The sequence below is a fragment of the Mycobacterium sp. JS623 genome (genome assembly GCF_000328565.1).
GTDB lineage: Bacteria > Actinomycetota > Actinomycetes > Mycobacteriales > Mycobacteriaceae > Mycobacterium.
Genome location: NC_019966.1, coordinates 5,617,930 through 5,729,225, shown reverse-complemented (window position 1 = coordinate 5,729,225; position 111,296 = coordinate 5,617,930). Strand labels below are relative to the sequence as shown.

At 64.3% G+C, this 111,296-nt stretch carries 116 protein-coding genes, 1 tRNA gene and 1 pseudogene (1 of these 118 running past the window's edge); 61 read left to right on the top strand and 57 right to left on the bottom strand.

The features are described 5' to 3' along the window. Positions 1–87: 87 nt before the first annotated feature. The 3 genes from MYCSM_RS27865 to kstD all read right to left on the bottom strand — a co-directional run bounded on the left by MYCSM_RS27865 (position 88) and on the right by kstD (position 3,421). Positions 88–477 carry a hypothetical protein gene (locus MYCSM_RS27865; RefSeq protein ID WP_015309525.1) on the bottom strand — a complete coding sequence of 130 codons (390 nt, stop codon included), beginning with the start codon at positions 475–477 and terminating at the stop codon, positions 88–90. 392 nt (positions 478–869) lie between these two features. Next, complete coding sequence (locus MYCSM_RS27860) at positions 870–1,730, bottom strand: MaoC family dehydratase (RefSeq protein ID WP_015309524.1); 861 nt, start codon at positions 1,728–1,730, stop codon at positions 870–872. Next, on the bottom strand, positions 1,730–3,421 hold the full coding sequence (gene kstD, locus MYCSM_RS27855; protein WP_015309523.1) for a 3-oxosteroid 1-dehydrogenase: 1,692 nt from the start codon (positions 3,419–3,421) through the stop codon (positions 1,730–1,732). The genes MYCSM_RS27860 and kstD overlap by 1 nt, the downstream gene beginning before the upstream one ends. An 84-nt stretch (positions 3,422–3,505) precedes the next feature. Between kstD and MYCSM_RS27850 the strand changes: the two genes are divergently transcribed. From MYCSM_RS27850 to MYCSM_RS27820, 7 genes are all read left to right on the top strand, one after another. Then, the gene (locus MYCSM_RS27850; RefSeq protein WP_015309522.1) at positions 3,506–4,291 is read left to right on the top strand and encodes a 2-keto-4-pentenoate hydratase; all 786 of its coding nucleotides are present in this window, start codon (positions 3,506–3,508) and stop codon (positions 4,289–4,291) included. Positions 4,292–4,312: 21 nt separating this feature from the next. After that, on the top strand, positions 4,313–5,227 hold the full coding sequence (locus tag MYCSM_RS27845) for an acetaldehyde dehydrogenase (acetylating) (protein ID WP_015309521.1): 915 nt from the start codon (positions 4,313–4,315) through the stop codon (positions 5,225–5,227). After that, the gene (gene dmpG / locus MYCSM_RS27840) at positions 5,224–6,279 is read left to right on the top strand and encodes a 4-hydroxy-2-oxovalerate aldolase (RefSeq protein WP_015309520.1); all 1,056 of its coding nucleotides are present in this window, start codon (positions 5,224–5,226) and stop codon (positions 6,277–6,279) included. Before MYCSM_RS27845 ends, dmpG begins: the two co-directional genes overlap by 4 nt. Before the next feature lie 144 nt (positions 6,280–6,423). Then, positions 6,424–6,807 (top strand): heme-binding protein, encoded by a 384-nt coding sequence (locus tag MYCSM_RS27835; protein WP_015309519.1) that lies wholly within the window; start codon positions 6,424–6,426, stop codon positions 6,805–6,807. Between the two features lie 81 nt (positions 6,808–6,888). Next, positions 6,889–7,278 carry a hemophore-related protein gene (locus MYCSM_RS27830; RefSeq protein WP_015309518.1) on the top strand — a complete coding sequence of 130 codons (390 nt, stop codon included), beginning with the start codon at positions 6,889–6,891 and terminating at the stop codon, positions 7,276–7,278. A 71-nt stretch (positions 7,279–7,349) separates the two neighbouring features. Continuing rightward, positions 7,350–8,291 (top strand): permease, encoded by a 942-nt coding sequence (locus MYCSM_RS27825; protein ID WP_015309517.1) that lies wholly within the window; start codon positions 7,350–7,352, stop codon positions 8,289–8,291. After that, on the top strand, positions 8,288–8,995 hold the full coding sequence (locus MYCSM_RS27820) for a TIGR03943 family putative permease subunit (protein ID WP_015309516.1): 708 nt from the start codon (positions 8,288–8,290) through the stop codon (positions 8,993–8,995). The genes MYCSM_RS27825 and MYCSM_RS27820 overlap by 4 nt, the downstream gene beginning before the upstream one ends. Here the strand turns inward: MYCSM_RS27820 and MYCSM_RS27815 are convergent. After that, the gene (locus MYCSM_RS27815) at positions 8,992–9,912 is read right to left on the bottom strand and encodes an IclR family transcriptional regulator (RefSeq protein ID WP_015309515.1); all 921 of its coding nucleotides are present in this window, start codon (positions 9,910–9,912) and stop codon (positions 8,992–8,994) included. The genes MYCSM_RS27820 and MYCSM_RS27815 overlap by 4 nt on opposite strands. Positions 9,913–9,983: 71 nt before the next feature. Here MYCSM_RS27815 and MYCSM_RS27810 point away from each other — a divergent pair, with 71 nt between their 5' ends. From MYCSM_RS27810 to MYCSM_RS27800, 3 genes are read left to right on the top strand one after another with little or no spacing between them, the layout of a single operon-like run. Then, the gene (locus MYCSM_RS27810; RefSeq protein ID WP_015309514.1) at positions 9,984–11,111 is read left to right on the top strand and encodes a hypothetical protein; all 1,128 of its coding nucleotides are present in this window, start codon (positions 9,984–9,986) and stop codon (positions 11,109–11,111) included. Positions 11,112–11,114: 3 nt separating this feature from the next. Beyond that, a complete protein-coding gene (locus MYCSM_RS27805; RefSeq protein ID WP_015309513.1) occupies positions 11,115–11,897 on the top strand; it encodes an SDR family oxidoreductase in 783 nt (260 codons plus the stop codon). Then, on the top strand, positions 11,894–13,039 hold the full coding sequence (locus MYCSM_RS27800) for a sulfotransferase family protein (RefSeq protein ID WP_015309512.1): 1,146 nt from the start codon (positions 11,894–11,896) through the stop codon (positions 13,037–13,039). The genes MYCSM_RS27805 and MYCSM_RS27800 overlap by 4 nt, the downstream gene beginning before the upstream one ends. Before the next feature lie 35 nt (positions 13,040–13,074). Here MYCSM_RS27800 and MYCSM_RS27795 read toward each other — a convergent pair whose 3' ends face one another. After that, positions 13,075–13,539 (bottom strand): hypothetical protein, encoded by a 465-nt coding sequence (locus tag MYCSM_RS27795; RefSeq protein WP_015309511.1) that lies wholly within the window; start codon positions 13,537–13,539, stop codon positions 13,075–13,077. Further along, positions 13,540–14,685: a Rieske 2Fe-2S domain-containing protein gene (locus MYCSM_RS27790; protein ID WP_015309510.1), complete on the bottom strand. Its 1,146-nt coding sequence runs from the start codon at positions 14,683–14,685 to the stop codon at positions 13,540–13,542. A gap of 99 nt (positions 14,686–14,784) precedes the next feature. On the opposite strand from MYCSM_RS27790, the gene MYCSM_RS27785 reads away from it, so the two are divergent. Together MYCSM_RS27785 and MYCSM_RS27780 are read left to right on the top strand one after the other, a co-directional pair. Beyond that, positions 14,785–15,312 (top strand): gamma carbonic anhydrase family protein, encoded by a 528-nt coding sequence (locus MYCSM_RS27785; RefSeq protein ID WP_015309509.1) that lies wholly within the window; start codon positions 14,785–14,787, stop codon positions 15,310–15,312. Between the two features lie 22 nt (positions 15,313–15,334). Beyond that, positions 15,335–16,321, top strand: coding sequence for an MOSC domain-containing protein (locus MYCSM_RS27780; RefSeq protein WP_015309508.1), 987 nt, complete (start codon positions 15,335–15,337; stop codon positions 16,319–16,321). Here MYCSM_RS27780 and MYCSM_RS27775 read toward each other — a convergent pair. From MYCSM_RS27775 to MYCSM_RS27755, 5 genes are read right to left on the bottom strand one after another with little or no spacing between them, the layout of a single operon-like run. Next, a complete protein-coding gene (locus MYCSM_RS27775; protein ID WP_015309507.1) occupies positions 16,318–16,722 on the bottom strand; it encodes a nuclear transport factor 2 family protein in 405 nt (134 codons plus the stop codon). The two genes, MYCSM_RS27780 and MYCSM_RS27775, sit on opposite strands and share 4 nt — an antisense overlap. Beyond that, positions 16,719–17,597: a TIGR03619 family F420-dependent LLM class oxidoreductase gene (locus MYCSM_RS27770; RefSeq protein ID WP_015309506.1), complete on the bottom strand. Its 879-nt coding sequence runs from the start codon at positions 17,595–17,597 to the stop codon at positions 16,719–16,721. The genes MYCSM_RS27775 and MYCSM_RS27770 overlap by 4 nt, the downstream gene beginning before the upstream one ends. After that, positions 17,594–18,775: a thiolase domain-containing protein gene (locus MYCSM_RS27765; protein WP_015309505.1), complete on the bottom strand. Its 1,182-nt coding sequence runs from the start codon at positions 18,773–18,775 to the stop codon at positions 17,594–17,596. The genes MYCSM_RS27770 and MYCSM_RS27765 overlap by 4 nt, the downstream gene beginning before the upstream one ends. Before the next feature lie 4 nt (positions 18,776–18,779). Beyond that, complete coding sequence (locus MYCSM_RS27760) at positions 18,780–19,844, bottom strand: thiolase domain-containing protein (RefSeq protein WP_015309504.1); 1,065 nt, start codon at positions 19,842–19,844, stop codon at positions 18,780–18,782. A gap of 12 nt (positions 19,845–19,856) precedes the next feature. Next, positions 19,857–20,846: a Zn-ribbon domain-containing OB-fold protein gene (locus MYCSM_RS27755; RefSeq protein WP_015309503.1), complete on the bottom strand. Its 990-nt coding sequence runs from the start codon at positions 20,844–20,846 to the stop codon at positions 19,857–19,859. Between the two features lie 58 nt (positions 20,847–20,904). Between MYCSM_RS27755 and MYCSM_RS27750 the strand changes: the two genes are divergently transcribed. From MYCSM_RS27750 to MYCSM_RS27735, 4 genes are all read left to right on the top strand, one after another. Further along, positions 20,905–21,936 (top strand): LLM class F420-dependent oxidoreductase, encoded by a 1,032-nt coding sequence (locus tag MYCSM_RS27750; protein ID WP_015309502.1) that lies wholly within the window; start codon positions 20,905–20,907, stop codon positions 21,934–21,936. A 79-nt stretch (positions 21,937–22,015) separates the two neighbouring features. Beyond that, on the top strand, positions 22,016–22,732 hold the full coding sequence (locus MYCSM_RS27745) for an acetoacetate decarboxylase family protein (RefSeq protein WP_015309501.1): 717 nt from the start codon (positions 22,016–22,018) through the stop codon (positions 22,730–22,732). Next, a complete protein-coding gene (locus tag MYCSM_RS27740) occupies positions 22,729–23,931 on the top strand; it encodes a cytochrome P450 (protein ID WP_015309500.1) in 1,203 nt (400 codons plus the stop codon). The genes MYCSM_RS27745 and MYCSM_RS27740 overlap by 4 nt, the downstream gene beginning before the upstream one ends. A gap of 27 nt (positions 23,932–23,958) precedes the next feature. Then, a complete protein-coding gene (locus MYCSM_RS27735) occupies positions 23,959–25,707 on the top strand; it encodes a fatty acyl-AMP ligase (RefSeq protein ID WP_015309499.1) in 1,749 nt (582 codons plus the stop codon). Here the strand turns inward: MYCSM_RS27735 and MYCSM_RS27730 are convergent. Further along, positions 25,694–26,503 (bottom strand): crotonase/enoyl-CoA hydratase family protein, encoded by an 810-nt coding sequence (locus MYCSM_RS27730; protein ID WP_015309498.1) that lies wholly within the window; start codon positions 26,501–26,503, stop codon positions 25,694–25,696. The two genes, MYCSM_RS27735 and MYCSM_RS27730, sit on opposite strands and share 14 nt — an antisense overlap. A gap of 70 nt (positions 26,504–26,573) precedes the next feature. Here MYCSM_RS27730 and MYCSM_RS27725 point away from each other — a divergent pair, with 70 nt between their 5' ends. Continuing rightward, positions 26,574–28,226, top strand: a complete 1,653-nt coding sequence (locus MYCSM_RS27725; RefSeq protein ID WP_015309497.1) for an acyl-CoA synthetase — start codon at positions 26,574–26,576, stop codon at positions 28,224–28,226. Positions 28,227–28,255: 29 nt separating this feature from the next. Then, the gene (locus MYCSM_RS27720) at positions 28,256–29,377 is read left to right on the top strand and encodes an NAD(P)H-dependent flavin oxidoreductase (protein ID WP_015309496.1); all 1,122 of its coding nucleotides are present in this window, start codon (positions 28,256–28,258) and stop codon (positions 29,375–29,377) included. Between the two features lie 72 nt (positions 29,378–29,449). Here MYCSM_RS27720 and MYCSM_RS27715 read toward each other — a convergent pair whose 3' ends face one another. Further along, complete coding sequence (locus MYCSM_RS27715; protein ID WP_015309495.1) at positions 29,450–30,169, bottom strand: LpqN/LpqT family lipoprotein; 720 nt, start codon at positions 30,167–30,169, stop codon at positions 29,450–29,452. Positions 30,170–30,390: 221 nt separating this feature from the next. On the opposite strand from MYCSM_RS27715, the gene MYCSM_RS27710 reads away from it, so the two are divergent. After that, entirely contained in the window at positions 30,391–30,792 is a 402-nt protein-coding gene (locus MYCSM_RS27710; protein ID WP_015309494.1) for a VOC family protein, read from the top strand. Here MYCSM_RS27710 and MYCSM_RS27705 read toward each other — a convergent pair. The 4 genes from MYCSM_RS27705 to MYCSM_RS27690 all read right to left on the bottom strand — a co-directional run bounded on the left by MYCSM_RS27705 (position 30,729) and on the right by MYCSM_RS27690 (position 35,470). Continuing rightward, complete coding sequence (locus MYCSM_RS27705) at positions 30,729–31,445, bottom strand: helix-turn-helix domain-containing protein (RefSeq protein ID WP_015309493.1); 717 nt, start codon at positions 31,443–31,445, stop codon at positions 30,729–30,731. The two genes, MYCSM_RS27710 and MYCSM_RS27705, sit on opposite strands and share 64 nt — an antisense overlap. Before the next feature lie 132 nt (positions 31,446–31,577). After that, positions 31,578–33,077, bottom strand: a complete 1,500-nt coding sequence (fadD17, locus tag MYCSM_RS27700) for a long-chain-fatty-acid--CoA ligase FadD17 (protein WP_015309492.1) — start codon at positions 33,075–33,077, stop codon at positions 31,578–31,580. A gap of 108 nt (positions 33,078–33,185) precedes the next feature. Beyond that, on the bottom strand, positions 33,186–34,277 hold the full coding sequence (locus MYCSM_RS27695) for an acyl-CoA dehydrogenase family protein (RefSeq protein ID WP_015309491.1): 1,092 nt from the start codon (positions 34,275–34,277) through the stop codon (positions 33,186–33,188). Between the two features lie 8 nt (positions 34,278–34,285). Beyond that, positions 34,286–35,470 carry an acyl-CoA dehydrogenase family protein gene (locus MYCSM_RS27690; protein WP_015309490.1) on the bottom strand — a complete coding sequence of 395 codons (1,185 nt, stop codon included), beginning with the start codon at positions 35,468–35,470 and terminating at the stop codon, positions 34,286–34,288. Between the two features lie 152 nt (positions 35,471–35,622). On the opposite strand from MYCSM_RS27690, the gene MYCSM_RS27685 reads away from it, so the two are divergent. The 12 genes from MYCSM_RS27685 to MYCSM_RS27630 all read left to right on the top strand — a co-directional run bounded on the left by MYCSM_RS27685 (position 35,623) and on the right by MYCSM_RS27630 (position 47,493). Next, positions 35,623–35,814, top strand: a complete 192-nt coding sequence (locus MYCSM_RS27685; protein WP_015309489.1) for a ferredoxin — start codon at positions 35,623–35,625, stop codon at positions 35,812–35,814. Between the two features lie 13 nt (positions 35,815–35,827). Continuing rightward, positions 35,828–36,748 (top strand): 3-oxoacyl-ACP reductase, encoded by a 921-nt coding sequence (locus MYCSM_RS27680; protein WP_015309488.1) that lies wholly within the window; start codon positions 35,828–35,830, stop codon positions 36,746–36,748. A gap of 256 nt (positions 36,749–37,004) precedes the next feature. After that, positions 37,005–37,769 carry an MlaE family ABC transporter permease gene (locus MYCSM_RS27675; RefSeq protein WP_041312775.1) on the top strand — a complete coding sequence of 255 codons (765 nt, stop codon included), beginning with the start codon at positions 37,005–37,007 and terminating at the stop codon, positions 37,767–37,769. Positions 37,770–37,774: 5 nt separating this feature from the next. Beyond that, positions 37,775–38,620 (top strand): MlaE family ABC transporter permease, encoded by an 846-nt coding sequence (locus MYCSM_RS27670; RefSeq protein ID WP_041315136.1) that lies wholly within the window; start codon positions 37,775–37,777, stop codon positions 38,618–38,620. Between the two features lie 11 nt (positions 38,621–38,631). Further along, positions 38,632–39,822, top strand: a complete 1,191-nt coding sequence (locus MYCSM_RS27665) for an MCE family protein (RefSeq protein WP_015309485.1) — start codon at positions 38,632–38,634, stop codon at positions 39,820–39,822. 31 nt (positions 39,823–39,853) lie between these two features. After that, entirely contained in the window at positions 39,854–40,888 is a 1,035-nt protein-coding gene (locus MYCSM_RS27660) for an MCE family protein (protein ID WP_015309484.1), read from the top strand. Next, positions 40,881–41,927 carry an MCE family protein gene (locus tag MYCSM_RS27655; protein ID WP_015309483.1) on the top strand — a complete coding sequence of 349 codons (1,047 nt, stop codon included), beginning with the start codon at positions 40,881–40,883 and terminating at the stop codon, positions 41,925–41,927. The genes MYCSM_RS27660 and MYCSM_RS27655 overlap by 8 nt, the downstream gene beginning before the upstream one ends. Then, positions 41,924–43,369, top strand: a complete 1,446-nt coding sequence (locus MYCSM_RS27650; RefSeq protein ID WP_015309482.1) for a virulence factor Mce family protein — start codon at positions 41,924–41,926, stop codon at positions 43,367–43,369. The genes MYCSM_RS27655 and MYCSM_RS27650 overlap by 4 nt, the downstream gene beginning before the upstream one ends. Continuing rightward, positions 43,366–44,565 (top strand): MCE family protein, encoded by a 1,200-nt coding sequence (locus MYCSM_RS27645; RefSeq protein WP_015309481.1) that lies wholly within the window; start codon positions 43,366–43,368, stop codon positions 44,563–44,565. Before MYCSM_RS27650 ends, MYCSM_RS27645 begins: the two co-directional genes overlap by 4 nt. Next, entirely contained in the window at positions 44,565–46,313 is a 1,749-nt protein-coding gene (locus MYCSM_RS27640; protein WP_015309480.1) for a virulence factor Mce family protein, read from the top strand. Before MYCSM_RS27645 ends, MYCSM_RS27640 begins: the two co-directional genes overlap by 1 nt. After that, positions 46,313–47,005, top strand: coding sequence for a hypothetical protein (locus tag MYCSM_RS27635; protein WP_015309479.1), 693 nt, complete (start codon positions 46,313–46,315; stop codon positions 47,003–47,005). Before MYCSM_RS27640 ends, MYCSM_RS27635 begins: the two co-directional genes overlap by 1 nt. Further along, positions 47,005–47,493, top strand: a complete 489-nt coding sequence (locus MYCSM_RS27630; protein WP_015309478.1) for a hypothetical protein — start codon at positions 47,005–47,007, stop codon at positions 47,491–47,493. Before MYCSM_RS27635 ends, MYCSM_RS27630 begins: the two co-directional genes overlap by 1 nt. On the opposite strand, the gene MYCSM_RS27625 is transcribed toward MYCSM_RS27630, so the two are convergent. Genes MYCSM_RS27625 through MYCSM_RS27620 form a run of 3 tightly spaced genes read right to left on the bottom strand, consistent with a single transcriptional unit; the run spans position 47,480 to position 49,502 of the window. Beyond that, positions 47,480–48,943 (bottom strand): alpha,alpha-trehalose-phosphate synthase (UDP-forming), encoded by a 1,464-nt coding sequence (locus MYCSM_RS27625; protein WP_015309477.1) that lies wholly within the window; start codon positions 48,941–48,943, stop codon positions 47,480–47,482. The genes MYCSM_RS27630 and MYCSM_RS27625 overlap by 14 nt on opposite strands. Then, entirely contained in the window at positions 48,944–49,105 is a 162-nt protein-coding gene (locus tag MYCSM_RS37905; protein WP_015309476.1) for a hypothetical protein, read from the bottom strand. Between the two features lie 46 nt (positions 49,106–49,151). Continuing rightward, positions 49,152–49,502, bottom strand: a complete 351-nt coding sequence (locus tag MYCSM_RS27620) for a hypothetical protein (RefSeq protein ID WP_015309475.1) — start codon at positions 49,500–49,502, stop codon at positions 49,152–49,154. A 198-nt stretch (positions 49,503–49,700) separates the two neighbouring features. Between MYCSM_RS27620 and MYCSM_RS38930 the strand changes: the two genes are divergently transcribed. Continuing rightward, on the top strand, positions 49,701–50,003 hold the full coding sequence (locus MYCSM_RS38930) for a hypothetical protein (protein ID WP_157681411.1): 303 nt from the start codon (positions 49,701–49,703) through the stop codon (positions 50,001–50,003). Positions 50,004–50,103: 100 nt separating this feature from the next. Here MYCSM_RS38930 and MYCSM_RS27610 read toward each other — a convergent pair whose 3' ends face one another. Further along, positions 50,104–50,448: a hypothetical protein gene (locus tag MYCSM_RS27610; protein WP_015309474.1), complete on the bottom strand. Its 345-nt coding sequence runs from the start codon at positions 50,446–50,448 to the stop codon at positions 50,104–50,106. A gap of 246 nt (positions 50,449–50,694) precedes the next feature. Here MYCSM_RS27610 and MYCSM_RS27605 point away from each other — a divergent pair, with 246 nt between their 5' ends. Together MYCSM_RS27605 and MYCSM_RS27600 are read left to right on the top strand one after the other, a co-directional pair. Then, positions 50,695–51,630, top strand: a complete 936-nt coding sequence (locus MYCSM_RS27605) for an enoyl-CoA hydratase (protein ID WP_015309473.1) — start codon at positions 50,695–50,697, stop codon at positions 51,628–51,630. 45 nt (positions 51,631–51,675) lie between these two features. Continuing rightward, positions 51,676–52,539 (top strand): SDR family oxidoreductase, encoded by an 864-nt coding sequence (locus tag MYCSM_RS27600; RefSeq protein ID WP_015309472.1) that lies wholly within the window; start codon positions 51,676–51,678, stop codon positions 52,537–52,539. On the opposite strand, the gene MYCSM_RS27595 is transcribed toward MYCSM_RS27600, so the two are convergent. From MYCSM_RS27595 to MYCSM_RS27565, 7 genes are all read right to left on the bottom strand, one after another. Further along, positions 52,528–53,424, bottom strand: coding sequence for an NAD(P)-dependent oxidoreductase (locus MYCSM_RS27595; RefSeq protein WP_015309471.1), 897 nt, complete (start codon positions 53,422–53,424; stop codon positions 52,528–52,530). The two genes, MYCSM_RS27600 and MYCSM_RS27595, sit on opposite strands and share 12 nt — an antisense overlap. A 177-nt stretch (positions 53,425–53,601) precedes the next feature. Continuing rightward, positions 53,602–54,075 carry a (2Fe-2S)-binding protein gene (locus MYCSM_RS27590; RefSeq protein WP_015309470.1) on the bottom strand — a complete coding sequence of 158 codons (474 nt, stop codon included), beginning with the start codon at positions 54,073–54,075 and terminating at the stop codon, positions 53,602–53,604. Then, complete coding sequence (locus MYCSM_RS27585; RefSeq protein WP_015309469.1) at positions 54,068–54,943, bottom strand: FAD binding domain-containing protein; 876 nt, start codon at positions 54,941–54,943, stop codon at positions 54,068–54,070. Before MYCSM_RS27585 ends, MYCSM_RS27590 begins: the two co-directional genes overlap by 8 nt. Beyond that, positions 54,940–55,626, bottom strand: coding sequence for an SRPBCC family protein (locus MYCSM_RS27580; protein WP_015309468.1), 687 nt, complete (start codon positions 55,624–55,626; stop codon positions 54,940–54,942). Before MYCSM_RS27580 ends, MYCSM_RS27585 begins: the two co-directional genes overlap by 4 nt. A gap of 10 nt (positions 55,627–55,636) precedes the next feature. Next, entirely contained in the window at positions 55,637–57,967 is a 2,331-nt protein-coding gene (locus MYCSM_RS27575) for a xanthine dehydrogenase family protein molybdopterin-binding subunit (RefSeq protein WP_015309467.1), read from the bottom strand. A 75-nt stretch (positions 57,968–58,042) separates the two neighbouring features. After that, complete coding sequence (locus tag MYCSM_RS27570) at positions 58,043–59,164, bottom strand: XdhC family protein (protein ID WP_041312771.1); 1,122 nt, start codon at positions 59,162–59,164, stop codon at positions 58,043–58,045. Between the two features lie 46 nt (positions 59,165–59,210). Continuing rightward, positions 59,211–60,440, bottom strand: a complete 1,230-nt coding sequence (locus MYCSM_RS27565; RefSeq protein WP_015309465.1) for a cytochrome P450 — start codon at positions 60,438–60,440, stop codon at positions 59,211–59,213. Positions 60,441–60,553: 113 nt separating this feature from the next. Here MYCSM_RS27565 and MYCSM_RS27560 point away from each other — a divergent pair, with 113 nt between their 5' ends. Together MYCSM_RS27560 and MYCSM_RS27555 are read left to right on the top strand one after the other, a co-directional pair. Further along, positions 60,554–61,189: a M15 family metallopeptidase gene (locus tag MYCSM_RS27560; RefSeq protein WP_442928547.1), complete on the top strand. Its 636-nt coding sequence runs from the start codon at positions 60,554–60,556 to the stop codon at positions 61,187–61,189. Between the two features lie 16 nt (positions 61,190–61,205). Beyond that, positions 61,206–62,075: a DKNYY domain-containing protein gene (locus MYCSM_RS27555; RefSeq protein ID WP_015309463.1), complete on the top strand. Its 870-nt coding sequence runs from the start codon at positions 61,206–61,208 to the stop codon at positions 62,073–62,075. An 11-nt stretch (positions 62,076–62,086) separates the two neighbouring features. On the opposite strand, the gene MYCSM_RS36295 is transcribed toward MYCSM_RS27555, so the two are convergent. From MYCSM_RS36295 to MYCSM_RS27545, 3 genes are all read right to left on the bottom strand, one after another. Next, the gene (locus MYCSM_RS36295) at positions 62,087–62,563 is read right to left on the bottom strand and encodes a hypothetical protein (protein WP_015309462.1); all 477 of its coding nucleotides are present in this window, start codon (positions 62,561–62,563) and stop codon (positions 62,087–62,089) included. A gap of 4 nt (positions 62,564–62,567) precedes the next feature. Next, the gene (locus MYCSM_RS27550) at positions 62,568–64,622 is read right to left on the bottom strand and encodes a DUF4185 domain-containing protein (RefSeq protein WP_232425679.1); all 2,055 of its coding nucleotides are present in this window, start codon (positions 64,620–64,622) and stop codon (positions 62,568–62,570) included. 220 nt (positions 64,623–64,842) lie between these two features. Then, positions 64,843–65,208 carry a hypothetical protein gene (locus tag MYCSM_RS27545; RefSeq protein WP_015309460.1) on the bottom strand — a complete coding sequence of 122 codons (366 nt, stop codon included), beginning with the start codon at positions 65,206–65,208 and terminating at the stop codon, positions 64,843–64,845. A gap of 205 nt (positions 65,209–65,413) precedes the next feature. Here MYCSM_RS27545 and MYCSM_RS27540 point away from each other — a divergent pair, with 205 nt between their 5' ends. Next, positions 65,414–66,124, top strand: a complete 711-nt coding sequence (locus tag MYCSM_RS27540) for a cutinase family protein (RefSeq protein WP_015309459.1) — start codon at positions 65,414–65,416, stop codon at positions 66,122–66,124. On the opposite strand, the gene MYCSM_RS27535 is transcribed toward MYCSM_RS27540, so the two are convergent. Genes MYCSM_RS27535 through MYCSM_RS27520 form a run of 4 tightly spaced genes read right to left on the bottom strand, consistent with a single transcriptional unit; the run spans position 66,121 to position 71,366 of the window. After that, a complete protein-coding gene (locus MYCSM_RS27535; RefSeq protein WP_015309458.1) occupies positions 66,121–67,683 on the bottom strand; it encodes a peptide ligase PGM1-related protein in 1,563 nt (520 codons plus the stop codon). The genes MYCSM_RS27540 and MYCSM_RS27535 overlap by 4 nt on opposite strands. A gap of 7 nt (positions 67,684–67,690) precedes the next feature. Further along, entirely contained in the window at positions 67,691–68,800 is a 1,110-nt protein-coding gene (locus tag MYCSM_RS27530) for an adenylate/guanylate cyclase domain-containing protein (protein WP_015309457.1), read from the bottom strand. Beyond that, positions 68,800–69,180, bottom strand: coding sequence for a response regulator (locus MYCSM_RS27525; RefSeq protein ID WP_015309456.1), 381 nt, complete (start codon positions 69,178–69,180; stop codon positions 68,800–68,802). The genes MYCSM_RS27530 and MYCSM_RS27525 overlap by 1 nt, the downstream gene beginning before the upstream one ends. After that, positions 69,177–71,366 carry a hybrid sensor histidine kinase/response regulator gene (locus tag MYCSM_RS27520; protein WP_015309455.1) on the bottom strand — a complete coding sequence of 730 codons (2,190 nt, stop codon included), beginning with the start codon at positions 71,364–71,366 and terminating at the stop codon, positions 69,177–69,179. Before MYCSM_RS27520 ends, MYCSM_RS27525 begins: the two co-directional genes overlap by 4 nt. Before the next feature lie 98 nt (positions 71,367–71,464). Here MYCSM_RS27520 and MYCSM_RS39165 point away from each other — a divergent pair. Next, positions 71,465–71,662: pseudogene (locus MYCSM_RS39165) on the top strand (acyl-CoA dehydrogenase N-terminal domain-containing protein); the annotation flags it as partial. 102 nt (positions 71,663–71,764) lie between these two features. On the opposite strand, the gene MYCSM_RS27510 reads toward MYCSM_RS39165, so the two are convergent. After that, the gene (locus MYCSM_RS27510; protein WP_015309454.1) at positions 71,765–73,027 is read right to left on the bottom strand and encodes a hypothetical protein; all 1,263 of its coding nucleotides are present in this window, start codon (positions 73,025–73,027) and stop codon (positions 71,765–71,767) included. After that, a complete protein-coding gene (locus MYCSM_RS27505; protein ID WP_232425676.1) occupies positions 73,024–73,686 on the bottom strand; it encodes an Abi-alpha family protein in 663 nt (220 codons plus the stop codon). Before MYCSM_RS27505 ends, MYCSM_RS27510 begins: the two co-directional genes overlap by 4 nt. A 369-nt stretch (positions 73,687–74,055) precedes the next feature. Here MYCSM_RS27505 and ponA2 point away from each other — a divergent pair, with 369 nt between their 5' ends. Continuing rightward, positions 74,056–76,599 (top strand): transglycosylase/D,D-transpeptidase PonA2, encoded by a 2,544-nt coding sequence (gene ponA2, locus MYCSM_RS27500; protein WP_015309452.1) that lies wholly within the window; start codon positions 74,056–74,058, stop codon positions 76,597–76,599. Between the two features lie 272 nt (positions 76,600–76,871). Here the strand turns inward: ponA2 and MYCSM_RS27495 are convergent, their stop codons facing one another. Then, on the bottom strand, positions 76,872–77,276 hold the full coding sequence (locus MYCSM_RS27495) for an HNH endonuclease (protein ID WP_015309450.1): 405 nt from the start codon (positions 77,274–77,276) through the stop codon (positions 76,872–76,874). Positions 77,277–77,322: 46 nt separating this feature from the next. Beyond that, positions 77,323–77,397: transfer RNA gene (locus MYCSM_RS27490), tRNA-Thr, on the bottom strand. Between the two features lie 49 nt (positions 77,398–77,446). Here MYCSM_RS27490 and MYCSM_RS27485 point away from each other — a divergent pair. Next, positions 77,447–77,776, top strand: a complete 330-nt coding sequence (locus MYCSM_RS27485) for a hypothetical protein (protein WP_015309449.1) — start codon at positions 77,447–77,449, stop codon at positions 77,774–77,776. A 2-nt stretch (positions 77,777–77,778) separates the two neighbouring features. On the opposite strand, the gene MYCSM_RS27480 is transcribed toward MYCSM_RS27485, so the two are convergent. Next, positions 77,779–78,480 carry a hypothetical protein gene (locus tag MYCSM_RS27480; RefSeq protein ID WP_015309448.1) on the bottom strand — a complete coding sequence of 234 codons (702 nt, stop codon included), beginning with the start codon at positions 78,478–78,480 and terminating at the stop codon, positions 77,779–77,781. 127 nt (positions 78,481–78,607) lie between these two features. On the opposite strand from MYCSM_RS27480, the gene MYCSM_RS27475 reads away from it, so the two are divergent. The 7 genes from MYCSM_RS27475 (at position 78,608) to MYCSM_RS27445 (ending at position 84,618) form a co-directional block, all read left to right on the top strand. Then, positions 78,608–79,327, top strand: a complete 720-nt coding sequence (locus MYCSM_RS27475) for a response regulator transcription factor (protein ID WP_015309447.1) — start codon at positions 78,608–78,610, stop codon at positions 79,325–79,327. Between the two features lie 86 nt (positions 79,328–79,413). Then, the gene (locus MYCSM_RS27470; protein ID WP_085976583.1) at positions 79,414–80,850 is read left to right on the top strand and encodes a sensor histidine kinase; all 1,437 of its coding nucleotides are present in this window, start codon (positions 79,414–79,416) and stop codon (positions 80,848–80,850) included. Between the two features lie 270 nt (positions 80,851–81,120). Continuing rightward, positions 81,121–81,606 carry a hypothetical protein gene (locus tag MYCSM_RS27465; protein ID WP_041312765.1) on the top strand — a complete coding sequence of 162 codons (486 nt, stop codon included), beginning with the start codon at positions 81,121–81,123 and terminating at the stop codon, positions 81,604–81,606. A 478-nt stretch (positions 81,607–82,084) separates the two neighbouring features. Beyond that, complete coding sequence (locus MYCSM_RS27460) at positions 82,085–82,423, top strand: hypothetical protein (RefSeq protein WP_015309444.1); 339 nt, start codon at positions 82,085–82,087, stop codon at positions 82,421–82,423. A gap of 21 nt (positions 82,424–82,444) precedes the next feature. After that, complete coding sequence (locus MYCSM_RS27455) at positions 82,445–82,960, top strand: hypothetical protein (protein WP_157681408.1); 516 nt, start codon at positions 82,445–82,447, stop codon at positions 82,958–82,960. Next, complete coding sequence (locus MYCSM_RS27450; RefSeq protein ID WP_015309442.1) at positions 82,957–83,961, top strand: HTTM domain-containing protein; 1,005 nt, start codon at positions 82,957–82,959, stop codon at positions 83,959–83,961. The genes MYCSM_RS27455 and MYCSM_RS27450 overlap by 4 nt, the downstream gene beginning before the upstream one ends. A gap of 12 nt (positions 83,962–83,973) precedes the next feature. Then, positions 83,974–84,618 (top strand): FHA domain-containing protein, encoded by a 645-nt coding sequence (locus MYCSM_RS27445; protein ID WP_015309441.1) that lies wholly within the window; start codon positions 83,974–83,976, stop codon positions 84,616–84,618. On the opposite strand, the gene MYCSM_RS27440 is transcribed toward MYCSM_RS27445, so the two are convergent. After that, complete coding sequence (locus tag MYCSM_RS27440; RefSeq protein ID WP_041312763.1) at positions 84,606–85,010, bottom strand: HIT family protein; 405 nt, start codon at positions 85,008–85,010, stop codon at positions 84,606–84,608. The genes MYCSM_RS27445 and MYCSM_RS27440 overlap by 13 nt on opposite strands. A gap of 73 nt (positions 85,011–85,083) precedes the next feature. On the opposite strand from MYCSM_RS27440, the gene MYCSM_RS27435 reads away from it, so the two are divergent. Continuing rightward, on the top strand, positions 85,084–86,295 hold the full coding sequence (locus MYCSM_RS27435; RefSeq protein WP_015309439.1) for a glycosyltransferase: 1,212 nt from the start codon (positions 85,084–85,086) through the stop codon (positions 86,293–86,295). On the opposite strand, the gene MYCSM_RS27430 is transcribed toward MYCSM_RS27435, so the two are convergent. The 10 genes from MYCSM_RS27430 to MYCSM_RS27390 all read right to left on the bottom strand — a co-directional run bounded on the left by MYCSM_RS27430 (position 86,285) and on the right by MYCSM_RS27390 (position 93,720). Then, a complete protein-coding gene (locus tag MYCSM_RS27430; RefSeq protein WP_015309438.1) occupies positions 86,285–87,118 on the bottom strand; it encodes an SDR family NAD(P)-dependent oxidoreductase in 834 nt (277 codons plus the stop codon). The genes MYCSM_RS27435 and MYCSM_RS27430 overlap by 11 nt on opposite strands. Before the next feature lie 28 nt (positions 87,119–87,146). Further along, positions 87,147–87,581, bottom strand: a complete 435-nt coding sequence (locus MYCSM_RS27425; protein ID WP_015309437.1) for a nuclear transport factor 2 family protein — start codon at positions 87,579–87,581, stop codon at positions 87,147–87,149. 59 nt (positions 87,582–87,640) lie between these two features. Further along, a complete protein-coding gene (locus tag MYCSM_RS38765; RefSeq protein WP_015309436.1) occupies positions 87,641–87,772 on the bottom strand; it encodes an NADH:flavin oxidoreductase in 132 nt (43 codons plus the stop codon). A 2-nt stretch (positions 87,773–87,774) separates the two neighbouring features. Further along, positions 87,775–88,902: an NDMA-dependent alcohol dehydrogenase gene (locus MYCSM_RS27420; protein ID WP_041312760.1), complete on the bottom strand. Its 1,128-nt coding sequence runs from the start codon at positions 88,900–88,902 to the stop codon at positions 87,775–87,777. A gap of 93 nt (positions 88,903–88,995) precedes the next feature. Next, complete coding sequence (locus tag MYCSM_RS27415; protein ID WP_015309434.1) at positions 88,996–89,541, bottom strand: nuclear transport factor 2 family protein; 546 nt, start codon at positions 89,539–89,541, stop codon at positions 88,996–88,998. Positions 89,542–89,543: 2 nt separating this feature from the next. Then, positions 89,544–89,750 carry a ferredoxin gene (locus tag MYCSM_RS27410; protein ID WP_015309433.1) on the bottom strand — a complete coding sequence of 69 codons (207 nt, stop codon included), beginning with the start codon at positions 89,748–89,750 and terminating at the stop codon, positions 89,544–89,546. A 9-nt stretch (positions 89,751–89,759) separates the two neighbouring features. Then, positions 89,760–91,112, bottom strand: a complete 1,353-nt coding sequence (locus MYCSM_RS27405; RefSeq protein WP_015309432.1) for a cytochrome P450 — start codon at positions 91,110–91,112, stop codon at positions 89,760–89,762. Next, on the bottom strand, positions 91,109–91,936 hold the full coding sequence (locus tag MYCSM_RS27400) for an SDR family oxidoreductase (RefSeq protein ID WP_015309431.1): 828 nt from the start codon (positions 91,934–91,936) through the stop codon (positions 91,109–91,111). Before MYCSM_RS27400 ends, MYCSM_RS27405 begins: the two co-directional genes overlap by 4 nt. Continuing rightward, positions 91,937–93,139, bottom strand: a complete 1,203-nt coding sequence (locus MYCSM_RS27395) for a cytochrome P450 (RefSeq protein ID WP_015309430.1) — start codon at positions 93,137–93,139, stop codon at positions 91,937–91,939. It abuts the gene before it with no gap. Then, complete coding sequence (locus MYCSM_RS27390) at positions 93,136–93,720, bottom strand: TetR family transcriptional regulator (RefSeq protein WP_015309429.1); 585 nt, start codon at positions 93,718–93,720, stop codon at positions 93,136–93,138. Before MYCSM_RS27390 ends, MYCSM_RS27395 begins: the two co-directional genes overlap by 4 nt. Before the next feature lie 140 nt (positions 93,721–93,860). Here MYCSM_RS27390 and MYCSM_RS27385 point away from each other — a divergent pair, with 140 nt between their 5' ends. From MYCSM_RS27385 to MYCSM_RS27365, 5 genes are all read left to right on the top strand, one after another. Next, the gene (locus MYCSM_RS27385) at positions 93,861–95,327 is read left to right on the top strand and encodes an aldehyde dehydrogenase (protein WP_015309428.1); all 1,467 of its coding nucleotides are present in this window, start codon (positions 93,861–93,863) and stop codon (positions 95,325–95,327) included. Positions 95,328–95,407: 80 nt separating this feature from the next. Further along, a complete protein-coding gene (locus tag MYCSM_RS27380) occupies positions 95,408–96,172 on the top strand; it encodes an SDR family oxidoreductase (protein WP_015309427.1) in 765 nt (254 codons plus the stop codon). Continuing rightward, positions 96,169–97,023 (top strand): NAD(P)-dependent oxidoreductase, encoded by an 855-nt coding sequence (locus MYCSM_RS27375; RefSeq protein ID WP_015309426.1) that lies wholly within the window; start codon positions 96,169–96,171, stop codon positions 97,021–97,023. The genes MYCSM_RS27380 and MYCSM_RS27375 overlap by 4 nt, the downstream gene beginning before the upstream one ends. Before the next feature lie 3 nt (positions 97,024–97,026). Beyond that, on the top strand, positions 97,027–97,455 hold the full coding sequence (locus MYCSM_RS27370) for a carboxymuconolactone decarboxylase family protein (RefSeq protein ID WP_015309425.1): 429 nt from the start codon (positions 97,027–97,029) through the stop codon (positions 97,453–97,455). Beyond that, positions 97,445–98,671, top strand: a complete 1,227-nt coding sequence (locus MYCSM_RS27365; protein WP_015309424.1) for a hypothetical protein — start codon at positions 97,445–97,447, stop codon at positions 98,669–98,671. Before MYCSM_RS27370 ends, MYCSM_RS27365 begins: the two co-directional genes overlap by 11 nt. Here MYCSM_RS27365 and MYCSM_RS27360 read toward each other — a convergent pair. Beyond that, positions 98,648–99,223, bottom strand: a complete 576-nt coding sequence (locus MYCSM_RS27360) for a TetR family transcriptional regulator (RefSeq protein WP_051073953.1) — start codon at positions 99,221–99,223, stop codon at positions 98,648–98,650. The genes MYCSM_RS27365 and MYCSM_RS27360 overlap by 24 nt on opposite strands. 100 nt (positions 99,224–99,323) lie before the next feature. Between MYCSM_RS27360 and MYCSM_RS27355 the strand changes: the two genes are divergently transcribed. Together MYCSM_RS27355 and MYCSM_RS27350 are read left to right on the top strand one after the other, a co-directional pair. Next, positions 99,324–100,349 (top strand): Rieske 2Fe-2S domain-containing protein, encoded by a 1,026-nt coding sequence (locus MYCSM_RS27355; RefSeq protein WP_015309422.1) that lies wholly within the window; start codon positions 99,324–99,326, stop codon positions 100,347–100,349. Positions 100,350–100,412: 63 nt separating this feature from the next. Next, entirely contained in the window at positions 100,413–101,438 is a 1,026-nt protein-coding gene (locus MYCSM_RS27350; RefSeq protein WP_051073952.1) for an NAD(P)H-dependent amine dehydrogenase family protein, read from the top strand. Positions 101,439–101,441: 3 nt separating this feature from the next. Here MYCSM_RS27350 and MYCSM_RS27345 read toward each other — a convergent pair whose 3' ends face one another. After that, complete coding sequence (locus MYCSM_RS27345; protein WP_015309420.1) at positions 101,442–102,041, bottom strand: TetR/AcrR family transcriptional regulator; 600 nt, start codon at positions 102,039–102,041, stop codon at positions 101,442–101,444. Between the two features lie 9 nt (positions 102,042–102,050). After that, positions 102,051–103,280 carry a cytochrome P450 gene (locus tag MYCSM_RS27340; RefSeq protein WP_015309419.1) on the bottom strand — a complete coding sequence of 410 codons (1,230 nt, stop codon included), beginning with the start codon at positions 103,278–103,280 and terminating at the stop codon, positions 102,051–102,053. A 59-nt stretch (positions 103,281–103,339) separates the two neighbouring features. On the opposite strand from MYCSM_RS27340, the gene ddaH reads away from it, so the two are divergent. Further along, complete coding sequence (gene ddaH / locus MYCSM_RS27335; RefSeq protein ID WP_015309418.1) at positions 103,340–104,110, top strand: dimethylargininase; 771 nt, start codon at positions 103,340–103,342, stop codon at positions 104,108–104,110. A gap of 13 nt (positions 104,111–104,123) precedes the next feature. Next, positions 104,124–105,392 (top strand): phosphoribosylamine--glycine ligase, encoded by a 1,269-nt coding sequence (gene purD / locus MYCSM_RS27330; RefSeq protein ID WP_015309417.1) that lies wholly within the window; start codon positions 104,124–104,126, stop codon positions 105,390–105,392. A 33-nt stretch (positions 105,393–105,425) separates the two neighbouring features. Here the strand turns inward: purD and MYCSM_RS27325 are convergent, their stop codons facing one another. Both MYCSM_RS27325 and MYCSM_RS27320 read right to left on the bottom strand, forming a co-directional pair. After that, entirely contained in the window at positions 105,426–106,334 is a 909-nt protein-coding gene (locus MYCSM_RS27325; RefSeq protein ID WP_015309416.1) for an alpha/beta hydrolase, read from the bottom strand. Beyond that, a complete protein-coding gene (locus MYCSM_RS27320) occupies positions 106,331–106,906 on the bottom strand; it encodes a TetR/AcrR family transcriptional regulator (protein WP_015309415.1) in 576 nt (191 codons plus the stop codon). The genes MYCSM_RS27325 and MYCSM_RS27320 overlap by 4 nt, the downstream gene beginning before the upstream one ends. A gap of 48 nt (positions 106,907–106,954) precedes the next feature. Here MYCSM_RS27320 and MYCSM_RS27315 point away from each other — a divergent pair, with 48 nt between their 5' ends. After that, positions 106,955–107,791, top strand: a complete 837-nt coding sequence (locus tag MYCSM_RS27315) for an oxidoreductase (protein ID WP_015309414.1) — start codon at positions 106,955–106,957, stop codon at positions 107,789–107,791. A gap of 50 nt (positions 107,792–107,841) precedes the next feature. Next, positions 107,842–108,471: a TetR/AcrR family transcriptional regulator gene (locus MYCSM_RS27310; RefSeq protein WP_015309413.1), complete on the top strand. Its 630-nt coding sequence runs from the start codon at positions 107,842–107,844 to the stop codon at positions 108,469–108,471. On the opposite strand, the gene MYCSM_RS27305 is transcribed toward MYCSM_RS27310, so the two are convergent. Beyond that, positions 108,468–109,313 (bottom strand): DUF429 domain-containing protein, encoded by an 846-nt coding sequence (locus MYCSM_RS27305; protein ID WP_041312756.1) that lies wholly within the window; start codon positions 109,311–109,313, stop codon positions 108,468–108,470. The two genes, MYCSM_RS27310 and MYCSM_RS27305, sit on opposite strands and share 4 nt — an antisense overlap. Before the next feature lie 40 nt (positions 109,314–109,353). Here MYCSM_RS27305 and purB point away from each other — a divergent pair, with 40 nt between their 5' ends. Both purB and MYCSM_RS27295 read left to right on the top strand, forming a co-directional pair. Continuing rightward, positions 109,354–110,772, top strand: coding sequence for an adenylosuccinate lyase (gene purB / locus MYCSM_RS27300; protein WP_015309411.1), 1,419 nt, complete (start codon positions 109,354–109,356; stop codon positions 110,770–110,772). Positions 110,773–110,780: 8 nt separating this feature from the next. Continuing rightward, positions 110,781–111,296: the 5' portion of a cytochrome P450 gene (locus MYCSM_RS27295; RefSeq protein ID WP_442928546.1), read on the top strand. It continues 693 nt past the right edge of the window; 516 of the gene's 1,209 nt are visible here — the first part of the coding sequence; its start codon is at positions 110,781–110,783; its stop codon lies beyond the right edge, outside the window.

The window sequence follows — 111,296 nt, the reverse complement described above, 5'->3', positions numbered from 1 at the left end:
AGGTCAATTGCGATACCAATTCCGAGCCCAGCACACAACAAGGCTGCAGGTAGCGATCTATCTGCAGCCTCGTCGTGGTTGGGGACTCTAGCCGAGAACGCCTCTCAGGATTCCGTTCCGGCCATCGCCGATGTTGACGGCGCCGGTGTTGAAGTTGCCGATGTTGAGGAGGCCGGTGTTGCCGTTACCGATGTTGAGGACGCCGCGATTCCCCGTGAAGAGCGGATCGACACCGCCGAAGTTGAGGATGCCCTGGTTTCCAATTCCTTGATTGAGGATTCCGTTGTTGAAGCCGCCGGGGCTGAGCAGGTTGTTTCCGACGCCGTTGTTGCCCGTCCCGGCATTGAGGAGGCCGTTGTTGCCGGGGGTGAAGTTGATGCCGCTATCGGCCGAGGCTCCCCCCGCGCCGACGAGCGCAAACGTACCGGCGCCGATTAGCGAAGCCGTGAAGAGTAGAGCGGAACGAACACGTGACATGGCTGCTCCTTAGCTAGCAGAGTGGGAGGACGGAGTCATGGTAGCTGTTTGCGCACAACTTCGAAACCATTCCAGCTAACCTATTCCTTGAGTTGTGGGAAATTGGTAGTTAAACCGACGAGGTTCCGACGTCGGACCTGGCCTTACGAGCGTTACCTGGCACTATGGCGAGTTTATTAACGGATATCTTGATTTTACGATTAATATATAGTCGTGGTAGCTATCGCTGATGAGACGAGATGAACACATATGGCAAACGAAGGCAAGTAGGCGAAGGCGGATTCCGCGGTACCCTCCTCGCCGACTGCAACTGAAACGCGTGTCATTTGCTGCATCGTCAAATGATTCGCAGCACGAAGCCAACCCGCGATCTGGTGGCAACCGGGCTCGGGTCAGGCCGGCGTCAACTCCACGCCGGCGAGCGCGACCGCGTCATCCCGTTCGGGCGCGGTGACGACGGCCTGGAAGCCATCGCCGTCCTTCCAGATGCTGGCTTTCAGCGTCTCGCCGGGGAAGACGACGCCCGCGAACCGGGCCCCATAGCTGCCGACCCGGGCCGTGTCGCCATCCAGGAGATGGTCGACCATGGCTTTGCACGTCATGCCATACGTGCACAACCCGTGCAGGATCGGGCGTGGGAAGCCGGCCGCCGCAGCGAAGTCGGGATCCGAGTGCAGCGGGTTGCGGTCACCGCACATTCGGTACAGCAGCGCCTGCTGCGGCGATACCGGGATGGAAAGTTCGAAGTCCGGCGCGCGCTCGGGCGGTTGTGATGACGTGGACGGGCCGCGCTCACCGCCGAAGCCGCCTTCGCCGCGGGCGAAGATCGACCGCTTCTGCGTCCACAGCAGCGTGCCGTCTGGTGCCTTCACTGTGGTCTCCGACCAGATGACGGCGGCCTTGCCCTTGTCCCAGATGTCGGTGAAACGAGTGACCGCGATTCCGGTGCCGGCGGCAGGGATGGGCCCCGGCGCCGACACTGCCTCGCTGGCGTGCAGCACCTTGCTCAGTTCGATGTCGATACCAGGAAACTGGACTGTGGGTGGCTTCGTCATGTGGAAGCTCTGCGCGACGTTGCCGAACGTGGGCAATACCTGCGGGGTCTCGTCAGTGAGATAGCGCAGCTCGCGCTTGTCCATCGGGTCACTGCCCGCACCAAGGCCAAGGTGATAGAGCTGGATATCGCTACTGGTCCAAGAGAATTCAGCGGGTTCGAGTTCCGCCCCAAGTGCGACGTCCAGATTGATCGGCATCAGTTCTTCCCCGCTATGTGTAGGGCTGCAAGGTACCCGAATGTCATAGCAGGGCCGATCGTCCCGCCCGGTCCCGGATACGTGTGACCCATTACCGGCGCGCTGACGTTGCCGGCCGCATACAGCCCCTCGATCACCGAACCGTCGTCACGAAGCGCGCGGGCGTACACGTCGGTGCGGATGCCGCCCTTCGTGCCGAGGTCGCCGGGCACCATCTTGGCCGCGTAGTACGGCGCGTGGGTGAGCTCGCCGAGGTTGGGGTTCGGCTTATTGGTCGGGTCGCCGTAATAGCGGTCGTAGGCGCTCTCGCCGCGGTGGAAATCCTCGTCGGTGCCCGACCGCGCGAACCCGTTGAACCGCTCGACCGTTGTCTTCAACTCTTCGACGGGCAGGCCTGCCTTTGCGGCGAGTTCGTCGAGCGTATCGGCCTTGACAATGACGCCGGATTCCAGCCACTTAGTCGGAATGCGTTGTCCCGGTTGCAGTCCCGCGAATATGTAGCGGTCGCGGTACTGCTGGTCGAACACCAGCCAGGCCGGGATGTTTTCGCCGGGGCCGGGGCCCTGCCCAAAGGTGCCGCCGTACATGTGGTGGCATGCCTCGACGTACGGCATCGACTCGTTCATGAATCGCTTGCCCGACATGTTCACGATGATCGAGCCGGGCGAGTTGCGTTCGGACAGCGCGAACCACGGCGCACCCACCAGGGGCACCGTCGGGCCCCACCAGGCGTCTTCCATGATGTCGAGCGCGGCGCCCAGTTTCTCGGCGGCGATGATGCCGTCGCCGGTGTTGGCCTTGGCGCCAACGGTCCACTCCGTGGTGATCGGCGCGCGTTGGTACTTCACCCGCATCTGCTCGTTGTGCTCAAACCCGCCGGCTCCGAGGATCACCCCGCGACGCGCCCGGATCAGCTCGGGCTCAGCCGATTCCGGTGCGCTGGTATCGCGGACGTAGATCCCGCGGACCACGCCGTCCTCGACGTAGAGGTCGGTGAACGCGGTGTTCAGCCGCACAGGGACGCCGGCCTTCTGCAAGCCGATCCGAAGTGGAGCGATCAACGCGCGGCCCATCCCGACGAGGTTCTTGCCCGTCGCTTTGGCCCACATGGTGCGGCCGCCGACCTTGAGACTTCGCAGCAGGCCACGCGGGTGACGCTTGAGCTGGTTCAGCCGGACGTAATCCTGCTGCATCACAACGACATTGAGTGGCACCTTGCCGTACGGCGGCTCCAGGCCCGACTCGTCGGCACCGAGCTTGCGGGCGTTGAACGGCTTCGGCTCGATCGACCGACCGCCGGGCCGGCCACCCGGCGTCTCGGGGTAGTAATCGGAGTAGCCAGGCACCCAGCACATCTTCAGCGGCGAGTTCTTCAGCACGAAGGACAACATTTCGGGGCCGCGCTCGAGGTAGGTGTCGATGCGCTCGGGCTCGACCACGTCGCCGACGATCGTATGCAGGTATTTGCGCGCTGCCTCGGGCGTGTCCGTGACGCCGTCGCGCTTGAGGACCTCGTTGTTCGGAATCCACACGCCGCCGCCTGACCGCGCAGTGGAACCGCCATAGTGCGGCGCCTTCTCGACGACTACTGTGGATAGTCCCTGGTGGGCCGCGGTGAGGGCGGCGACCATGCCGGCGGCGCCGCTTCCTACCACGACTACGTCGAAAGCACCGTACTCCTGACCCGTCATGTAGAACACGTTATAGAATTGGCCGGCCGACCCACAACTGCGCCGGTCACCGAAACGAGCGGACTAAGAGAGGGCATAGCATAAATGCTCAGCGCCCAGGTACGTGACCAGCTGGCCGCCGACCTCGCTCAGGCCGAGCGCAGCCGCGTTCCCATTTCCCCGTTGACCGACGGTAATCCCGATATCGACGTGGTCGATGCCTATGAAATCCAGCTGATCAACATCCGGCAGCGGGTCGCAGAAGGTGCCCGCGTAGTGGGACACAAGGTTGGCCTGTCGTCCGAGGCCATGCAAAAGATGATGAACGTGGACGAACCCGACTACGGGCACCTGCTCGACGAAATGCAGGTGTACGAAGACAAACCGGTCCAGTCGGCCAAGTATCTTTACCCGCGCGTCGAGGTCGAGGTCGGTTTCATCCTGGCCGATGATCTGCCCGGCGCCGGCTGCACCGAGGATGACGTGCTGGCGGCGACGGCCGCGTTCGCGCCGTCGATCGAATTGATCGACACCCGCATCACCGACTGGAAGATCAAGTTGTGCGACACCATCGCCGATAACGCCTCGTCGGCCGGCTGGGTGCTCGGTGAGGCGCGGGTGTCGCCGAAGGACATCGACATCCGCAACATCGATGCGGTGCTCACCAATAACGGGGAAGTCGTCGCCAAGGGCCGCAGCGATGCGGTGCTCGGAAACCCAGTGACCGCGGTCGCCTGGTTGGCCCGCAAGGTCGAGAGTTTTGGTGTGCGGCTGAAGGCCGGTGACATCGTGTTGCCGGGCTCATGCACCCGTGCGATAGATGCACCGCCTGGCAGCAATTTCGTTGCGGACTTCGCCGGGTTAGGTTCTGTACGACTGAGTTTCGAATAGCTCCAAAAAGAGGGAGTACCCATGGCTCGCAAGGCCTCTGTCGCGATCGTCGGGTCGGGCAACATCAGCACCGACCTGCTGTACAAACTGCTGCGCTCAGAGTGGCTGGAGCCGCGCTGGATGATCGGCATTGACCCGGAGTCCGAGGGGCTGGCCCGCGCACGCAAGCTCGGGCTGGAGACGTCACACGAAGGCGTCGATTGGCTGCTCGCGCAAAGCGACAAGCCGGATCTCGTTTTCGAGGCGACCAGCGCCTACGTCCACCGCGACGCGGCGCCCAAGTATGCAGAAGCCGGAATCCGCGCGGTCGACCTGACACCTGCCGCCGTCGGGCCCGGCGTGATTCCGCCCGCCAATCTGCGGCAGCACCTGGATGCGCCGAACGTCAACATGGTGACCTGTGGTGGGCAGGCCACGATTCCGATCGTGTATGCGGTCTCGCGTGTCGTCGACGTGCCGTACGGCGAGATCGTGGCGTCGGTGTCGTCGGCGTCTGCCGGACCGGGCACCCGGGCCAACATCGACGAGTTCACCAAGACCACCAGCGCGGGTGTGCAGGACATCGGCGGCGCCAAGCGGGGCAAGGCGATCATCATCCTCAACCCGGCCGAACCGCCAATGATCATGCGCGACACCATCTTCTGCGCCATTCCCGAGGACGCCGACCACGACGCGATCACCCAGTCGATCAAGGACGTCGTCGCCGAAGTGCAGACCTACGTTCCTGGCTACCGGCTGCTCAACGAGCCCCAGTTCGACGAGCCGTCGGTGGTCAACGGTGGCAATCACCTGGTCACGACGTTCATCGAGGTCGAGGGCGCCGGGGACTACCTGCCGCCGTATGCGGGAAATCTGGACATCATGACCGCGGCGGCCACCAAGGTCGGCGAGGAAATCGCCAAAGAGTCGCTCGCAGTAGCTGGAGGCCAGGCATGAGCACCGATATTTTCTTCAACCCGGTGTGGGACATCCGCATCACGGATACGTCACTGCGTGACGGGTCGCACCACAAGCGCCACCAGTTCACCAAAGATGAAGTACACGCGATTGTTTCGGCCCTGGACGAGGCAGGCGTTCCGGTCATCGAGGTCACCCACGGTGATGGGCTCGGCGGGTCGAGTTTCAACTACGGATTCTCGAAAACCCCTGAGCAGGAACTGATCAATCTCGCGGCCGAAACCGCCAAGGAAGCCAAGATTGCATTCTTGATGCTGCCCGGGGTCGGCACCAAGGAGGACATCAAGGAGGCGCAGAACAACGGCGGCTCGATCTGCCGGATCGCCACGCACTGCACCGAGGCCGACGTCTCTATCCAGCACTTCGGCCTTGCCCGCGAGCTCGGTCTGGAAACCGTCGGGTTCCTGATGATGAGCCACACGATCAGCCCGGAGAAGCTCGCGGCGCAGGCACGCATCATGGCCGACGCCGGATGCCAATGCGTGTACGTCGTCGACTCGGCGGGCGCGCTGGTGCTCGAGGGCGTGCGAGACCGCGTCGCCGCCCTTGTCGCCGAGCTCGGCGACGACGCACAAGTGGGCTTCCATGGCCACGAGAACCTCGGCCTGGGTGTCGCCAACAGCGTTGAGGCGGTGCGCGCTGGCGCCAAGCAGATCGATGGCTCCTGCCGCCGATTCGGCGCCGGTGCCGGCAATGCGCCGGTCGAGGCGCTCATCGGCGTCTTCGACAAGATCGGCGTGAAGACAGGCATCGACTTCTTCGATATCGCCGACGCCGCCGAAGAGGTCGTCGCACCCGCGATGCCGGCCGAGTGCCTGCTCGATCGCAATGCGCTGATCATGGGGTATTCAGGGGTGTACTCGAGCTTCCTCAAGCACGCCATCCGCCAGTCCGAGCGCTATGGCGTGCCCGCCCACCAGCTGCTGCACCGGGCGGGTCAGCGCAAGCTGATCGGCGGCCAGGAGGACCAGCTGATCGACATCGCGTTGGAGATCAAGCGCGAACAGGACGCCGCGGCGGCTGCAAAGTAGGGGCCGATCCACGCGAAATGCACCTGTTGTAGGGAAAGTGCAAGAGCGGGCCTACAAAACGTGCGTTTGGGCGACCGCCGTCCGGTAACGCTTCGCTCCGGCCAGCGAATACCAGATTGGAATTCGTCGACCAAGGAGCCACCCGTGAAACTTCGTAACGTCGTCCTGGCTGCGTTCGGCACCCTGGCCTGTGCGGCGCTGAGCGTGCCAATCGCCAGCGCCGACCCCGAGACCGAGCCCGCTCCGCCGAGCGACTGCAACGCCGGCACCCTGGCCAAGACGGTCAGCTCAGTCACGGCGTCGCTGTCGGACTACTTCGCGGCGCATCCGGACGCGAACCAGGCCCTGATCGATATCACCCGGCAGCCGGCGTTTGTGGCGATGGGACAGGTCGACAGTTACTTCAAGGACCACCCGGATCAGGCCAACGACCTGCGTGCCATCCAGCAGCCGCTGGTCGACTACAAGAACCACTGCGGCATGGAGGTGTCGCCGACCGACGCGCTGACGGTCCTCGCCGAGGTCTGACCTGCGAGGTGTTTAGCGGTCCCGGGTAACCGGTTAGGCCTTTGGTCGCGGCTTTTCGTCGCAGACCGAAGGAGTGATTCGATGTATGTGTCCGCAACGACCGTGCGACGCGGCCTTTACGGAATGTTCGCCGGCGGCGTCTTGGCCCTTGGATCGGCGGCCATCGTCATGCCGGTCGCCAACGCCACTCCCGACGCTTGCAGCCAACGTGGAATCGCAACTACCGCAAGCTCGGTGTCGGCGTCCACCGCGGCCTACCTGTCTGCACATCCGCAGACCAACCAGGAGCTGACGGACATCGCGAAGCAGCCATCTGACCAGGCCGAGGCGACCTACCAGGTGTACTTCGACAGCAATCCGCAGATCGCGAACGACTTGCAGGCGATCAACCAGCCCGCCGATGATCTGTTGGCGCAGTGCGGTGTGACGGTGACGCCGACGCCGATCTCGGAGATTCTGCAGACGCTGTAATCAGGTAAGGCAGGCAAGATGGGCCTGTGACCGTCACCGCACCCATTCAGCGCCGTAGGCGCATCGGGTCGATGGAAATCTTGCTCGCCTCGCTCATCGCGCTGGCCTTGGCGGCCGGCGCGATGAGTGCTTTTGTGGCCGGTCATGCCGACGTGAGCGTGGCCGCGACGGTGTTCTGCGGCGTGTTCGTTCAGGCATTGCCGTTTCTGGTGCTCGGTGTGGTGATCAGCGGCCTGATCGCCGCGTTCGTGTCGGCTGACAGGCTGGCCCGCTGGCTGCCGTCTCAGCCCGCGGTCGCCGTGGCGGTCGCCGGAGTGGGCGGTGCTGCGCTGCCGGGCTGTGAATGCGGCTCGGTTCCGGTGGCCCGACGACTGTTCGGGGACGGGGTGTCCGGTGCGGCCGCGTTGACGTTCATGCTGTCGGCACCCGCCATCAATCCCGTCGTGCTGGTGGCCACGGCGGTGGCGTTTCCCGGCCAGCCCGCGATGGTGCTTGCCCGGTGTGTGGCGTCGCTACTCACCGCGATCACGATGGGACTGCTGTGGCAACGCTGGGGCCGCGCCGAATGGGTGACCCGGCGCTTGCCAACGCCACACGCCACCGACGTCTCTCGCTGGACGGTGTTCACCGAGGCGGCACGCCACGACTTTCTGCAGGCCGCCTCCTATCTGGTACTCGGCGCCGCTGCGGCAGCGCTGCTACGAGTTGCTTTGCCGCCCTGGGTATTTCAACATCTGGCTGGGCACCTTGTGCTCGGCGTTCTGACTATGGCGCTGCTGGCGGTCGTGTTGGCACTGTGTTCGGAGGCCGACGCCTTTGTCGCCGCCAGCCTGACAATGCTGCCGTTGCTGCCGCGGCTGGTGTTTCTTGTCGTCGGACCCGCGGTTGACGTCAAGCTGTCGGCGATGCAGGCCGGAATGTTCGGCCGTCCCTTCGCAATTCGCTTCGGCCCAGCGACCTTCGTCGTCGCCACGGTCATCCCAACCCTCGTCGGACTGGTGGTCCTCAGATGAGCAGGGGCACGCAGAACACCCTCGTCCTGCTTGTCGGGCTCAGCGCGCTCGTGATGGCGATCAAGGGCACCTACCTGAACTTCGTGAAGCCGTCATTGCTGCCGTGGCTGATCGCCGCGGCCGTCGTACTGATTGCCCTTGCAGTGGCGTCCATCGTTCACGATCTGCGACGCGCCCCCGATGCCGACGAGCACGGGCATCGGCGTCGGCCGTGGCTGGTGTGGCTGCTGCTGGTGCCTATCGCGCTGACGACGTTCGTGGTACCGCCGCCGCTCGGCGCGCAGGGAGCCGCGCCCGCGGCCGTCGCCGTGACTGCACCGCCGAAGCGAGCGTTTCCGCCGTTGCCCGCCGGACGCGCGCCGACCGTGTCGATTCCCGACGTGGTCATGCGGGCCGCCGCGGATTCCGCCGATAGCCTCGACCGCAGGCTCATCACGCTTGCCGGCTTCACGGTCAAGTACCCCGAGGGCACCGATCTTGGCCGCGTCGTCATCGTCTGCTGCGCGGCCGACGCGCAATTGGCTCGAGTCCATCTGTCCGGCGCCGCGGCGGCCGAGGCGGCGGGCTACCCCGAAGACACCTGGCTGCAAGTGGAGGGCACCGTGGTCCCCGGAACGTCGACAATATCGACCAACTTCGTTCCGACGGTTGCGGTGTCGCGGGTGACACGCATCGACAAGCCCGCGAATACGTACGCCTACTAGCCTGCAGGCTTTGCGCCGCCGAGTTGTTTGGTGACGGCGTCGGCAGTCGCCACCAGTGCGCGCGCCCTCTCGGCGATTTCGTTGTCGGTCAACGACTTTCCGATGTGCATGGACGCGACCATCACCTGACGCTGATAGTGGTCATAGACCGGCGCGGAGATGACGCTGATGTCATGGCGCGTTCGGCCGCCGGCGCTTTCGTCGCGCAGGTAAACCCGCTCGCCGATGTCGGACACCAATTCGCCGAGCAGCGCACGCAATTCGTCGGGCAGATTGCTCGACATGCCCGCCATCAACGAATACAGCCGACGTCCGCCCGGCGTCAGGCGCTCGACGAGGTAGCCGTCGGCGCGGCACGCCGCGATCACCCGGTTGAGCCGTTCGGTGTTCGTCCGCAGCGGGATCGTGGGCTCCTTGGCGAGCCAGTTGCGCTCGGCCTCGTCGTCCCAGAGCACGAACATCAACCCAACGGGAGGCGCGAACGGGTAACTCTGGCCGACCTCGACGCCGGGTCGGGCGCCTGCGGGGGCCACCAGATCCAGCAGCGTGATCCGATCGTCGACCACGCCCGACAGGGCCGCGGTGACATCGAAGCGCGCCGACAGCCTGCGCAACTCGTCGCGGGCCGCGGGGCTGACCCGCATCGACTCCTGCGCCTTGTGTCCAAGCGTGATCAACGACGGCCCAAGCCGGTAGGTCTTGTCGGCGGCGTCCCGGACCAGGTAGCCCGCGTCGGTGAGCGATGTGACGATGCCGAGGCACGTCGGCTTGCTCAGCCCCACCCTGCGGGCCAGGTCAGACAGGCCGAAGCGGTCTTCCGGCCGGCTCGCCAGGAAGTCCAGGATGCGGACGACGCGCTCGGTCGGTGGTGATGCACGGCCGGCGGACTCTGGGGCGGACACGCGAGCAGCGTACATCGCCGGTCCATATATGTACCGTCACGGTCGATATATTGACTCCTGGTAGAACACGTTCTAGTTTCAAGGGCGTGTACACGCAGCCACTCATCGAGGCGATCGCCGAGGCCGAGAAACTGGTCTCCGAAGCGCCGCACATCGAATCCGACGCCGACCTGCTGGAGGGCCTGCAGTACCTTGCGGGCTGCATCGCGGCATGTACGCACGTCGCGTTCGACTACGACCGCGACCATCCCTTCCTGCACACCGGCACCGGCCCGTTCACCAAGATGGGCCTCGACAACCCTGACACGCTGTACTTCGGCACCCGGGTGCTGCCCGGCCACGAGTACGTCGTGACCGGCAAGCGCGGCACCACGACCGATGTGAGCTTCCAGCTGCTGGGCGGCGAATACACCGACGAGGTGGTGCCCGATAGCGAAACCGCATTCGACGACCGCAAGCTCGACATCGCGTCCGACGGCAGCTTCGAATGGCGGTTCCGGCCGGAGACCCCGTCGCAGCTGGTGATCAGGGAGGTCTACAACGACTGGGCGGCGCGGCGGGGCTCATTCGCCATCAAGCGCCCCGACACCGCGGGCACCGCACCGCCGCCGCTGACTCGCGAGCTGATCGAAAAGCGTTACGTCACAGCCGGTAAGCAACTGGTGCAGCGTGTCAAGACGTGGCTGCAGTTTCCGCAGTGGTTCTATCTGAACATTCCGGTCAACACTATGGTGGCGCCTCGACTCACGCCCGGCGGGCTGGCCACCCAGTACTCGTCGGCGGGTCACTACGAGTTGCGTGACGACCAGGCCCTTGTCATCACGCTGCCGGTGACCGATGCGCCGTACCTCGGGTTCCAGCTGGGCAGCCTGTGGTACATCTCGCTGGACTACATCAACCACCAGACGTCACTGAACGGCACTCAGGCGCAAGCCGATCCGGACGGCAAGATCCGCATCGTGGTCACCGACCGCAACCCCGGCGTCACCAACTGGGTCGAGACACTGGGGCACAAGAAGGGGTTCCTGCAGTTCCGTTGGCAGCGGGTGTCGCGTGAGCTGACGGAGGCCGACGGGCCGACCGTCGAGCTCGTCGACTTCGACAAGGTTCCCGCGTCGTTGCCGTATTACGAACAGAACAAGATCTCTGAGGAAGACTGGCGTGCGCGAATTGCCCAGCGCCAGGAGCAAATTGGACACAGGATGGTGGGATAGTAGATGGCCGGTTTGCTGGACAACAAGGTTGTCGTGATCAGCGGTGTGGGTCCTGCCCTTGGCACCACGCTCGCGCGGCGCTGTGCCGAGGCCGGTGCCGACCTGGTGCTGGCGGCCCGCACCGTCGAGCGCCTGGAGGACGTCGCGAAGCAGATCACCGATCTCGGTCGGCGTGCGGTGTCGGTGGGTACTGACATCACCGATGAGGCACAGGTGAACAACCTCGTGTCCGAGACGCTGACGGCGTACGGCAAGGTCGACGTGTTGATCAACAACGCGTTCAAGGTGCCGTCCATGAAGCCCTTCGCGAACACCACCTTTGACCACATTCGAGACACGTTGGAGCTCACCGTGCTTGGCGCACTGCGGTTGATCCAGGGCTTCACGCCTGCATTGACGGAGGCGAAGGGCGCGATCGTCAACGTCAACTCGATGGTGGTGCGCCACTCCGACCCGAAGCAGGGCGCGTACAAGATGGCCAAATCGGCCTTGCTGGCCATGTCGCAGTCGCTGGCCAGTGAGCTTGGCCCCCAAGGTATTCGGGTGAATTCCGTGTTGCCCGGCTACATCTGGGGCGGCACGCTGCAGGGTTACTTCGAGCATCAGGCTTCGAAGTACGGCACCACCGTCGACGAGATCTACAAGGCCGCCGCGGTCAACAGCGACCTGAAGCGGCTGCCCACCGAGGACGAGGTGGCGTCGGCGATTCTGTTCATGGCCAGCGACCTGTCGAGCGGAATCACCGGACAGACCCTCGACGTGAACTGCGGGGAGTTCAAAGCGTGACACCACGTACCGATGTCGGGACCGTCGAGGATTTGCACGCGTCGGCGACGAAGGCCTGCGGGCTCGACGATTTCGGTGCCGATGACGACAACTACCGTGAGGCGCTCGGGGTGCTGCTCGAGTCCTTCAAGAACGACGCCGGACTCACCGAGCTGGGCAGCAAGATGAATCGCTTCTTTGTGCGCAACGCTCTGGTGGCGCGACTGGTATCCGAGGCGGCGTTCAAGCAGTACCCACAGCACGCCGATGTGGCGATTGAGCGGCCGATTTTCGTCACCGGTCTGCCGCGCACTGGCACCACCGCGTTGCACCGGCTGTTGGCCGCCGATCCGCGACACCAGGGTCTTCAGCTGTGGCTCGCCGAGTTCCCCCAGCCCCGTCCGCCGCGCGAAACCTGGTCGGAGAACCCGGTTTTTCAGCAGCTTGACGCGCAATTCACCAAGGCGCACAACGAAAACCCCGACTACACCGGCCTGCATTACATGACCGCCGACGATGTCGAGGAGTGCTGGCAGTTGTTGCGGCAGTCGCTGCACTCGGTGTCGTACGAGACGCTCGCGCATGTCCCGACCTATGCGCGCTGGTTGGCCAAGCAGGACTGGACGCGGTCATATCGGAGGCACCGCAAGAACCTTCAGCTGATCGGGCTGAACGACGCCGAGAAGCGATGGGTACTGAAGAACCCGAGCCACCTGTTCGCGCTCGATGCATTGTTCGCGACGTATCCCGACGCGCTGGTGATTCAGTGCCACCGGCCCGCCGAGACGATCATGGCGTCGATGTGCTCGCTGGCGCAGCACACGACCGAAGGTTGGTCGACCACTTTCGTCGGTGAGACGATCGGCCAGGACTCGCTGGAGACGTGGTCGCGCGGCCTGGAGCTGTTCAATGCCGAACGGGCCAAGCATGATTCAACGCAGTTTTACGATATGGACTACTTCGACTTCATCGCCGATCCGGTCCGCGAGCTGGAGAAGATCTATCGCCACTTCGGCATCGACTTCACCGACGAGACCCGCGCGGCCGCAGAGAACACCCACACCGAGAGCAAGAAGGGCCCGCGTGCGCCGAAGCACGCGTATTCCCTGGCCGACTACGGCTTGACCGACGAGCAGGTCAAAGAACGCTTCAAGGGGCTGTGACACCGCCACAAACTGCACACAACCGACCCAGAACGTCACCCGTCGCCCGGCGAAGCAGCACTAGAGACTTCCTCCAAGCACCCCTCGGCGACCGCGTGTTTGATGCTGTCGGCAAGCTTCGGGCACGCCCGGGCGCGAGCGGACTCACCACCGGACTGCCGGATCTCGCTGAAGTACGCGCAACGTTGTGAGGCCTCCGTGTTCCACTGCACGGAAGTATGCCCCGGCCCCAGCTTTTTCACCTGCACTGTGACGTGACAGAAACGGCAGTCGACCGAGACCAGTCCCGACGTCAGGTACCGCTCCCGGTCGCGCAGGCTGGCTTCCCGCACCGCGGCTGCCCGGTCCGGGTCGGACGCGAAGTCCGGTGCGCCAGATAAACTTCGGGCACCAATGTCCGAATTCGCGCGGTGCTCGTCGTCATCGTCGTGTGCGCCATAGAGCCTCAGCATCGACCGGGCGAGCTGGTCGACGTCTGGGGCTTGATCGCGCGGCGTCATTTAAGAGCCGGTCTTTTCCTCGGCAGCCTGCTGCTTGAGATTCTCCTCGACCTCGACATGCCACTTCTCGTTGGCGGCCGTCGTGTCGATCTCGATCTCGAAGCGGTCGGTCATGTCGGGCGTCACGTCCGCCGCATTCACATAGAACTGCTGATACCAGCGGCGCATCTGATAGACCGCGCCGTCCTCCTCGACCAGCAGCGGGTTGTCGATGCGGGTCTTGTGCTTCCAGATTTCGACGTCCTGCAGGAAGCCCTTGCTGACACCCTCGGTGAACACCGTCGCCAGCTTTTCGGTCGTCTCCTCGTCGAGCCCCTTCGGCTTCTCGACGATCACACCCCACTGCAGCATGAAGGAATTCTGGGTGACCGGATAGTGGCAGTTGATCAGGATCGACTCGGCCTTGAATCCGCCATAGCTGTTGTGCAGCCAGTTGATCATGAACGACGGACCGAAGTACGACGCCTCCGAATCCAGGTGCGCCTCACCGTAAGTGGTGCCCATGTCGTTGATATCCGGGCGGCCGACGTTGTGCAGGTACTGCGACGCGATGTGGCCCTCGAAGACGTTCTTGAAATACGTCGGCAGGCCGAAATGGATGTAGAAGAAGTGCGCCATGTCGGTGACGTTGTCGATGATGTCGCGGCAGTTCGAACCCTCGATCAGGATCGAGTTCCACTTCCAGTCGGTCCACTCGTCGCTGGCGGCCTCGGGAATCTCTGGGACACGCACCTCTGGCTGCGGTGGGTTGCCTTCGTGGTCGTGCCACACGAACAACAGCCCGCCGCGGACATCGGTGGACCACGACCGGGTGCGGGCCAGCCGGGGCGTTCGCTTGGCGTAGGGCACCAGCTTGCACTTGCCGTCGCCGCCCCAGCGCCAGTCGTGGAACGGGCAGGCGACCTCGTCGCCCTTGATCGTGCCCTGAGCGAGATTGCCGCCCATGTGCCTGCAGTACCCGTCAAGCACCTTGACGTCGCCATTGGAGTCGGCGAAGACCACCAGCATGGTGCCGAAGATCTCGATGCCGTGCGGCTTTCCGTCCAGGTAGTCCTGCACCGGGCCAAGGCAGTGCCAGCCACGCGCGTACCTGTCCGGCAGCGCGCCGGCGTCGATCTCGCGAATGCCTGCGGTTTCGGTGGTCACCTCGGGCCTCCCAATCTGTGCTCTCTAACTAGAACACGTTACAGTTTTTGCCCCCCGGGGCGCAATCTAGACGGGTTTTACCTGCGGTATATCTAGACGATGCCGTTGTACTCATTTGAGGGTCGCTCGCCGACGATCGATGGAGGCGCATTCATCGCCCCCACCGCGACGCTGGTCGGCGACGTCCACGTCGAGGCGGGTGCGTCGGTGTGGTTCAACGCGGTCATCCGTGCGGACTTCGCCCCGATCATCATCCGTGAGGGCGCCAACGTGCAGGACAACTGCGTGCTGCACGCCCCGCCTGGCATTCCGGTCGACGTCGGCCCCGGTGCGACGGTTGCGCACGGCTGCGTGGTGCACGGGGTGCACATCGGGGCCCAGGCCGTGCTCGCCAACCATTGCACGGTCCTCGATGGCGCCGTCATCGGTGCCCGCAGCCTCATCGCCGCCCATTCGCTGGTGGTCGGCGGCACGAAGATCCCCGACGAGGTCCTGGTGACCGGCTCGCCCGCCAAGGTGCGGGGTCCGATCGCGGGCACCGGTGCCCAGATGTGGGTGGACACCAACCCCGGCGCCTATCAGGACCTGGCCCGCCGCTACATGACCGGAATGCAGCCCGTTACCTAGCGGTGCGCCGTACCGTGGCGTCATGACCATCGGCCAGGTCGCCGAACTGTGGCGGTACCCCGTCAAGTCGCTGGGCGGGACGCAGATTGAACAGGCCGACCTGAGCGCCAGAGGAGTGCTTGGCGACCGCTTATGGGCCGTTCGCGATGTAGCGAAGGACGTCACGGCATCCGCGCGGCAACTCCCGGTGCTCCTGACCGCGACCGCTCGTTACCTCGGCGCGGTCCCACCCGACGCGGGCCCTGGCAACGTCCCCGAGGTCGAAATCAGCTTCCCCGACGGGACGGTGATGTCCAGCAGCGACGACGGTGTGCACGCCAAGCTCTCCGAGCTCGTGGGGCGCGAGGTGCGGTTGACTGCGCTGCCGCCTGCCGACGACACCAGCCTGCACAAGCTGACTCGTGAAGAGCGCTCCGAAACCATGTCGGCCGGTTGGCTTCGCTCCGCCTTTGGCATGTCAGACGATGAGAAGCTGCCCGACCTTTCGATGGTGCGGGTCTCGGACATGGTCAACTTCACCCGCTACTCGACCCCGCCTGGCATGTTCGTCGACCTTGCTCCTATTCATGTGTTGACCAAGACCAGCCTGGCAACTATCGGCGCAGAGGTCGGCAGCGATCTCAATGTGCGCCGATTCCGGCCCAATGTACTACTGGCACTGGACAATCCAGAAGACGAGCTACCGGAGTCACACTGGACGGGCGCGAACCTCGCGGTTGGCGACGTGGTTCTCCACGTCGCGATGCCGACGATTCGGTGCGTCATGCCCAGCCGCGCGCAACCCGGTATCGAGGTCGACCGCCGCATCACCAAGGCCGTGGCTACTCGAGCGGACCGATGCCTCGGCGTCTACTGCTGGGTCCAAATCGGCGGCAGCGTTCGTGTCGGCGATGGCGTTGCGCTCCAGCCTGTCTCGGCGGGCCGCAAAGCAGTCCTCAACGCCGCGCGGCGTACCAAGCGGCTCACTTTCGGCTTGGTCAACGAAGCGATGGAGCGCCTGTCGCGCTAGAGCTTGCGTGCGCTCGCGGTCGCCTTGTCGAGTTCCCAGTAGGCCCGCAGTGCGACGATCTTGCCGTCGTCGTCGACGCGGTAGGTGAACACTCCCTCAGCGGTGACTTCGTAGCCGGCGGCCCTGATCACGATGTGGCCGACGTTGGCTTCCTCGTTGCCGCAGACGTAGGTCTTCTCGAAGTTGAACGCCAGCTCGCTCGGCGCGATCGCCATGTCGTAGAACTTCGCGATCGCCTCCTTGCCGCGGTGGCCCTTGCCCTCGGGGTCAAAGTGCGAGGGCCCGATCGGATCCTCGACGATGGCGTCGTCGGCGAACACCGCGAGCCACGCTTGTTTATCGTGTGCGACCGCAGCTTCGCGGGAACGCTTGCCCGCCAGATGAACCGGGGAGTCCGTCACCGCTGCCAACCGGAGTGGATATAGGTGTCGGCGAAGCGCTTCAGCGAGTCTTTCTTCTTGTCGATGGGCGCGTCGAAGTCATGACCGTCGAAGATCCACGGGATGACGATGTTGTCGGTGACGCCCGCTTCAGCGAGCTCGCGGTGTCCGTCGACGTCGAACTTGTCGATGCACACCGCCTGGAACTCGAATGGGTCGTCGGCACGGCCGTGTTCGTCCAGCAGCGCCTTCAGCTTGCCGATGATCTGGGCCAATTGGTCGCAGGTCAACATCGCACTGGTCCACCCGTCGCCGATCCGTGCGGCCCGCCGCAGGGCCACCTCGGTGTGGCCGCCGACATAGAACGGCACCGGCTTGCTCGGAGCGGGGCTCATCTGCAGCTTGTCGAAGTCATAGAAGTCGCCGTGGAATTCGACCATGCCGCCGCCGAGCACCAGCTTGATTACGTCGATCATCTCGTCGACGCGCTTACCGCGTTTCGCATACGGGACGCCGCACCACTCGAATTCCTCTGGCGCCCAGCCGATTCCGACACCGAACCCGAAGCGGTTGTTGGTCAGGTTCGCCACCGAGCCAACTTGGCGCGCGAGCAGTAAGGGGTTTCGCGAGCCGAGCTTCATCACGTTGGTGTAAAACCGCAGCGTCGACGTCACCGCGCCCATCGCGCCCGCGACGATCAGCGGATCGGCCCACGGGGTGTCCTCGTTCCACATCCGCGACCCGTCAGCGGTGTACGGGTAATCAGTCGATTGCTTCTCCATGTAGAAGATCGAGTCCGGCAGCGCGATCGAGTCGAAGCCGACTTCCTCCGCGGTCTTCGCGAGTTCGATGAGTTGCTCGATCGGGCTCATCGCCACGCTGACGGTGTATTTCACGGCTTGTCCGCCCCAACGACCCACATCGAGTAGTACTGCGCGCCACCGCCGTACGCGTGCCCCAACGCCTTGCGGGCGCCTGGCACCTGATGGTCGCCGGCCTTGCCCATGACCTGGATCGCTGACTCGGCGAACCGGATCATGCCCGATGCGCCGATTGGATTCGACGACAGCACGCCACCGGAGGCGTTGAGCGGGATCCGGCCGGTGATCTCTGTTTCACCGGCCTCGGTGAGCTTCCAGCCTTCGCCCTCGGGTGCAAAACCCAGGCTCTCCAACCACATCGGCTCGTACCACGAGAAGGGCACGTACACCTCGGCGGCGTCGATCTCGTCGATCGGGCTCTTGATTCCGGCGGCCTTCCACAATGCGGCGGCGGCGTCACGGCTGGCCTGGGGGTTGACTTGGTCGCGACCGGCGTAGGCCAGTGGTTCGGTGCGTAGCGACGTGGCGTGGATCCATGCGACAGGATGACCTTCGGCCACCCGGGCGTCGGCGGCGGCCTCGTTACCGATCACCATCGCTGCCGCGCCGTCCGACGACGGGCAGGTCTCGTCGTAGCGGATCGGATCCCACAGCATCGGGGACTCCATCACTTTCTCCAATGTGATGTCGGGCTGGTGCAGATGCGCTAGTGGATTCTTGGCGCCGTTGCGCCGATCTTTCACTGCGACCATCGCGCCGATATGTGTCGGTGCGCCCGAACGGCGGATGTATGCCCGTACGTGCGGTGCGAAGTAGCCGCCGGCGCCAGCGCCGACAGGCTTGGTGAACGGCACCGGAATGCTCAAGGCCCACATCGCGTTTGACTCGGACTGCTTTTCCCACGCCATGGTCAGAACGCGCTTGTACTTGCCCGATTGCACGAGACTGGCCGCGACGATCGCGGTCGAACCGCCGACCGAGCCCGCGGTATGCACGCGGATCAACGGCTTGTTCGTCGCCCCCGTCGCGTCGGCCATGAACAGTTCGGGCATCATCACGCCCTCGAAGAAGTCGGGTGCCTTGCCGACCACCACCGCGTCGATGTCGTCGAACGTCGAACCCGAATCCGCCAACGCCCTGTCGATGGCCTCGCGAACCAGGCCGTTCATCGACACGTCGTGGCGCTTGGCGACGTACTTGGTCTGCCCGGTGCCCAGCACCGCAGCCAAATTCTTTTGGGATGGACCCGCCATCGGACTATTTCCCTTCCAGGACGGCGACGAGATTCTGTTGCAGCACAGGCCCGCTCGTGGCGTGCGCCAGCACCCGCTGGGCTGACCCGTCGAAGATGTGCTGTGCGGCAAAGCCGATGCGTTCCAGCCCGGCCGAGAACATCGGGTTGGCCGCCAACGCGCCGCCCGAGGGGTTCACTTTCGTCGATGACGGCAGCCCGATCGCTTCGGTGAGGATCAACTGCTGATGGGTGAACGCCGCGTAGATCTCGGCTACCTCGATGGAGCCGGTGTCGCCGCCGGTAGCCGCCTTGGCCGACGCTGCCGTCGACGGCGAGGTGGTCAGGTCACGCGCGCCCAGTATCGGAGTCTCGATGCGGTGCTCGAAACCAGTGATCCACGCGGGATTTTCGCGCAACTCGCGGGCCCTCTCACCTGCGGCCAGCACGATCGCGGACGCACCATCGGTGATCGGCGCGATGTCGTGGCGACGCAACGGGTCCGCGAAGAACGGCCGAGACAGGAGCTCATCGACGGACTTGGCAGGCTTCTCCGAGTCGGTACGGCCCGCCGCCGCAAAGGAATCCAGCGCCACTTGCGCCATCTGCTCGGCGGTCCACTTGCCTGCGTCGAGTCCCATCCGGGCCTGCAGACCGGCCATCGACACCGAATCCGGCCACAGCGGCGCGACTGTGTACGGGTCGGTCTGCAGTGCGAGCACCCGACGCAACGTGCCGGCCGACGACTTGCCGAACCCGTACACCAGTGCGGTCTCGACCTGCCCGGTCAGGAGCTTGATGTAGGCCTCGTACAGCGCCCATGCCGCGTCCATCTCGACATGCGACTCGTTGATGGGGGGCACCGCACCGATCGAGTCGATCGCAGAGATAAACGAGAACGCCCGCCCGGCAAGATAATCCGACGATCCCGAACACCAGAAGCCGATGTCGGTCTGCTGCAGGCCGAGTTCGTCGTAGAGCTGGCGAAAGCACGGCATGAGCATCTCGACGCCGTTGGTGGTGCCGTCGGTGCGGCGAACGTGGGGTGCGTGCGCGAAGCCCACCACTGCTACTCCGTCATTTGAGGTCATCAGATCTCGCCTTTACAGGTGGTGCTTGTAGGTGTCGTAGTCGGCGTCGGGCTCACCCGTCGGCCGGAAGTAGTCGATGTTGTCGATGCCAAGGCCCCACTCCTCGCGCGGCTTCCACACGGCCTGGACCCGCATACCCATCCGGACGTCGGCCGGGTCGATCTCGGTGACCAGGTGCAGGAACGGGATGTCCGCGCCGTCCAGCAGCACATAGGCCGCGACGTAGGGCGGCTTGATCCGCTGGCCCGAGAACGGGATGTTGATGATCGCGAACGTGGTGACCGTGCCCTTGTCGGGCAGCTCGATGAACTGGTCGAGTTCCAGGCCGGTGGCCGGGTCGGCCTCCTTGGGCGGGAAATACACCTTCCCGTTGTCGCCGGTGCGCGCGCCCAGTAGCTTGCCCTCTTCCAGCGCCTTGAGGAATGTGGTCTCGGGCAGCGACGCGGTGTGCTGAATCTCGATGGACGACGGCGTCACCTGGATCTTGACCGGCTCGCGGTCGTCAGGCTGGCCCGCCGGCTCGGCATCTTCGCCAGGGAGGAAGCAGGCGATGTCGGTGATCGCGCCGACCGGCTCGTCAACCCAGTGCGCGTGCACGCGGGCGCCGGTGCTGATGGCGTCGGAGGTGCCCGCATCGACCGCGTGCAGCAGCGCGGTGTCGGCGCCGTCCAGCTTGATGAGCGCCCATGCGAACGGACGGTCCAGCGGTTGGCCCTCCAGCGGGGTCGACTGCCACGTCCATGACAGCACCGTGCCGACGCTGCTCACCGGTACGATCTCGGTCAATTGTTGGTACGTGACCGGGTCGTACTCTGCGGGCGGCACGTGCACGCGCCCGTCTGATCCGCGGACACCGAGAATGCGCCGCTCGCGCAGGGCGCTGAAGAACTGGCTGAGGAGTGGGCCGACTGAACGGGTGTAGTCGAATGAGAGCTTCAGCGGCGCGGAAAGTGGCCGCTCATGCTTGTCGATCTGCACCGGGCTGCTTTGGCTGGTGGTCACGGCATCGAGTAGAACAGGTTCTAAGAATGGTTTCAACCACGGGTCGAGAGGCAGGCTAATGAAGCTGGGTTTGCAGCTGGGATATTGGGGGGCGCAGCCGCCCGAAAACCACGCCGAACTGGTGGCCGCGGCCGAGGATGCGGGCTTCGACACCGTGTTCACCGCCGAAGCTTGGGGCTCGGACGCGTACACGCCGCTGGCCTGGTGGGGCCGCGAGACCAAGCGCATGCGCCTGGGCACCTCGGTCATCCAGCTCTCGGCCCGCACGCCCACCGCATGTGCGATGGCGGCGCTGACCTTGGATCACCTGTCCGGTGGACGGCACATCCTCGGGCTCGGCGTCTCGGGCCCGCAGGTCGTCGAGGGTTGGTACGGCGCGAAGTTCCCCAAGCCGCTGGCCCGCACCCGCGAGTACATCGACATCCTTCGCCAGGTCTGGGCCCGCGAGGCGCCCGTGCACAGCGACGGCCCGCACTACCCGTTGCCGCTTTCCGGTGAGGGCACCACCGGACTCGGCAAGAACCTGAAGCCGATCACGCATCCGCTGCGCGCCGATATCCCGGTCATGCTCGGCGCCGAAGGCCCGAAGAACGTCGCGCTGGCCGCCGAGATCTGCGACGGCTGGTTGCCGATCTTCTACTCGCCCCGGATCGCCGGCATGTACAACGAGTGGCTCGACGAGGGCTTCGCGCGGCCTGGCGCTCGTCGCACTCGCGAAGACTTCGAGATCTGCGCGACCGCACAGGTGGTCGTCACCGACGACCGCCCGGCGATCATGGAGCTGATGAAGCCGCACCTGGCGCTCTACATGGGCGGCATGGGCGCCGAGGACACCAACTTCCACGCCGACGTCTACCGGAGGATGGGCTACGCCGAGGTCGTAGACGACGTGACCAAGTTGTTCCGCAACGACCGCAAGGACGAGGCCGCCAAGATCATTCCTGACGAGCTCGTCGATGACTCGGCGATTGTCGGCGACCTTCCCTATGTCCAGGAGCAGATCAAGGCATGGGAGGCCGCCGGCGTGACGATGATGGTGGTCGGGGCTCGGTCACCCGAGCAGATCCGGGACCTTGCCGGGTTGGTGTAGACACTTCTTGCTACATGTCTAGAACGCGTTCTAGATTGGCCGGATGACTGGCTCAGGGTCTTCGCGTGAGCGCTCAATCATGTCGCAGCACACCATTGCAGGCACCGTGCTCACCATGCCGGTGCGCATCCGCCGGGCGAATCAGCACATGGCGATGTTCTCGGTGGACGCTGACGCCGCGCAGCGTCTGATCGACTACAGCGGCCTGAAGGTCTGCCGATATTTCCCGGGTCGCGCCATCGTCGTGCTGATGCTCATGCACTACCTCGACGGCGACCTCGGCGAGTACTACGAGTACGGCACGAACGTGATGGTGAATCCGCCGGGCTCGAATGCGAGCGGGCCGAAGGCCCTTCAGGATGCCGGGGCGTTCATCCACCACCTTCCTGTCGACCAGTCATTCACGCTCGAGGCGGGAACGAAAATCTGGGGTTATCCAAAAGTCATGGCGGACTTCACCGTTCGCGAAGGCAAGCCGTTCAGTTTCGACGTGACCGTGGACGGCCAGTTTGCAGTCGGCATGGATTTCCATCCGGGCCTGCCGATGCCGGCAGCGCTCACTTCGCGGCCGCAATCCAATCCGACCTACTCATATCGCGACGGCGTGCTTCGCGAAACCATCGGAGAGATGACGCTGCACGATGTGCGCTACCGACTTGGCGGCGCGCAGGTGCGCCTTGGCGACCATCCATACGCGAAAGAACTGGCCTCGCTTGGTTTTCCGAAACGCGCCCTGATGTCGAGTTCGGCAGGCAATGTCGAGATGACATTCGCCGACGCTCGGGAGATCTCATGACGACCACGGTTCCCGACGTCGATCTGACCGACGGCAATTTCTACGCCGACCGCCCCGCCTCGCGCGAGGCCTATCGCTGGATGAGGGCCAACCAGCCCGTGTTTCGCGACCGCAACGGATTGGCCGCGGCGGCCACCTATGCCGCCGTGATCGAGGCCGAGCGCAAACCCGAACTGTTTTCCAATGCGGGTGGCATCAGGCCGGACCAGCCTCCGCTGCCGATGATGATCGACATGGACGATCCGGCGCATCTGTTGCGCCGCAAGCTCGTCAACGCCGGCTTCACGCGAAAGCGGTTGAAGGTGCAAGACGAGTCGATCGGTCGTTTGTGCGACATCCTCATCGACGCGGTATGCGAACGCGGCGAATGCGATTTGGTCGGGGACCTTGCCGCACCCCTACCGATGGCGGTCATCGGCGACATGCTCGGCGTACTGCCCGACGAGCGGGAACTGTTCCTGAAGTGGTCCGACGACATGATGGTCGGACTCAGTTCCACGGTGTCCGAGGCCGACATGCAGGTCACCATGGACGCGTTTGTCGCCTACAACGACTACACCCGCAGCAAGATCGAACAGCGTCGCGCCGAACCGACCGAGGACCTGATCAGCGTCCTGGTGCACTCGGAGGTCGACGGCGAACGGCTGAGCGATGACGACATCCTTCAGGAGACGCTGCTGATCCTCGTCGGCGGTGACGAGACGACGCGTCACACGATTTCGGGTGGTATCGAGCAGCTGATACGCAACCGGGACCAGTGGGATCTACTGCAGAACGATCCTGGCCAGCTCCCCGGGGCGATCGAGGAGATGCTGCGCTGGACATCGCCGTTGAAGAACATGGCACGAACGATCATTGCCGACACGGAATTTCACGGCGCCAGCCTCAAGCAGGGTGAGAAGATGCTCCTGCTGTTCGAGTCGGCGAACTTCGACGAGACCGTTTTCGGTGACCCGGACAACTTCCGGATTCAGCGGGATCCCAACAGCCACTTGGCATTCGGATTCGGCACGCATTTCTGCCTTGGGAACCAGCTGGCCCGGATCGAGTTGATCAACATGACGAGCCGGGTGCTGAAGCGGTTACCCGATCTGAGGCTCGCGGACGGCGCCGACCTTCCGCTGCGCCCGGCGAACTTCGTGTCCGGCCTGGAGTCGATGCCGGTGAAATTCACCCCGACTAAGCCGCTGACCGGCTAGGACAGTGGGGCTGCCTACCCTGTCTTCATGGCCGGGTTGCTGCAGATCGAGGAATGCCTCGACGCCGACGGAGGCGTCGAGGTGCCGCCCGGCGTCACGCTGATCTCGCTCATCGAGCGCAACATCGCCAATGTCGGGGACTCCGTGGCTTACCGGTACCTCGACTTCACCCGATCAGAGGCTGGCCAGCCGACAGAGATCACCTGGATGCGGTTCGGGCATCGGCTGGAAGCCATCGGGGCGCGTATTCAGCAGATCGCCGGCCGCGATGACCGGGTGGCGATCCTGGCCCCGCAGGGCCTGGAGTACGTCGCGGCGTTCTATGCGGCCATCAAGGCGGGAACCATTGCGGTGCCGTTGTTTGCCCCGGAATTGCCCGGTCATGCGGAGCGGCTGGAAACAGCGCTGAACGACTCCCAACCTGCTCTCGTGTTGACCACCAGCGCCGTCAGGGACGCAGTGGACGGGTTCCTCACCACGGTGTCGCCCTGCGCAAGACCACACGTCATCGCCGTCGACGAGATCCCGGACTCGGCCGCAGAGGTCTTCAGGCCGGTGGAAATCGACCTCGCAGACGTTTCTCACCTGCAGTACACCGGCGGCGCGACGCGGCCGCCCGTAGGCGTGGAGGTCACCCACCGCGCGGTCGGCACCAACCTCATTCAAATGATCCTGTCGATCGACCTGTTGGACCGAAACACCCACGGCGTCAGCTGGTTACCGCTCTACCACGACATGGGCTTGTCGATGATCGGCTTTCCTGCGGTATACGGTGGCCATTCGACGTTGATGACGCCGACCGCGTTCATCCGCAGGCCGCAGCGGTGGATCCATGCGTTGTCGGCCGGATCACGCGAGGGTCGGGTGATCACCGCCGCGCCGAACTTCGCCTATGAGTGGGCCGCCCAGCGTGGGGTGCCCGATGCCGCCGACGATATCGACCTGAGCAATGTGGCGTTGATCATCGGCTCCGAACCCGTGAGCATGGACGCGATCCGTGCTTTCGATAAGGCGTTCGCGCCCTTCGGTTTACCGCGATCGGCCGTCAAGCCGTCCTACGGGATCGCGGACGCGACGCTGCTCGTGTCGACCATCGAGCCGGGTGCAGAGCCGACCGTAAAGTATTTCGACCGCAAACAATTGGCTCGCGATAGCGCGGTCGCGACGACCGCCGATGACCCCAATGCGGTGGCGCATGTGTCGTGTGGTCAGGTGGCGCGAAGTCTTTCGGCGGTGATCGTCGACCCCGACGCCGCCGAGGAGCTGTCCGACGGCCACGTAGGTGAGATCTGGCTGCAGGGCGACAACGTCTGTCGCGGCTACTGGGGCCGCCCGGACGAAACTCGCCACACGTTCGGCGCCAAATTGCGTTCCCGTCAAGGTGATTGGCTGCGCACTGGGGACTTCGGCGTGTACTCAGACGGCGAGCTCTATGTCATCGGCCGGATCGCGGACCGTATCACGATCGATGGTTTGCACCACTATCCGGAGGACATCGAGGCCACCACGGCGGAAGCGTCGCCGATGGTGCGGCGAGGCTACGTCGTCGCATTCACCGACGACGGTCAGCGCCTGGTGATCATCGCCGAACGCGCCGCAGGCACAGCGCGCGACGATCCGACACCAGCAATCGAGGCCATCCGAAAGTTGGTGTCGCAGAAACACGGGTTGACGGCGTCCGAGGTTCACTTCGTGCGCGCTGGTGCCATCCCGCGCACCACCAGCGGCAAGCTCGCCCGGTGGGCAAGCCGGGAGCGCTATCTCAGCGCATCTTGAAGTTCGGCGCGCGCTTTTCCTTGAACGCCAGTGGGCCTTCCTTGGCGTCGTCGGAGAGGAACACCTCGATTCCGATCTTGGTGTCGATCTTGAATGCGTCGTTCTCGTGCAGACCCTCGGTCTCGTGGATCGTGCGCAGTATCGCCTGCACGGCCAGCGGTCCGTTGTTGTTGATCACCTCGGCGATCTGCAGCGCCTTCTCCAGTGCCGAGCCGTCCGGAACGACATAACCGATCAGGCCCATCTCCTTGGCCTCAGCGGCGGTGATGTGGCGGCCGGTCAGCAGGATGTCGCAAGCCACGGTGTAGGGAATCTGGCGCACGAGCCGAACGGCCGAGCCACCCATTGGGTACAGGCTCCATTTCGCCTCCGAGACGCCGAACTTGGCACTCTCGCCCGCGACGCGGATGTCGGTGCCCTGCAGGATCTCGGTGCCGCCGGCGATGGCCGGACCCTCGACCGCCGCGATGAGCGGTTTCGTCAGCCGCCTGCCCTTGAGCAGGGCGTCGATTCGCGACGGGTCATAGCTGCCGTCCTTGAACGAATCGCCCGGCGGCTTGGCCGTTGCCGCCTTCAGGTCCATGCCCGCACAGAAGTACCCGCCAGCGCCGGTCAGGATGCAGCTGCGGATTTCCGGATCGTTGTCGACGCGGTCCCATGCCGCCACCATGATCGAGAGCATCTCGGTGGAAAGCGCGTTGCGTGCCTCGGGCCGATTCAGCGTCAAGATCAACGTGTGTCCGCGCTGCTCAAGGAGGGCGTCGGGGCCCTTTTTCGATGTTTCAGCGTCGCTCACGACCAGCCTTCTTTCCAGCGTCGATGCCACAGACTTGAATGAAAATGTAACACGTTCTAGTTTAGGTCTCGTGGCCCTGAACATTGCCGATCTCGCCGAGCACGCCATCGACGCTGTGCCTGACCGTGTTGCCCTGATCTGCGGTGACGAGCAGATCACCTACGCCCAGTTGGAGGAGAAGGCCAACCGCCTTGCTCACTACCTCATCGACCAGGGTGTGAAGAAGGACGACAAGGTCGGGCTGTACTGCCGCAATCGCATCGAGATCGTGATCGCGATGCTCGGCATAGTGAAGGCCGGCGCCATCCTGGTCAACGTCAACTTCCGCTACGTCGAGGGCGAACTGAAGTATCTGTTCGAGAACTCCGACATGGTCGCGCTGGTGCATGAGCGCCGCTACGCCGACCGCGTCGCCAACGTGCTGCCCGAGACCCCGAACGTCAAGACGATCCTGGTTGTTGAGGACGGGAGCGACGAATCATTTACCCGCTACGGCGGCGTCGAGTTCTACTCCGCACTCGAGCAGGCCTCAGCCGAGCGTGATTTCGGCGAACGCAGCGCCGACGACATCTACCTGCTTTACACCGGCGGCACCACCGGTTTCCCCAAGGGCGTGATGTGGCGCCACGAGGACATCTACCGAGTGTTGTTCGGCGGCACCGACTTTGCCACGGGCGAGTTCGTCAAGGACGAGTACGACCTAGCCAAGGCCGCGGCGGAGAACCCGCCGATGATCCGCTACCCCATTCCGCCGATGATCCACGGCGCGACGCAATCGGCCACCTGGATGTCGCTGTTCTCGGGCCAAACCACTGTGCTGGCACCGGAATTTGATGCCGACGAGGTGTGGGCGACGATCGAGAAGTACAAGGTCAACCTGCTGTTCTTCACCGGTGACGCGATGGCACGTCCGCTGCTCGATGCGTTGACCAAGCTGCATGACGGCGACCACGAGCCGGACTTGTCGAGCCTGTTCCTGTTGGCCAGCACCGCCGCGTTGTTCTCCACCAGCATCAAGGAGAAGTTCCTCGAACTGCTGCCCAACCGGGTCATCACCGATTCGATCGGCTCTTCGGAAACCGGCTTCGGCGGCACCAACATCGTCGTCAAGGGCCAGTCGCACACCGGCGGACCGCGCGTCACCATCGATCACCGCACCGTCGTCCTCGACGAGGACGGCAATGAGGTCAAGCCGGGCTCCGGCGTACGCGGGATGATCGCGAAGAAGGGCAATATCCCGGTCGGTTACTACAAGGACGAAGAAAAAACCCGGCAGACCTTCCGAGTTTACAACGGTGTCCGCTACGCGATCCCTGGCGATTACGCGGAGGTCGAAGAAGACGGGTCCGTGACCATGCTTGGCCGTGGCTCGCAGTCCATCAACAGCGGCGGCGAGAAGATCTATCCCGAAGAGGTCGAGGCCGCGCTCAAGGGCCACCCGGACGTGTTCGACGCGCTCGTGGTGGGCGTTCCGGACGAGCGGTACGGCAACTGCGTCGCCGCCGTCGTGCATCGCCGCGATGGCACGAACCCGACGCTTGCCGAACTCGACGCCTTCGTGCGCAACGAAATCGCGGGATACAAAGTGCCGCGCAAGGTTTGGTGGGTCGACGGAATCCAGCGGACCCCGGCCGGCAAGCCCGATTACCGGTGGGCGAAGGACCAAACCGAGGAGCGTCCCGCCGACGACGTGCACGCCAATCATGTGGGGTCCTCAACATGATGGGGCGTGCGAAGCGACGGGAGAGTTAGATGCGCACCGAGCTGTGTGACCGCTTCGGCATCGACTATCCGATCTTCGTCTTCACGCCATCGGAGAAGGTTGCCGCCGCGGTCAGTAAGGCCGGTGGGCTTGGCGTGCTCGGGTGTGTGCGGTTCAACGACGCCGAGGACCTCGAGAACGTGCTGTGCTGGATGGACGAGAACACCGACGGCAAGCCGTACGGCGTGGACATCGTCATGCCCGCCAAGGTGCCGCAAGAAGGCTCAGCGGTCGACATCGACAAGCTCATCCCGCAAAGCCATCGCGACTTCGTCGCCAAAACCCTTGCCGATCTTGGTGTTCCACCGCTACCGGACGAGGGGGAGCGCAACGAGGGCGTGCTCGGCTGGCTGCACTCGGTGGCACGGTCGCACGTCGAGGTGGCGCTGAAGCATCCGATCAAACTGATCGCCAACGCGCTTGGCTCACCGCCTAAGGACGTCATCGACCAGGCTCATGAGGCCGGTGTTCCGGTGGCCGCGCTGGCCGGCAGCGCCAAACATGCGCAGCGCCATGTGGAGAACGGTGTCGACATCGTCGTCGCGCAGGGCCATGAGGCCGGTGGGCACACCGGCGAAATCGGGTCGATGGTGTTGTGGCCGGAGATCGTCGACGCACTCGACGGCAAGGCGCCGGTGCTGGCGGCCGGAGGCATCGGCACCGGCAGGCAGGTGGCCGCCGCGTTGGCCCTTGGCGCACAGGGTGTCTGGATGGGCTCGGCGTTTCTGACGTCGGCGGAGTACGACCTCGGCCACCGCAAGCCGGGCGGAGTGTCCACCATTCAGGAAGCGCTGCTGCGCGCCAACTCCAGCGACACCGTCCGCCGCCGCATCTACACAGGCAAGCCCGCGCGGTTGCTCAAGACCCGGTGGACCGACGCGTGGGATGAACCCGATGCACCGGAGCCGTTGCCGATGCCGCTGCAGAACATCCTCGTCAGTGAGGCCCATCAGCGGATGAACGATTCGGACAATCCCGACACTGTCGCGATGCCGGTCGGCCAGATTGTCGGGCGAATGAACGAGATTCGTCCCGTCGCCGACATCATCGCGGAGTTGGTCCAGGGGTTCGAGGACGCCACCCGACGCCTCGACGGGATTAGGGAAAGCTAGCCAAGCCGCGAAATGCACGTTTTGCAGACAGAGTGCGAGTAAACGTCTGCAAAACGTGCATCTCGACGACAGCTACGGCGTGATCTTCGTGTCCGTATCGATCACATCTGTTGCCGCGCCGATGATTTCCTTCTGGTCCTCGAGGCCGTCGGCGTTGAGCTGCAGGACGTAAAGCCCGTCGCTGCCGGGGATCACGACCGTCTTCTGCGCGACGATCTTCGTCTGGCCGTCCTGGGTCCAGGTGCCACCGAGCTGGTAGGCCGGATACTCGCCAAGGGTGCTCGTCTCGCCCTCGTTCATCGGCTTCCACCCGGGCAGGTTGTTGAGCTCACCCGGCGCCAGGTCGATGATCTTCTGCGGGTCGACGTTGCCGGTCAGTTTCGAGACCAGCGCGACGAGGCTCGGCGTGTAGTCACCGGCATCCGGGCCGGTGTAAACGATTGCGCCGTAGGCCCAATCGGGAGTGTCCGCACCGGCGGGCTCCCAGCCGTCGGGAATCGGCAGATCGATGGTGGGCGAGCCGGGATCCCCGCGCTTGACCGGCGTCTCCTGAATGTTGTTCTCCGCGATATAGCTGGCGATCGTCGGGTTCGGTCCCTTGGCGTTCTCATCGCGCGGAGCCACCTTGGGCTTGGACGAAGGAGCGGCCTTGGCGCTCGTCGATGTGCTGGTGGACGTCTTCGTCGAGGTGGATGTACTGGGTGCAGTCTTGGTGTCAGAGCCGCAACCGGACAGCACAATCGCGAGCGCCGCCGCCATCGCCGTAGCCCCAGTGATTGCTGTGCGTTTCACTAATCAACTCCTGTCAGTCTGTGCTCGCCGGTTGCCGTGGCGGCAAACGGATTCGGCGGATATGCCGTAGCGAAGCGTATTGCAAAACCGCACTTATACAGGCAGAGTAGATCTACTCAATCCACCGTTGCTCGAATCTCAGCAAGGGTAGGCGGATTCGATACGGTACATGTCCGATTTGTTCACGACAGTGTTCGCAGCGCCGATTTAGCGTTGCCGTCATGGATATTCGTCTGACATCTGCTGTTTTCCAGATCTTCGCACACGAGTTATCACGATCCCTGGATTTCTATCGACTGCTCGGCCTGCCGATTCCCGACTCGGACGGACCACACGTCGCGGTCGAACTGCCCGGCGGCAATACGTTGTCGTTCGACACCGATGAGGAGATCGCCCGCATGCATCCGGGATGGGCGCCGCCAGCGAGGCAGCCGGACGGCCGAGTGGCATTGGCCCTCGGGATGGGCTCGCCTGCGCAAGTCGACGCCTTGTTCGAGAAGGTCACGGCCACAGGCCATGCCGGTCCGCTCAAGCCCTACAACGCGCCGTGGGGCCAGCGCTATGCGACAGTGGCGGATCCCGACGGCAACTGGGTAGACCTGTTTGCGTCGCTCGAAACCTGACGCAACGGCAGCCCGGCCAGTTCGCGGACCTCGCGGTGCAGGTGCGGCTGATCCGCATACCCAGCGCGGGCGGCCACCTCTACGTAGGGCAGCCCATCGCCCAGCAGTCGCACGGCTCGCCGGAACCGCAGGATTCGGCGCAGCATCGCTGGGCCGTAGCCGTAGATCGCCGCACACTGCCGCTGCATGGTTCGGCTTGACCAACCGATTTCGCGCGCCACATCGGTGACGGCCGAACCCGCTGCAAGCCTGTTGGTTACGTGGTCCAGTAGCGACAGCGACCAGGGTGCGGTCTCCGGCCGGGGCACGTCGGATGCGAATGAAGCCGCCAATTCCACCAACGAACGATGGCCCGGCGTCGTTCGCAACTCGGACAACACAACGCGTTGGTTGCGCAGTTCTGAGGCAGGAACTCCGAGCAGACGGGGCAGCACTCCGGGATGAAAACGCAAGCCCACGAACGGTTCTCCGTTACGTGGGTGGACTGAAGCGCTGGTGTCAGGCCCGGCCACGATGATCCGGCCGTCCATGCGCATCAAGTCCATGCAGCCGTCGGGAAGGACCCGCACTGCCTCGGGCCGGCCGTCCACCACCCATGCGCATTCGACCAGGTCGCGCAGCGCGGCCGGTGGCGAAAACTCGCGGTAGCCCACGATCGCCAGGCTACCGCCGCGTCACGACAACAGCGGAGCCGCGAAACTGCGGGAAGGTCGCGAGATTGCACTTATGGCGCGGCGCACTCGAAGTTCCACTCAATAACTGCAGTTTCGCGACGCACCGCGCTATCAGCGGTTGATCCGATACACCGGGTCGGCGCAGTCGGTGCCCTCAGCCTGCAGCTGCCGCTTGATCACCTTGAACGTCTCGGTCCGCGGCAGCTGTGCTCCGACGCGTACGAACGACGGCCATTGCTTGGGCCCGAGATCTGGCTGCTCGGCCAAAAACGCCGCGAATTTCTCCGCGTCGAACTCGGCGCCCTCGGTGAGCACCGCCGCCGCCATCACCTGATCACCGACGTCTGGAGCAGGGATGCCATACACCGCCACCTCGACCACGTCAGGGTGGCGCAGCAGCACCCGCTCGATCGGCGCCGACCCGAGGTTTTCGCCGTCGACGCGCATCCAATCGCCCAGCCTGCCCGCGAAGTATGCGTACCCGTTCTCGTCGCGGTACGCCAGGTCGCCGCTGTGGTACATCCCTCCGCGCATCCGCTCGGTCTCGGCATCGGGGTCGTTGTAGTAACCCTCGAAACGTCCTGCGTCCGAGATGTTTACCAGTTCACCGGTCACACCGGGCGGGCACAACTCACCGGTCTGGACATCGACGATCTCGGTGCCAGGCGGTAGCGGGCCAAGTGCGCCGGGCGGGGTGTCGGGTGTGCGGCCGATGGCGATGCCGCCCTCCGTCGACCCGAAGCCGTCCATCACCACCGTGTTGAACCGCTTGGCGAACCGCTCCACATCGGCAGGCGCACCCTCATTGCCGTAGACGGCGCGCAGCGGGTTATCCGCATCGTCGGGGTGCTCCGGGGTGGCGAGCACATACGACAACGGCTTGCCGACGTAATTCGCATACGTCGCGCCGTAGCGGCGGACATCGGGGATGAACTGCGAGGCAGAAAACTTGCGCCGCAACACGAGCGAACCGCCACACGCGATCGCCACCGCCCAACCGACCAGCACCGCGTTTGAATGAAACAACGGCATCGCTACGTAGCAGACGTCGTCAGGCCCAAGCGAGAAGCGCTGCGTCATCGTGACACCCGCGATCGCGACCTTGCCCGTGCTGCACTTGACTGCCTTGGGTTCACCGCTGGTGCCCGAGGTGTAGATAAGCATGAACAAGTCGCTCGGCTGAGCGTCGTATGCGACGACGGGGGTGTCCCGGTACCCGGCAACCTCGGCCGCCCACTCCGGCGAATCGACATCGATGTAGTCGACATCGAGACCCGTCGCCGACACCGAATCAGCCAGTACCACTTGGCAATCCGCGTGGGTAACGTCGCGGGCCAGGGCGGCACCCCGCCGCACCGGATTCAGCCCCACCGGCACAATGCCCGTCAGCGCCGCGGCGACGAGCACCGCCGAGAAGAATGGGGTGTTCTGCAGCAACACACCGACGTGCGGCGGCTGGTCCGGATCGAGGCGCGCCTTCAAAGCCGCAGCGACCGCGGCACCGTGGGCGATGTGGTCACGCCAGCCGGTGAAGCCGTCCTCGAAGTAGACGCCGCGATCGTCGACCTCGATCAGCGGTGCCAGCAGGCCGGTGACGGTCGGCAGGGTCACGTCGCCGCCGCCACCTGCCCCACGGCGACCGTCATCGAGACTGTAGTTACCGTGTTAGCTACTCGCACTTTTCCTCGCTAACTACAGTTTCGCGGGCCGATGAGTCCACTAAGCGGGGGTGTCGGCCAATTCACGGCCAATGCGCAGCAGCTGCCCGGTGGCGCTGCCGACCGCGAACTCGGTCTGCTTGGCCGCCAGGAAGTACCGGTGGACGGGGTGGTCGAGGTCGATTCCAACGCCGCCGTGAACGTGCACGGTGGTGTGGGCCACGCGGTGACCGGCTTCGGCCGCCCAGAACGCAGCGGTATTCACGTCGACATCCGCGGGCAGATCCTCGGACAGTCGCCAGGCCGCCTGGGTAACCGTCAGCCGCAGCGCCTTCACGTTGATGTAGTCATCGGCCAGCCGCGACGACACGGCCTGAAAGCTGCCGATCGGCCGGTCGAACTGCTCGCGCTCCCGGGCGTAGGACGCAGTGAGCTCTAACGCCCGGTCGAGCACGCCGAGCTGATACGCGCTGCGGCCCAGAGCGCCGTGGGTGGTCAGCCACCCAACGACTTCCTCGCCGCCGACGATGCGATCGGTCTCGACACCGTGCAGTTCGAGGTGGCCGACGCTGCCGAGACCGGTGGTGTCCAGGCTCGTCACCGTCACGCCCGCATCGTCCTTGCCGATCAGGAAAACCTTGGTGCCCGAATCGGTTTCGGCCGGGACGAGAAACGCGTCGGCGACTGGTCCAAAGGCAACCTGCGTACGCGAGCCCGTCAACCGATAGCCAGCGCCGGCTGCTGTCGCCCGGACCGGGCCATCGCCCATCTCGCCGTCCAGCGCGACGGCGATGATCTTCTCCCCGTTGACAGCCGGGGTCGCCCACTCCTGCTGCAGCGCGTCGGTGCCGAACTTCGCCAGGGCGCCCGCGCCGAGCACCACCGAATCCAGATACGGCACTGCTGAGAGTTGCCGGCCCAGCGCCTCCAGTACGGCCACCTGCTCCAGCACGCCAAAACCGCCGCCGCCCAATGACTCCGGCGCGGCGGCTGACAGGATGTCGGCCTCGATCAGTTTGCCCCACAGGTCACGATCGAAGCGCTCGTCGAGCTTGTCCAGCTCACGCTGATGTTCATTGGTGCAGACCGCGTCGGTGATGGTGCGGGCCAGACCGCCCAGATCGTCCGCGGCTTCCGTCGTCTTGAAATCCATGATGTTCCTTACCGATTGACCCGGGGCAGTCCGAGCGCGACCATGCCGATGATGTCGCGCTGAATCTCATTGGTGCCGCCGCCGAACGTCAAAATCAGGCAGCTGCGATGCATGCGCTCGACACGCCCGCGCAGCAGCGCACCGGGGGAGTTCGTGCGAAGCGTGCCCGCCGTGCCGAGCACCTCCATCAGCAGGCGGTACGCCTCGGTGGCCAGTTCGGTGCCGTACACCTTGGCCGCTGATGCGTCTGCGGGAGACGGTGCGGCTTCTTCGGAGGACGCGAGCTCCCAGTTGATCAGCTTGAGCACCTCGGCCTTGGCGTGCACGCGGGCCAGGTTCAGCTGCACCCACTCGGAGTCGATCAGCCGGTTGCCGTGGATGTCCTTGGTGTTCTGTGCCCATTCGCGAACACCGTTGAGCGCCATGAAGATCGGCTGCGCAGAAACGAGTGCGACCCGCTCGTGGTTGAGCTGGTTGGTGACCAGCTTCCAGCCCGCGTTCTCCTCGCCGACCAGGCTCGTGACGGGGACGCGGACATCCTGGTAATAGGTGGCGCTGGTGTCGACCCCGGCCATGGTGTGCACCGGTGTCCAGGAGAAGCCCTCAGCGGTGGTCGGCACGATCAGCATCGAAATACCGTGGTGCTTCTTGGCCTCGGGGTTCGTGCGCACGGCCAGCCATACGTAGTCGGCGTATGCGATCAGGCTGGTCCACATCTTCTGACCGTTGATGATGTAGTCGTCGCCGTCGCGCACCGCGGTGGTGCGCAGCGCCGCGAGGTCGGTGCCCGCGCCGGGCTCGGAGTAACCGATCGAGAAGTGCAGTTCACCGGCTGCGATCTTCGGCAGAAAGAACTTCTTCTGCTCGTCGCTGCCGAAATGCATGATCGTCGGGGCGACGCTGTTGATGGTCAGGAACGGCACCGGCACGTTGGCGATCGCGGCCTCGTCGTTGAAGATCAGGCTCTCCATCGGCGCGCGCTCCTGGCCGCCGTACTCCTTGGGCCAGTTCAGAGTGAGCCAGCCGTCCTTGCCCATCTGCTGGACCGTCTCGCGGTAGACGTTGCCGCGCCCCATCTCGCCGCCGTCACCCGCGGACAACGCCTCGGCACGTTCTGGCGTCATGAGTTTGGTGAAGTAGGACCGCAGTTCGCGGCGCAACTCCTCCTGCTCCGGGGTGTAGCCGATCCGCATCGCCATGTCCTCACGTCTTGGGTACTTCTGGTGTATTAAGAAAGCCGTCATGTGGCCCGCTCTCACCCCCGGTTGTAACACGTTCTAGTCTTGGGGTCCAGGCCGGTGCCACACTGGTGCTCACAGCAGCGCTGACCACGAGGAGGTTTGTCATGCGAGTGGAAGTGGACCGTGACCGCTGCGAGGGCAATGCCGTTTGCGTCGGAATTGCCCCCGACCTGTTCGATCTCGACGACGAGGATTACGCCGTCGTGAAGGCCGACCCGGTACCGGCGGACCAGGAGGACCTGGCCGAACAATCGATCGCCGAGTGCCCACGAGCTGCCCTGATCCGCAGAGACTAGAGGTATTCATAAAGTGACTCCGCAGAACGACGCGACCGATCTGTCCGGACTGGTCGCGGTGGTGACGGGTGCGGCCGCAGGGCTGGGGCGCGCCGAAGCCATCGGGCTTGCTCGAGCGGGCGCGACGATCGTCGTCAACGACATCGCGGGTGCGCTGGACCGCTCCGACGTCATTGACGAGATCGCCACTGCCGGCTCCAAGGCCGTCGCGGTCGCGGGCGACATCAGCGAGCGCTCGACCGCCGATGAATTGGTGGAGACCGCCGATGGTCTTGGTGGACTCGGCATCGTCGTGAACAACGCGGGGATCACCCGTGACCGCATGCTGTTCAACATGTCCGACGAGGACTGGGATGCGGTGATCGCCGTACATCTGCGCGGCCACTTCCTGTTGACCCGCAACGCCGCCACCTACTGGCGGGCCAAGGCCAAGGAAAACGACGGACAGGTTTACGGCCGCATCATCAACACCTCGTCGGAGGCGGGCCTGGCAGGGCCCGTCGGCCAGGCGAACTATGGCGCCGCCAAGGCCGGTATCACCGCGCTGACGCTGACCGCAGCGCGTGCATTGGAGCGCTACGGGGTGCGGGCGAATGCCATCGCCCCCCGCGCCCGCACCGCGATGACCGCCGACGTCTTCGGCGATTCACCCGAACTGGCCGATGGCCAGATCGACCCGCTGTCGCCCGAGCACGTGGTGAACCTGGTGCGGTTCCTCGCGTCGCCCGCGTCGCGAGATGTGAACGGACAACTGTTCATCGTCTACGGACCTACGGTGACGCTCGTTGCGGCGCCAACGGCCGAGCACCGCTTTAGTGCGGATTCCGAGGCATGGGACCCTTCGGAGCTGTCGGAAACGTTGCGGAAATACTTTGCTGACCGTGATCCCGAACGGAATTTCTCAGCAATGGCCCTCATGGGTCAAGGAGAATGACGTTCTCCGTTTGTGGACCTTCCTGACCGTTAGAACATGTTACAGATGGACCTGAGTCACAGTGGCTTTGACCTGCGAAAAAGTTACGATTTAGAGTAGTTTTTCCGTTCTTTGACACTGCGAACTTGTTCTAGTTAGTATGATCCGGCTCACTAAGAGCAACGCTTAAGAAAAGGGTGGGAGAGCCGCCGCGGGGAGTGGTCTCAAACTCTTCGCCAAGGCGCACGTTCCGCGCCGCGCCAGAACGGAGCCCAGGTTGAGGCAGCAACTCGCCATTCCGGCTCGGGCCGTCGGCGGGTTCATGGAAATGTCTCTCGACACCTTCCGGGCGATATTCCGTCGACCCTTTCAATTCGGTGAGTTCCTCGACCAGACCTGGATGATCGCGCGGGTTTCGATCGTTCCGACGCTGCTGATCTCGATTCCGTTCACGGTGCTGGTCGCCTTCACCCTCAACATTTTGTTGCGCGAAATCGGCGCCGCGGACTTATCCGGATCGGGTACCGCTTTCGGTACCGTCACGCAGCTGGGCCCCGTCTCAACCGTGCTGGTCGTTGCCGGAGCCGGTGCGACTGCGATCTGCGCCGACCTAGGCGCCCGCACCATCCGTGAGGAAATCGACGCGATGCGGGTGCTGGGCATCGACCCGATCCAGCGCCTGGTGGTGCCGCGCGTTCTGGCGTCGACGTTCGTCGCACTGCTTCTCAACGGTCTTGTGATCGCGATCGGCCTGAGCGGCGGCTACGTATTCTCCGTGCTGTTACAGGGCGTGAACCCCGGCGCGTTCATCAACGGCCTGACCATCCTGACCGGGTTGGGCGAGTTGGTCATTTCAGAATTCAAGGCATTGTTGTTCGGCGTCATGGCGGGGCTCGTCGGCTGCTACCGCGGCCTGACAGTCAAAGGTGGACCCAAGGGTGTCGGAGAGGCCGTCAACGAGACGGTCATCTACGCGTTCATCTGCCTCTTCGTGATCAATGTCCTGATGACGGCAATCGGCATTCGGATCCTGGGCCGTTGAGCGAGCTGGGGAATTACGACATCACGCTGCGGTTGCGGCGGGCGTTCCGACGGGTGCCCGGGGCGGTGGACAGCTTCGGGGAACAGGCCCTGTTCTACGCGACGTCGGTCCGATACATACCCCTCGCGTTGCGGAAGTACCGCATGGAAACGGTGCGGCTGATCGCAGAGATGACGTTGGGCACCGGTGCCTTGATACTCATCGGCGGCACGGTCGGCGTCGCGGCGTTCCTCACCCTGGCCTCTGGCGGGGTCATCGCGGTTCAGGGCTACCAGTCGCTGGGCAACATCGGGATCGAGGCGCTGACCGGGTTCCTGTCCGCCTTTCTCAACGTGCGCATCGTCGCCCCGATCATCGCGGGTATCGCGCTTGCCGCCACCATCGGCGCCGGCACCACAGCCCAACTCGGCGCGATGCGCATTGCCGAGGAGATCGACGCGGTCGAGGCGATGGCCGTGCACTCGGTGGCTTATCTGGTTTCGACTCGGATCATGGCCGGGCTGGTGGCGATCATTCCGCTGTACTCACTGGCCACGCTTGCGGCGTTCTTCTCTGCCCGCGCGATCACCGTCTTTGTCAACGGCCAATCCGCCGGCCTCTACGACCACTACTTCAATACGTTCCTGATACCGACGGACCTGCTGTGGTCGTTCGCTCAGGCCATCGTGATGTCGATCGCGGTGATGCTGGTGCACACCTACTACGGCTACAACGCGTCGGGCGGCCCCGTCGGCGTTGGCATCGCCGTGGGTCAGGCGGTGCGGACATCGCTCATCGTCGTCGTGGTCATCACCTTGTTCATTGCCCTTGCCGTATACGGCGCGTCCGGTAACTTCAACCTGTCGGGGTAAGGGGAGACGTCGTGTCGAGGACTGCCGCGATCAGAATCGCCGCCGCTGTGTTGGCGTCGATCATCGTGGCGTTCACCGTGTTTACCTATCTGGCATACACCGCCGCGTTCACCCCCACCGACTCCGTGACGGTGACGTCGCCGCGCGCGGGCTTGGTGATGGACAAGGAAGCCAAGGTCAAATACCGCGGTGTCCAAATCGGCAAGGTCGAAGACATCGCATATACCGGCAATCAGGCGAAGCTGACGTTGGCGATCAACCGCGACCAACTGCGTTACGTCCCGTCGAACGCGTTGGTGCGCATCGGCAGTACCACGGTGTTCGGCGCGAAGTCGGTGGAGTTCATCGCACCGCCGCGGCCGGACCGCACGCCGCTGCATCCTGGCGCCAATGTCGAGGCTCAGTCAGTGCAGCTGGAAGCCAACACATTGTTCCAGACACTGACCGACGTGCTGCACAAGGTCGACCCGATCCACCTGAACGCAACCCTGTCGGCGATCGCCGAGGGTTTGCGTAATCACGGCGACGACGCCGGCGCCGGTCTTGCGGGGTTGAATCAGTTTCTGGCGCAGGTGAATCCAAAGCTGCCAACGGTTGAGTCGGATATCGCGCAAACCGCGAAGGTCGCAAACATCTATGGCGATGCGGGCCCGGATCTCGTCACTGTGATCAACAATGTGCCGACGATCAACCAGACGATCATCGATGAGCAGGACAACCTGAACGCCACGCTGCTCGCGACAATCGGTTTGGCGAACGCGGGATCCGACACGCTTGAACCGGGAGCAGACGATTACATCGCGGCGATCCAGCGGTTGCGGGCACCGCTGAAGGTGCTGGGCGACTATTCGCCGGAAATCGGCTGTGTATTGCAGGGCGCCAAGACGGCCGGTCAGCGCGGAGAACGGGTTGTCGGCGGCATGCACCCGGGCGCAATGGTGAGTTCCAGCTTCGTGCTGGGCGTGCCGTCCTACACCTACCCAGAGAGCCTGCCCATCGTGAACGCGTCCGGCGGTCCCAACTGCCGCGGCCTGCCCGACATTCCCACCAAGCAGTACGGCGGCTCCTGGTACCGGGCGCCATTCCTAGTGACCGACAACGCCTACATCCCGTACGAGCCCTTCACGGAGGTTCAGGTCGACGCGCCAAATACGTTGCAGTTCCTCTTCAATGGCGCATTCGCAGAACGGGACGATTTCTGATGAGCGCTTGCGCGAAGAAGCGGGGGCACTGATGGCCCACCGAGGACTGCTGATCAAGGTGGGCATCTTTGCAGTGGTCATGCTGTTGGTATCCGCTGCTTTGGTGGTGATCTTCGGCGAGTTCCGGTTCGCCTCCACCAGCACTTACCACGCCACCTTCACTGACGCGTCGCGGCTGAAGAATGGCAACGATGTGCGCATCGCAGGCGTTCCGGTGGGCAGTGTCAGAGACGTGAAGCTAAACCCCGACAACACCGTCGATGTGGCGTTCACCGTCAACAAGAAGTATCAGATGTACACGTCAACGCGTGCGGCGATCCGATACGAGAATCTGGTTGGCGACCGCTACATGGAAGTCACGTCGGGTCCCGGTGACCTTCGGAAGTTGCCGCCGGGCGGAACGGTCAACATCGACCACACCGAGCCCGCGCTGGATCTCGATGCCTTGCTCGGCGGGCTGCGTCCCGTGGTCAAGGGCCTCAACGGCACGCAGGTCAACCAGATCAACAATGCGATCCTCGAGCTCTTGCAGGGCCAGGGCGGCGCGTTGGCGCAATTGCTCTCCGACACTGGAACATTCAGCCAATCCCTGGCCGATCGCTATCAGGTGATCTCGGACGTGATCCACAATCTCAATGAGGTGCTGGGCACCATTGACGGAAAGAGTGCGCAGTTTGATGCCAGCGTGGACCAGCTCCAGAAGCTGGTAAGTGGATTGGCGCAGGGCCGCGACCCGATCGCGGGAGCCATTCCACCGCTGGCATCCGCTGAAACGGACCTGACCGAGTTGCTGGTGAACTCGCGCCGGCCGGTGCAGGGCATACTCGAGAACCTTCGCCCATTGGCTACCGAGCTCGACAACCGCAAGGGAGACGTCAACAAAGTCATCGAACCGCTCGCCGAGAACTATCTGCGGCTCAATTCCCTTGGCGCATACGGGTCATACTTCAACTATTACATCTGCTCGGTGTCGCTCAAGTTCAACGGGCCAGCGGGCAGCGACATCTTCCTGCCAATTGGCGGCGTCCCGGATCTGTCGAAGGGCAGGTGCTCCGAAAATGGATAAGACGCTGCGCTCAGGCATCTTCGGACTGGTAGTCGTCATATGTGTTTTGATCGTCGCGTTTGGTTACACGACGCTGCCTTTTTACCCGCAAGGCAAGCAATACGAGGCCTACTTTGCCGACGCCGGCGGCATTTCGCCGGGTAATGACGTCAACGTCTCCGGCATAGCGGTCGGTAAGGTCACCGGGGTCGCACTCGCGGGCGACGTCGCAAAGGTGACGTTCACCGTCAACCGCAAGGTTCGGCTGGGTGATCAAACGCTGGCATCGATCAAGACCGACACCGTACTGGGTGAGAGGTCACTAGCGGTGACCCCGCGAGGCGGCGGGTCAGTGACATCAATTCCCTTGGGGCGCACGACGGTTCCGTACACGCTGAACATGGCGCTGCAGGATCTTGGTCAGAATTCCGCCGAACTCGACAAGGGACAGTTGAACCAGGCGTTGAGTGTGTTGACCGAATCCCTGCGCGACGCAACCCCCCAGCTGCGTCGAACACTGGACGGAGTGGCGTCGTTGTCTCGCAGCATCAATGCCAACGATGAGGCGTTGGGCCAGCTGTTGGCCCACGCGCAGTCGGTGACAAAGGTGCTCGCCGACCGGGCCAATCAGGTGAACCAGCTCGTCACCGACGGTAATCAACTATTCGCCGCGCTCGACGAGCGCCGTACCGCGTTGAGCAACCTGATCGCCGGCATCGACGATGTCTCACGCCAGATTTCGGGATTTGTGGCCGACAACCGCCGCGAGTTCGGTCCTGCTCTGCAGAAGTTGAACCTCGTGCTGGACAATCTCCTTGAGCGTCGCGAGCACATCAGCCAGGCGATTCGCCGGTTGCCGCCATATGCCACCGCCCTCGGCGAATCGGTCGGTTCCGGTTCGGGCTTCAACGTCAACCTTCCCAACGCTGTACCAAACATTTCGCAGCAGGAGCTATTACTGGACCTCTACTTCCAACCGGGCAAGGTTCCCGACAGCCTCGCCGATTTCATCCGCGGATTCATCGACGAGCGGTTGATCGTAAGGCCGAAGTCACCGTGACCCGCTGGCTGCGTTATGGAGTCATCGGTGCTCTGGCGGTGGCACTGATCGGTGGACTGTATGTGGTGTGGCCGCGAGTCGGAACATACCGAGTGGTCGGCTATTTCACGTCGGCAACCGGCCTGTACCCGGGGGACGATGTCCGCGTCGTCGGTGTGCCGATCGGCACGATCGAATCGATCTCGCCTGAAGCCGATGCCGTCAAGATCACCATGCGGGTGCAGGACGACGTCAAATTGCCCGCCGATGCCCGTGCAGTCGTCATTGCGCCGAACATCGTTGCGGCCCGGTTCATTCAGCTGACCCCCGCATTCAAGGGCGGTGCGGCCATGAAGGACGGCGACAGTATCGCGCTGCAACGCACCGCTGTTCCCGTGGAGTGGGACGAAGTCAAATCCGAGTTGACGCAACTCAGCCAGCAACTCGGACCGCAGGCCGGCCAGGTTCAAGGCCCATTGAGCGCGTTCATAGACCAAGCGGCCGACACCTTTGACGGAAACGGCGATTCGTTCCGGCGAGCCCTGCGCGAGTTGTCGCAGACCGCGGGGAGGCTGGGTGACTCACGCACTGACCTGTTCGGCACGGTCAAGAATCTGCAGATCCTGATTGACGCACTGTCGCGCAGCAACGATCAAATCGTGCAATTCAGTGGGCATTTGGCGTCCGTGTCGCAGGTTCTGGCCGATAGCTCCGAGGGTCTGAACAACACCCTAGGCACGCTCAACCAGGCCCTGTCAGATATTCGCGGCTTCCTCAACGAGCACAATGAGACCCTGATTGCCAGCGTCAACAAGCTGACCGACTTCACCAGCCTGCTCTCGAATCAAAGCGACGACATCGAGCAGTTGCTGCACGTCCTTCCGAACGCGATGGCGAATTTCTACAACATCTACAACCCGGCCCAGGGCACCGCGAATGGTCTGCTGAGCCTGCCGGAGTTGACGAACCCGGTGCAGTTCATCTGCGCGGACTTTGACGCCGCGGGCCAGCCTGACAATTACAAGCGGACTGAGATCTGTCGCCAGCGGATGGCTCCGGTGCTGCGGCGCCTGATGATGAACTACCCACCCATCATGTCGCATGGAATCAACACGATCACCGCGTACAAAGGCCAGGTCATCTATGACACCCCGGCGACGGAGGCCAAGGCGCAGACCTACATCCCGTATCTGCAGTGGATACCGTCAAACGGACGGTATCCGCCCCGATCCGGTGAGGGCGGCGATGTGAGTTCGTTGCTCCTGCCGCCGAATCCCGCTCCTGGTCCACCGCCACCGGCGCAGCCCTACACGCTCGGGCCAGTGGTGCCACCCGCAGGACCAGAGCCCGCCGCGCCGGCGCCCGCTGCGGCCGGGCCCCTCCCTGCCGAGGCGCCGGTTCCGGCCGACGCTGTACCACCGATGCAGCCGGTCGGTCCGCAACAACCTGGAGGCGGCGGATGACGCGAAAGTCGATGAGCCTCAACGTCGGCCGCGCGACGCGCCGCACGGCAGCCATCGGTTCCGGCGTCGTGTTGCTGGCCGGCTGCCAATTCGGCGGCCTGAATTCGCTGAACATGCCGGGCACCGTTGGCCATGGCGCCGGCGCATATTCGATCACGGTGGAGCTGCCGGATGTGGCCACGCTGCCGCAGAATTCGCCGGTGATGGTCGACGACGTCACAGTCGGCAGTGTGTCGGGCGTGGAGGCCGTACAGCGCGCGGATGGCAGTTTCTACGCGGCGGTGAAACTGTCCCTTGAACACAGCGTCAAGTTGCCGGCCAACGCGATCGCAAAAGTCGGGCAGACGTCGCTCTTGGGCTCGCAGCATGTCGAGCTGTCGGCTCCCGTGGGACAGCCCCCAGTTGGGGCGCTGCGTGACGGGTCGCGGATCCCCGAGAACCAGGGCAGCCGCTTCCCGACCACCGAGGAAGTGCTGTCCGCGTTGGGTGTCGTCGTCAACAAGGGCAACCTTGGTGCGCTGCAAGACATTACCCAAGAAGTCTCCGCCGCAGTGGCCGGACGTGAAGGCGAGTTCGCTGACCTGATTCCGCGGCTCGCCGAGCTGGCCGCGTCGTTGAATCGGCAGACCGACGACATCATCAACGCGGCCGAAGGGCTCAATCGGTTCGCCGGAATCCTCGCTCGACAAAAGGACAGCCTGGACCGCACCCTGGACACGCTTCCTGGAGCGTTGAAGGTGCTCAACGACAACCGCGCCAACATCGTCGACGCATTCGCTGGGCTGCGCAGGCTCGCCACGGTCGGGGCACGTATCCTCTCGGAGACGAAGAGTGACTTCGCCGCGGAAACGAAGGACCTGTACGCAGTCATCAAGCCGGTCAACGACAACCGTTCTGCGCTGGTGGACTCCCTGGACTTCCTGGCGACCTTCCCGTTCCCGGGTAAGAACTTGAAGCGCGTGGCCAGGGGCGACTACTTCAACATCTGGGAAGTTTTCGACCTGACCCTTCGCCGGCTGGGCGAGACGATATTCACGACGTCGTTGGGCTTGGACCCGAACATGAAGCACCTCGACGAAGTCGTCAGCCCGCCGGACTTCCTCGTCGGGGAGATGGCGAACCTCTCGGGGCAGGCCGCAGATCCGTTCAAGATTCCGCCCGGTACCGCATCGGGTCAGGAGGTGCCACCCAAGTAATGCTGAACCGAACTGCGCGAATCCAACTCGCCGTTTTCGCCGTCGTGACCGTGCTCACCGTCGCGGCGATCGCGATGTTCTACCTGCGCGTCCCGGCTCGGCTGGGAATCGGCGCCTATGAGGTCACGGCGAACTTTGCCGCAGGCGGCGGCCTGTATCAGAACGCCAACGTCGCTTTCCGCGGTGTGCAAGCAGGACGCGTTGAGTCCGTAAAGCTGACCGACGACGGCGTCGCCGCGCGACTGCGGCTCAACAGCGACATCAAAATCCCGGCGAATTCGACAGCGACGGTCAAGAGCGTCTCTGCGGTCGGCGAACAGTATGTGGATTTCGTGCCGCCCGAGCATCCGTCGCAGGCGGTGCTGGGTGATGGTTCCGTCATCCCGAAGGAGCGGACGGCGATCCCGCAGGACGTAGCCGACCTGTTGCACCAGGCCGACCAATTGGTGAGCAGCCTCAACAACACCCGTCTTCAGGACGTGCTGCGAGAAACGTTCAAGGCGTTCAACGGTTCTGGGCCGGAACTTGCGCGGCTGATCCAATCAACGCGGTCGTTGGTCGACGAGGCCAACTCGAGCTGGCCGCAGACCTCTGCGCTCATCGACCAGGCCGGGCCGTTCCTGGACGCTCAGATCCGTAGCGGCGACGACATCCGGTCCTTCGCCGACGGGCTTGCGCGCCTGACGACGGAGGTGGCCCACGCCGATCCTCAGCTGCGGTCGGTGCTGTCGAACGCGCCGTCGGCGGCCGACGAAGCAAGCCAGACGTTCGAGGGCATTCGCCCGTCCTTCCCGGTGCTGGCGGCCAACCTGGCCAACCTCGGCCGCATCGGTGTCATCTACAACAGGTCAATCGAACAGGCGCTGGTCATCTTCCCTGCCCTGCAGGCGGCTCTCATTACCATCGGCGGTCAACTACCCGCGGATGAAGGGGGCAAGCAGGACTTCAAGATATCTATCAACGACCCGCCCCCGTGCAACGTCGGATTCCTGTCGCCGATGGATATTCGATCGCCAGGCGACACTACGTTGCGCGAGTTGCCGACGGACCTGTATTGCAAAGTGCCCCAGAACGATCCGAGCGTGGTCCGCGGCGCGAGGAATTACCCGTGCCAGGAGTTCCCTGGTAAGCGCGCGCCAACAATTCAGCTCTGCCGGGATCCAAAGGGGTACGTGCCGATCGGGAACAATCCCTGGCGTGGCCCGCCCGTGCCGACGGGCACACCGGTTACGGACCCACGAAACATCTTGCCGCCGAACAAGTTCCCATATATTCCACCGGAAGCCGATCCCGATCCGGGCTATCCGGTGGCACCGGGGTTGATCCCACCGGGGATTCAGCCTGGTCCGGGTCCTGCGCCGCACCAACCGTGGCCGTATATCCCGCCCCCCAACGACAATGGGCCGCCGCCCCCGGCGACGGCATGGATACCGCCGGCACCGTATCCGGATGCCTGGCCGCCGCCGGCAAATCCGCAACCGCCGTTTATGTTTCCAGGACCGTATAACCCGGTTGCACCGCCGCCGGGGCCGGCGCCTGCACCACCACCACCGCCGGTGCCTGCGGAGCTGCCGCCGTCGGCGGTGACCCCGCCGCTGGCCAGCGGCACCGCATACGGCACGTACGATCAGCACACCGGGGTGTTCGTCGACCCGGCCGGCGGTACTGGCGTGTTTGCGGCAGGTGCCTCTGACATACGGCCACAAGAGAATTGGGTAGATCTCATGCTTTATCCGAGGCAGACGTGATGACGTCCAGCCCCACCCGACCTTCGCAGGCCGCGCGCCGCCGCGCATCCAGGGCCGCCGGTCCCGCGAACGGAAAGTCGGCCGAGACAATCGCCGTGCGTGTTGAGACGCCGGCACCTTCCGATGCAACCCGCGCACGCAAGTCTCGTACACCTGCGGCACCGGCACGCAGGCCGGCGCACCGGCAGATGGTGGCGATCGTTTCGCTGGCGGTCGTGTTTGTCGCGACGGCCGTGCTCGGCGCTGCGGTGGCGGCGATGATCGTCCAGAAAAATCACGTGGAAGCCATGCAGGCGCGCAACCAGCGATTCATCGACACCGCCACGCAGACGGTGATGAACATGTTCAGCTTCAAGCAGGACACGATCGATGACAGCGTTAACAGGTTGTATGACAACACAAGTGGCCCGTTGCGCGACATGCTCGGCCAGAGCAACAACGTCGAGAACCTCAAGGCGATTTTCCGGGACACCGGTGGTAGTTCGGAGGCGGTAATCAACGGTGCTGCGCTGGAAGGTATTGATGGCATTAGTGGTAACGCGTCGGTGCTCGTGTCCGCCCGAGTCACCGCGAGCGATATGAATGGAAACAATAGGCCGTCGCAGCCTTACCGACTGCGGATTGTCGTGCATGAGGGCGACGACGGACGAATGACGGCATACGACCTCAAGTACCCCAACGGTGGGAACTGATGCGCTGGTTCGTGAGCATCATCGCCGGCCTGCTTACCGCTGCGTTCGTGGGGCTGGCCGCGGTGGGCGGTTGGATGTATTGGCAGAGGGTGGAGATGCGTAGTGAGCAGGCCGCCCGAGATGAGCTGGGACCGCTTGCGCAAAAAGAGATTCCCGCCGTCTTCAACTACGACTACAAAACGGTGGAGCGAAGCCTCAACGACGCCTACAACCTGCTCACGCCGGACTACCGCAGGGAGTTCGAGAGTAAAGCGAATTCGGACATCATCCCGCAGGCGCGGCAGCGGGAAGTGGTGAGCCAAGCCAACGTCGTCGGCGTCGGAGTAATGGACGCGCAGCGAAACTCCGCAGCGGTGATGGTGTACCTCAACCGGACGGTGTCCGATAAGTCGAGTCGCGAGCGGCCGATCTACGACGGCGTACGACTGCGCGTGGAATACAAGCGCGTGAACGGCAAGTGGCTGATCAACTACATCACTCCGATTTAACGGTGTTGTCGCTGGCCGCCAACGCGTCGAGGAACGCCCGCGCCCACCGGTCGACGTCGTGCGCCAGCACCTGCCTGCGCAGCGCGCGCATGCGTCGCCTACCTTCTTCCGGCGCCTGATTGAGCGCCTCCTCGATGGCGTCCTTGACGCCTTCGAGGTGATGGGGGTTGGTGAGGTAGGCCTGGCGGAGTTCGGATGCGGCGCCGGTGAATTCGCTGAGGACCAGCGCGCCACCCAGATCACTGCGGCAGGCCACGTACTCCTTGGCCACCAGGTTCATTCCGTCGCGCAATGGGGTGACCAGCATGACGTCGGCCGCGACGAAGAATGCGATCAATTCCTCGCGGGGGATCGGCCGGTGCAGATAGTGCACGATCGGATGCCCGACCTCGGCGTACTCACCGTTGATGTGCCCGACCTGGCGCTCGATGTCCTCGCGCATCTCGATATAGCTTTCGACGCGCTCCCGGCTGGGCGTCGCGAGTTGCACGAGTACGGTGTCGTCGCGCTTGGCCCGATGTTCGGCTAATAGCTCCGAAAACGCTCGCAGCCGAACGTCAATGCCCTTGGTGTAGTCCAGCCGGTCGACGCCGAGCAGGATCTTGCGCGGGTTGCCGAGCTCGCTGCGGATCTCACGGGCCCGCTGCCGGATGGCCCGGCTCCGAGACTGCTGGTCTAGGGCCGTGGAGTCAATTGAGATCGGGAAGGCGCCGACCTTGACGGTACGGAAGCCGACGTCGATCTCGCCGAATTTGGACCGCACGCCGACGGTCCCGCGTGACGTGTTCGCACCGACAAGCCGGCGCGCCAGGATCATGAAATTCTGTGCGCCGCCGGGCAAGTGGAACCCGACCAGATCGGCGCCGAGCAGGCCCTCGGTGATCTCGGTGCGCCACGGCATCTGCATGAACAGCTCGACCGGCGGAAACGGAATATGCAGAAAAAAGCCGATGGTCAGATCGGGCCGCAGCATCCGCAGCATTTTCGGGACCAGCTGTAGCTGATAGTCCTGCACCCACACCGTCGCGCCCTCGGCAGCCACCTTGGCGGTGGCCTCGGCGAAGCGCCGGTTGACCGTGACGTACGCGTCCCACCACTCTCGGTGGTAGATCGGCTTGACGATGACGTCGTGGTACAGCGGCCACAGGGTGGCGTTCGAGAACCCCTCGTAATAGTCGGCTACCTCATCGGCAGACAACCGGACCGGACACAGGTACATGTCGTCCTGCTCGATGGGCTCCTCATCGGTGTCGGGAATGCCCGGCCAGCCGATCCACGCGCCACGACGACGTCGCAGCAGCGGCTCAAGCGCTGTGACCAGGCCGCCGGGGCTCCGCTTCCACGTTGTGCTGCCGTCGGGCAGCCGCTCCATGTCGATGGGCAGCCGGTTGGCCACCACGACAAAGTCCGCTTCACCGGGGCCGCGCGCTTGACCGTCCCCCGGAGTCACTTAAGCCTCGAGCTTCGGTCCAATGCCGAGCATCGATAGGAAGATCCGGCATTCGTCGGCGTCGGTCGCGTATGCAGCCACGACGCGCCTGGCCTGGCGTGCAGTGCTGTCGGCAAGCGGCTCCACGTCGCCGATCTCGGCGGGGTCAGATTTCGCAGGCATATGACAACCTTACCGACCCTGCGGCCACCAGGGTCGATGCCGTCCGCTACGGGCTCGAACTGACGGTCAAACGCGGCTCCGGCGCTGGTCCCATGGCGTCTGATTCCTCGGACAGGCCGATGCACTGGCCGGAGTTGTGACCGGTGCACGGCACGCCGTCAACCGACGGCAGATCGGGGTTACCAGGGATACTGCTGAATGACGCGCCCGAGTTCGGCACGGTGTGCGGGACGCAGATGCCCGTGTACAAGTCTTCCTCTTCACCTGACGGGCACTGGGCCAGCGGCACCGAGGCACTGGGAATGGTGACGACGGCGATCGCCGGAGCTGCGGCCACCGCGACCGCGAATCCGCCGGCAAGGATCAGTCGTCGTACTGAGAGCTCAAGGGTCGCCATCGTCCACGCCTTTACGTAGTTATTGAGAATCTCGTCGGGAGTCTATGGAAGCTGAAAGAAATCTGCATACATTCCATGAGTTCCCTGTGAGTGCGACCCGGTGAGCCTGCGGATCCGCCGCCGCTCTATGGGCTGGCTTCGATAGTCGAGCGCGGTACGGGCTGCGGCCCTGCGGCCGCCTCATCCTCGGCGAGCCCGATGCATGCACCCGAACTGCGCCCGCCGGTGCATGGAACACCTTCGATTTCCGGAATGTCGGGATTGGCTGCCGTCGAGGTGAATCCCTCCGGCGAGTTAGGCACCAAAATAGGGGTGCAGGACAACGTAAAAACGTCTTCTTCTTCACCGTCGCTGCATTGCGCCAACGGTCTGGAATCCGTTGAATGCGCGGCGATTGCGACGGCAGGGGTGATGGCGATCGCGAGTGCGAATCCGCCAGCCGAAAGCAGGCGTCGAGTAGTGATCGAATGTTTCGTCATTGCCGAATTCTACGAATGCTGAAAGCAATCTGCAGACATTCTCGATGTTCGCTGGGAATGTAGCTGTGGCGCAAACAAATAAGCTGGGGCACCTCTGCGCCCCAGCTCATTCGGCGGGTCTGTTACGGGCTCGAGCTGACCGACGAGTGCGGCACCGCCTGCGGGCCTTCTGCCTGCTCCTCTTCGGACAGACCGATGCACTGGCCGGAATTGGCTCCGGTGCACGGAATGTTGTCCACCTCGGGCAGCCCGCCGGGCGAGGTCACGCCAACTTCAGGGGAATTCGGCACCAGATCCGGCGTGCATTCACCAGTGAAGACGTCCTCGGATTCACCGCCGGGGCACGCCGCGATCGTGGGCGCGTGGGTGGGCGTGGCGACGACAGCGACCGCCGGCGCAGCCGCAATAGCGACCGCGAACCCGCCGGCAAGGAGTAGTCGTTGTAGTGGAAGCCTCAAGATCGCCATCGTCACGCTTTCTGTAGTTTTGCTGTTGGTTTGTCGCCCGAAGTTGTGGCGGGCAGAGGGGATCTGCTGGCGGAGACATTACGCTGCCCTACTGGAAAACGCCGGGTCAACGTCCTTAAAGTGGTGCGGGTGTCCCAATTCTGAAAACTTGCTGGCAGGTGGCTGTGACACCGCGCCACGAGCGCTTGCCATGGCACCGTAATGTGCAATCCGTCAATGGCTTTTAAGCGAACGAGGTGGTCCGCTGTGGCAAGTCCTGATCTGACCAGCGCCGAGGAGATCGGCGGCGATGCGCCCCAGCAGGTGGAGTACGAAACCCTCGACGAGGGCACCATCGCGCGGATCTGGCTGAACAGGCCCGAGGCCCAGAACGCCCAGTCGCGAACTCTGTTGGTGCAGCTTGATGAGGCCTTCGGCCGCGCAGAGGCCGACGATACGGTGCGCGTGGTGATCCTGGCTGCCCGCGGCAAGAACTTCTCGGCCGGGCACGATCTCGGCTCGGAGGAGGCACTGGCGGAGCGCAAGCCCGGCCCGGGGCAGCATCCCACGTTTCAGTTCAACGGCGCGACAAGGTCGGCCGTCGCGGAGCGGACGTACCTACAGGAATGGCACTATTTCTTCGAAAACACCAGGCGCTGGCGCGATCTGCGCAAGATCACCATCGCGCAGGTGCAGGGCAACGCGATCTCGGCGGCCCTCATGCTGATCTGGGCGTGCGACCTGATTGTCGCCGCCGACGATGCGAAGTTCAGCGACGTCGTCGCCGTTCGGATGGGGATGCCCGGCGTCGAGTATTACGCGCACCCATGGGAATTCGGCGCGCGCAAAGCGAAAGAACTTTTGCTGACCGGTGATTCGATCGACGCCGACGAGGCGCACCGCCTTGGCATGGTTTCCAAAATCTTCCCTCGCGCAGAACTCGAGGACAAGACGCAGGAATTCGCCCGGCGCATCGCAGAGCGGCCCACCATGGCGGCGTTGCTTGTGAAGGATTCCGTCAACGCTGCGGCCGACGCGATGGGGTTCACCGAAGCCCTTCGACACGCGTTCCACATTCACGAGCTCGGCCACGCGCACTGGGCAGCCGCCAACGAGAACCGCTATCCCGTCGGCCTGCCGCCGGACGTGCCGGACTGGCGCACGCTGGGGGCCCCGAAGCTTGCCCGCCGCGACGAGCCGTGACGTATAACTAGAACCTGTTCTAGTAACCCGGCGAAGGGGTCAGCAGTGCAGCTGTCGTTGGCGGAGCGAACGGTACTGGTCACCGGCGGTGGCAGCGGGATCGGCAAGGCTACGGCCGCCGCGGTCGTGGCCGCCGGCGGCCACGCGATGCTGGTCGGGCGCAACGCCGACACGCTGGCGGCGGCGGCGGATGAGATCACGGCGGAGGGCGGCGCCGGTGCGGTGCTGTACGAACCCGCCGATGTCACCAACGAGGACGAGGTGGCGCGCGCCGTCGAGGCGGCGACCGCGTGGACCGGTCGGCTGTGGGGCGTGGTGCACTGCGCGGGCGGCAGCGAAACCATCGGCCCGATCACCCAGATCGACTCTGAAGCGTGGCGGCGCACTGTCGATCTGAACATCAACGGCAGCATGTACATGATCAAGCATTCCGCGCGGGAGATGGTCCGCGGTGGGGGTGGGTCGTTCATCGGTATCTCGTCGATCGCGGCGAGCAACACGCACCGGTGGTTCGGCGCTTACGGCGTCTCCAAGGCGGCCATCGACCATCTGATGCAGTTGGCCGCCGACGAACTGGGTGCGTCGTGGGTGCGGGTCAACTGCATCCGGCCCGGCCTGATCCGCACTGAACTCGTTGCGCCCGTCCTTGATTCGCCGGAGTTGAGTGCCGATTACGCGGAGATCACACCGTTGCCGCGACCGGGTGAGGCAGAGGACATTGCCAACGCCGCGCTGTTCCTGCTCAGCGACGCATCGAGCTACATCACCGGTCAGGTGATCAATGTGGACGGCGGCGTGCTGGTACGTCGCGGCCCCGACTACTCGGCGATGTTGGAGCCGCTCTTCGGTGCCGATGGGCTGCGGGGCGTCGTGGCAAGGGTTGATTCCCAGCCGGATCTAGCCCCGTGACGTTGGGCTAGATCCACCTGCCTCCCAGGCGGGTAGCGCGCCGACGGCCGACCAGTCCAGGCTGGCGCCGCCGTTGGCGAGCAGCGTCAGGAAGCGATCTCGCAACAAGCTGGCGATCGGGAGCGGAGTCTGCAGTGCCTCGCCCGCCGCGAGCACCAGTCGGATGTCTTTCTGGCCGAGTTCGGCGGCGAAACCAGCGGGCTCGAATTCTTCACGCGCGATCAGCCCGCCATACGTCTTGTACACCGGAGCGCCGAACAGCGTCGCGGTGAGGATCTCGAGGTACTCGCTCTTGTCTACGCCCGCCTTGGCAACCAAAGCCATTGCTTCCCCGAGAGATTCGATCACCGACGCGATCAGGAAGTTGCCGCTCAGCTTCACCAGGTTGGCTGCCTTCGGCTGGTCCGACACCACGAATGTCCGCTGGCCGATCGCATCGAAAACGGGTGAAAGCAGTTGCAGCGCGTCATCGGCACCGGCTGCCACCACGAAAAGCTTTGCAGCTGCGGCTGCTTCGGGCCTGCCGAACACAGGCGCCGCGACGAACCGCTGGCCCGTCTCGGCATGCGCGGCCGTCAGCCGCTCCGACAGCGCAACGCTGATCGTGCTAGACGAGACATGCGTCGCGCCGGGCCTCAGCGAGGCCAGGATGCCGTCGTCGCCGTACGTGACCGCCGAGACGGCGTCATCATTGGCCAGCATCGTGATCACGATGTCGCCGTCGCACGTCTCCGCCACCGACTTCGCCGGCTTAGCGCCCTGCTTCGCAAGGGCCGCAACCTTGTCAGGTGACCGGTTGTAGGCCGTCACCTCGTGGCCGACCTTCAGCAGATTCGCGGCCATCCCCGCGCCCATGTTTCCCAGCCCGATGAACCCAATCTTCATGGTTCCACCATGCCGTGAGTTTCTGTGCGCCGCCGCGTGGGTGAGTTGGGGCGGACGAAGCTAACCGCCCGTTCCCAGGTCAAGGGCGAACAAATGCTTCCTTCTCATCTGTCCCCAGTAAACGTCCCCGGCCCGGCAGAGTACGCCAGCAAAGGAATCGCTGCCCGGGGCAGTTAGTCAGGCTTGCAACTCTGCAGCGCGGTGAACTGCGTTGATGATGCCCTGATACCCGGTGCAGCGGCAGAAGTTCCCGGACAGGCCTTCCCGGATTTCCGCATCCGTGGGTGCCGGGTTGTCCCGCAGCAGCGCGGTGATCGACATGACGATCCCTGGCGTGCAGAACCCGCATTGCAAACCATGGCAGTCCCGCAGTGCGGCCTGCACCGGAGAAAGCTCTCCGCCCTCGCCCGCCACTCCCTCGACCGTCGTCACCTCGCAACCGTCCGCCTGCACCGCGAACATCAGGCAGGACCGCATCGCTTGCCCGTCGACCAACACCGTGCACGCCCCGCAGGCGCCGTGCTCGCACCCAAGATGCGTCCCGGTCAGCCCGCAGCGCTCGCGAAGATAGTCAGCGAGCGTCAGCCGCGGTTCCACCGACGCCTCGGTCGGCTGTCCATTCACGGACACCTTCACGGGCCACTCATGCATTCCTTGCCTCCGCGGTCGCAGATTCCCAGGCGCGCGCCACCATGATGGCCCCGACCTTGGCTCGATAGGCGGCCGACCCCTGCAGATCGGCAGGGATCTCGGTCAGTGCGCTGATGGCCTGCCGGCCGACCTCGTCTGCGGTGATGTCGGCGACGGGACGCCCGACCACGGCCTGCTCGGCAGGCGAGCCCCGCAACGGCGTCGATCCCAGGCCGAGAAGTCCTATCCCGCAGCGGCTCACACGAGCATCCTCATCGAGCTGCACTGCGACGGCGGCGCCAGCGATCGCAAAATCGCCGTGCCTGCGGGCGAACTCCTCAACTGCGAAGCCGGACCGCGCGCCCCACACAGGAAAGCGCACAGCCGTGAGAATTTCGTCAGTCGCCATGGAGTTTTCCCAGAGGCCAGTGAAGAACTCGTTCGCCGGAATATCCCGTGCGCCGCGCGGCGAGATCGCTTCGATCTGCGCGTCGAGCGCCAACGCGACCACCGCGTACTCCGCCGCGGGATCGGCGTGGGCGATCGCGCCTCCCAGCGTGCCGCGGTTGCGGATCTGGAAGTGGCCGATATGCGGAGTCGCCAGCGTCAGCAACGGGACCGACTCTGCGACCTCGTCGTCCATCCCGACGAATGCGTGTGGCGTCACTGCGCCGATCCGAACTTCGTTGTCGCGCAGGTCGATACCGAGGAGCTGGCCGATCCGTGAGATGTCGATCAGGTTGTCGAAGTGCGTCAGGCGCATAGCGAGCATGGGCACCAGGCTCTGCCCACCCGCTAGGACCTTCGCATCTTCGCCGTACTCGGCAAGCAGGCCGACGGCTTCGTCGACGGTGGCGGGTCGGTGATACGCGAATGCGGCAGCCTTCATGACACCAGCCGCGACAGCGCATCCAGAAGGTCGTCGGAGCGACGGTTTCGCCGGCGGCCCAACAGGAAGCCGATCACCCCACCTGCCGCCAGCGCGGCCAACGCGGGCGCGAACCGCTTCGCCATCGGTACGGCGACCACCTTGAGCAGATCGATGGACTCGGCAGCGGCAGGTTGGCCAGCCGCCGTGAGGGTTTCGGCTGTCGGCGCGGCGGTGGTGGTTGGCGCGGCCGGTTGCGACCCGCCCAGGATGTCCGCCTCGAGCGCCCTGGCGAACTGCGCGATCAGATTGCCGGCCACTTCGCCAAGCACGCCGCGGCCGAACTGAGCGGCCTTGCCGGAGATCGTCAGGTCCGTGGTGATCACCACGCTGGTGGCGTCGCCTTCGTCCTTGAGCTGTGCGGTGACGACCGCGGCCGCGCTGCCGTTGCCCCTTGTCTCCTTGCCGTTGGCCTTCAGCACCACTCGCTGCGCCGCCGCGTCCTTTTCCAGGAACGCCGCGTTTCCCTTGTAGGACACGGTGATCGGCCCGACCTTGACCTTCACCGCGCCGGTGAACTCGTCACCGTCGACCGTCAGCAGGGTGGCGCCGGGCAGGCACGGGGCGACGCGCTCGACGTCGGTGAGCACCTCCCACGTCTTCGCCGCAGGCACCGCGACCCGAAATTCGTTGTTCAGTTCCACGTTTGCGTCCTCACTTCGTGGCCTGCTCGATCAGTTCGACGATCGCAGCGGGGCTGGCGGGTAGGCGGGTGAGTGTGACACTGAGTGGGGCCAACGCGTCGTTGATCGCATTGATCACCGCGGGAGTCGAGCCGATGGCGCCGCCCTCGCCGACACCCTTGTAGCCGCCGATGCCCGGCCCTGGGATCTCGACGTGGCCGTACTCAATCGGCGGCACCTCGGTGGCGGTCGGCAGCAGATAGTCGACAAACGTTGAGGACAGCGGGTTTCCGTCGTCGTCGTAAACCATGTTCTCCAGCAGCGCACCGCCGATGCCCTGCACTGTGCCGCCCGCGATCTGGCCCTCGACCACGTTGGGGTTGATCATCGCGCCGACGTCCTCGCTGACGATGTAGCGCGTCAGCGTGACGTGTCCGGTCTCGACGTCCACCTCGCACGTGCAGGCATGAGTGGCGTTCGCCCAGTGGATCATTGCCTGAGAGGTGAAGCGCGCGGTCGCCTCCAGCGTGGCCGCCATCCCTGGTGGCAACTGCTGCGGCTCGTAATACGACCGATACGCGATATCGGCGAAACTCACGTTCTTCGACGGGTCTTCGCGGACAAGAGCTTTGGAGCCACTCAGCTCGATGTCGGCCTCTTCGACACCGAGTCGATGGGCGGCCATCGCCACGATCTGCTTGCGCAGCATGCCGCCTGCCTCGTGAACCGCACCCGCCGTCATCGGACCCGACCGGCTGCCCTGCGTGCCGGCGCCGTACGGCGTCACCGCGGTGTCGCCCTGGATCGTGGAGACGTCTTCGATTTTGGCGCCCAGCGCATCTGCCGTCAGCTGCACGACCGTGGTTTCGATGCTGTTGCCTGTCGACCCGCCGTTGACGTAGACGTTGATCTTGCCTGTTGGCTCCATCCGAATGGTCGCGCCCTCGGTCGCGAGGTGACCGGTCGCCGCGCCCGTCGGCTCGATGTATGCCGAGAACCCGAGCCCGAGATAGCGGCCGTGCTCGAGGGCTTCTCGCTGCTCGCGACGAAACCCTTCGTGGTCAAGGATTTTCACCGCCTGCTCGAAGGTGTCCGCAGGCGCGACATGGTCGTAGGGCATGCCATTGGGATTGAAGTACGGCATCTCGTCGCCGCGCAGGATGTTGCGCCGCCGCAGCTCGACGGGATCCATGTTCATCTTGCGCGCGGCGATGTCGAGAAGGATTTCCCGCGTGAGGGTTTCGTACTGCCAGGGCCCACGGTAGGCCGCCAGCCCTGCCGTGTTCGAGAACACCGTCTTGTAGTTGAAGCTCGCCTTGGGAACGCGGTACGGCCCGGGAAAGAACATCCCGACAGCCGCCGTGGTCAGCACCGGGTATGGCGTCGGATACGCACCGATGTCATACACGAAGTCGATGTCGGCGGCGAGGATGTTGCCCTCCTCGTCGAATGCCATCCTGGCCTTACCGTCGACGTGGCGCGCCTGGCCGGCCGACATCAAGTTCTCGCGCCTGTCCTCGATCCACTTCAGCGCGAACGGCACCTTGCGCGCGGCCAGCAGGATGCACATGTCCTCCCGCATCGGGACGACCTTCTGGCCGAACCCACCGCCGGTGTCGCGCATGATGACTCGCACGCCCTGGGCCGGGATGCCGAGCAGCCGCGCGGCGAACGCCCGCAACTCGTGCGGAGTCTGGGTGGACGCCCACACCGTCAGTTCCTCCGACGAGGCCTCCCACTCGACGACCATGCCGCGGGTCTCAATCGGCACCGGTGCATAAATCTGTTGATACACATTGGCTTCGGCGACATGCGCAGCCGACGCGAACGTTTCCTCATCCGGTGGTGCGCCGCCCATGCCGCCCGCGACGTTGTCGGGATAGGCCTCGTGGACGACTGGAACACCGGCGGCAGAGCCGCCGAATGCGCGGGTGAAGTCGGCGATGGCAGGCAGCGGCACGTAGTCGACTTCGACCAACTCGACGGCGTCCTCGGCGAGGTAGCGACTCTCGGCGATAACCAACGCCACCGGATCGCCGACGAACTTGACCTCACCCTCGGCCAGCGGCGGGCGCGGGGTGTCCGGGATGTCCTTACCCGCGACGGCGTGCCACGCCTCTTTGACGTCCCGATTGATGTCGGCCGCCGTCAGCACCGCGCGAACCCCGGGCAGTGCGAGGGCGGCGGTGGCGTCGATGCCACCCAGCTTTGCGCGCGCGAACGGGCTGCGTACGAAGCAGGCGTGCAACAGCCCGGGCCTGGTGACGTCGTCGACGAAAGTGCCGCGACCGGTGAGAAGCCGGTTGTCCTCGACGCGAGGAACGCGGGCGCCCGCATACCGGGCCACGACCGTTTCAGTCACCCATTCACTCCCCTCGAATGCCTGAGAGTCACGTTATCGTACGCGAGAGCGACATTTCCACCCCGATTGTCTCATCTAATTAATGTGGTGGATTCGGCCGTCGACCTCGGTCAATGGCCGGCCGCCACCGCCCCAGCGGCGTGCGATGATCTCCGCGGCTATCGAAACCGCGGTCTCTTCGGGGGTGCGGGCGCCCAGATCGAGGCCGATCGGGCTGGCCAGGCGGTCCAGCTCGGCGTCGGTCAGTCCGACCTCGCGCAGTCGGTTCATCCGGTCGTCGTGGGTGCGACGCGACCCCATCACCCCGATGTAGTCCACCTTGGGCAGTCGCACCGCCACCTGCAGAACGGGCACGTCGAACTTCGGGTCGTGGGTCAGCACGCAGATCGCGGTCCTGCCATCGATCGCGCCCTGCTCGGCCTGTGCGGTGAGGTAGCGGTCGGGCCAGTCGACGATGACCTCGTCGGCGTCGGGAAATCGCGCCGGCGTCGCGAAGACGGGCCTGGCGTCGCACACGGTGACGCGGTATCCGAGAAACGCTCCTTGGCGGGCGAGCGCCGCGGCGAAGTCGATGGCTCCGAAGATCAGCATGCGTGGCCGCGGAGCGTGGCTGGCGACGAACACCTCCATGCCCACTTCCTGACGCTGCCCGTCGGGGCCGTACGACAGCACGGCGGTGCGGCCGGCCGCCAACAGGCCCTTCGCGTCATCGGCGACGGCGTCGTCGGCGCGTGCAGAACCCAACGATCCCGTCACCGACTGCGGTCCGACGACCAGCCGCCGGCCGAGCCAGTCGGGGTCGGGATGTGCGATCACGGTGGCGATGGCAGTCGGGCGTTGGTCCGCGATATCGTCGGCGATCGCCTGCAGTTGCGGAAAAGTGTTGCGGGACACCGGTTCTGCGAAGATGTCGATGATCCCGCCGCAGGTGAGACCCACGGCGAAGGCGTCATCGTCGGAGATCCCGTAGCGATGCAGTTCGGGTCGCCCACTGTCGACGACCTCGTTGGCGAGCTCATAGACGGCGGCCTCGACGCAGCCACCGGACACCGAACCGGCGACAGTGCCGTCAGGGGAGACCACCATCGTGGCGCCCGGCGGACGCGGCGCGGACTTGATGGTGCGGACGACCGTGGCGAGACCCGCTGTTCCGCCGGCACGCCAGACCGTCAGCAGTTCGTCGAGTACGTCGCGCACGCTGAAAAGTCTAGGCACACCGGCTATGCGGGTGCTCAGCGTTGGGTCAAGCCGCGTCGAATTCCACCGGCAGCGTGGCAGGCCCGCTGATGGCGACCAGCGGCTTCCACGGCGCCGGTCCGGCGCGGCGCAGGTTGCGCATGCGGCGGGCCATCACGGTCAGGGCTTCGGCGATCTCGCGCCGGGCCAGGTTCGCGCCGAGGCAGTAGTGTGCCCCCGCGCCGAATGACTGCATCGGCGGCGCCCCTTCGCGGGTGATGTCGAGCCGATCCGGATCCTGAAAGACCGCAGGGTCCCGGTTCGCGGCGGCCGTGTTGACCCAGACGAACGTCCCTGCCGGGATGACCACACCCTCGTATTCGACGTCGTCGGTCGTCGTCCGCATCACGCCGAAGGTGACGGGGTAGAAGCGCATCAGCTCTTCGACCGCCTTCATCGCCAGTTCCGGATGCTCGGCGAGCAGATCCCATTGCTCCGGATGATCGCAGAGCACATCGATGGCAGCGGCCACTTGGTTGCGGGTGGTGTCCGTGCCCGCCATGAGAATGCCGCCGGCAAGCATGCGCAGTTCGGCCATGCTCAGGTGGTCGCCCTCGTCCTCGGCACGAATCAATCCGGTAATCAGGTCGTCGGTCGGCGAATTGCGCCGTTCGGCCACCATGCCGTCGACGTAGTCGTCGAGTTCACGCCACGCCTTGAGGATTTCGGCCTCGTACTCGGCGGCCCTCCAGGTGAAGGTCTTGAAGAAGTCGTCGGCCCAGGCCGAGAACAGCTGCCAATCCTGTCGCGGAGCGCCGAGCAGCTCGCAGATCACCGGAACCGGATAGGGGCGTGCGATGTCGGCGACGATCTCCGAGCGGCCATGCTCCATCAGCGGGTCGGTCAGCTCGGTGATGATGTCGGTGATCGTCTTGTCCAGCCGCGCGACCGAGCGAGGGGTGAAGGCCTTGGACACCAGTCGGCGCAACCGGGCATGGTCCTCACCGTTGATACACAGAAGGGACGAGCTGACCCGATCCCACAGTTCGCCTGACGTGATGCCCTGCGTCTCGAGGCCCATCCCGGGCGGCGGGGACATCCGAGGATCACGCAGCGCAGTGTGCGCGAGCTCGTATCGCAGAATCTCGGGCCCCTGCGGCCCCATCGCGATCGGCGACTGCTCCCGCGCTCGCTTGAGAGCCTCGTGCGCAGCCTGCGGGCTCGGGGCGTCCTGGTAGGAGACGGTTGGCAGGTCGGCTTCGAAGACTGTCGGGCACTTGACGGTGGCAGCGCTCATGCTGGCCTCCTCGTTTCGGGACGCCTTCATGGTCTGGCCGCACCTCGGGGGCCGATAGCGTAGGCGGATACCTGTTTTTTGGAGGTCTTCGCGTGCGAGTACCTGTAGTCCTTGTGCTGACAATCTTCTGCCTCAGCTGCGGCTTTCCTGCCAGGGCATCCGCGGCACCACCGGTGGCGCCGGTGTCTGACGCCGCGCGGGCGGCCGGGCTGATCGACGTGCGCACCGTAGTGCCCGACGCAATCATCGACCTTCGATACGCGACGCCGAACAATTTCGTCGGCGTCCCGCTTTACCCCGCTGACGCTCGCTGCCTGGTGCACGAGTCGATGGCCCAGGGCCTGGCCGCGGCCGCCGCGGTGTTGCGGCCGAAAGGCGAAGTGCTGCAGTTCTGGGACTGCTATCGGCCACACGACGTGCAGGTGCGAATGTTCGAGGCGGTGCCCGACCCGAACTGGGTGGCCCGCCCGGGGCCGTACTCACGCAGCCACGAGGCGGGACGGTCTGTCGACGTGACCATTGCTGACGCCGCCGGTCCCGTCGACATGGGTACCGACTTCGACGACTTCACCCCGTGCGCTCTCGCCTACGCGACCGACGGTGTCAGCGCGGCCGCCCAGGCCAACCGCGCGCGACTGCGCGATGCGATGGCCGCGGGGGGGTTGACGGTCTACAAGGGCGAGTGGTGGCATTTCGACACCAGCGACGCTTACCAGAAGCGCCCGATTCTCAATGCGCCGGTGAATTAGGTGATTCGATCGTCGCATGCGCAGATCGATCGCGGCCCTGTGCCTCGTCGTCGTGGCGTTGTTGCCGGCGTGCAGCAGTAACAAACCACCCAACTCGCTATTCGATGCCGCCGGCTATCACGTCCGCGGCGACAAGGTCTACTACCTGGTCGCGTTTCCGGGTAAGGCGTTCGAGATCCAGGGCGCTGATCCGCTGTCGTTCAAGGCGTTTGACACCACCTATGCGAAGGACAAGGCCAACGCCTACTTCGACGGCCACCCGATTTCGGGCGCTGACGCATCGAGTTTCGACGTGCTTGACCGCAGCACCTTCGCCAAGGACCGCAGCCACGTCTACCAACTGGACCGGCCGATCAGCGACGATCCCGCGCACTTCGAGCTGCTCGACGGCGGACTGTCGAAAGACAGCACCGCGGTGTACTGGACTGACGGCGGCGTGTTGTCAAACGATCCAATGCATTTCGCGATCGTCTCGAGCAACGATAATTACCTCTTCACGAAGGACAGTCGAACCGTTCACGTCAACGGAAACCCGATCGTCGATGCCGATCCGGCGACATTCCGCGTGTTGGCGGGCGCCTACGCGCAAGACGCGCACCGGGTTTACTACTTCACCGACCCGGTCGTGGGTGCCGATGAGGCGTCCTTTCGTCCGCTCGACGGCCCGTATGCACGCGACGCGAATCGCATCTACTGGATGGGCAAGGTGATCGATGGCGCAGATTCCTCCACCTTCCGCGTGTTGAACGCCGCCTTCGAATGCTCGGCGGACGCCACGCGCGCGTACTACAGGCAGACAGTCATCGCCGGCGCAGACCCGCGGGCTTTTCCGCCAGGGCGTGAGGTGACCAACTGCAGCGATACCACAATCTCGTTTGCGGAATAAGACACGGCGGCCTAACTAGGGGTACGCGTCCACAGGCAGTATCCGCTCAGCTCGACCGAGAAGAGGCGAGGCAACAACTGCAGCGAAAGCTGTTGTCCGGGACTGCCTTCGGACACCTGCGGTGCACTCTTTACTCCGGGGGAAATGACTGTCTGCTGGACTGACCGGCACTGACTGCCAGGCTCCTGCGGCACGGCGGTCCATTGTCCCGATGCGACGTTGGGGTTACGCAGCCCTTCGCCGTGCAGCGTGATCGTCGGCCCGACGCTCAGCCACCGATCGTTCGGCGGTTGAGGTGATGTGAGGGCCCGCCACCGGTTGTCGATACACGCCAGAGGGGTCAATGCGTTCGCCGGCCAGGTCATCACCCCGGACAGGTCGGATGTACACGGCGTATCCGCCTGTGGCACAGGGGGATCCGCGGAAGCGACAGGCAGTGCGCCCACCGCGACCGTCAGCACAAAGATGACGAGCGCCGTCCTTCGCATACTGCTAAACCTTAGTGAGGTCCGTGCGCATCAACATGACGTTGTATTCCGACCACAGCGACAGATTCCAATATAGGTCGGTTCCGGTGCCCATTGTGGACGGAGACCACGGGTGCATCATCGGCGCGTAGATGCCACCGTTCTGCTGGCCCATCACGACTTTGGCCGCCGACCACGTGCCCTCGGGGGTATCCGACGTGCGCATCACAACGCTGTTGTTTTGGTCGGTGTACAGCACAACGTACTTCTTGAGCTGCTTGTTGTACTGCACTGACATCTCGCTGACCGTGTTTCCCGCGTTTGCGACGCCGCAGGCGCCCGCTTCTTGTCCGAAGACCGGAGTCGCCTTGGTCGGGTCGTTCTTGTACCACCCGGCCGGTGTCATGGTCGTGCCTTTGCTGTAGTACTCGTATTTGGTCGGGTCCAAAATTTCTAATTCATGTACGCGTGAGATATAGGCAGCGCCCTGGCGCCCGTTCGGGGTGCCGTATACGTACACGTATCCGTCGCCCGGACGGACAAACGCCGACTGCTGGAAGTTCTGATTTCCGGTCCAGGGCTGGTTGTAGCGGACTGACGACGGTGCGACAGTCCAGTTCTCCCCATTGTCGAACGAATACGCCAGCGCGGAGTAGTTCGTCGACCATTGCCCGGGTGCGCCCCATTGCGACACGGACATGAAGCTCAGGACCTGTGCCGCGCCATACTGTGAGCCCGGTACGGGAATGGAGACACCTGCGGTCGGGATAAGGGTCACCCCGGCGGGCAGGCCCGAGGGGAAGATGCTCTGTCTCGCCGTGGTCGAGTTCGGCCCCAACGGTGCTCCGCCGAACATGTTTCCGTTGAACCATTGGCCGTCGGGAATCGCCATTCCGTCGGCGAGGTTGGGGTCAGAGCTGCGGAAGAGGGTGTTGGGTCGCCAGATGCCCGACATATTGGGCCCGCTAAAGGTATCGCCGACCGCGATGAGGATCTGATGCTCGTTGATCGGGGTGGCCGGGTTGTCGGCAATGCCGTTGTCCCACATGGTCCCGACGTCTGTGCCCCACACCGAGTATCGCTGAGCGGTATTGGGCCAGTCGAGGCCGTCGTATTGGGGATTAGGGCCCAGGCTGTAATAGTTTCCGGTCACCCAGTTGACGAACTGGGTGGATGGGCTTAGCTGTGCGCCGGGAAGCGGGAACCCCGGCGCCACCCTGCCCGGGGTCACTGCGGCAGTTGCCAAAGCGAGGCTGCGCATTTGTGGGGCAGCCGGTAAATCAGCCTCGGCCTCGGTTGGGCCTATTCCTGACAGCAACGTGTCGAATTCTCGGCGGGCGAATGCGAGCAGGCCCCACATGACCGGTGACAGTGCCGGTGCCGTCGGCACCCCACCCGCCGACGGGTTGAACATGCCGTTGATGACGCTTGTCACCAGGTTGGTGATCGCCGTCAGCGGATTCGCGGGGGGTGTGGCGGCGGTCGGCGGCGGTGTGTCGACCAACGAGATCTGGCTGGCCACCATCGGCGACAAGATCTTGGGCGAGGCGGCGGCCAATGTGCGCGCGTCGGCGAATACGGCAACGGGATCCGCCGACTGGAGAGCGGCAGGCGGATCTGCCACCGTTGGGGCTATGCGCGCAGTTGGCGAAATGCCCTGCTGCACATCGTCTTTGGGCGTCGGGTGGTTGTCGTTGGCTGGCTTCGGTTTCGGTTCTGCGGTCTTGGGGGCCGTCGGCGTTGCCGGTGTGGGCGAGGCGGTCGCCGTAGGCGTCGGCGTTGCCTCTGCGGTGTGCGTCGCTTCCGGCGTCCCGGTCGTCCCCATTGTGCCGGTGTTCGTCTGGGCGCTCACCACGACGCCGCCCGTGACCGTGTTCGTCGTCGTGCTCCCCGGTTTGGTTTCTTTGTCCGGGTCCGTGGGGGCCGGCGTGTGCGTCGGGTCCGTCGAGGTCTGCGTGTTGGTGTTCGTCGTGGTGGTTTCGGTCTGCCCACTGGTCGCCTGAGTATCAGGCGACGGTGGGTTCGAGGTGGTGTCGTCGGCCGACGCGACGCCGGTGGCGACTGCCGTTCCGACGCCCATTGCGACTGCTAGCCCCCCGACGCGGCCGATATGTACTGCGGCGCCCATTGTTCTTCCTCCATGAAGCTTCTCCCCCGTCAATTAGCAATTTGGACCCATTAAAACGAATTGGCAGGACGCACACAGCAAAAGGGACAAATGTCCCATGTACAACAGCAGTCGCTGTGGTATTGATCTTGTTGGGCTTTTCGCGAAGTGCCTGCCGGGCGAGCTACGTCTACTAGGTGGACAGGTCGCCCTTTCGCAGCGCTTGCCTGTAGAGGTCGGTCGCTTCGGTGAGGCCCTCGTCGACCCAGGCATCCACCATCCCGACACGGTCGGCGACCAACTGCACCCGGTTGACCCAAATCTGGAAGTCGGCGTCACGGCGCAAGGTGTCGATCTGCCCCTCGCTGCCCTGAATCAAGATGAAGCCGCCCAACTCGATGGTCTGCGGCTTGAGGATGGCTACGTCGAAACGCTCGATCTGCTGAGCCTGCACGAGCCGCTCGAGATAGCCCCGCGTCTCGTTGAGCAGGTCAAGCGCCTGTCGTTCACGTCCCTGTGTGGGCAGGCCCCATGCGACCCAAAACCCGGCTTCGGCCATGGCCTTAGCTTTATCAGACGCCACTGCCGTTGAGAATCGAAATCCCGCGCGGGTCGAAATCGCCCCGACCGACTAACGTCGCGGCTGGCGGACAACCAGTCCATGCAGCGCTGTCCGGGGATGGTTACGGCCAGCACCAGCGGGGTACAGGATCAGATTGGCGGCGGTCATCACGCCGCCAACCCGGTGTCTTAGGAGTTTCTTCATGACCGGTCGCCGAATGACTTCATTCCTAGGTGCTGTTGTGATGACAGCTTGGGCGGCGCTACTCACCGCGTCTGGCCCAGTCGCATCTGCTCAGCCTTGCCCGGACGTGGAGGTTGTCTTCGCGCGGGGTACCGGCGAACCACCTGGAGTGGGCGGGGTCGGACAGGCGTTCGTCGACACGATGCGCTCGCAGATCGGCGCGAGATCGATGGACGTGTATCCCGTGAACTATGCCGCCAGCGGCGATTTTGGCGACCGCATCGGGTTTGCGAGAACCGTCGTCGACGGCATCAGGGACGCCGGCACCCATGTGCAGGCGACGGCGGCGAACTGTCCCAACACCAGGATCATCATTGCGGGATATTCCCAGGGCGCCGTCGTTGCGGGTTATGTGACCGCAGCAGCCATACCGGATGCAGTCCCTGCCGAATTCCGATCGTTCATACCGAATCCGATGCCGCCTGAGGTGGCGAACCACGTCGCTGCGGTCGTTCTGTTCGGCAAGCCATCGGCGCAGTGGCTCAGCGAGGCCGGCGCTCCGCCCGTCGTCATCGGTCCGCTGTATGTGCCCAAGACCCTCGATCTATGCGCCGACGGTGACACGATCTGCAACGGCGCTCCGTTGGGCGGACCCACGGTCGCGCACGCGATGTATCCAATGAATGGCATGGTCAACCAGGGCGCAGCATTCGCGGCCGGCCGGCTCTAACCGATCACGTAGCCTTCTTCGAGCGCCTGCTGGGCCTCCTGTAGGACGACGGACTGCGCCTGCTCGTAGAGGCGCGCTGCGTCCTCGGGGGTGTCGCCGACCGCGGTCAGCCCGACGCGGCCGCACTCGGTGAGGCAGCTGATCATGTGGAACACCACGCCCGTTCGCCGAGCCTGGTCGAAATGCAAACCATGGCGCACGACGACGTCGAACAGCTCCCGCACGGTCAGCGCCTTGAGTCGGTCGTCCTCGAAGTGGTCGGTGGCGACCAGATGCTTTTCGCTGCCGCTGGGTGTCAGGAACACCCCGCGTTCGCCGTCGTAGGTGCCGTCGGTGAGGAACTGGAGGGTCAGGAACGGATGGGTGGTACCGCCCTTGCGGAGGTTCAACTCGATCGCGTACGGCGTCCATGCGCCTGTGTTGTCCTGCACCACAACGAAATCCACCGCAAACCTGCCGAGCGCGCCGAGCTCTGCGAGGCGCCTGCCGATCACCATGGCGGGCTCGGCGATGGCGGCGGCGTAGTCGGGGTTGGCCGGGAAGACGCAACCTAGGTACTTCTGGCCGCTCTTTCCGCCGAGAAGCTGGTCATGGGTGGACAGCAGCTCGACGGTCCCGTCGGGCAGGGCACGCATCTGCACGCTCGGACTTTCCAGTGCTTCGCCGGTGATCCGCTCTTCGACGATGCCGCCGTTTTTCTCGAAGGCGGTCAGATAGGCGTCGACGGAAAGTGTTTCGGCCTCCGGCTGCAAGTTCATGATGCGGTCCGTGATGACGGCGGCCTCGTCTGGCGTGCCGGGGGCGGGCAGGTCGCTCAGGTCGACCATCGCGTTGCCGGCCCCGGAGACACCCTCGTTGAGCTTCACGATCGCTTGGCTCAGCGACGGCCGTCGCGCGCGCATGCTCTGCACACCCGCGACGATGTCGTCGACTGTGCGGAGGTCCTCGGCGCCCACCGGGCATGGCACCCCGAGATCCTCGAACATTCTGCGGCAGCCCGTCTTACTGCCGAGGTCCTCGAGCCGTGGATCTGCGCCGTACATCGGAATCCGCAGGCTCAGCGCGACATCTCGCTCGAGCAGTGTGGTGTTGTAGGGGATCAGGTGGCTGCGGTCAGGGTCGGGGATCAGTGACCTGATTTCCCGCAGAAGTCGCGGCCGCGCAAGCAATTTCGCACTCAGTGGTTGCGTCGACGCGTCGCCGACGGGAACCAACGTGAGCCGGGCGCGGGCGTGACTGGGAATCACGCCGGGCAGCAACCCGAGGTAATACTCGATGATCGATTCGGAGATCGGCTGCGACGTCACATAGATCATCTGCAGCCGAGGCTGGCGCAGCAGAAGCAGCAGAAACAGCGCACGTTCCTCCATCGCCTGCATGACGGTGCCGCTGCCGGGTGTGGTGCGCGCGATGCTGATCGATGGAACCACCACGACCGACTCGCCCTCCAGGTCGCGTCTCATCGACTCCCAAACCGCGGGCATGGTCAGCTGCAATTCATCGAAGTAGCGGTAGCGCTTGTCTTCGTCGAGCTCCGACAGTTTCTGGCTGGGTGACATGGTTTCCCTACTTTTCTTTGAGCGCGCTGATGTTGTGCACGCGCACTTTGCGGCTGAATCCCTTGGGCTGTACGTCCCCGACCATTTCCGACACGCAGATGTCTTCGGTGGCCGCGAGCACGCGGTCGGTCACCAGCACCTGCCAGGGCCCGGCATCCGAACACAGTCGCGCAGCCAGGTTGGTGACGCTGCCAATGGCGGCGTAATCGAATCGCCCCTCGAAGCCGATCCGGCCGAGCGTCGCATGGTTTTGGGCTATACCGATTCCCACGGCGAGCTCATAGCCTCTGCGATGCCAGCCATCGGCGAGATCTCGCACCGCATCCCGGATATCCAGTGCCATCCGTACGGCCCGCTGTGCGGGATCATCGCATTGGACAGGGTCGTTGAAGAACACCATGATTCCGTCGCCGGTGAACCGCTCCAGCGTGCCTTCGTACGCGTGGACGAGGCCGCCGATGGCGTGGTGGTACTCGGCGAGTACGCCCATCACCTCTTCGGGCTCACTGGTCTCCGCGAACGGCGTGAAGTTCCTCAGATCGGTGAAGAGAACGACGATTTCGCGGCGGTGGCTGGCGAGCAGGCTCTCGTCACCGACGACGAGGTCGGCCAGCTGGGGGGACAGGAAACGGCGCAGCCGGCTGGTGCGCTCCAATTCCGACACCTGGTGAGCGACCCGGGTTTCGAGCTCGGCGTTCCATCGAGCCAACTCCTCGGCCTGGCGGCGGATAGTGTCGTGATAACGCTTGATCCGCGTCAGCGACGCCACCCGCGCCAGCAGCTCGCTCTTGTCGAAGGGTTTGGTGACGAAGTCGTCGGCGCCCGCCTCGAGGGCCGCCAGCCGTTGTTCGCTTCCGCTGGCGGTGATCATCACTACCGGAAGGAATTCGGTTGCGGGAATTGACCGTATTCGACGGCACACTTCGTAACCGTCCATCTGCGGCATCAGGATGTCGAGCAGAACGAGGTCGATGTCCTCGGTCTCGAGAAGCTGTAGTGCCTCGGCGCCCGATTGCGCTGTCAGCACCCGGTGTCCGCGCGGAGTGAGGACCGCGTCGAGCAACTTCAGGTTGGTCAGCTGGTCGTCGACAGCCAGTACCGTCGCGGTGAGGTCCATCAGTCCGCCTGTCCGTCGAAAAATGCTTCGATCTGGCCGGGTAGCGCGCGCACGCTGATGGGTTTCTCGATGTAGCCGTCGAAGCCGGCGCGCGATGCCCGCTCCTTGTCCTCGGCCATCGCGAAGGCCGTCACGGCAACGATCGGTATCTCCGGGCCCAGGGTGTCCTGCCGCAGTCTGTGCAGCGTCTCGGTTCCGTCGATGCCGGGCAATTGGAGGTCCATCAGCACCAGATCCGGGGGAGTCTCCTGTGCGGCTCGCAGGCCTTCTTCCCCGGATTGCGCCTCGATGACGTCATAGCCGGCGAAACTCAACACCTCGCGAACCAGCTTGAGGTTCAACGGATTGTCCTCGACCACGAGGATGCGGCGTGTCGTCACAGCGCTCCCGCTCGTTTCAACGCCTCGATCAGCTCGTCGCGGCCAATCGGTTTGCGTAGGTAGGCCTCGGCACCGAGGGCGAGCCCGCGGGCGCGATTGTCGACGTCAGTCGCGATGATCACCGGGATCGTGGCGGTGTGGGGATCGGCTTTGAGGTCGGTCAGCACCTGCCAGCCGTCGCGCTTGGGTAGCCCAACCTCGAGGACGATGGCGGCCGGTCGCTCTTTCTGCGCCACCTCGAGGGCCTCGAGACCGTCTGTGGCCCGCAGCACTCGTGTCGGCGAACCATCGAGGTATGCCGAGTTGAGGTCCAGCGACGCTCGGTCGTCGTCGACGAGAAGGATGACCGGAAGGTGTTGTGGCACACCTTCATCACCCTTCAGCACCCCCGGGATGGAGAACCCGAACGTGCTGCCCTCACCTGCAGTGCTCTGAAGCCACATCCGCCCGCCCCACAACCAGACGAAGCGCCGCGACAACGTGAGGCCAAGGCCGGTGCCCTCTTCTTTCGGCGCGCCGCGGCGGCCCTGTTGGAACGACTCGAAGATTCGTTCTTGGTCTTCGACAGGCACGCCGATACCCGTGTCGGTCACCGTTACCAACAGCTCGGAGCCTTCGCGAGAAGCGCGGACCGACACGGATCCGCCGTCGGGAGTGAACTTGACCGCGTTAGACACCAGGTTGAGCACGACCTGCTTGAACTTGCGCTCGTCGGCGTCGATGGTGTTGATCTCGGCGGCGACGTCGACGGTGACCGTGATCGAGTGCGCAGTAGCGCGTTCCCGAAGCATCGCAACGCAATAGTCGATAGCGCTGGTGACACTGAACGTGCTTGGCTCGAGGATCATTTGGCCCGCCTCGACCTTGGAGAGGTCGAGGATCTCATTCAGCAGCTCCAGCAGGTGCTTGCCGGAGTTCCAGATGTCGCGCAGGTATTCGTCCTGCCGCTCGTTGAGCTCGCCGAACATTCGGTCAAGCAACACTTCTGAGAAACCGATGACCGCGTTGAGCGGGGTGCGCAGCTCGTGGGACATGCTGGCCAGGAACTCGGATTTGTGGTGGCTGGCGACCTCGAGTTCTCTTGTCTTGGTCTGCAGCTCACCAAACAGGCGCGCGTTGACGATGGCAAGTGCGGACTGGCCTGCGAAGGTTTCGAGCAGCTGCACATGAGGCCCGAACGAGCCGGTGTCGCGGCGCCGGATCACCAGCACACCCAGGATCCGGTCGCCTCGCAAAATGGGAACGGCGAGCACGGACCGCCAGCCGTCGCGGAGCAAGGCGGCCAGGTGGGGGTCGAGCTCCGCAGCGGCGAGGTCGGGCACTTCGACCGTCCGGTGGGCTGTCGCGGCCCTGCCCACCAGCGTGGTCTTACGGTCAATTGTGATGGCGCGCAGTTCTTTTAGCAGTTCCTGGCTGCTGCCGTACGCGGCACGAACGTGGAACGAGTCGGTCGACTCGTCGTACTCCATGATGGATCCGCCGTCGGTGCGGGTGAGCTGCACGGCGTTGCTGACGATCTGGTCCAGCACTTCGTCGAGATCGAGGGTGGAGCCGACGGCGTCTCCGACTTCCCGCAGCACCTCCAGCTGTGCGACTTGTCGGTCCAATGCGCGGCGCAACGCGTCCTGTCGCATCACGATCGCACCCTGGACGGCGAACTCCTCAAGGAGTTCGCATTCGCGCTTGTTAAACGGCGCGACGTTGGTGCGCCACATGGACAGCACACCGACGACCTCGTTCTGCAGCATCATCGGCGTGGACAACAGCGTGCGAAAGCCAGCAAGGCTTTGCAGATCGCTGCGCCCGTACTCCGCATCGTTGAGCGCATCGGCGATCTGGATGGTCCGCATTTCCTGGGCCGCGCGACCGACGGTGGACGACCGGTTGCGAGCGAGCGGCTGGTCGAGTACCTGCCTGCGAAACTCTTCGGAGATCTTGCCGGAGTCGCGGGAAAGCAGAAATGTGTCGCCCTCGGGGATGTACAACGTCGCAGCCTGCGCACGGCACAGGCGAGTGGCGTGCTCGAGGATCGTGTCGAGGATGTCATCTGGGTCGGCGCCTGCCCGGCCGAGGGCGGCGAGAATCTCGCGGCTCGCGGCTGCTTGCTCGCGGGCGTCGCGCAACTGCCGGTTCAGCTCGCTCGAGGCTCGTGATACGCGCGTCGTGCGTTCGCTTCGTTCCGCCACTCGACCCTCCCCGGACTCGTCTAAGTCTGCGGTTTCCACAGCGAGTCGACAGCGAATTGGCCGTGACAGATTCGTCAATTTCCTCACACGCATGTGATATGCGGCCGGTGTCCGGCGGCGGTTGCGCTGAGCGCAACGACGGCGAAAGGCTGCCGACGAGCCACTACCCAGCCAATGTGCGCGACCTGGAGTTCAACCTCTTCGAGGTCCTGGACCTCGAGAAAGTGCTCGCTACAGGCGAATTCGGCGAACTCGATGGCACCACCGTTCGGGACATGCAACTGATCGAGGCGGCGATCTCACTGGGCGCCCGCGAACACAACATATTGACCGCGGCGCTGAGAGCCGGATCATTGAGCACCGACAACTCGGCTGGCCGATGTGAACCGATTCGGAAGTTAGTGGCCGAAATGCTCGATGAGTAGCACCTGCAGCTCGCCCACCACGCCACCGAGGATGCCCCCGACCACAACCATCAGGGGTTCGTCGTCCTTGAAGACGGGCCGCAGAATCGACTCATATTGTTCGTTGGTGAGCTGATTCATCTTCTCGACAATGGTGTTCTCGAGGTCGATCGCGCTGGTGGCATAGTCCTGGGCTTCGAGCAGCGTCGAAGGGAAACGTTCGAGAACAAGCTGCACCACTCGGTCTTTGAGTGCGCGATAGCGTTTCGTGCCCACCGCAAGAGCAACGATGGGGCCTGCGATTCCCGTCTGCGAGTCGATGGCTGCTTCGACTTCCTTGGCGGCCAGCGCGAAAAGCTTGTCCGAGCCGGGGCCCTTGATGATGCCGTCGAACAGGATCTCGGGAGCGAAAAGGTCATCGGCGAGGATCTTGGCGTAGTCGCGGGTGATCTTGTCGCGTTGGGCGTGAAGCAGGCCCTGGAAAGGAATGAAGCCCAAGAACTTCTTCGGCTGCACCGGCCGGAACAACATGTTGAGCGCGATGTAGTCGCTCAAGAAGCCGACGGCAAAGCCGAACGCAGGCATGATCCATGGGTTCTTGAACAATGCCCATGCGACCATCTGCACGAGGCCGATCACGAGGCCGAAGTAGATTCCGCTGCGCCGCACAAATGCCATCGCGTCGTCGCTCAGGCCGCGCATCAGCTTGATCAGCTTGTCCTTGTTGCGCACCAACGTGGTGACGGAGAGGAACTGGAGATCGACGTAGCGACCCAGGTCCGCCTTCATCTCGTTGAGCATGTTCTCGGTGACCCGGGGTGCTTGGGCTTGGATCCGCTCTTGGACCGCCTTGCGCGCGGCGTCGGGCAGCGAGTCCCACAGTCCTGGCCGGATTTCTTCGGCGAGATCACGGGATATCTCGTCGACGGCCTGCACCAGCGGGGCGCGCAGCGCCTCAACGGCTTCCGCCGCATCGATGCGTTCCAGCAACTCCTCGGGTTTAAGCAGGTTCGCGGTCAGCAACTCGATCGTTTTCGAACCGACCTTGCCCGCCCGCCTTGGCACGATGCCCTGCCAGCCGATCGGGCCGATGCCCTTGAACTCGAGCGGCCGGTAAATCATCTCCAGCGCAACGATTTTGGTGCTCCAGCCGACGAATGCGGCGACGAACGGCATGGACAAATAGATCAGCCAATTGGCGCCGAAGTCGTGTTTGATTTCCTGCCAGGTCTGAAGCGCGACCACAACGTTGGTCACGGGTCCCCTTGTTGCATCGTTGCCGCCCACAGCGCCTGCCCGAGCCCTGACAGCGTCAGCGTGAGCTTGTCGACTTTCGCCGCCAGTGGGCCGCGCGACGCGGTCTTGATGGCTGCCAGCACCGTCGCCTCCGCCATCAGAACCTCGTAATCGTCCTTCAGGTCGGGGTCCTCGGGGCCGACCTCAACGAGGCCGAGAGACAGCAGATGGCTGACGTAGGACGGGACCATTTCCGGCAAGGCGACGTTGGCGGTGCGCCCGATCAGCGACGCATTCTCCAGTACGGCCCGACCCTGTACCCGGCGTCGCGTCCAGTCATGGACGCTCACGAGCGGCGACGACGAGCCGTCGGAAAGTGCGCTGATGATCCGCGCCTCGTCCGCAACGAGTTGGTCGAGGATGTGATGAAACAGCTCCATCTGACTGCTGCTGGTGCTGTTGTCCAGAGCCCGCTCGAGCAACTCGCGCATCTTCGAGCCCAGCGCGTCGGTGTCCGCCGGCTCGGGGGTGCCTGGACGTGCTGGCGCATCGGGCTCCTCCGGCTTCTCGCCGAGCAGTCCGACCAGCTGCTCCTGAGTTCGGATCGACGTGCGAAGCCAGAACTTTGCCACGCCCGACGCCATTCCGACGAGCCCAAACGGGTCTTGGGAGTTCCCCACGCGAAAACCGTAGCGGCTCGGGCCTACGCCCATCAGCGAGACGTCATTAACTCACGCCTTCGCCTGCGCTGGGGGGCAGCGACTGGACGACGACTGAGAAGACAGACACGTCGTCCACGTCGAGCGCCGCAATGTCCAGCGGCGCAGAGAAGAGCGCGGAAAAGGGCGCAAGCACCGCGCGGCACGCACACGCCAAGTAGCGCCCTCTGGTGAGGGGTTGGCCTCCTCCATCAAATGCGATGGGGGAGGCCTCCTTTCGTCGCGTTCAGCGTCTCCAGTGAGCCCGACTTCGTCGGTGCCCGATATACGTAGTGTCACGCTTTCGTCAATAAGCCGAATTCGGGCGGTGGCCGCGAATAACCTGGAAATATGTCGGAGGGGCGGCCGACGGGGGCAGCAGTCCGCGGGTTGGCGGGCTGCTGTGTGATGGCCGGGGCGCTCGCGGCGGCGTTGATGTTCCCGTTCGTCGGCGGCATTGGGTTGATGTCGAATCGCGCGGCTGATGTCGTAGCCAACGGCTCCTCGCAACTCATCGCGGGTGACGTCCCACAGGTGTCGACGATGGTCGACGCCGACGGCAATCCCATCGCTTGGCTGTACACGCAGCGCCGTTTCGAAGTGCCAACCGATCAGATCGCCAACACGATGAAGCTGGCGATCGTCTCGATCGAGGACAAGCGGTTCGCTGAACACAACGGCGTCGACTGGCCCGGCACACTGACCGGCTTGTCCGGCTACCTCGCCGGCAACGCCGACACGCGCGGCGGTTCGACAATCGAGCAGCAGTACGTCAAGAACTACCAGCTGCTGGTGACGGCTCAGACCGACGCCCAACGGCGCGCCGCTGTCGCGTTGACACCGGCACGAAAGCTGCGCGAGATCCGGATGTCGTTGGCGCTGGACAAGTCACTCAGCAAGGCCGAGATTCTGACCCGGTACCTGAACCTGGTGTATTTCGGCAATGGGGCGTTCGGCATTCAGGACGCCGCGCAAACCTACTTCGGTATCAACGCCTCCGAGCTGAACTGGCAGCAGGCCGCGCTGCTGGCGGGACTGGTGCAGTCGACCAGTCTGCACGACCCCTATACCAACCCCGCCAGTGCGCTCAGTCGGCGAAACATCGTGTTGGACACCATGATCGAGAATCTTCCGCAGCACGCCGACGAGCTGCGGTCGGCCAAGGCCCAACCGCTGGGCGTGCTGCCCGAGCCGAACGGACTGCCGAATGGCTGCATCACCGCCGGTGATCGGGGCTTCTTTTGCGACTATGTGCTGAATTACCTCGCGCGGGCCGGGATCAGCACGGACCAAGTGGCTCGCGGCGGCTATCTGATTCGCACCTCGCTTGACCCGAAGGTGCAGGGTTCGGTCAAGTCGGCGATCGACAAGTTGGCCAGCCCGACCCTCGACAGCGTCGCAAGTGTGATGAATGTGATCAAGCCTGGCAAGGACGCCCATCGACTGATCGCGATGGCAAGCAACCGGGCATACGGACTCAACGACGATGCCCACCAGACCATGCAGCCGCTGCCGTTCTCGCTCGTCGGCGATGGCGCCGGTTCGATCTTCAAAATCTTCACCACCGCGGCCGCGCTCGACATGGGCATGGGGATCGACGCTCAATTGGATGTGCCGGGCTCGTTCCAAGCCAAAGGGCTCGGCAGCAGCGATACTCCCGGCTGCCCGAAGGAGACATGGTGTGTCAGGAATGCAGGGAACTACCGGGGCCCTCTGAACGTCACTGACGCGCTCGCTGTCTCGCCAAACACCGCATTCGCCAAGTTGATTCAACAGGTTGGCGTACCCCGCGCAGTTGACATGGCGGTGCGCCTCGGGATGCGGTCCTACGCGCTGCCGGGAACGGCGCGAGACTATGACCCGGAGAGTAATGAAAGCCTGGCCGACTTCATCAAGAGACAGAACATCGGCTCGTTCACGCTGGGGCCGTTCGAGCTCAATGCGCTCGAGCTGTCGAATGTGGCGGCAACACTCGCATCAGGCGGAGTGTGGTGTCCGCCGAATCCGGTGGACAAGATATTCGACCGCCACGGAAATGAGGTGTCGGTTGCGAGTCAGCCCTGCGAACAGGCGGTGCCGGAGGGGCTGGCCAATACGTTGGCGAACGCGCTGAGCAAGGACGCTGTGAGCCCCGGCACCGCATCCGGCGCCGCGGCATCGGTGGGATGGGACTTGCCGATGTCAGGCAAGACCGGCACCACCGAATCGCATCGCTCCGCAGGTTTCGTGGGATTCACCAATCACTATGCGGCCGCGAACTACATCTTCGACGACTCCAGCAATCCGTCTGGGATCTGTTCGTTCCCGCTGCGTAAATGCGGCAGCGGCAACCTGTTTGGCGGTAGCGAACCCGCCCGCACGTGGTTCGAGGCGATGAAGCCGATTGCCACCGATTTCGGCGATGTGCACCTGCCGCCAACTGATCTGCGCTACGTCGACGGCACGTCGGGTAGTCAGGTGCCGAACGTGTCCGGTATGAAACTGGACGCGGCGCGAGAGCGGTTGAAGAACGCCGGATTTCAGGTCGCCGACCAGCCGACACCCGTGAACAGCTTCTCGAGCTACGGTGCCGTGGTCGGAACCACCCCGAGCGGTAAAACGATTCCCGGGTCGATCGTCACGATCAACATCAGCGACGGAATTCCGCCCGCTCCACCGCCGCCCACGCCGCCACCGCCCGGCGAGCCGCCGCCACCCGTCGTTCCGCCGGACGGCATGACGGTCGTTGAGATTCCGGGGTTGCCACCAATTTTCGTGCCTCTGGTCGGGCCGCCGCCCGGCGAACCCCCTCCAGCGTTCGCGCCACCGCCACCGCCGCCACCGGCGTTCGGGCCACCGCCCCCGCCGCCATTGGCACCACCACCGCCGATCGAACCGCCGCCGCCACCACCGTGACGGTACGTGCCGACTACGGCGAGGTGATCGCTTCAAGGGCGAAGGTTTTGGACCCGGCGGCTTTCGTTATGGGCTCATCTGAGCGGGTATTGCAACGCCATGGCACAGGAGAACAACCCGCGAGCGACCCCGAAGGACGCCACCAAGGCGACGGAAGAACAGCGTGAGCTCCAGAACGAGCTCGATCATCAACACGACGATCCAGACGCCCCGGGGCGGCACCAGTCGCGAAATCAGGTTGCTGACGAAACCTAGTTGCGATTGTCAGCCCGCTAGTAGGACTGACCGTCGGCGTATCGTTGTCGCCGGTAGTGGCGTCCGTTGCCACGATTCCGGCTCTTGTACGTCGGCAGCTGCGAGTCACAGTTCGGACAGATCAGCCGCAAGTTTTCCCGTCGATTGTTGGTCGGGTCCCCGTCCACGTGGTCTAACACGAATGCGAGCGGCAAGCCAAACCACTCGCCGGTTCCGCCACATATCGCGCAACGGCCGGACTGGGCGGCGACGAGATACTCCCTGATGTAGTGACCTTGGTGGCTGTCGATTCGCGCCTCGCCGGATTCGAGCCAACGCTCCGTACTCGACTTGCGCCGAAAGGACGCCTGACATGCGTTGCCGCAGTAGATCTTTTGGCTGCGCTTCGAGAGTGGCGAACCGCAACCGCGACACTGTCTCATGCGAACGAAACTACGAACGGCTACCGACAAACAGCAGTTTGCCGAGTGGAGCCCCCTGTCAGGATTGAACTGACGACCTACGCTTTACAAGAGCGTTGCTCTACCACTGAGCTAAGGAGGCCTGCGGGCTCCGAGTTTATCGGGTCGCCGGTTCGGGAAGTCCGCTGCCCGTGAGTGTCAAAGACGACCTGCTCGATGACTTCCCGCGGATCTACCCGGGCCTGACGCGGCCGGAGGTCGAGCAGCTGCTGACGCTCCTCGACAAAAGTGCCAGCACCGAGGGCCGCCTGGGCCTCAGCATCGCCACCGCGCTGAAGCCGTTGGTGCCCGACGTCGCAGCCCGGATCGAGTCATACAAGCAATCCGGCGATGTCGATGAGTACGTCCGCATCCTGCGCGGCTCGGTCGTCCTACTGCTTCAGCAGTGGCAGGACGGCGTGCACCCTCCGGCTCCGGAGAACATCTCAAAGAGCATCGAGGCCGTCGAAGCGGAGGGCTGAGGTCACTCCTCGGCTTCGATGATCCGCTGCGACGGCACCGTCCGCGACGACGGCCGGCTTCTCGGCCTGCGACCGGGGAACGGGATGCGGTCGGCGATGTTGCTCAATGGATTCACCACCTGGCTCAGCGTGATCACGGCCTCCCGCAGCGCTTCGATCGTCGGCTCCAACGCCTCGAGGCCGGGCGTCAGCCGGTTGAGGGTGTCCGCCACCATCGCGAGCTGCTCGAGCGGACCATTCTTTGCCGTGAGTGTGTCGATCACCCCACCTTCAGCGAGAAGCCGATCGGCCACGCCGTCTTCTGCGAGCACCCGGTCGATCAGACCGTCCTCGGCGAGCAACTGATCGACCAGTCCGCCCGGTTCGATCGCGCGCATCAGGCCGCTGTTCTCCTGGGTGGCCCGGTCCAGCACACCTCCCGGCGCGGTCAGCCGGTCCACCAGGCCGCCGGGCTGAAGCAGGCGATCCACCGGACCGTCCGGCGCGAGTGCGCGCCCGAGCGGTTGATCGGCATCCATCAGTCTGGCCAGCCGATTGGCACGCTCGACGGCGTCGTCGATGCCCAAGATGTGAGCCACCGATCCCGACCCTGATTGGGCCTGTCCCAACGCGCCCTTGGCGATGTCGAGGCCCGTCTCCGCGACCGCGATACCAACGCGTACCGGCGCGGTGGCGAGGTCCGTCAGCGCTTTGCCGAGGTTCATGGGCCTCAGTCTATGGGTGTAGGGTCGGCGCGCCTGGGGCTTCCGCGTCGTGCCTGGAAACAAACTCACAGGAATCTAACAGGCTTCATGCAGCATGATTCCAAGTGAAGTCGTGGACATTAGCGGAATGGCGATGGCTGCATTACCTGACAACACTCCAGAGGCGCGGATTCTCGTCGTTGACGACGAGACGAATATCGTCGAGCTCCTCTCGGTGAGCCTGAAGTTCCAGGGCTTCGAGGTTCATACCGCGTCCAATGGGCCCGCGGCGCTGGACAAAGCCCGCGAAGTACGTCCCGATGCGGTCATCCTCGACGTGATGATGCCTGGCATGGACGGCTTCGGCCTGCTGCGCAGGCTGCGGGCCGACGGCATCGACTCCCCGGCACTGTTCCTCACCGCCCGCGACTCCCTCCAAGACAAGATCGCGGGCCTCACCCTCGGTGGCGACGATTACGTCACCAAGCCGTTCTCCCTGGAAGAGGTGGTCGCGCGGCTGCGGGTGATCCTGCGGCGGTCCGGCCGCGGCGTCGAGGAGCCCCGCAACGCCCGGCTGACCTTCGCCGACATCGAGCTCGACGAGGACACCCACGAGGTCTGGAAGGCCGGCGAGCCCGTTTCCCTGTCGCCGACGGAGTTCACGCTGCTTCGCTACTTCATCATCAACGCGGGCACCGTGCTGTCGAAGCCCAAGATCCTCGACCACGTCTGGCGCTATGACTTCGGGGGCGACGTCAACGTCGTCGAGTCCTATGTGTCTTACCTGCGGCGCAAGATCGACACCGGCGAGAAGCGTCTGCTGCACACGTTGCGGGGCGTCGGGTACGTCCTGCGTGAGCCGCGATGAGTCGCTGGCGCAGTGATGAGCCGTTAGGCGAAGAGCCTTCGGCCAAGAGCCGACGACGCAGCTAATTTCTTCGCGACAATAGGGGTGTGGCCGTACTGCGCGGGCGAGGCATACCCCTAAGAGTGGGGCTGGTCGCCGCCACCCTCGTGCTGGTGGCGGGCGGCCTGCTGGCATCCGGGATCGCGGTCACCACGATCCTGCGTCACGACCTGACCAATCGCGTCGACGAGACGCTGCTCGACGCCTCCCGCAGCTGGGCGCAGGCCCCGCGCCGGATGCCGACCCCGCCGATCGAAGGCCCCAACCCGGCCCGGCCGCCGTCCGACTTCTACGTGCGCGGCATCGATCCCGACGGCCGCATCTGGATGGCGGTCAACGACCGCGCTGCCGAGCCCGCGCTGCCCGCCGACAACGACGTGGGACCGGTGCCGGTGACTGTCGGCTCGATCGACCACTCGACCGTGCAGTGGCGGGCGATGAGCGTGCGCGGGTTGCGCGGTGAGTTGACGACGGTCGCGATCGATCTGTCCGATGTGCAGACGACGGTGCGCGCGCTGATCTACGCGCAACTCGGCATCGGCGGCGCTGTGCTGCTGGTGCTCGGCGTCGTCGGGTATTGGGTGGTGCATCGCAGCCTGCGGCCACTGGTCGAAGTGGAGCGCACCGCGGCGGCCATCGCGTCCGGACAGCTCGATCGTCGTGTGCCAGAACGTGATCCGCGCACCGAAGTCGGGCGGCTGTCGGCGGCGCTGAACGGAATGCTTGCGCAGATCCAGCGTGCGGTGGCGTCGTCGGAGTCGTCGGCCGACGCGGCCCGCACCTCCGAGGACAGGATGCGCCGGTTCATCACCGACGCCAGTCACGAGCTGCGCACCCCGCTGACCACGATCCGCGGTTTCGCCGAGTTGTATCGGCAGGGCGCCGCCAACGACGTGGAGATGTTGATGAGCCGAATCGAGAGCGAATCCCGTCGGATGGGTCTGCTCGTCGAGGATCTGCTGCTGTTGGCCCGGCTCGACCAGCAGCGCCCGCTGGATCGGCGCCGCGTCGACCTGCTGGCCATCGCGAGCGATGCCGTGCACGACGCGCAGTCGATCGCGCCGCCCGGACGCAAAATCACGATGGAAGTGTTCGACGGGCCCGGCATACCAGAGGTCCTCGGCGACGAGGCTCGGCTGCGTCAGGTGCTTGGCAACCTGGTGGCCAACGCGCTGCAGCACACCCCCGACACCGCCGGCATCACGGTGCGGGTCGGCACCAACGATGACAACGCGGTGCTCGAGGTGTGCGATGAGGGCCCCGGCATGAGCAAGGACGACGCGCACCGGGTGTTCGAGCGGTTCTACCGCGCCGACTCATCACGCGCCCGCGCCAGCGGCGGCACTGGGCTGGGCCTGTCGATCGTCGACTCGCTGGTACACGCGCACGGCGGTTCGGTCAGCGTTGTCACCGCGCCCGGCGAGGGTTGTCGTTTCAAGGTCAACCTGCCGCGGATCGCCGATATGCCGGCACACGTGAGTTGAGCGCGAATTCGCTTGCCCCTGAGGTTGTTTCGATTTGTCGGTGAGAGTCATGCAGGTCGTGATCACCCACACCTGGTGATCAAACCGTCCGCGGGCCCGCCGTCCCGTACCCACCCGTAGGCAAGGTCGACCTACCCCCCCGAGGAAGACAACTCTGTTTCCGACAGGGATGTCGCGGCGGGTGGAGAAATTTCTATGGTTCTTGGACGTCGGAACATTCCGACTACGCAGTGGCAGCGAACTGCCACCCAAACAAATGAGGAAAGAAACATGATGAAACAACAGAGCAAGCGCGCGGCGATGAGCCGTGTCGCAGGCGCCAGCCTGGTGATCGGTGGTGCGGCGTTGACCGCCGTACTGCTTTCCAGCGGGCCGGCAACGATCGCCGCCGAGGGCGGTAACACCATCGGTAACACGTCCGGCAACACGTACCTCGAGAACTCGATCGGCAATACCGTTGGTCAGAGCTTCGGGGACAACGTCAACACCGTCGCGTTCCCCGGGGTGAATGTCACTGGTGGCAACACCGTGGGCAACACCATCGGCAACACCGTTGCAGGCAACTCGATCGGCAACACGGTTGGTCAGACGTTTGGTGACAATGTCAACACGGTCGCCGGAGGCCCCGGTGGCGTGAACATCACTGGTGGCAACACCGTGGGTAACACAGTCGGCAACACCGTTGCAGGCAACTCCATCGGCAACACCACCGGTCAGACCACCGGCAGCAACGTCAACACCTTGCTGTTCCCCTGACACGGAGTGTTCTAGGCCCAAAGGATCCAGAGAAATGGCTACAGGGCTTGGCTGGGCCGCCGACGGGGAGTCGGCGGCCCAGTGCCGTGTTGGGTGTCGCAGTTTGACAACAATCCTGTTGCGCGGGTTGCGGTTTCGCGTCGATCACCCACACCGGTGACCGAACCCGCCAACTCATCCATACCTAACAAGAGCTGCAGCGCGCTTCCGCGGTTGATCGCCGAAGCGCGCTGCAGCTCTTTTCGTTTGCACGGGTTCCGGCGGCTCGCTATGGGAGCGTGGTCGGCTCGCTGATCAGCGCTCTCCCGCCCGCCCTTCCCTGCGGGCAAGGTCGACCTTCCCCCCGATGAGGAAACTCTGGTTCTGCCGGGGATGTTCTAGCACACAGCGAAATTCCTACGCTTCTCGAAACGGAATTCACATTCGCGGCAACGCAATACCAACGCCTTGCCCTCAACGACATTAGGAGCAGTACGTCATGACAACACAGAGAACGCGCACAGCGTCCGGTCGAGCCGTCGGCGTCGGCCTGGCGACGGGCGCTCTGGCTCTCGGCGTCGCGGCGCTCGCCGGGTCATCGGCCCAGCACGTCACCGACAACGCGCAACTGGGAGATTCGGTTTGGACCAACACACAAGGTGTCAGCACCGTCGGCACCGTTGGCATCCCCTCTTTCGACATCCATCCGGGCGACACCGACGGCAATACCGTCGTCGAGTCCCCCGGCCCCCCCATTGCCATCACCGATGACCCCGGTAACACCATCGTCTGGTTCCCGGGTGGCGCCATCGTCACCGGCAGCACCTTCGTTTTCTGACGGACAAGGAAGCAGAAAATGATGGCTAAGGGATTTGCGAAGTTGGTTGTCGAGGGTGCTGTCGGCGCCTTGCTTGCGCTGATTGTGCTCATTGCCGTGGTGTCCAACTTGCCGGCTGGTTCGTCGTTGAAACAGTCGTTGTCGCCGGTGTTGACGCCGATTGCGATGGCTACCGGGTTGGAGCAGTACTGGTCGATGTATGCGCCGAATCCGCCTCAGCGGCTGGAGGAGCTCGAGGTCCATGTGACCATGGCCGACGGCGCTGATCGGGTGTGGAAGTTGCCGCTGGACAGCGATCCTATTGTGGGAGTGGCAGTTTCACATCGGTGGCGCAAGCTGCGGGAGACGCTGTATAGCGATGCGCGTAGCCGTCCGGCGTTGGCTCACTGGGTGGTGGATCAGGTGACCGGACCCTCCGAGCGCGCTGTAAGGGTGCAGATCATTGTCCGCACAGAAAGATTGTTAGCGCCTGGGCAAAGCGGCCACGGAAAGACCGGGGTAGAGACCCTCTACAAGGAAGATTTGGGACAGCGATGAACGAACACAACGTAGGAATGCGCCGGCTACCGGCGATTGGTAAGAGCTGGCAGGCGTTTTGGTTTGGGCCTCAACCGATGTACACGCTGGGGTTGGTGCGGATGGCCTTTGGCGCGCTGGCGGTGTTGTGGACATTGTGGCTCTTCCCGTTGTTGGACGAGATGTTCGGCACCAATGGGGTTGCGCCGCAACGGCCGTCGATTCCGTATACCTGGGGTGTCTTTGACGTCTGGTCGAGCAACCCGGCGGTGCTGATCGGCTGGATGTTGTTGTTGGCGGCCTCGATTGCGTTGATGGTGGGCTGGCATAGCCGGTTTGCCGCGATCTTGGTTTTCATCCTGATTCTGTCGTTTCAGCGGCGTGATCCCTGGTTCTTCAATGCCGGTGATGCGGTAGTGCGCATCGAGGCGCTGTTCATCGCACTGGCGCCGAGCGGGGCGGCGTTGTCGTTGGATCAGCGTCGTCGCACCGGGTCGTTCTGGTCGGCGCAGACCTTGCCCAACTGGCCGATTCGGCTGATCCAGGTGCAGATGTCGATCATCTATGTGGTGTGCGTGCAAACCAAACTGTCCGGGCAGACATGGCTCGACGGCACCGCGGTGTCATATGCGCTGCGGCTCAAGGACATGCAGCGCATGCCGGTTCCGGACTGGATCAGCACCAGCCCGTCGCTGATGAACGCGGCGACCTGGGGCACCTTGGTGATCGAATTCGCGCTGGGCGTGCTGGTGTGGAACAAGCGCTTCCGGCCGTGGGTGCTGGGCGGCGGGGTGCTGTTGCATATGGGTATCGACCTCAACATCGAGATCGGCATCTTCAGCTACGCGATGATGGTGCTGTATGTGGCCTGGATCGCCCCCGACACCGCTCGGCGACTGCCGGACACGATCAAGCACGCGATCACCCAGTTGCGGGCACGGCTAGGCCGCGACCCTCAACCCGACCTTGCACCGCCGCCACCCACAGCGGCGACCCAACCCGACCAACTCATCCACAACTAACAGGAACTGCAGATGTCTTCCTACCTCGAAATCTCGAAACCATCAGGACGAGAGTTGATCGCGCTGGCCGGCCAGCGAGTGAGCCTCGGCAAGCTCCCAACCAGTCAGATATCGCTGAATCAGGACCCAACTGTCTCCCGTGTCCACGCCCTCTTGGAAAACTTCGGGTTGGCTTGGTCGATCAGGGATCTGGGTAGTCGAAATGGCACGTATGTAAACGGAGAAAAGATCACTGCAGAGCGGATCCTGCGTTCTGGCGACGAATTGCGCCTCGGCAATTCACGGCTGATCTTCTGGCAGGCAACGCAAGCTGACAAGGTGCCGGCCGACGATATTACGAAATCCGACGAATGCACGCGGCTTCGGCCACGTTTGACCCCACGCGAACACGATGTCCTCGTTTCGTTGTGTCGGCCGTTGGTCTCCGACGACCCGTTCGCTCAACCCGCTTCGATCCAACAGATGGCTCGCGAGTTGTTCGTTACGGAGGCGGCCATCAAACAACATCTGCAAAACCTGTATGAAAAGTTCGGCGTCCCCAACGGGGTTGGGCGGCGGATCGCACTGGCCAATGATGTTGTCCGACGCGGCGCTGTTTCTCGCACGATGCTGGTCTGCCCTCAGACGCAAGCGGATGTGCCCGCTCAGGTGAGGTGAGCCAGCGCCTCTTTGATCTTCGCCTGCGCCTCGTCGAGTGATTCCGGCGACGGGTTGTGATCGACGTTGGCGAACCCGAAGTCGCTCAGGTTGCGGGCCGGAAACACGTGCACGTGTAGGTGCGGCACCTCGAGCCCGGCGATGATGAGACCGGCACGCTCGACGTCGAATGCCATGCAGACCGCCTTACCGATCAGCTGCGAGACCGCCATGACGCGGTTGAACTCCGGGGCGTCGACGTCCTGCCACTGGTCGATCTCGGCGCGCGGCACCACTAGCGTGTGGCCCTGCGTCATCGGCGCGATCGTCAGGAAGGCGACCACATCGTCGTCCTCGTAGACGAACCGGCCCGGTATGTCCCCGTTGATGATCTTGGTGAAAACGGTCGCCATGGGCCCCAGCATTCCAGCAAGCTCCCAGCTACGCCGCAGTGGGGTAGCAGCCTATTTAGAGACGCTCGACATCGTGACTGACCTGGCAGCTCCCCGCACGACCGAGGTGGCCGCGCGTTCGGCGCGCAGCTATGTCCTCGACATCGTGATTCCCGTCTACAACGAGGAGCGAGATCTCCCGGGAAGCGTGCGCCGGCTGCATCATTTTCTGGCCACCGAGGTGCCTTATCCGTCGCGAATCACGATCGCCGACAACGCCAGCACCGACAGTACGTTGACGGTCGCGGAGTCGTTGGCTGACGAGCTGTCCGATGTCGACGTGATTCACCTCGACGCCAAGGGCCGCGGCGGTGCGCTGTACACCGCGTGGATGGCCTCAGATGCCGACGTGGTCGCCTACATGGACGTCGACCTGTCCACCGACCTGTCTGCGTTGATGCCGCTTGTGGCGCCGCTGATTTCGGGTCACTCCGACATTGCGATCGGTTCACGATTGGCGGCGTCGTCACGTGTGGTGCGGGGGCCGAAGCGCGAATTCGTTTCTCGCAGTTACAATTTGATTCTGCGTGGCGTGTTGGGCGCCAAGTTCTCCGACGCGCAGTGCGGGTTCAAGGCCGTGCGGGCCGAAGTGGCGCGTCAACTGTTGCCGCACGTCGCCGACACCGGCTGGTTCTTCGACACCGAACTGCTGGTGATCGCCGAGCGGGCGGGGTTGCGCATCCACGAGGTTCCTGTCGACTGGGTCGACGATCCGGACTCGCGGGTCGACATCGTCCGCACCGCGGTCAACGACCTCAAGGGCTGCTGGCGGGTGGGCCGCGCGCTGGCGACAGGCGAGTTGCCGATCCGCGAGTTGCAGCGCAGCCTCGGCCGCGAGCCGCTGGTGGTCGGGGTGCCGCGCGGCATGGTCGGCCAGATGGTGCGGTTCGGCATCGTGGGCATCGCGAGCACGCTCGCCTTCGCCCTGCTCTATCTGTTGCTTCACCCCATGATGGGCGCGCAGGCCGCGAACCTCGCCGCGTTGCTGTTGACCGCGATCGCCAACACCGCGGCCAACCGGGCCTTCACGTTCGGCATTCATGGCCGTACCGGCGTCGCGCGGCATCAGTTGAACGGTTTGTTGGTGTTCGTGTTCTGTCTGGCCGTCACCAGCGGCTCGTTGTTCGTGCTGCACCGGTTCGATCCGACGGTCGGCAAGGTGGTGGAGTTGTCGGTGCTCGTTGGGGCGAACCTCGTCGCGACGTTGATCCGATTCGTGGCGCTGCGAAGGGTTTTCAGCGCCTAACTCTCTCCACCGTCGTGTGGATCTCGTCGATCGACCACGGCGGCGAGCCATTGTGGTCCCGATACGCAAGGATCGACGGTGTCTGGCGGTCGAAGCATCCGACGAAACCGCCTGCGGCAACGAAGGTTTGTCCCGTCACATTCCTGGCGAGATCGCTGGCGAGATAAACATAGGTCGGCGCGACGTACTCGGGCGGCGGAGCGTCGAGCGCCGCCTGCATGCTGACGTCGTCGAGCAGACCACGGCGATTCAGCGCGGCGATGTGGTCTTCGTACTCGGTGCCCGTCGACAACCGCGTCTTTGCGCCAGGGCAGACGACGTTCGCACGCACACCGTGCTCCTTCAGTTCGGCCGCGATCGCCATCGTCAATCCGTTGACGCCGCCCTTGCCCGCCGGGTAACCGGTTCCGCCATAGTCGCCGAGATATGCGAACGAACTGGTGTTGATGATCGAACCGCCACCCTGCGCAACCATCTTCGGCGCCGCCGCTCGGCATGTCTCGAAGGTCGTGCCGAGATGCGAGTCCACCAGGTCGCGGAATTGTGCACTGGTCACGGTGAGGATCGACTCGCTGGCCAGCCCGGCGGTGCCCGCGCAGTTCACCAAGATGTCGATCCGGCCGAACTCTTGGACGCAGGTGTCGATCAACGCCTCCGCGACGGCGGGTTCGGCGGGAGAGCCTGCGAACGCGACGGCGCCCGTAATGAGTTGGACCGCTTCGGCGGCCGCGTTCTTGTCGCGTCCGTTGACCACCACGCCGGCGCCCTGCTGTGCCAGGAGTTCCGCGACGGCAAGACCGACGCCGCGGGTACCGCCAACCACGACGGCTCCGCGGCCGGCGAGAAGCGCGCTAATCCTTGTTGTCCGGCTCGGAAAACTGCATGGTGTCCATGTTCCAGTAGCCGCGCAGGTTGGTGATCAGGCCGGCGTCGTTGACCTTGTAGGTGAACACGCCGCGCACCGTGGCGACCATGCCGTTCGGAAACTCGGTGCGCAGCACCAGAATGTAAGCGATCTCGGTCGGCGAGCTCGAGGGGAACGTCTCCTCGCGTGTGACCGTCAGCCCGTTCGGGCCGATGTTCGCGTCGTAGAAGGCCGCAACCGCATCCTTGCCACGCACGCCTGCGCCGCCAGGATTGGTGAACGCATCGCCGATCGGGTCCTCGATCATGATGTCGTCGGCCATCAGAGCCAGCCACCCGTCCCTGTCGCCGGATTGCACGCAGCGCCATGACGATTCCGACGCGGTGACGACCGGTGTCTTCTCGACTGTCTCCTGACTCATTTCACTCCTTTGTTAGATGGCGCAGGCGGCGCGGGCGCCGTCCTCGGTGGCCTTGCGGATCAGCCCGAGCCCGGTGCAGTCGCCAGCGGCGTGCCGTACATGGTCTCCATCGGAGACATCACCAACCGGTTGCGCAGCGTCATCGAGCCGATCCGGCCCGGCCGCAACAGGTGGGTGAACCCGCGGGCCACCGCTACCGGTCGTCGTCGGTGTAGCGGATCACGCCGCGAATGTTCTTGCCGTCCAGCATGTCCTGGTAGCCCTCGTTGATCTGCTCCAGCTTGTACTGCCGGGTGATCATGTCGTCGATGTTGAGCTTGCCCGCCTTGTACATCGACAACAGTTGCGGGATGTCGTAGTGCGGATTGCCGCCACCGAAGATGGTGCCCTGCAGGTTCTTCTGCATCAGCGTGAGCATGGCCAGGTTGAGCGTCACCTGCGTGTCGAGCAGGCTGCCGATCGCGGTCGCGACGCACGTTCCGCCCTTGGCGGTGATCATCATGTAGTTGTCGATGTCCTCGCCGTGCAGCTCACCGACCGTGACGACGACCTTGTGGGCCATGAAGCCCGCGGTGACCTCGGCGATGCCCATCAGGGCGGTGTTGATGTCCGGATAGGCATGGGTAGCACCGAATTTCAGAGCTGCGTCACGCTTCCATTCGACCGGCTCGATGACGAAGATATGCCGCCCGCCGGCATTGACCGCACCCTGCAGGGCCGACATGCCCACACCGCCGACCCCGACGATCGCGACGTCCTGGCCGGGCCGGATGTCCGCAGTGCGCACCGCGGAGCCGTATCCGGTGGTCACGCCGCAGCCAACCAGGCAGGCCACCTCGAACGGGATCGACGGGTCGATCTTCACCACCGAGCTCTTGTGTACAACCATGTACGGCGAGAACGTGCCAAGCAGCGTCATGGGAAAGACGTTCTGGCCCTTGGCCTGGATCCGGAACGTGCCGTCGGAGACGGCGGCGCCGTTGAGAAGCCCTGCACCCAAGTCGCAGAGGTTGCGTAGCCCCGCCTGACACGACGGACAGTGTCCACACGACGGGATGAAGGACAGCACCACGTGGTCGCCGGGGGCGACTTCCTCCACTCCAGGCCCGACCTCGGTGACGATGCCGGCGCCCTCATGGCCGCCGAGCACAGGAAAGCCGCCCATCGGGATGCCGCCCGTGACCAGATGATGGTCGGAGTGACACATCCCCGACGCCTCCATCTGGATCTTCACCTCGTCCTTGACGGGGTCGCCGATCTCGATCTCCTCGATCGACCACGGCTGGTTGAACTCCCAGATGAGAGCGCCTTTTGTCTTCATCCGCATGTGCCTTCCGCTAGAGCCACTGACCACAGACTAGAGGCATTAGTTAGGTGCGTCACACCCACCCCCAAGCAACCGCTTGGCCGGGAGTCACCAGATCGGCACCGGCGCCTGTCCCAGCGGGTAATAGCCGGGCAGCTTCTCCCCGGCCATCGCGCGTTCGATCCGCTTCTGCATACCGGCGCTCAGATCGCCGGAGCCGATCAGCTGGCCGAACATGTGGGAAACGTGGCCGAAGTCGAAGAAATCGCGTTGCCACTCGATCTTCAGATTGGCGGTCAACCGGAACCAACTGCCGCCGATTCCGTAGATCTCATCCTGGGTGCCGTCGGTCTTGTTGACGATTTGCTTCCAGAACCCGACGATCTCGCCCTGCTTGTCGTCGACGAGCACCTTCTGGTACTCGTACACCCAGTTCTCCAGCCCCTCCATCTCCAAACCCAGTGCGACGTCGCGGATTTCATCCTTGCCGACGCACATGACGTCTTCCTTCGGACCGATGTTCCAGCCGTACGTGGCGTCGTCTGTGTAGAACTCAGCCAGCGGTTTCCAGTCACCCTTGCGCTCGCATTCGCGGTTGGCTTCCAGCCACTCTTCGACCCACTTGTCGAGGTCCGCACGCGGCAATGACGGCATAGTCAGTCCTTATCTTCTTTGATGGACAGTGCTTGGGTGGGACATGCCCACACGGCTTGTTCGATCTGGGCCCGATCTTCGTCGGGTGGTTCGTCATTGAGGATCTCGACCTTGCCGCGCTTGGGTACCGTGAAGTAGTCGGGGGCCTCGACCTCGCACATGGCGTGGCCCTGGCAGAGATCTAAGTCAACTTCCACTCGATAGGACATCAGTCCTCCCTACTTGGCGCGCCTGCGGTAGCGGGCCCTGGCCGGACGCTCGAGTTGCACGACCATCTTCGAGTGGTCGTTGCGGTACGAGTCGGCCGGCTGTGCCATCTCGAATTCGTACTCGCGCAACAGAACCGAGAAGATCGCCTTGATCTGCATTTGGGCGAACGCCGCGCCCACACAGCGGTGCCGTCCCGCGCCAAACGGTATCCACGTCCATCGGTTTGCGATGTCCGCCTGCTCGGGTTTGTTGTAGCGGTCCGGAAGGAACGCGTCCGGGTCGGGGAAATCCTCGGGAATCCGGTTGGAGACAGCGGGGGAGGTCGCGACGAAGTCGCCCTTGTGGATCGGGAAGCCCTGCACCTCGAACTCGCCCTGCGCGACCCGCATCAAGATGATCAGTGGCGGGTGCAGGCGCAGCGTCTCCTTGACGACGTTGTCGAGCTTCGGAATCTGGCGCAGCGCATGGAAGCTCACCTCCTGGCCGTCTGCGTAGAGCTCATCGAGTTCGGCCCGCACCTCGGCGTAGACCTCAGGGTGGCGGATCAGTTCGATCAGCGTCCACGCCGATGTCCCGGAGCTGGTGTGGTGCCCGGCGAACATCAGCGAGATGAACATGCCGGTGACTTCATCGGCGGAGAACCGCGGCCTGCCTTCATCGTCGCGAATCGACACCAGCACGTCGAGCATGTCACGGTCGGCCTTGTCTTTCGGCGGATTTGCCAACCGCTGGTCCATGATTTCCTGCACCAGCGCAACGAGTTTCACGCGCGCCTCGTCGCGGCGCTGAAAGCTCTCGATCGGCAGGTACGGGTCGACGTAGCACAGCGGGTCGGTGCCGCGCTCCAGATCGTGGTAGTACTCGGCGAACCGGTGATCGAGCTGTTCGCGAAACTTCAGGCCGATCAGGCACGCCGTCGAGGTGTAGATGGTCAACTCGGCGAAGAAGTCGAGCAGTTCGATCTCGCCTTCGTCACCCCAGTTGGCGATCATCTTCTTGACTTCGCCCTCGATGGTGGCCGCATGGCCCTTCATCTGCTCACCGCGCAGCGCCGAGTTGTGCAGCATCTCCTTGCGCCGCTCGGGGCTCGCGTCGAAGACCACGCCCTTGCCGAAGATCGGCGTCATGAACGGGTAGGCCTCGGCCTGGTCGAGATCCTCGTCGGCCGACCGGAAGAAGAACTCGTTGGCCTCGGCGCCCGACAGGAAGATGACGTGCTTGTCGACCAACTGGAACCAGCCGACGTCCCCGCATTCCTCACGGATGCGCTTCATCAAACCGATTGGGTCGGTGCGGAACTCCTCGAGGTGGCCGTGCTCTTCCTCACCGCCAGAAACGCGGGGCACAATTGCAGTGGTCATACCGGTGGCATTCCTTCCTCACCCAGCGCAAGCTTCTGCCGGTCCTTCTTGTCGGCTAATGGAGCCTCGGGTTGTAGTTCCATGTTCGCGATGAACCCGCCACGTGGGGTTTCGGCGACGAACGTGATGGCGCGCGCGAGATCCGCTGCCCTCAGGAAATAGTCGTGGCGGGCCTGGCCCCATTTGGCCCAATCTTCGAGTGCAGGCCCGATCAATTCGGCAGGCAGGCTCCAGCCCATGTTGGTCTTGGTCGGACCTGGGTGCACGATCGATGCGCGCACGCCGGTGCCCTCGAGTTCCATCTGGAAGTTGGTCACCATCGCGACCAGTGCGGCCTTGGCTGCGCCGTAGGCACCCATGTGCGGGCGCTGACGAAGTGCGACGTCGGAGCCGACGAAGATCAGGTCGCCGCGTTGGCGCTCGATCATTCCGGGCAGCACTGCGGTGGCCAGCCTGTTGGCGCCGACCAGGTGGACCTGCAGCTGCGATTCGAACTCGTCGGTGCTGATGTCGGCCAACTTGCCGAAGTAGGTATCACCGGCACCTGCCACCAGTACCTCGATCTCGCCGAGCGCCTCGACCGATTGTGAGACAAAGGATTTGACCGAACCGGGGTCGGTGACGTCGAGGTGGAGACCAACGGCCTCGCCGCCGTCCGCGCGGATCTTGCCGACGATTTTGTCGAGCTTCTCAACGCGGCGGGCACCGAGCGCGACGGGAAAGCCGCGCGCGGCAAGCTCGATCGCGGTGGCTTCGCCGATTCCGGACGATGCGCCGGCCACGATGGCTGGTCTGCGCTTGGGCAGCGGTTCAAAGCGGGGCATTTAACGGGTCTCCACGGTGATGGGTAAATGAGCGAATCCGCGGACGTTACTGGAATGAACGCGGACGGCGTTGGCCTCGTCGACTTCATATCCGCGGATTCGCTTGAACAACTCGGCTAGCGCGACCCGCGCCTCCATCCGCGCCAGGTGCGCGCCGAGGCAGAAATGGGCACCGCTACCGAAACTCATGAGTTTGGAACCGATTTCTCGTCCGATGAGGTAGTCATCGGGATTGGCGAAGACTCGCTCATCGCGGTGAGCGGAACCTGGCAGGAGCAGCAGGACGTCGCCGTCGGGAATGGTGGTGTCATACAGCGTCAACTCGCCGGAGACGGTGCGGGCGAGGATCTGACTGGACGTGTCGTACCGCAGCGTCTCCTCAACCCACAACGGCACCCGCTCGAGATCGTCGTAGACGGGCCTCAGCTGGTCAGGGTTCTTGTAGCCCCAGAACGCCGCATTGGCAAGCAGTTTGGTGGTGGTCTCGTTACCCGCGATCACCATCAGGAACATGAAGCCGAGAATTTCGTCGTCGGTCAGCCGGTCGCCGTCGATCTCGGCCTCCAGCAGCGCTGTCGTGAGGTCGTCGGTGGGCTTCTTGCGGCGCTCGGCGACCATCGCCTGGTAGTAGACGATCAGGTTGATGGATGCCTCGACCGCCGCCTGCGGCACATCGGTGACGCCTTCATCGCGGTGCATGACCCCGTCGGCCCAAGCGCGGACCTGGGCACGGTCAGGCTCGGGCACGCCCATCAATTCCGAGATGACGTCCATCGGGAGCTTGCCCGCGAATTCGTCGACGTAGTCGAAAGTCTCTGATTGCAAAGCGGCGTCAAGGTGCTGGATTGCGATCTCGGTGACACGCGGCTCCAGTTCGCGGATGCGACGCGGGGTGAAGCCCTTGGACACCAGGGTGCGCAACCGCAAGTGCGCCGGATCGTCCATCGCGAGAAACGACATGGTCTTGGACGCGTGCGGCCCACGCGACGCGGGATCCAGCGACACCCCGAACTTGTTGGAGAGCGTTGTGCTGTTGCGGAAACCTTGCAGCACATCGCTGTGCCGTGACAACGCCCAGAAGCCCAGATCCTTATTGTGAAAGAGCGGAGCTTCGTCGCGCAGCCGCTTGTAGTACGGGTACGGGTCTTCGTGGAAGTCGTAGTCGTACGGGTCGAGCGTCAGCGCACTGGCGTCTACGGTCACTCTTCTTCTCCCAGGATGAGGCCGACCACATAGGTGAGGCGGTCGGCGATCTGGTGGTACGTGACGACGCCGCTGCCCGCATGGACCAGGGCGCCGAAGTAGGTCATCTCGAGGGCCGATACCGTCCGCGGGTCTGCGTCCGGTCCGACCGCCGACCGGATGCGCTTGTGGATTTCCGCGCCGATGCGATCGCGCACCGCTCGCACGGCCTGATCACCGTTGCTCAGCAGGGCCGTCGTACACGCGGCCGCGACTTCCGGCTCGTCGGCGATCATCAACGTCAACGCACGCAGCGCCTGCTCGACGCGGCTGGTGCGGCTGTGGTTGACGTCAGTGAAGTAGGGCACTTGCCGCACCAGGTCCAGGTACACCTCGGCGATCAAATGGTTCTTCGACGAAAAATAGGTGTACGCGGTCGCCGGGGCGACCTTGGCGCGGGCGGCCACCGCGCGCACCGTCAGATCGGCGTACGACGACTCGCGCAGCATTTCGACGCCGGCGGCGAGAACCTTGCGGAAGGTCTCCTCCTGGCGGCGGTTGCGTGGCTGGTCTGTGACGGCTGCCACGGCATCGCTGGACACATGTCCAAGTTATCTGACCGGATGGGTCGTAGGCAAGTATGCAGGTGAATTGGGCTGTGCTTGCCACCTGGAGCCTTCGCGGGCTATCGTTCGGGTAAGCCAAGTCGGACAGTTGTCCAGCAAAGAAGCGGAGAGTGGTCATGGGCGTGCGCAGCGATCGCCAGAGTCAACTGCTCATCGACGGCAAGCTGGTGGCGGGCAGTGGGGGCACGTTCCCCACGATCAACCCAGCCACCGAAGAGGTGCTCGGAGTCGCCGCCGATGCGACCGTCGACGACATGGACCGGGCAATCGAGGCCGCCCGGCGTGCGTTCGACGACACGGATTGGTCGACCAACGTCGAACTACGGGTGCGCTGCGTCCGTCAGTTGCAGGACGTGCTGACAAACAACATCGAAGAATTACGGGAACTGACCATCTCCGAGGTCGGTGCGCCACGGATGCTCACCGCCGCGGCGCAGCTGGAAGGTCCGATCGCCGACCTCAGTTTCTGTGCCGACACCGCCGAGTCCTACCAGTGGACAACCGACTTCGGCATGGCCGAGCCGATGGGCATCAAGACGCACCGGACCATTGCCCGAGAGGCGATCGGCGTAGTGGGTGCTATTACCCCGTGGAACTTCCCGCATCAGATCAACTTTGCCAAGCTCGGCCCGGCGCTCGCGGCGGGTAACACCGTTGTCCTCAAGCCCGCGCCGGATACGCCATGGTGTGCGGCCATCCTCGGCGAGCTGGTCGCTGAGCACACCGACATCCCGCCGGGCGTGCTCAACATCATCACCTCCAGCGACCACGGCGTCGGTGCGCTGCTGTCGAAAGACCCACGCGTCGATATGGTTTCGTTCACCGGGTCGACGGCCACCGGTCGCGCGGTGATGGCCGACGGGGCCGCCACGCTCAAGAAGGTCTTCCTCGAACTCGGCGGCAAGTCGGCGTTCCTCGTGCTCGACGATGCGGATCTGGCGGGCGCGTGCTCGATGTCGGCCTTTACCGCATCGATGCACGCCGGGCAAGGGTGTGCGATCACCACCCGTCTGGTGGTGCCGAGGGCGCGCTATGACGAAGCGGTCGAGGCGGCGGCGGCGACCATGGGATCGCTGCGGCCCGGCGACCCGAACGATGCAGGTACGATCTGCGGCCCGGTGATTTCGGCACGGCAGCGGGACCGCATTCAGGGCTACCTGGACTCGGCCACTGACGAGGGCGGCAAGTTCGCCTGCGGCGGCGGCCGTCCGGCCGACCGCGACACCGGGTTCTTCATCGAGCCGACAGTCATTGCGGGCCTTGACAACAACGCGAAGGTGGCGCGCGAGGAGATCTTCGGCCCGGTGTTGACGGTGATCGCGCACGACGGAGATGACGACGCGGTGCGCATCGCCAACGATTCGCCGTATGGGTTGTCCGGCACGGTGTTTTCGGCCGATCCCGAACGTGCCGCGGCAATCGCGGCCCGGATGCGGGTCGGCACCGTCAATGTCAACGGTGGCGTCTGGTACTCCGCGGACATGCCGTTCGGTGGATACAAGCAGTCCGGCATCGGCCGGGAAATGGGGCTGGCCGGTTTCGAGGAGTACCTGGAAATCAAGGCGATTGCCACCGGGGTTTAGCGCCGCCGAGTGGCCAGTTATGACACGCCATTTGGCTGAAACGTGCATCAACTGGCCACTCGACACGAGAAAGGAACAACATGGGTCAGTTCGACGGTCGGTTTACAGACAAAACAGCGATCGTCACCGGGGCGGGTGGCGGCATCGGCCAGGCCTACGCCGAGGCATTGGCCCGCGAGGGCGCCGCCGTGGTGGTGGCCGACATCAACACCGAAGGCGCGCAGAAGGTCGCCGACGGGATCAAGGGTGAGGGCGGCAACGCGCTGGCGGTTCGGGTGGACGTGTCCGATCCGGACTCCGCGAAAGAGATGGCTGCACAGACGCTTTCGGAGTTCGGCGGCATCGACTACCTGGTCAACAATGCGGCGATCTTCGGTGGCATGAAGCTGGACTTCCTGGTCACCGTCGACTGGGACTACTACAAGAAGTTCATGAGCGTGAACATGGACGGCGCGTTGGTGTGCACGCGTGCGGTGTACCGGAAGATGGCCAAGCGGGGCGGCGGTGCGATTGTCAACCAATCGTCGACCGCTGCGTGGTTGTACTCGAACTTCTACGGGCTTGCGAAGGTCGGCATCAACGGCCTGACCCAGCAGCTGGCCACCGAGCTCGGTGGGCAGAACATCCGGATCAACGCGATCGCGCCCGGCCCGATCGACACCGAGGCGAACCGGACCACCACGCCGCAGGAGATGGTGGCCGACATCGTGAAGGGCATTCCGTTGTCCCGCATGGGCCAACCGGATGACCTGGTCGGCATGTGCCTGTTCCTGCTGTCGGATCAGGCCAAGTGGATCACCGGTCAGATCTTCAACGTCGACGGAGGGCAGATCATCCGGTCATGAGTGAGGACATCAAACTCGGCTACATCGGGCTGGGCAATCAGGGTGCGCCGATGGCGAAACGCCTCGTGGAGTGGCCCGGCGGGCTCATCGTCTTCGATGTTCGCACCGAGGCCATGACACCGCTCGCCGAACTCGGAGCCGAATTGGCCGATAGCGTGGCAGATGTCGGGAAACGCGCAGACGTCATCAGCGTTACCGTGCTGAACGACGAGCAGGTACGTGATGTAGTCGGACAGCTGGCGCCGCATGCGAAACCGGGCGCTGTGATCGCCATCCATTCGACGATCGGCGAAGGAGTTGCCGCCGAGTTGGCGAAACAACTCGAACCCAGAGGTATTCATCTCGTCGATGCGCCCGTCAGCGGCGGTGACCGCGCCGCAACGAAGGGTGAGCTGGCCGTGATGGTCGGCGCTAGCGATGAGGCGTTCAGGCTCGTTGAAAAACCGTTCTCATTGTGGGCGTCGCTGATCGTACACGCCGGAGAGCCGGGCGCGGGTACCCGGATGAAGCTGGCGCGCAACATGTTGCACTTCATTTCGTTCACGGCGGCAGGCGAGGCATTAAAGTTGGCGGACGCGGCGGGCGTCAACCTGCAAGATCTCGGCAAAGTCGTCCGGCACAGCGACAAGCAGTCCGGCGGTGCAGGCATGGTCATGTGGCGAGACGACGCGAAACCACTTGCTCCAGACCACTTCCTGTATCAACCATTCCTGCACAACCGTGCATTGGGTGAGAAAGACCTACGCCTGGCGCTGGCGCTTGGTGAGGCGCTGGGCGTCACACTGCCGCTTGCGGAATTAGCTCTGCAAAACTTCGCCGCCAGCCTCGGCGTTCCTCACACAAAGGAGTAGACGGTGGACGAACTGCGCCGCAAAGGCCTCGAGAAGATGAACGAGGTCTACGGCTGGGAAATGCCGGATATGCCGGGCGATTATTTCGCGCTGACGGCTGACCATCTCTTCGGCACCATCTGGACGCGGCCGGGATTGTCGATGCGTGACAAGCGGATCATGACGCTGACTGTGGTGACGGCACTGGGCATTTCGGACCTGGCCGAGATCCAGGCCAACGCCGCGCTCGCCAACGGTGAGATCACTGAGGACGAACTCAAGGAGATGGCCATCTTTCTCACCCACTACCTCGGCTTCCCGCTGGGCTCCAAGCTCGACGGCGTGGTGGCGAAGGTGACCAAGCAACGCAAGAAGCAGCAGGGCGAGGACAAGAAGGCCAACGTCAACGCGGCGCTGAACATGCACTCCGGGAGCAGCCTCGATGACAAGTAGGTATGCCAGTCTGTCGCGGGAGCAGCTCGCGACGCTGGTCCCGGAGCTGCTGCTGATCGGACAGCTGATCGACCGCTCCGGAATGGCATGGTGCATCAGCAATTTCGGTCGCGAGGAGATGCTGCAGATCGCGATCGAGGAATGGATGGGCGCCAGCCCGATCTACACCAGGCGGATGCAGAAGGCCCTCAAATACGAGGGCGACGATGTCATCACGATCTTCAAGGGCCTGCAGCTCGACATCGGCGCGCCCCCGCAGTTCATGGACTTCCGCTACACCGTGCATGACCGCCGGCATGGCGAGTTCCACCTCGACCACTGCGGTGCGCTCCTCGACGTCGAGCCGATGGGCGAGGACTACGTCCGCGGTATGTGCCATGACATCGAGGATCCGACGTTCGACGCGACCGCCGTGGCCACCAATCGCCGGGCGCAGATCCGTCCGATCCACCGCCCACCGCGGGTGCCTGCCGACCGTCACCCGCATTGCGCGTGGACGGTGATCATCGATGAGTCCTATCCAGAGGTTGAGGACCATCCCGTCCTCGACGTGATACGTCGAACACGTGCTGCCCAAACCGAACTCGACCCGATCGACCCAGACGATGAAGGGCAGTCGGATTACTCCGGCGCTCTGGTCTCGGACCTGGACTTCGGTGCGTTCTCGCACTCTGCGCTCGTGCGAATGGCCGACGAAGTGTGTCTGCAGATGCACCTGCTGAACCTTTCGTTCGTCATCGCGGTCGGCAAGCGCGCGGGTACGAACACCGAACTGGCGACCGAGATCTGCATCAAGCAGCTCATCGGCATTGCGGGCATCGCCGCTGAACGTATTCACCGCGCACTGGACTTGCCCGGCGGCATCGAGGGCGCGGTGCGCACGCTGGAACTGCACCCGATGTTCAATCCGGTCCCGTATGCGACCGCTGAATTCGGCCCGGACACAGTGCACGTCGGCCGCTCGCCGGCGCACGAGGACGGGGCATGGTTGTCGTTGGTCGGGCCGACCGAGAACCGCCCGGTGCAGGCGGCCGTCGCCGCGATCGATCCGCGTCTCGACGTCCAGATCGCCGGAACCGACGATGAGTGGACGGCGCGCATCATCGAAACCGATACGGCGGCAAAGGAACTGCCGGAGGTTTCGGTCGTCCGGGTCAGCGGCGGTTCGACGTTCGCCTTCGAGCACCGAAAGTCACTGCCGCTCACGGTGCTCTGAGCGCTGCACGTACGTCACGATGGCGTTGGTCAATCCACGGCGCGCCATATCAAGGTCGTAGTAGGAACCGAGTTGGCGCTCCGAGGCGAGACCTCGCATAGCACCGGGGATGAACGAAGCGACCTCACGAACCCGGTCGGGATCGACATCGACGTCGCGGAACGCCTCTTGGCACGCTTCGATCCAACTGCGCCCCCATGATTGGAGTTCGGCGGCCGTCTTCGGGTAGAGCCGTTCCAACTCGGCGCCATCGCGGGGCAGTGCGGCCCGCAGCGTCTCGATCGCGCGCGAATCGGGAGCGGACAACCCGTCGAAGAGGAGGTCGATGATGGCGGCCACCCGCTCCCGCAGCGGTGCAGCCGGGGTGGCCCGTGATGGCAATTGTCCGCGCCGCTCCGCGGTGCGGCGCAGCACAGCGGCCCACAAGCCGTCGATGTCGCCGAACTGGTATTTGACCGCGCCCCAGGTCGCGCCGGCGTCTTTGGCGATGCGATTGGCGGAGGCCGCGGCGACGTCGCCGGTCGCCAGGGCCCGCAGCGCCGCCTCGAGCATGGCCTCACGCGTCGCCTGACCGCGGCGGTTGCTCCGTCGTGCGCTGGTCACCGAATCCGACACTTGACGAATAATAGAGCCTTCTGTGATTCTTGTCGACATGGCCAAGCCGCCCCTATCGATGAAGCCGACGGGCTGGTTCCAGGTCGCCTGGTCGGATGAGGTCGGCGTCGGTGACGTCCACGCGATGAAGTACTTCGGCGAGGAGCTGATCGCGTGGCGGTCCGAGGCCGGCCAGGTCACCGTCATGAACGCGTATTGCGAACACCTCGGCGCGCACCTCGGGTTCGGCGGCCAGGTGGTCGGCGAGGTGATCCAGTGCCCATTCCACGGCTGGCAGTGGAACCAAGAGGGCCGCAACGTCTGCATCCCCTACGAGAGCAGGCCCAACCGTGGCCGTCGGATCAAGACCTACCCGGTTGTCGAGCGCAACGAATCGATCTACATCTGGCACGACATCGAGGGTCGCGAGCCGTTCTTCGACCCACCGGACGTGTTCGCCGACTTCCGTGACGGCAGCAGCGCCGCCGACTACTACCCGCAGCAGCGGCTGTTCGAGCAAGGCCACGAGCTGCATCCGCAGTACGTGCTCGAAAACGGTGTCGACTTCGCGCATTTCAAGTACGTGCACCAGACGCCGATCAATCCGATCTTCACCCGCCACGACTTCGCCGCACCGGTGTCCTACGTCGACTTCACCATCACGTTTGAGGGCGATGACCAACAGTCCATCGACGACGTCGGCAGCGGGGTCGAGGCCATCAACGGCGGACTCGGTATCGCGGTGACAAAGAGCTGGGGCATGATCGACAACCGCACCATCTCCGCGATCACACCGGTCGACGAATCCACCTCCGACGTCCGGTTCATGGTCTACATCGGCCGGACTCCCGGCAAGGACACTGCGCGGGCCGCGGAGAAGGCCGCCGAGTTCGGTCAAGAGGTCATCCGGCAGTTCCGCCAGGACATCCACATCTGGTCGCACCAGCGTTATTCCGATCCGCCTGCGCTGTCCAGTTCCGAGTACGAGGGGTTCACGGCGATCCGCAAGTGGGCCCTGCAGTTTTATCCCGACGGCCGCGGTGGGAGTGCCGCAGACCTTGCTTCGACCCATCAGAAGGGATGATCGGTGTTGTCCAATAACCCGATTCGTGTGTTCCAGGTCGCCACGGGCAACGTGGGCTCCGAGATGATCAAGCGCTACGGCGCGCAGTCCGAACTCGAATTGGTTGGGGTGCACTGCTATTCGCCGGAGAAGATCGGCAAGGACGCCGGCGAGCTTGCCGGCATCGAGCCGAACGGCGTCGTCGCCACGGGCACGGTCGAGGAGATCATCGCTGCCAAGCCCGACGTGCTGACCTTCCACGGCGTGTTCCCCGACGAGTCCCTCTACGTCGGGGTGCTCGAGGCCGGTATCAACGTCGTCACCACCGCCGACTGGATCACCGGCTGGCACCGCGACACCAACCATCCGCACCCGTCGGGCAAGCCGGTCAGCCAGGTGCTGGCCGAGGCGTGTGAAAAGGGTGGCTCGACGTTCTACGGCACCGGAATGAACCCCGGCGTCAACCAGATCCTCGGTGTCGTCTGCTCCGCGGATGTCGCCGAGATCGAGAACGTCACCACCATCGAGTCCGTCGACGTGTCGTGCCACCACAGCAAGGACACCTGGATTGAGGTGGGTTACGGTCTACCCGTTGACGATCCGAGCACCCCGGCCAAGCTGGAGAAGTACACCCGCGTCTTCGCCGACAGCGTGCTGATGATGGCCGATTGTTTCGACCTGAAGCTCGACGAGGTCAAGTTCAGCTACGAGCTCGGCGCGTGCACCAAGGACGTCGACCTGGGTTGGTATGTGCTGCCGAAGGGTTCACTCGGCGGCAACTACATCAAATACCAGGGCATGGTCGACGGGGTTCCGCGCGTCGAAACGCACCTCGAGTGGCAGATGACGCCGCATACCGATCCGCATTGGGATATCAAGGGCTGCTACATCACCCAGATCAAGGGCGATCCCTGCGTCTACAACAAGCACATGATTTTTCCGAAGCCGGGCGTGGACCTCTCCGACCCGTCGAACTTCGCGTCAATCGGCATGACTGTCACCGGCATGCCTGCGCTGCATGCGATCAAGTCAGTCGTTGCCGCTGCGCCGGGGCTGCTCACCAGTGCCGATCTTCCGCTGCGGGGGTTCGCAGGCCGATTCAGGATCTAGGCGTCAACGCAGAGGCGTGACGGCTGAGCCGACCCACCGCCTCAAGTAGTCGCGCAACGCGGCGCCCTGTCGCGGCGGCCGGCCAGGATCGACGACGAACGACTGGATGATCCGCAGCAGATGCTCGGCGAGTTCGTCGAGATCAGCGTCGCTGAAGCCGAGGCCGGCCCAATCGACGTCGAACCGACGCAGCATGGAGTTGGCGAACTGCACGGCGACGTCGGACGTGACCGACTCGGTGTGCGCATCGGCGCGACCTGGAACGACCAGCAGGCCGATGTGCTTGTCCTTTGGCAGCCATTCCAGCGCCGTTGCAATGGCTTCCGTCACCGCTTCCACCGGATCGGTGATGCCCTGCAGGTGAGTGGCCAGTCGGTCGAGGAAGTCTGTGGCAGCGTGAACGGCCGCGGCTACGAGCAGTGTTTCGGTGCTGGAGAAATATCGGTACACGGTCTGCCGGGTGACGCCAAGCGTGCGGGCGACGTCTGCGATGGAGAAGTCGGCACCCTTGGCGTCGATGGCCTTGCCCGCGGCGTCCAGGATGCGCGCGATGGCTTCCTCGTCGGTCGCGGGGGCCGAGCCCGACCAGCCGTGGGTGCGCACGCGCCGATGCTATCCGCGGTAGGCGACCTGTAGCCGCTTGACCCCGTTGAGCCAGCCGGACCTAAGCCGCTGCGGCTCGGACAATTTTGAGATGTCGGGAATCTGTTCGGCGATCTCGTTGAAGATCAGCTTGATCTCCATCCGGGCGAGGTTGGCGCCGATGCAGAAGTGCGCCCCGTTGCCGCCGAAGCCGAGATGGGGGTTCGGGTCGCGAAGGATATTGAACTCGAACGGTCGATCGAACACTTCGTCGTCATAGTTGGCCGAGCTGTAGAACAGCCCGACGCGCTGGCCCTCGCGGATGGTGACGCCGCCAAGTTCGTTGTCGGCCAATGCCGTTCGCTGAAAGCAGTGCACGGGGGTGGCCCAGCGGACGATTTCGTCGGCGGTGGTTTCCGGCCGGTCACGCTTGAATATTTCCCACTGCTCAGGGTTTTCGAAGAATGCGTTCATGCCGTGTGTCATCGCGTTGCGGGTGGTCTCGTTGCCTGCGACGGCGAGCAGAATCACGAAGAACGCGAACTCGACGTCTTCCATGGATTCACCGTCGATATCGGCCTGGACCAGGCGGGTGACGATGTCGTCGGCCGGGCAGCGGCGGCGCTCCTCGGCCATGGTGTAGGCGTAACCCATCAATTCAGCGTTGGCGGCTACATAATCCGCCTCGAAGTCCGGATCCTCGGTGTTCATGATCGCGTTGGTCCAGTGGAACAACTTGTCCCGGTCGACCTCGGGCACGCCGATGAGGTCGGCGATGGCCAGCAGCGGAAGCTTCATCGCGATGTCGTCGACGAAGTTGCCGCTGTCCTTTTCCTTTGCGGCGGCGACGATTTCGCGAGCGGCGACGGCGAGTTTGCCCTCGAGTGTGGCGACGGCACGCGGTGTGAACAGCCGCGATACCAGCTTGCGTAGTCGGGTGTGCTCGGGCGCGTCGTGGTTGATCAGCAGCGCCTTGGTGAGCTCGAGCTGTTCGGCATCGGTGCCTTCCGGCATGCGCATCACCACACCCTTGCGGTTGGTGGACCACAGGTCGCCGTTGCGCGAGATCTCCTTGATGTCTTCGTGACGACTGATCACCCAGCAGCCGCCATCGTCGAAGATCGAGTCGGACTGCTCGTTCCACCACACTGGCGCGGTCTTGCGCAGCTCGGCGAATTCGGTGACGGGGATGCCTTTGAGCAGGACATCGGGGTCGGTGAAGTCAAAGCCCTGGCCGAATGGGCATGTGGTCTGCGTCATACTTCGACCATACACCGCGGTGTCAAGTGTATGGCCGAACGCAACCGTACGATCGGTCCGTGCACGCCAAGAAGGCGCTCGTTCGCCGACCTGTCCGGCGGCTGGCCGAGGGGCTGGTCACTCACATCGAGCGGTCGCCCGTGGACCCCGATCTCGCGATGAAGCAATGGGAGGGGTATCTGCGAGCCTTCGTCGACGCCGGCTGGCGGGTGACCGAGGTGGAGCCCGCGCCGGACTGTCCCGACAGCGTGTTCGTCGAAGACACCGTCGTGGTCTACGGCGACCTCGCCGTCATCGCGCGATCGGGTGCCGCCGAGCGTCGCTCGGAAACCGACGGCGCCGAGAAGGCTGTCGCCGAATTCGGTTACCGCATTGCACATATCGAGGCGCCGGGCGTGCTCGATGGCGGCGACGTGCTAAAGCACGGCGGCACGGTCTACGTCGGACAGTCCGGGCGCACCAACGTCGACGGGATCCGGCAGTTGGCAGACTATTTGGCGCCGTTCGGCGCGACCGTGATTCCCGTCGTGCTGACCAAGGCGCTGCACCTCAAGTCCGCGGTGACTGCGCTGCCGGACGGCACGGTCATTGGCTACGAGCCCGTGGTCGATGACCCGTCGGTGTTTCCGGCGTTCCTCGCCGTGCCGGAGGAGCCGGGCGCCCATGTCGTTCTGCTCGGCGACGGGAAGCTGCTGATGTCCTCGGCCGCGCCGGAGACCGCCGCATTGCTGCGGGCGCGCGGTTACGAACCCGTGCTCGTCGACATCGGCGAGTTCGAAAAGCTCGAGGGCTGCGTGACGTGCCTTTCGGTTCGGCTGCGCGGCATCTAGTTAGGGTGTGCGTGTGCGCGTCCTCGTAATCGGATCCGGAGCCCGTGAACATGCGTTGCTGCTGGCGCTGCGTCGAGACCCGGAGGTCGAGGAGCTGGCCGTTGCGCCTGGCAACGCGGGGACCGCGATCATCGCCGACCAGTACGACGTCGACGTCAGCTCGGGCGAGGCGGTCACCCAGCTGGCCCAGCGCATCGGCGCCGACTTGGTGGTCGTCGGGCCCGAGGTGCCGCTGGTCCTCGGCGTCGCCGATGCGGTGCGCGCCGCGGGCATCGCGTGCTTTGGGCCGACGAAGGACGCCGCGCGCATCGAAGGATCGAAAGCGTTCGCCAAAGATGTGATGACGGCCGCGGGCGTGCGGACCGCCACAAGCGAGATCGTCGACAACCCTGCGCACCTCGACGCTGCGCTTGACCGGTTCGGTCCACCTGCAGGGGAGCAGGCGTGGGTGGTCAAGGACGACGGATTGGCTGCGGGCAAGGGTGTGGTGGTGACCGCCGACCGTGACGCTGCACGGGCCCACGCCGCGAGCCTGCTCGACTCCGGGCACCCCGTGCTATTGGAATCGTTTCTCGACGGTCCCGAGGTGTCGCTGTTCAGCATTGTCGACGGCGAGACCGTCGTACCGCTGGTGCCCGCACAGGATTTCAAGCGCGTTGGCGACAACGACACCGGACCCAACACGGGCGGCATGGGTGCATACGCGCCGCTGCCGTGGCTGCCCGCGGAGGTCGTCAAGGAGATCGTCGACGACGTTGTGAGACCCGTTGCAGCGGAGATGGTTCGGCGTGGCAGCTCGTTCTCGGGCCTGCTGTATGCCGGGTTGGCGATCACATCGCGCGGTCCAGCTGTCGTCGAATTCAATTGCCGCTTCGGCGATCCCGAGACACAGTCGGTGTTGACGCTGCTGGAAAGTCCGCTCGGACAAGTGCTCCGGGCCGCCGCGACGGGACAGCTGGCCGGCCAGCCGGCGCTGCGCTGGCGCGACGGTTATGCCGTCACGGTGGTGGTGGCCGCGGAGAACTACCCCGGCCGGCCGCGGGTTGGCGACGTCATCGTCGGCTCGGAAGCGGACGGCGTGTTGCACGCCGGGACTGCGCGTCGCGATGACGGGGCGATCGTGTCGTCGGGCGGCCGGGTGCTGTCGGTGGTCGGGAGGGGCGGGGATCTGGTGGCCGCGCGCCATGCCGCCTATGCGCTGACCAATTCGATTCGCTTGCCGGGCAGCCACTTTCGAAGTGACATCGCTCTCGCGGCCGCCGAGGGTCGGGTCAGCGTCTAGATCCGGCGGGCAGGAGCGCAGCGACACGGGGACCTACTGGGTCAACAGCGGAGCCATCCAGGCGATCTCCGCGGGCAGCTGCGAGCTCCAGAACGCGCCGTCGTGTCCGCCCGGCGAAAAACCACCCGACGGCGGGCTAGGCAGTTGTGCGATGAACTGCTTGGTCGCCGAATAGAAGGGATCGCTGTTGCCGCAGTCGATCCGGATCGGAATCTGGCCCAGCTGCGGTAATCCCCACACGGTGTTGGCCGCATAGTCGTCGGCGCCGTCGAACGCACCCGGAGCGGTCGTGCCCGACGACGTCCACAGCGCCGGGCTCACCGCACAGATCGCGGCGGTGCGCGCCGGGCCGAGCCGCGCGCCCAGCAGCAGCGCGCCATAGCCGCCCATCGACCAGCCGAGGAAGCCGACCCGTGAGGTGTCGAGTCCCTGCGAAGCCAGCATCGGGATGAGTTCGTTCAGCACCATCGCGCCGGAGTCCTCGCCCGACGAGCGCTTGTGCCAGTAGCTTCCGCCGCCGTCGACCGCGACGACTGCGAACGGCGGGATTCCCGCCGCGACCGCCTGCGCCAAGCCATGCTCTACGCCGCCTGCCATCACGCCCGCCGCGTCGTGGCCCTTACCGTGCAGCGCAATCACTGGCCGAAGCGCGGCGGTCTGACCTGGGGGGCGGGCGATCGCCCAGCTCGTCGCGACGCCGCCGCGCGCTGCCGAGACAAAGGAGCCGTCGACATAGGTCGGTTGCACGGCCGCGGGGGCGGGTTCAAGTGGAGGTGGGGGCGCCAGCGGTGCGCCGACACTCGTCATCGACACCGACGGCGCTGCGGTGGTCGGCGTGTGCAGCGCGGAGCCCAATGCGTACGCACCGGCTGCCCCGGCTGCGGCGCCGACGCCAAGGCGCAGAATCGCGCGGCGGGTCAATTCGGGCATGCCGGCCATCATGCCAAAGGCGTTTCGACGATCGCCGTGAACACCGCGTCGAGCACCTTGACCAGCTGATCGGGGTCAGCCTCGTTGAGCGCCCGGGTGCCGATGGCCCGTCGCATCAACAGGACCCCGGCGATCACCGACAGCATGACTTCGGTGCGGATCGGGCGGCCGGGCACGGAAAGCTGACGGCCCAGGCGCGTGCCGACATAACGCTCGATCGCGTCGCGCACGATCTCAACGGCCCGCGGATTCGACACCGACCGCAGCATGATCAGGAACGGCTGGAGCGGGTCCGCGTCCGGATCGGTTCGCTTGACGAGCGTGAGGGCGGCCTCATGCAAGAGCTCGTCTGAATGGGCGGCGATCACGGCCGGGACCGCGAAGGACGTCTCCACGGCTGCGGCGAACAGCTGCTCCTTGGAGCCGAAATACCTGTTCACCATCATTGCGGTGACCCCGGCGTCGCTCGCGATCTCGCGCACGCCGACCCCGTCATAGCCCGCGCGGGCGAAATTGTGAATCGCGGATTCGAGGATCGCGTCCCGGGTGGCGGCGGCGTTGCGCGGTCGATGCGTGGATGCCATGGCTTGAGGGTATGGAATAGAAAGCGCTAAGTCTACGTCTGTATACATATGACATCGAAAGTGTGGTTCATCACCGGAAGTTCCCGCGGCTTCGGCGCCGAGTTGGTGCGCGCAGTCCTGGCCAAGGGCGATCGCGTCGTCGCCACTGCGCGGAAACCCGAGCAGCTGGCTGCGCTCGTCGACGGGTATGGGGATCGGGCACGGGTGTTCGCTCTCGACGTGACCGACGCCGAGGCTGCCGCCGCCGCAGTCGAATTCGCAGTCGCCGAGTTCGGTCGCATCGACGTCGTCGTGAACAACGCCGGCTACGCGAACAGCGCCCCGATCGAGGAAACCGACCCTGCCGACTTCCGCGCCCAGATCGAGACCAACCTGTTCGGGGTCGTAAACGTCACGCGCGCAGCGCTACCCGTGTTGCGGGCGCAGCGATCCGGTGTGTTCGTTCAGTTTTCGTCGATCGGCGGTCGAGTCGGCGGGACTCCCGGCCTCGGCGCGTACCAGACCGCGAAGTTCGGCGTCGAGGGCTTCTCCGAGGTGCTCGCCAACGAGGTGGCCACGTTCGGGCTGAAGGTGATCATCGTCGAACCCGGCGGGTTTCGCACCGACTGGATGGGGCCGTCGATGACGATGCACGACCCGGGTGCCGATTACCGCGACACGATGTCGTTCATCCATGAATTGCGAAGGAGCTTCAACGGAAGTGAACCCGGCGACCCTGCGCGCGCGGCCCGCATCATCATCGATGTCGTCGAGTCGCCGGAGCCGCCACGGCGCCTACTGCTCGGTAGCGATGCCGTCGAAATGGCATTGGCCAATGGCGCCGAGCGCAATGAGGAGGCGCGGCAGTGGGCGGCCGTCAGTCGTAGCGCCGACTTCTCTGAGTAAAGCCTGATGATTAGCCGAAAGCGCTATGCCACAACGCCCTGACTGGCAGCATGCTAGAGGTGACGGCAGCAGTCACTCCAAAAGGAGAACGTCGGCGATATGCGCTGGTCAGCGCGGCCGCTGATCTGCTGTGCGAGGGCGGGTTCGACGCTGTGCGGCACCGCGCCGTCGCCCGCCGCGCGGGGTTGCCGTTGGCGTCGACGACGTACTACTTCTCGTCTCTCGACGATCTGATCGCGAAAGCCGTCGAACATGCCGGGACCCGTGAGGCAGAACAGTTGCGGTCGCGAGTTTCGGTGTTGTCGCGTCGACGCCGCGGCGCCGAGGCGACGGCCGATCTGTTGGTGGATTTGTTGGTCGGCGAGGCGAACGGGTTGAGGGTCACCGAGCAGTTGATCTCACGCTACGAGCGCTACATCGCGTGTGCGCGCCAGCCCGGGTTGCGGGAGATCGAGCGACGGATTCTGCAGCAGCGCACCGACGCTGTGGTCGAAGTCGTCGAGCGATCCGGCCGCGCGGTGCGCGCCGAACTTCTCACCGCGCTGGTGTGCGCCGTCGATGGCGCGGTGGTCGCGGCGTTGGTCGGCGATGGCGACGGTCCGCGCGCGACGGCCCGCGCGACGCTGATAGACGTGATCGATGTGCTCGCACCGATCGACGAACGGGCGGTGTCTGCCTAGCGCAGCGCTTCCCGGATCGCGGTCAATTCGCGCTGGGCGTCTTCGAGTAGCTCCATCGCTCGGATGAGCCGATTTTCGAGTGATGACCGACTGCCCTTGCGCTCCGGAACTGTTGTAGGGGTCCCGGCAGGCAGTGTCGGCGTGACGATGTAGCCGGTCTCGTAGTCGCCGTAGATGGTGACGTCCTCCGGCCGGTGATACCAGTACAGCGCGACGTACGCGGCAATGACCGCGTCGACGGGGTCCTCGTCCCTGTCCAGTTGGCTCGGTTTGGTGGCGGCCCCGACCCTTCTGCGGAGTTCGACCCACGCAACGCTGCGATTCGCGCGAAGCCTCGGCGTTGCGTTGTCGAGTCCCTCGATCAGCGTCATCAGCTTGAGCAACTCGCGTTGTCGCTCGTCGAACGAACCCTTCTTGTACTTCAACGTCTTCTCGAGGTTGAAGAGAACGACGGTGGCCGGATGCGGGTAGACCTCGATTGCGCGTCGGTTCGCGTTCGACCCGGGATCCATGTCCAGGCCGAGGGTCGCGGCGAGCACCGCGGCGCGCGGCGGATTGAACAGGGGATTGGTGGTGTTCGCCGGATACGCTCCTGCGTCGAATTTCTGGAAGTCGCGGTTGAACGCGGTCTCGGCGGCCCGGTATCCGGTCGGGTTGTTCACGATGAGCGGCGCATCGATGGCGACCAGGCAGTCCTCGCCGGTGAACGGGGCGACGGCGTCGATGATGCTGGCGTCATCCTCGGCGATGCCCACGTGGAGCAGGCGGCCGTCGGAGTCGATGGCGGCCACCCCGGTCTGCTTCTTTTCACCCCACGCAAGATCGAGCCCAACGAAGTACATACGCATACTGTGCCTGACCCGGGACGTAAGCTGTGTCTCTGTGACGATCCCTGATGTGCTGGCCAATCGGTATGCCAGTGAGGAGATGGTGGCGATCTGGTCACCGGAGGCCAAGGTGGTCGCCGAACGCCGGCTGTGGCTGGCGGTGCTGCGGGCGCAATCCGAATTGGGCGTCAACGTGCCCGACGGTGTGGTTTCCGATTACGAGCGGGTTTTGGAGGACGTCGACCTGTCGTCGATCGCCGCACGCGAACGGGTGCTGCGCCACGACGTGAAGGCCCGCATCGAGGAGTTCAACGCGTTGGCGGGCCACGAGCATGTGCACAAGGGCATGACTTCTCGAGATCTCACCGAGAACGTCGAGCAGCTGCAGATCCGCCGGTCTTTGGAACTTGTATTTGCCCACGGTGTAGCAGTGGTGGCGCGGCTGGCCGAACGGGCGATCAGCTATCGCGACTTGGTGATGGCGGGCCGCAGCCACAACGTCGCCGCGCAGGCCACCACGCTGGGTAAGCGATTCGCGTCGGCGGCCGAGGAAATGCTGCTGGCTTTGACCCGGCTTCGGTCGTTGATCGACAGTTACCCGCTGCGCGGCATCAAGGGCCCGATGGGCACTGCGCAGGACATGCTCGACCTGTTTTCCGGAGATGTTTCGCGGCTCGCGGAGTTGGAGCGCCGGGTTGCCGAATTCCTTGGTTTCACCGAGATTTTCACCTCGGTCGGTCAGGTGTATCCTCGCTCGCTGGACCACGACGTGGTGTCGGCGTTGGTTCAGGTCGGGGCGGGGCCGTCGTCGCTGGCGCACACCATCCGGCTGATGGCCGGGCACGAATTGGTGACCGAGGGGTTCGCGCCGGGGCAGGTGGGTTCGTCGGCGATGCCGCACAAGATGAACACCCGGTCGTGTGAACGGGTCAACGGGCTGCAGGTGGTGCTGCGCGGTTATGGGTCGATGGCGGCCGAATTGGCTGGCGCGCAGTGGAACGAGGGCGACGTGTTCTGCTCGGTGGTGCGCCGGGTCGCGCTGCCGGACGCGTTCTTCGCGATCGACGGGCAAATCGAGACGTTCCTGACGGTGCTCGACGAGTTCGGTGCGTATCCCGCAGTAATTCAGCGTGAACTCGACCGCTATCTGCCGTTCCTGGCGACCACGCGGATACTGATCGCCGCGGTCCGCGCAGGAATGGGCCGCGAGGCCGCGCATGAGGTGATCAAGGAGCACGCGGTCGCGGTCGCGCTGGCGATGCGCGAAAAGGGTTCGGAGCCAGATCTTTTGGATCGGTTGGCGGCTGACCCGCGACTGCCGCTGGACCGTCCGGCTCTCGATGCGGCGCTGGCGGATAAGCAGGCCTTCACCGGTGCGGCCGGCGATCAGGTCGACCGGGTGGTGGATGCGGTCGACGACTTGGTGGGGCGTTATCCCGAGGCGGCCAAGTACACCTCGGGTGCGATCTTGTGAGTGCGTCGTTGTCGGGGTTGTTGGAGATCGACTTCACCGATCTGGACAATTTCGCATCGGGATTTCCGCACGCGTTGTTTGAGATGCATCGGCTCGAGGCGCCGGTGTACTGGCACGCTGCGACCGAGAACACCCCGGACGGCGAGGGCTTCTGGTCGGTAGCCACACACGCGGAAACGCTTGCGGTGTTTCGTGATCCGGTGACGTTTTCTTCCGTTACCGGCGGCTCGCGGCCGTTTGGCGGCACGCTGTTGCAGGATCTGTCGATCGCGGGACAGGTGCTGAACATGATGGACGACCCTCGCCATTCTGAGATTCGGCGGCTGGTCAGCTCGGGGTTGACGCCGCGAATGATCGCGCGGGTGGAGGACGATCTGCGGGCGCGGGCGCGTCGACTGTTGGATGCGGTAAAACCGGGCTCGCCGTTCGATTTTTTGGTTGAGATCGCTGCAGAACTGCCGATGCAGATGATCTGCATTCTGCTGGGAGTGCCTGAGTCCGAACGGCATTGGCTGTTTGAGGCC

What these genes read in the sequence shown, in the direction of transcription:
- MYCSM_RS27535 (WP_015309458.1), bottom strand. Translation starts at nt 67,683, where the DNA reads ATGTCACCCAGCCAGAAACTGTCGGAGCTCGACGAAGACAAGCGCTAC.
- MYCSM_RS27325 (WP_015309416.1), bottom strand. Translation starts at nt 106,334, where the DNA reads ATGATGGCCGGCATGCCCGAATTGACCCGCCGCGCGATTCTGCGCCTT.
- MYCSM_RS27825 (WP_015309517.1), top strand. Translation starts at nt 7,350, where the DNA reads ATGGAAATCTTGCTCGCCTCGCTCATCGCGCTGGCCTTGGCGGCCGGC.
- MYCSM_RS27785 (WP_015309509.1), top strand. Translation starts at nt 14,785, where the DNA reads ATGCCGTTGTACTCATTTGAGGGTCGCTCGCCGACGATCGATGGAGGC.
- MYCSM_RS27465 (WP_041312765.1), top strand. Translation starts at nt 81,121, where the DNA reads ATGATGAAACAACAGAGCAAGCGCGCGGCGATGAGCCGTGTCGCAGGC.
- MYCSM_RS27830 (WP_015309518.1), top strand. Translation starts at nt 6,889, where the DNA reads ATGTATGTGTCCGCAACGACCGTGCGACGCGGCCTTTACGGAATGTTC.
- MYCSM_RS27420 (WP_041312760.1), bottom strand. Translation starts at nt 88,902, where the DNA reads ATGAAGACAAAAGGCGCTCTCATCTGGGAGTTCAACCAGCCGTGGTCG.
- MYCSM_RS27805 (WP_015309513.1), top strand. Translation starts at nt 11,115, where the DNA reads ATGGCCGGTTTGCTGGACAACAAGGTTGTCGTGATCAGCGGTGTGGGT.
- MYCSM_RS27635 (WP_015309479.1), top strand. Translation starts at nt 46,313, where the DNA reads ATGACGTCCAGCCCCACCCGACCTTCGCAGGCCGCGCGCCGCCGCGCA.
- MYCSM_RS27305 (WP_041312756.1), bottom strand. Translation starts at nt 109,313, where the DNA reads ATGTACTTCGTTGGGCTCGATCTTGCGTGGGGTGAAAAGAAGCAGACC.
- MYCSM_RS27375 (WP_015309426.1), top strand. Translation starts at nt 96,169, where the DNA reads ATGAGTGAGGACATCAAACTCGGCTACATCGGGCTGGGCAATCAGGGT.
- MYCSM_RS27455 (WP_157681408.1), top strand. Translation starts at nt 82,445, where the DNA reads ATGGCTAAGGGATTTGCGAAGTTGGTTGTCGAGGGTGCTGTCGGCGCC.
- MYCSM_RS27735 (WP_015309499.1), top strand. Translation starts at nt 23,959, where the DNA reads ATGGCCGGGTTGCTGCAGATCGAGGAATGCCTCGACGCCGACGGAGGC.
- MYCSM_RS27795 (WP_015309511.1), bottom strand. Translation starts at nt 13,539, where the DNA reads ATGACGCCGCGCGATCAAGCCCCAGACGTCGACCAGCTCGCCCGGTCG.
- MYCSM_RS27480 (WP_015309448.1), bottom strand. Translation starts at nt 78,480, where the DNA reads ATGAACCTCGGCAAAGCGCTGACGGACCTCGCCACCGCGCCGGTACGC.
- MYCSM_RS27385 (WP_015309428.1), top strand. Translation starts at nt 93,861, where the DNA reads ATGGGCGTGCGCAGCGATCGCCAGAGTCAACTGCTCATCGACGGCAAG.
- MYCSM_RS27685 (WP_015309489.1), top strand. Translation starts at nt 35,623, where the DNA reads ATGCGAGTGGAAGTGGACCGTGACCGCTGCGAGGGCAATGCCGTTTGC.
- MYCSM_RS27350 (WP_051073952.1), top strand. Translation starts at nt 100,413, where the DNA reads ATGATCAAGCGCTACGGCGCGCAGTCCGAACTCGAATTGGTTGGGGTG.
- MYCSM_RS27550 (WP_232425679.1), bottom strand. Translation starts at nt 64,622, where the DNA reads ATGGGCGTCGGAACGGCAGTCGCCACCGGCGTCGCGTCGGCCGACGAC.
- MYCSM_RS27820 (WP_015309516.1), top strand. Translation starts at nt 8,288, where the DNA reads ATGAGCAGGGGCACGCAGAACACCCTCGTCCTGCTTGTCGGGCTCAGC.
- MYCSM_RS27860 (WP_015309524.1), bottom strand. Translation starts at nt 1,730, where the DNA reads ATGCCGATCAATCTGGACGTCGCACTTGGGGCGGAACTCGAACCCGCT.
- MYCSM_RS27745 (WP_015309501.1), top strand. Translation starts at nt 22,016, where the DNA reads ATGTCGCAGCACACCATTGCAGGCACCGTGCTCACCATGCCGGTGCGC.
- MYCSM_RS27405 (WP_015309432.1), bottom strand. Translation starts at nt 91,112, where the DNA reads ATGACCACTGCAATTGTGCCCCGCGTTTCTGGCGGTGAGGAAGAGCAC.
- MYCSM_RS27440 (WP_041312763.1), bottom strand. Translation starts at nt 85,010, where the DNA reads ATGGCGACCGTTTTCACCAAGATCATCAACGGGGACATACCGGGCCGG.
- MYCSM_RS27400 (WP_015309431.1), bottom strand. Translation starts at nt 91,936, where the DNA reads ATGCCCCGCTTTGAACCGCTGCCCAAGCGCAGACCAGCCATCGTGGCC.
- MYCSM_RS27610 (WP_015309474.1), bottom strand. Translation starts at nt 50,448, where the DNA reads ATGGCGATCTTGAGGCTTCCACTACAACGACTACTCCTTGCCGGCGGG.
- MYCSM_RS27315 (WP_015309414.1), top strand. Translation starts at nt 106,955, where the DNA reads ATGACATCGAAAGTGTGGTTCATCACCGGAAGTTCCCGCGGCTTCGGC.
- MYCSM_RS27695 (WP_015309491.1), bottom strand. Translation starts at nt 34,277, where the DNA reads ATGGATTTCAAGACGACGGAAGCCGCGGACGATCTGGGCGGTCTGGCC.
- MYCSM_RS27410 (WP_015309433.1), bottom strand. Translation starts at nt 89,750, where the DNA reads ATGTCCTATCGAGTGGAAGTTGACTTAGATCTCTGCCAGGGCCACGCC.
- MYCSM_RS27310 (WP_015309413.1), top strand. Translation starts at nt 107,842, where the DNA reads ATGCTAGAGGTGACGGCAGCAGTCACTCCAAAAGGAGAACGTCGGCGA.
- kstD (WP_015309523.1), bottom strand. Translation starts at nt 3,421, where the DNA reads ATGACGGGTCAGGAGTACGGTGCTTTCGACGTAGTCGTGGTAGGAAGC.
- MYCSM_RS27765 (WP_015309505.1), bottom strand. Translation starts at nt 18,775, where the DNA reads ATGGCGGGTCCATCCCAAAAGAATTTGGCTGCGGTGCTGGGCACCGGG.
- MYCSM_RS27495 (WP_015309450.1), bottom strand. Translation starts at nt 77,276, where the DNA reads ATGAGACAGTGTCGCGGTTGCGGTTCGCCACTCTCGAAGCGCAGCCAA.
- MYCSM_RS27355 (WP_015309422.1), top strand. Translation starts at nt 99,324, where the DNA reads ATGGCCAAGCCGCCCCTATCGATGAAGCCGACGGGCTGGTTCCAGGTC.
- MYCSM_RS27780 (WP_015309508.1), top strand. Translation starts at nt 15,335, where the DNA reads ATGACCATCGGCCAGGTCGCCGAACTGTGGCGGTACCCCGTCAAGTCG.
- MYCSM_RS27450 (WP_015309442.1), top strand. Translation starts at nt 82,957, where the DNA reads ATGAACGAACACAACGTAGGAATGCGCCGGCTACCGGCGATTGGTAAG.
- MYCSM_RS27630 (WP_015309478.1), top strand. Translation starts at nt 47,005, where the DNA reads ATGCGCTGGTTCGTGAGCATCATCGCCGGCCTGCTTACCGCTGCGTTC.
- MYCSM_RS27360 (WP_051073953.1), bottom strand. Translation starts at nt 99,223, where the DNA reads ATGCTCGAGGCGGCGCTGCGGGCCCTGGCGACCGGCGACGTCGCCGCG.
- MYCSM_RS27660 (WP_015309484.1), top strand. Translation starts at nt 39,854, where the DNA reads ATGGCCCACCGAGGACTGCTGATCAAGGTGGGCATCTTTGCAGTGGTC.
- MYCSM_RS27540 (WP_015309459.1), top strand. Translation starts at nt 65,414, where the DNA reads ATGACCGGTCGCCGAATGACTTCATTCCTAGGTGCTGTTGTGATGACA.
- MYCSM_RS27320 (WP_015309415.1), bottom strand. Translation starts at nt 106,906, where the DNA reads ATGGCATCCACGCATCGACCGCGCAACGCCGCCGCCACCCGGGACGCG.
- MYCSM_RS27460 (WP_015309444.1), top strand. Translation starts at nt 82,085, where the DNA reads ATGACAACACAGAGAACGCGCACAGCGTCCGGTCGAGCCGTCGGCGTC.
- MYCSM_RS37905 (WP_015309476.1), bottom strand. Translation starts at nt 49,105, where the DNA reads ATGCCTGCGAAATCTGACCCCGCCGAGATCGGCGACGTGGAGCCGCTT.
- MYCSM_RS27845 (WP_015309521.1), top strand. Translation starts at nt 4,313, where the DNA reads ATGGCTCGCAAGGCCTCTGTCGCGATCGTCGGGTCGGGCAACATCAGC.
- MYCSM_RS27750 (WP_015309502.1), top strand. Translation starts at nt 20,905, where the DNA reads ATGAAGCTGGGTTTGCAGCTGGGATATTGGGGGGCGCAGCCGCCCGAA.
- MYCSM_RS27590 (WP_015309470.1), bottom strand. Translation starts at nt 54,075, where the DNA reads ATGCATGAGTGGCCCGTGAAGGTGTCCGTGAATGGACAGCCGACCGAG.
- MYCSM_RS27425 (WP_015309437.1), bottom strand. Translation starts at nt 87,581, where the DNA reads ATGAGTCAGGAGACAGTCGAGAAGACACCGGTCGTCACCGCGTCGGAA.
- MYCSM_RS27645 (WP_015309481.1), top strand. Translation starts at nt 43,366, where the DNA reads ATGACGCGAAAGTCGATGAGCCTCAACGTCGGCCGCGCGACGCGCCGC.
- MYCSM_RS27445 (WP_015309441.1), top strand. Translation starts at nt 83,974, where the DNA reads ATGTCTTCCTACCTCGAAATCTCGAAACCATCAGGACGAGAGTTGATC.
- MYCSM_RS27640 (WP_015309480.1), top strand. Translation starts at nt 44,565, where the DNA reads ATGCTGAACCGAACTGCGCGAATCCAACTCGCCGTTTTCGCCGTCGTG.
- MYCSM_RS27690 (WP_015309490.1), bottom strand. Translation starts at nt 35,470, where the DNA reads ATGCGGATCGGCTACACCCCGGAGCAGGAGGAGTTGCGCCGCGAACTG.
- MYCSM_RS36295 (WP_015309462.1), bottom strand. Translation starts at nt 62,563, where the DNA reads ATGCGAAGGACGGCGCTCGTCATCTTTGTGCTGACGGTCGCGGTGGGC.
- MYCSM_RS27585 (WP_015309469.1), bottom strand. Translation starts at nt 54,943, where the DNA reads ATGAAGGCTGCCGCATTCGCGTATCACCGACCCGCCACCGTCGACGAA.
- MYCSM_RS27710 (WP_015309494.1), top strand. Translation starts at nt 30,391, where the DNA reads ATGGATATTCGTCTGACATCTGCTGTTTTCCAGATCTTCGCACACGAG.
- MYCSM_RS27365 (WP_015309424.1), top strand. Translation starts at nt 97,445, where the DNA reads ATGACAAGTAGGTATGCCAGTCTGTCGCGGGAGCAGCTCGCGACGCTG.
- MYCSM_RS27720 (WP_015309496.1), top strand. Translation starts at nt 28,256, where the DNA reads ATGCGCACCGAGCTGTGTGACCGCTTCGGCATCGACTATCCGATCTTC.
- MYCSM_RS27850 (WP_015309522.1), top strand. Translation starts at nt 3,506, where the DNA reads ATGCTCAGCGCCCAGGTACGTGACCAGCTGGCCGCCGACCTCGCTCAG.
- MYCSM_RS38930 (WP_157681411.1), top strand. Translation starts at nt 49,701, where the DNA reads ATGCATGCACCCGAACTGCGCCCGCCGGTGCATGGAACACCTTCGATT.
- MYCSM_RS27760 (WP_015309504.1), bottom strand. Translation starts at nt 19,844, where the DNA reads ATGACCTCAAATGACGGAGTAGCAGTGGTGGGCTTCGCGCACGCACCC.
- MYCSM_RS27415 (WP_015309434.1), bottom strand. Translation starts at nt 89,541, where the DNA reads ATGCCGTCATTGCCGCGTGCGGACCTCGACAAGTGGGTCGAAGAGTGG.
- MYCSM_RS27815 (WP_015309515.1), bottom strand. Translation starts at nt 9,912, where the DNA reads ATGTACGCTGCTCGCGTGTCCGCCCCAGAGTCCGCCGGCCGTGCATCA.
- MYCSM_RS27740 (WP_015309500.1), top strand. Translation starts at nt 22,729, where the DNA reads ATGACGACCACGGTTCCCGACGTCGATCTGACCGACGGCAATTTCTAC.
- MYCSM_RS27565 (WP_015309465.1), bottom strand. Translation starts at nt 60,440, where the DNA reads ATGAGCGCTGCCACCGTCAAGTGCCCGACAGTCTTCGAAGCCGACCTG.
- dmpG (WP_015309520.1), top strand. Translation starts at nt 5,224, where the DNA reads ATGAGCACCGATATTTTCTTCAACCCGGTGTGGGACATCCGCATCACG.
- MYCSM_RS27475 (WP_015309447.1), top strand. Translation starts at nt 78,608, where the DNA reads ATGGCGATGGCTGCATTACCTGACAACACTCCAGAGGCGCGGATTCTC.
- ponA2 (WP_015309452.1), top strand. Translation starts at nt 74,056, where the DNA reads ATGTCGGAGGGGCGGCCGACGGGGGCAGCAGTCCGCGGGTTGGCGGGC.
- MYCSM_RS27595 (WP_015309471.1), bottom strand. Translation starts at nt 53,424, where the DNA reads ATGAAGATTGGGTTCATCGGGCTGGGAAACATGGGCGCGGGGATGGCC.
- MYCSM_RS27620 (WP_015309475.1), bottom strand. Translation starts at nt 49,502, where the DNA reads ATGGCGACCCTTGAGCTCTCAGTACGACGACTGATCCTTGCCGGCGGA.
- MYCSM_RS27655 (WP_015309483.1), top strand. Translation starts at nt 40,881, where the DNA reads ATGGATAAGACGCTGCGCTCAGGCATCTTCGGACTGGTAGTCGTCATA.
- MYCSM_RS27865 (WP_015309525.1), bottom strand. Translation starts at nt 477, where the DNA reads ATGTCACGTGTTCGTTCCGCTCTACTCTTCACGGCTTCGCTAATCGGC.
- MYCSM_RS27340 (WP_015309419.1), bottom strand. Translation starts at nt 103,280, where the DNA reads ATGACGCAGACCACATGCCCATTCGGCCAGGGCTTTGACTTCACCGAC.
- MYCSM_RS27530 (WP_015309457.1), bottom strand. Translation starts at nt 68,800, where the DNA reads ATGGACCTCACCGCGACGGTACTGGCTGTCGACGACCAGCTGACCAAC.
- MYCSM_RS27555 (WP_015309463.1), top strand. Translation starts at nt 61,206, where the DNA reads ATGCGCAGATCGATCGCGGCCCTGTGCCTCGTCGTCGTGGCGTTGTTG.
- MYCSM_RS27545 (WP_015309460.1), bottom strand. Translation starts at nt 65,208, where the DNA reads ATGGCCGAAGCCGGGTTTTGGGTCGCATGGGGCCTGCCCACACAGGGA.
- MYCSM_RS27380 (WP_015309427.1), top strand. Translation starts at nt 95,408, where the DNA reads ATGGGTCAGTTCGACGGTCGGTTTACAGACAAAACAGCGATCGTCACC.